At 59.6% G+C, this 115,343-nt stretch carries 91 protein-coding genes and 17 pseudogenes; 77 read left to right on the top strand and 31 right to left on the bottom strand.

The genetic code is table 11. The features are described from left to right. Nucleotides 1–542: 542 nt before the first annotated feature. The 17 genes from IVA92_RS13550 to IVA92_RS13470 all read left to right on the top strand — a co-directional run bounded on the left by IVA92_RS13550 (nucleotide 543) and on the right by IVA92_RS13470 (nucleotide 19,745). A complete protein-coding gene (locus IVA92_RS13550; protein ID WP_247278023.1) occupies nucleotides 543–1,265 on the top strand; it encodes an SDR family oxidoreductase in 723 nt (240 codons plus the stop codon). Then, nucleotides 1,262–2,263, top strand: coding sequence for a nitrilase-related carbon-nitrogen hydrolase (locus IVA92_RS13545; protein WP_247278022.1), 1,002 nt, complete (start codon nucleotides 1,262–1,264; stop codon nucleotides 2,261–2,263). Before IVA92_RS13550 ends, IVA92_RS13545 begins: the two co-directional genes overlap by 4 nt. Nucleotides 2,264–3,058: 795 nt before the next feature. Further along, a complete protein-coding gene (locus IVA92_RS13540) occupies nucleotides 3,059–3,208 on the top strand; it encodes a hypothetical protein (protein ID WP_247278021.1) in 150 nt (49 codons plus the stop codon). Nucleotides 3,209–5,289: 2,081 nt separating this feature from the next. Beyond that, nucleotides 5,290–6,537 (top strand): MFS transporter, encoded by a 1,248-nt coding sequence (locus IVA92_RS13535; protein ID WP_247278045.1) that lies wholly within the window; start codon nucleotides 5,290–5,292, stop codon nucleotides 6,535–6,537. A 217-nt stretch (nucleotides 6,538–6,754) separates the two neighbouring features. Further along, the gene (locus tag IVA92_RS13530) at nucleotides 6,755–7,969 is read left to right on the top strand and encodes a TlpA disulfide reductase family protein (RefSeq protein ID WP_247278020.1); all 1,215 of its coding nucleotides are present in this window, start codon (nucleotides 6,755–6,757) and stop codon (nucleotides 7,967–7,969) included. A gap of 540 nt (nucleotides 7,970–8,509) precedes the next feature. Beyond that, entirely contained in the window at nucleotides 8,510–9,805 is a 1,296-nt protein-coding gene (dctA, locus tag IVA92_RS13525; RefSeq protein ID WP_247278019.1) for a C4-dicarboxylate transporter DctA, read from the top strand. A gap of 490 nt (nucleotides 9,806–10,295) precedes the next feature. Then, the gene (trbB, locus tag IVA92_RS13520) at nucleotides 10,296–11,216 is read left to right on the top strand and encodes a P-type conjugative transfer ATPase TrbB (protein WP_247278018.1); all 921 of its coding nucleotides are present in this window, start codon (nucleotides 10,296–10,298) and stop codon (nucleotides 11,214–11,216) included. Between the two features lie 2 nt (nucleotides 11,217–11,218). Continuing rightward, nucleotides 11,219–11,539, top strand: coding sequence for a TrbC/VirB2 family protein (locus IVA92_RS13515; protein ID WP_247278044.1), 321 nt, complete (start codon nucleotides 11,219–11,221; stop codon nucleotides 11,537–11,539). Next, the gene (locus IVA92_RS13510; protein WP_247278017.1) at nucleotides 11,539–11,802 is read left to right on the top strand and encodes a VirB3 family type IV secretion system protein; all 264 of its coding nucleotides are present in this window, start codon (nucleotides 11,539–11,541) and stop codon (nucleotides 11,800–11,802) included. Before IVA92_RS13515 ends, IVA92_RS13510 begins: the two co-directional genes overlap by 1 nt. Before the next feature lie 8 nt (nucleotides 11,803–11,810). Beyond that, complete coding sequence (gene trbE, locus IVA92_RS13505) at nucleotides 11,811–14,243, top strand: conjugal transfer protein TrbE (RefSeq protein ID WP_247278016.1); 2,433 nt, start codon at nucleotides 11,811–11,813, stop codon at nucleotides 14,241–14,243. After that, the gene (trbJ, locus tag IVA92_RS13500; protein ID WP_247278015.1) at nucleotides 14,243–14,977 is read left to right on the top strand and encodes a P-type conjugative transfer protein TrbJ; all 735 of its coding nucleotides are present in this window, start codon (nucleotides 14,243–14,245) and stop codon (nucleotides 14,975–14,977) included. Before trbE ends, trbJ begins: the two co-directional genes overlap by 1 nt. A gap of 2 nt (nucleotides 14,978–14,979) precedes the next feature. Next, entirely contained in the window at nucleotides 14,980–15,351 is a 372-nt protein-coding gene (gene trbK-alt, locus IVA92_RS13495; protein ID WP_247278014.1) for a putative entry exclusion protein TrbK-alt, read from the top strand. 3 nt (nucleotides 15,352–15,354) lie between these two features. Then, on the top strand, nucleotides 15,355–16,587 hold the full coding sequence (gene trbL, locus IVA92_RS13490; protein ID WP_247278013.1) for a P-type conjugative transfer protein TrbL: 1,233 nt from the start codon (nucleotides 15,355–15,357) through the stop codon (nucleotides 16,585–16,587). Between the two features lie 51 nt (nucleotides 16,588–16,638). Continuing rightward, nucleotides 16,639–17,319 carry a conjugal transfer protein TrbF gene (trbF, locus tag IVA92_RS13485; protein ID WP_247278012.1) on the top strand — a complete coding sequence of 227 codons (681 nt, stop codon included), beginning with the start codon at nucleotides 16,639–16,641 and terminating at the stop codon, nucleotides 17,317–17,319. 1 nt (nucleotide 17,320) lies between these two features. Continuing rightward, complete coding sequence (gene trbG / locus IVA92_RS13480) at nucleotides 17,321–18,295, top strand: P-type conjugative transfer protein TrbG (protein WP_247278011.1); 975 nt, start codon at nucleotides 17,321–17,323, stop codon at nucleotides 18,293–18,295. Then, nucleotides 18,292–19,497, top strand: coding sequence for a TrbI/VirB10 family protein (locus IVA92_RS13475; protein ID WP_247278010.1), 1,206 nt, complete (start codon nucleotides 18,292–18,294; stop codon nucleotides 19,495–19,497). The genes trbG and IVA92_RS13475 overlap by 4 nt, the downstream gene beginning before the upstream one ends. Before the next feature lie 5 nt (nucleotides 19,498–19,502). After that, a complete protein-coding gene (locus IVA92_RS13470) occupies nucleotides 19,503–19,745 on the top strand; it encodes a DUF2274 domain-containing protein (protein ID WP_247278009.1) in 243 nt (80 codons plus the stop codon). Between the two features lie 130 nt (nucleotides 19,746–19,875). On the opposite strand, the gene IVA92_RS36020 is transcribed toward IVA92_RS13470, so the two are convergent. The 3 genes from IVA92_RS36020 to IVA92_RS13455 all read right to left on the bottom strand — a co-directional run bounded on the left by IVA92_RS36020 (nucleotide 19,876) and on the right by IVA92_RS13455 (nucleotide 21,071). Beyond that, the gene (locus tag IVA92_RS36020; protein ID WP_346015450.1) at nucleotides 19,876–20,256 is read right to left on the bottom strand and encodes an acyl-homoserine-lactone synthase; all 381 of its coding nucleotides are present in this window, start codon (nucleotides 20,254–20,256) and stop codon (nucleotides 19,876–19,878) included. Continuing rightward, complete coding sequence (locus tag IVA92_RS36015; RefSeq protein ID WP_346015449.1) at nucleotides 20,156–20,392, bottom strand: acyl-homoserine-lactone synthase; 237 nt, start codon at nucleotides 20,390–20,392, stop codon at nucleotides 20,156–20,158. Before IVA92_RS36015 ends, IVA92_RS36020 begins: the two co-directional genes overlap by 101 nt. Before the next feature lie 175 nt (nucleotides 20,393–20,567). Next, entirely contained in the window at nucleotides 20,568–21,071 is a 504-nt protein-coding gene (locus IVA92_RS13455) for a LuxR C-terminal-related transcriptional regulator (protein WP_247278042.1), read from the bottom strand. 515 nt (nucleotides 21,072–21,586) lie between these two features. On the opposite strand from IVA92_RS13455, the gene ald reads away from it, so the two are divergent. After that, on the top strand, nucleotides 21,587–22,699 hold the full coding sequence (gene ald / locus IVA92_RS13450; RefSeq protein WP_247278008.1) for an alanine dehydrogenase: 1,113 nt from the start codon (nucleotides 21,587–21,589) through the stop codon (nucleotides 22,697–22,699). 420 nt (nucleotides 22,700–23,119) lie between these two features. Here ald and IVA92_RS36010 read toward each other — a convergent pair whose 3' ends face one another. Further along, complete coding sequence (locus tag IVA92_RS36010; protein ID WP_247334029.1) at nucleotides 23,120–23,251, bottom strand: MFS transporter; 132 nt, start codon at nucleotides 23,249–23,251, stop codon at nucleotides 23,120–23,122. Here IVA92_RS36010 and IVA92_RS36005 point away from each other — a divergent pair. Next, nucleotides 23,189–23,563 (top strand): hypothetical protein, encoded by a 375-nt coding sequence (locus IVA92_RS36005; protein ID WP_247419272.1) that lies wholly within the window; start codon nucleotides 23,189–23,191, stop codon nucleotides 23,561–23,563. The two genes, IVA92_RS36010 and IVA92_RS36005, sit on opposite strands and share 63 nt — an antisense overlap. 122 nt (nucleotides 23,564–23,685) lie before the next feature. On the opposite strand, the pseudogene IVA92_RS36000 reads toward IVA92_RS36005, so the two are convergent. Beyond that, nucleotides 23,686–24,440 (bottom strand): annotated as a pseudogene (locus tag IVA92_RS36000) (aldehyde dehydrogenase family protein); the annotation flags it as partial. Nucleotides 24,441–25,482: 1,042 nt separating this feature from the next. Next, nucleotides 25,483–25,659: a hypothetical protein gene (locus IVA92_RS13440; RefSeq protein ID WP_247278007.1), complete on the bottom strand. Its 177-nt coding sequence runs from the start codon at nucleotides 25,657–25,659 to the stop codon at nucleotides 25,483–25,485. 206 nt (nucleotides 25,660–25,865) lie between these two features. On the opposite strand from IVA92_RS13440, the gene IVA92_RS13435 reads away from it, so the two are divergent. From IVA92_RS13435 to IVA92_RS13425, 3 genes and pseudogenes are all read left to right on the top strand, one after another. Next, entirely contained in the window at nucleotides 25,866–26,066 is a 201-nt protein-coding gene (locus IVA92_RS13435) for a hypothetical protein (RefSeq protein WP_247278006.1), read from the top strand. A 26-nt stretch (nucleotides 26,067–26,092) separates the two neighbouring features. After that, nucleotides 26,093–26,335: pseudogene (locus tag IVA92_RS13430) on the top strand (hypothetical protein); the annotation flags it as partial. Nucleotides 26,336–27,082: 747 nt separating this feature from the next. After that, nucleotides 27,083–27,663, top strand: a pseudogene (locus tag IVA92_RS13425) (transposase); the annotation flags it as partial. An 895-nt stretch (nucleotides 27,664–28,558) separates the two neighbouring features. Here IVA92_RS13425 and groEL read toward each other — a convergent pair. Then, nucleotides 28,559–28,954: pseudogene (groEL, locus tag IVA92_RS13420) on the bottom strand (chaperonin GroEL); the annotation flags it as partial. Between the two features lie 55 nt (nucleotides 28,955–29,009). Between groEL and IVA92_RS13415 the strand changes: the two are divergent. The 11 genes and pseudogenes from IVA92_RS13415 (at nucleotide 29,010) to IVA92_RS13365 (ending at nucleotide 37,747) form a co-directional block, all read left to right on the top strand. Next, nucleotides 29,010–30,200: pseudogene (locus tag IVA92_RS13415) on the top strand (aminotransferase class V-fold PLP-dependent enzyme). Beyond that, a pseudogene (nifT, locus tag IVA92_RS13410) lies at nucleotides 30,197–30,388 on the top strand (putative nitrogen fixation protein NifT); the annotation flags it as partial. The pseudogenes IVA92_RS13415 and nifT, both read left to right, overlap by 4 nt. A 508-nt stretch (nucleotides 30,389–30,896) precedes the next feature. After that, on the top strand, nucleotides 30,897–31,181 hold the full coding sequence (locus tag IVA92_RS13405) for an SIR2 family protein (RefSeq protein ID WP_247278005.1): 285 nt from the start codon (nucleotides 30,897–30,899) through the stop codon (nucleotides 31,179–31,181). A gap of 379 nt (nucleotides 31,182–31,560) precedes the next feature. After that, a pseudogene (locus tag IVA92_RS13400) lies at nucleotides 31,561–32,372 on the top strand (hypothetical protein); the annotation flags it as partial. Between the two features lie 198 nt (nucleotides 32,373–32,570). Further along, nucleotides 32,571–32,885 carry a nitrogen fixation protein NifZ gene (locus IVA92_RS13395; protein WP_247278004.1) on the top strand — a complete coding sequence of 105 codons (315 nt, stop codon included), beginning with the start codon at nucleotides 32,571–32,573 and terminating at the stop codon, nucleotides 32,883–32,885. Continuing rightward, entirely contained in the window at nucleotides 32,882–33,121 is a 240-nt protein-coding gene (locus IVA92_RS13390) for a nitrogen fixation protein NifZ (RefSeq protein ID WP_247278003.1), read from the top strand. The genes IVA92_RS13395 and IVA92_RS13390 overlap by 4 nt, the downstream gene beginning before the upstream one ends. A 15-nt stretch (nucleotides 33,122–33,136) precedes the next feature. Continuing rightward, nucleotides 33,137–33,490, top strand: coding sequence for a DUF3024 domain-containing protein (locus IVA92_RS13385; protein WP_247278002.1), 354 nt, complete (start codon nucleotides 33,137–33,139; stop codon nucleotides 33,488–33,490). A gap of 31 nt (nucleotides 33,491–33,521) precedes the next feature. Continuing rightward, the gene (locus tag IVA92_RS13380) at nucleotides 33,522–33,791 is read left to right on the top strand and encodes a DUF6129 family protein (RefSeq protein WP_247278001.1); all 270 of its coding nucleotides are present in this window, start codon (nucleotides 33,522–33,524) and stop codon (nucleotides 33,789–33,791) included. A gap of 560 nt (nucleotides 33,792–34,351) precedes the next feature. Beyond that, nucleotides 34,352–34,570, top strand: a complete 219-nt coding sequence (locus tag IVA92_RS13375) for a hypothetical protein (protein ID WP_247278000.1) — start codon at nucleotides 34,352–34,354, stop codon at nucleotides 34,568–34,570. Nucleotides 34,571–36,289: 1,719 nt separating this feature from the next. After that, nucleotides 36,290–36,790, top strand: a complete 501-nt coding sequence (locus IVA92_RS13370; protein WP_247277999.1) for a hypothetical protein — start codon at nucleotides 36,290–36,292, stop codon at nucleotides 36,788–36,790. 405 nt (nucleotides 36,791–37,195) lie between these two features. After that, entirely contained in the window at nucleotides 37,196–37,747 is a 552-nt protein-coding gene (locus IVA92_RS13365; RefSeq protein ID WP_247277998.1) for an Lrp/AsnC family transcriptional regulator, read from the top strand. A gap of 233 nt (nucleotides 37,748–37,980) precedes the next feature. Here the strand turns inward: IVA92_RS13365 and IVA92_RS35755 are convergent, their stop codons facing one another. The 8 genes and pseudogenes from IVA92_RS35755 to IVA92_RS13330 all read right to left on the bottom strand — a co-directional run. Continuing rightward, nucleotides 37,981–38,106: a hypothetical protein gene (locus IVA92_RS35755; protein WP_256464600.1), complete on the bottom strand. Its 126-nt coding sequence runs from the start codon at nucleotides 38,104–38,106 to the stop codon at nucleotides 37,981–37,983. A 1,000-nt stretch (nucleotides 38,107–39,106) separates the two neighbouring features. After that, nucleotides 39,107–40,639 (bottom strand): AMP-binding protein, encoded by a 1,533-nt coding sequence (locus tag IVA92_RS13360; RefSeq protein ID WP_247277997.1) that lies wholly within the window; start codon nucleotides 40,637–40,639, stop codon nucleotides 39,107–39,109. 1,240 nt (nucleotides 40,640–41,879) lie between these two features. After that, nucleotides 41,880–42,105: pseudogene (locus tag IVA92_RS13355) on the bottom strand (M20 family peptidase); the annotation flags it as partial. Nucleotides 42,106–42,269: 164 nt separating this feature from the next. Continuing rightward, nucleotides 42,270–43,283, bottom strand: a complete 1,014-nt coding sequence (trpD, locus tag IVA92_RS13350) for an anthranilate phosphoribosyltransferase (protein WP_247277996.1) — start codon at nucleotides 43,281–43,283, stop codon at nucleotides 42,270–42,272. Between the two features lie 868 nt (nucleotides 43,284–44,151). Continuing rightward, nucleotides 44,152–45,759 carry a carboxyl transferase domain-containing protein gene (locus IVA92_RS13345; protein ID WP_247277995.1) on the bottom strand — a complete coding sequence of 536 codons (1,608 nt, stop codon included), beginning with the start codon at nucleotides 45,757–45,759 and terminating at the stop codon, nucleotides 44,152–44,154. Between the two features lies 1 nt (nucleotide 45,760). Beyond that, nucleotides 45,761–46,267 (bottom strand): biotin/lipoyl-containing protein, encoded by a 507-nt coding sequence (locus tag IVA92_RS35995; protein ID WP_247277994.1) that lies wholly within the window; start codon nucleotides 46,265–46,267, stop codon nucleotides 45,761–45,763. 1 nt (nucleotide 46,268) lies between these two features. After that, nucleotides 46,269–47,729 carry a biotin carboxylase N-terminal domain-containing protein gene (locus tag IVA92_RS13335; RefSeq protein WP_247277993.1) on the bottom strand — a complete coding sequence of 487 codons (1,461 nt, stop codon included), beginning with the start codon at nucleotides 47,727–47,729 and terminating at the stop codon, nucleotides 46,269–46,271. Between the two features lie 1,081 nt (nucleotides 47,730–48,810). After that, nucleotides 48,811–48,987, bottom strand: a pseudogene (locus IVA92_RS13330) (ATP-binding protein); the annotation flags it as partial. On the opposite strand from IVA92_RS13330, the gene IVA92_RS13325 reads away from it, so the two are divergent. Both IVA92_RS13325 and IVA92_RS13320 read left to right on the top strand, forming a co-directional pair. Beyond that, entirely contained in the window at nucleotides 48,961–49,182 is a 222-nt protein-coding gene (locus tag IVA92_RS13325; protein ID WP_247278048.1) for a hypothetical protein, read from the top strand. The pseudogene IVA92_RS13330 and the gene IVA92_RS13325 overlap by 27 nt on opposite strands. Before the next feature lie 267 nt (nucleotides 49,183–49,449). After that, complete coding sequence (locus IVA92_RS13320) at nucleotides 49,450–51,120, top strand: recombinase family protein (RefSeq protein ID WP_247277992.1); 1,671 nt, start codon at nucleotides 49,450–49,452, stop codon at nucleotides 51,118–51,120. Between the two features lie 129 nt (nucleotides 51,121–51,249). Here the strand turns inward: IVA92_RS13320 and IVA92_RS13315 are convergent, their stop codons facing one another. Further along, entirely contained in the window at nucleotides 51,250–51,870 is a 621-nt protein-coding gene (locus IVA92_RS13315; protein ID WP_247277991.1) for a hypothetical protein, read from the bottom strand. A gap of 1,706 nt (nucleotides 51,871–53,576) precedes the next feature. Between IVA92_RS13315 and IVA92_RS13310 the strand changes: the two are divergent. Next, nucleotides 53,577–53,815 (top strand): annotated as a pseudogene (locus tag IVA92_RS13310) (IS256 family transposase); the annotation flags it as partial. A 51-nt stretch (nucleotides 53,816–53,866) separates the two neighbouring features. Here the strand turns inward: IVA92_RS13310 and IVA92_RS13305 are convergent. From IVA92_RS13305 to IVA92_RS13285, 5 genes and pseudogenes are all read right to left on the bottom strand, one after another. After that, nucleotides 53,867–53,986: pseudogene (locus tag IVA92_RS13305) on the bottom strand (ATP-binding protein); the annotation flags it as partial. A 182-nt stretch (nucleotides 53,987–54,168) separates the two neighbouring features. Further along, a pseudogene (locus tag IVA92_RS13300) lies at nucleotides 54,169–55,724 on the bottom strand (ISL3 family transposase). A gap of 314 nt (nucleotides 55,725–56,038) precedes the next feature. Next, the gene (locus tag IVA92_RS13295; RefSeq protein WP_247277990.1) at nucleotides 56,039–56,404 is read right to left on the bottom strand and encodes a helix-turn-helix domain-containing protein; all 366 of its coding nucleotides are present in this window, start codon (nucleotides 56,402–56,404) and stop codon (nucleotides 56,039–56,041) included. A 219-nt stretch (nucleotides 56,405–56,623) separates the two neighbouring features. Next, nucleotides 56,624–57,305 (bottom strand): annotated as a pseudogene (locus IVA92_RS35875) (carbonic anhydrase). 506 nt (nucleotides 57,306–57,811) lie between these two features. Continuing rightward, nucleotides 57,812–58,144: a VirK family protein gene (locus IVA92_RS13285; protein ID WP_247277989.1), complete on the bottom strand. Its 333-nt coding sequence runs from the start codon at nucleotides 58,142–58,144 to the stop codon at nucleotides 57,812–57,814. A 687-nt stretch (nucleotides 58,145–58,831) separates the two neighbouring features. Between IVA92_RS13285 and IVA92_RS13280 the strand changes: the two genes are divergently transcribed. Together IVA92_RS13280 and IVA92_RS13275 are read left to right on the top strand one after the other, a co-directional pair. Then, a complete protein-coding gene (locus IVA92_RS13280) occupies nucleotides 58,832–59,785 on the top strand; it encodes a hypothetical protein (RefSeq protein ID WP_247277988.1) in 954 nt (317 codons plus the stop codon). A gap of 492 nt (nucleotides 59,786–60,277) precedes the next feature. Beyond that, nucleotides 60,278–60,652, top strand: a complete 375-nt coding sequence (locus IVA92_RS13275) for a hypothetical protein (RefSeq protein WP_247277987.1) — start codon at nucleotides 60,278–60,280, stop codon at nucleotides 60,650–60,652. A 444-nt stretch (nucleotides 60,653–61,096) separates the two neighbouring features. On the opposite strand, the gene groL is transcribed toward IVA92_RS13275, so the two are convergent. From groL to IVA92_RS13260, 3 genes are all read right to left on the bottom strand, one after another. Next, nucleotides 61,097–62,737 carry a chaperonin GroEL gene (groL, locus tag IVA92_RS13270; RefSeq protein ID WP_247277986.1) on the bottom strand — a complete coding sequence of 547 codons (1,641 nt, stop codon included), beginning with the start codon at nucleotides 62,735–62,737 and terminating at the stop codon, nucleotides 61,097–61,099. An 85-nt stretch (nucleotides 62,738–62,822) separates the two neighbouring features. After that, on the bottom strand, nucleotides 62,823–63,137 hold the full coding sequence (gene groES / locus IVA92_RS13265) for a co-chaperone GroES (RefSeq protein ID WP_247277985.1): 315 nt from the start codon (nucleotides 63,135–63,137) through the stop codon (nucleotides 62,823–62,825). A gap of 2,416 nt (nucleotides 63,138–65,553) precedes the next feature. Continuing rightward, nucleotides 65,554–66,690 carry an alanine racemase gene (locus IVA92_RS13260; protein WP_247277984.1) on the bottom strand — a complete coding sequence of 379 codons (1,137 nt, stop codon included), beginning with the start codon at nucleotides 66,688–66,690 and terminating at the stop codon, nucleotides 65,554–65,556. A gap of 31 nt (nucleotides 66,691–66,721) precedes the next feature. Here IVA92_RS13260 and IVA92_RS13255 point away from each other — a divergent pair, with 31 nt between their 5' ends. Then, a complete protein-coding gene (locus tag IVA92_RS13255) occupies nucleotides 66,722–67,252 on the top strand; it encodes a flavin reductase family protein (RefSeq protein WP_247277983.1) in 531 nt (176 codons plus the stop codon). A gap of 367 nt (nucleotides 67,253–67,619) precedes the next feature. Next, a complete protein-coding gene (locus IVA92_RS13250; RefSeq protein ID WP_247277982.1) occupies nucleotides 67,620–68,243 on the top strand; it encodes a hypothetical protein in 624 nt (207 codons plus the stop codon). Nucleotides 68,244–68,324: 81 nt separating this feature from the next. On the opposite strand, the gene IVA92_RS13245 is transcribed toward IVA92_RS13250, so the two are convergent. Continuing rightward, nucleotides 68,325–69,383 carry a pyridoxal-phosphate dependent enzyme gene (locus IVA92_RS13245; RefSeq protein WP_247277981.1) on the bottom strand — a complete coding sequence of 353 codons (1,059 nt, stop codon included), beginning with the start codon at nucleotides 69,381–69,383 and terminating at the stop codon, nucleotides 68,325–68,327. Between the two features lie 2,081 nt (nucleotides 69,384–71,464). On the opposite strand from IVA92_RS13245, the pseudogene IVA92_RS13240 reads away from it, so the two are divergent. The 19 genes and pseudogenes from IVA92_RS13240 to IVA92_RS13150 all read left to right on the top strand — a co-directional run. Then, a pseudogene (locus IVA92_RS13240) lies at nucleotides 71,465–71,630 on the top strand (HupU protein); the annotation flags it as partial. After that, nucleotides 71,627–72,129: pseudogene (locus IVA92_RS13235) on the top strand (nickel-dependent hydrogenase large subunit); the annotation flags it as partial. The pseudogenes IVA92_RS13240 and IVA92_RS13235, both read left to right, overlap by 4 nt. Before the next feature lie 341 nt (nucleotides 72,130–72,470). Continuing rightward, on the top strand, nucleotides 72,471–73,562 hold the full coding sequence (locus IVA92_RS13230; RefSeq protein WP_247277980.1) for a hydrogenase small subunit: 1,092 nt from the start codon (nucleotides 72,471–72,473) through the stop codon (nucleotides 73,560–73,562). A gap of 30 nt (nucleotides 73,563–73,592) precedes the next feature. Continuing rightward, entirely contained in the window at nucleotides 73,593–75,383 is a 1,791-nt protein-coding gene (locus tag IVA92_RS13225) for a nickel-dependent hydrogenase large subunit (protein ID WP_247277979.1), read from the top strand. 16 nt (nucleotides 75,384–75,399) lie between these two features. Further along, nucleotides 75,400–76,143: a Ni/Fe-hydrogenase, b-type cytochrome subunit gene (gene cybH / locus IVA92_RS13220; protein ID WP_247277978.1), complete on the top strand. Its 744-nt coding sequence runs from the start codon at nucleotides 75,400–75,402 to the stop codon at nucleotides 76,141–76,143. An 18-nt stretch (nucleotides 76,144–76,161) separates the two neighbouring features. Continuing rightward, a complete protein-coding gene (locus IVA92_RS13215) occupies nucleotides 76,162–76,746 on the top strand; it encodes a HyaD/HybD family hydrogenase maturation endopeptidase (protein WP_247277977.1) in 585 nt (194 codons plus the stop codon). A 25-nt stretch (nucleotides 76,747–76,771) separates the two neighbouring features. After that, on the top strand, nucleotides 76,772–77,068 hold the full coding sequence (locus tag IVA92_RS13210; RefSeq protein ID WP_247277976.1) for a HypC/HybG/HupF family hydrogenase formation chaperone: 297 nt from the start codon (nucleotides 76,772–76,774) through the stop codon (nucleotides 77,066–77,068). A gap of 236 nt (nucleotides 77,069–77,304) precedes the next feature. Further along, nucleotides 77,305–77,747: pseudogene (locus IVA92_RS13205) on the top strand (hydrogenase accessory protein). Next, entirely contained in the window at nucleotides 77,744–78,601 is an 858-nt protein-coding gene (locus IVA92_RS13200) for a hydrogenase expression/formation protein (protein ID WP_247277975.1), read from the top strand. The pseudogene IVA92_RS13205 and the gene IVA92_RS13200 overlap by 4 nt, the downstream one beginning before the upstream one ends. Continuing rightward, nucleotides 78,598–78,798 (top strand): rubredoxin, encoded by a 201-nt coding sequence (locus IVA92_RS13195; RefSeq protein WP_247277974.1) that lies wholly within the window; start codon nucleotides 78,598–78,600, stop codon nucleotides 78,796–78,798. The genes IVA92_RS13200 and IVA92_RS13195 overlap by 4 nt, the downstream gene beginning before the upstream one ends. After that, a complete protein-coding gene (gene hybE / locus IVA92_RS13190) occupies nucleotides 78,795–79,310 on the top strand; it encodes a [NiFe]-hydrogenase assembly chaperone HybE (RefSeq protein ID WP_247277973.1) in 516 nt (171 codons plus the stop codon). Before IVA92_RS13195 ends, hybE begins: the two co-directional genes overlap by 4 nt. Then, the gene (locus IVA92_RS13185) at nucleotides 79,307–80,395 is read left to right on the top strand and encodes a nickel-dependent hydrogenase large subunit (protein ID WP_247277972.1); all 1,089 of its coding nucleotides are present in this window, start codon (nucleotides 79,307–79,309) and stop codon (nucleotides 80,393–80,395) included. The genes hybE and IVA92_RS13185 overlap by 4 nt, the downstream gene beginning before the upstream one ends. Next, complete coding sequence (gene hypA / locus IVA92_RS13180; protein ID WP_247277971.1) at nucleotides 80,388–80,729, top strand: hydrogenase maturation nickel metallochaperone HypA; 342 nt, start codon at nucleotides 80,388–80,390, stop codon at nucleotides 80,727–80,729. Before IVA92_RS13185 ends, hypA begins: the two co-directional genes overlap by 8 nt. Next, nucleotides 80,729–81,613: a hydrogenase nickel incorporation protein HypB gene (gene hypB, locus IVA92_RS13175; protein ID WP_247277970.1), complete on the top strand. Its 885-nt coding sequence runs from the start codon at nucleotides 80,729–80,731 to the stop codon at nucleotides 81,611–81,613. The genes hypA and hypB overlap by 1 nt, the downstream gene beginning before the upstream one ends. Continuing rightward, nucleotides 81,610–83,859 carry a carbamoyltransferase HypF gene (gene hypF, locus IVA92_RS13170; RefSeq protein ID WP_247277969.1) on the top strand — a complete coding sequence of 750 codons (2,250 nt, stop codon included), beginning with the start codon at nucleotides 81,610–81,612 and terminating at the stop codon, nucleotides 83,857–83,859. Before hypB ends, hypF begins: the two co-directional genes overlap by 4 nt. Then, complete coding sequence (locus tag IVA92_RS13165) at nucleotides 83,859–84,095, top strand: HypC/HybG/HupF family hydrogenase formation chaperone (protein ID WP_247277968.1); 237 nt, start codon at nucleotides 83,859–83,861, stop codon at nucleotides 84,093–84,095. Before hypF ends, IVA92_RS13165 begins: the two co-directional genes overlap by 1 nt. After that, nucleotides 84,092–85,234 carry a hydrogenase formation protein HypD gene (gene hypD, locus IVA92_RS13160; RefSeq protein WP_247277967.1) on the top strand — a complete coding sequence of 381 codons (1,143 nt, stop codon included), beginning with the start codon at nucleotides 84,092–84,094 and terminating at the stop codon, nucleotides 85,232–85,234. Before IVA92_RS13165 ends, hypD begins: the two co-directional genes overlap by 4 nt. Continuing rightward, nucleotides 85,231–86,271, top strand: a complete 1,041-nt coding sequence (gene hypE, locus IVA92_RS13155) for a hydrogenase expression/formation protein HypE (RefSeq protein ID WP_247277966.1) — start codon at nucleotides 85,231–85,233, stop codon at nucleotides 86,269–86,271. Before hypD ends, hypE begins: the two co-directional genes overlap by 4 nt. 8 nt (nucleotides 86,272–86,279) lie before the next feature. Further along, nucleotides 86,280–86,708: a formyltransferase family protein gene (locus IVA92_RS13150; RefSeq protein WP_247277965.1), complete on the top strand. Its 429-nt coding sequence runs from the start codon at nucleotides 86,280–86,282 to the stop codon at nucleotides 86,706–86,708. A gap of 1,587 nt (nucleotides 86,709–88,295) precedes the next feature. Here the strand turns inward: IVA92_RS13150 and IVA92_RS13145 are convergent. Next, entirely contained in the window at nucleotides 88,296–88,487 is a 192-nt protein-coding gene (locus IVA92_RS13145; RefSeq protein ID WP_247277964.1) for a hypothetical protein, read from the bottom strand. A 127-nt stretch (nucleotides 88,488–88,614) separates the two neighbouring features. On the opposite strand from IVA92_RS13145, the gene IVA92_RS13140 reads away from it, so the two are divergent. The 8 genes from IVA92_RS13140 (at nucleotide 88,615) to IVA92_RS13105 (ending at nucleotide 97,342) form a co-directional block, all read left to right on the top strand. Continuing rightward, a complete protein-coding gene (locus IVA92_RS13140; RefSeq protein ID WP_247277963.1) occupies nucleotides 88,615–90,000 on the top strand; it encodes a sugar ABC transporter substrate-binding protein in 1,386 nt (461 codons plus the stop codon). Between the two features lie 81 nt (nucleotides 90,001–90,081). Then, complete coding sequence (locus tag IVA92_RS13135) at nucleotides 90,082–91,023, top strand: sugar ABC transporter permease (RefSeq protein ID WP_247277962.1); 942 nt, start codon at nucleotides 90,082–90,084, stop codon at nucleotides 91,021–91,023. 11 nt (nucleotides 91,024–91,034) lie between these two features. Further along, the gene (locus IVA92_RS13130) at nucleotides 91,035–91,895 is read left to right on the top strand and encodes a carbohydrate ABC transporter permease (RefSeq protein WP_247277961.1); all 861 of its coding nucleotides are present in this window, start codon (nucleotides 91,035–91,037) and stop codon (nucleotides 91,893–91,895) included. Beyond that, a complete protein-coding gene (locus IVA92_RS13125) occupies nucleotides 91,892–92,833 on the top strand; it encodes a ribokinase (RefSeq protein WP_247277960.1) in 942 nt (313 codons plus the stop codon). The genes IVA92_RS13130 and IVA92_RS13125 overlap by 4 nt, the downstream gene beginning before the upstream one ends. Continuing rightward, the gene (locus IVA92_RS13120; protein ID WP_247277959.1) at nucleotides 92,830–93,600 is read left to right on the top strand and encodes an SDR family oxidoreductase; all 771 of its coding nucleotides are present in this window, start codon (nucleotides 92,830–92,832) and stop codon (nucleotides 93,598–93,600) included. Before IVA92_RS13125 ends, IVA92_RS13120 begins: the two co-directional genes overlap by 4 nt. Next, on the top strand, nucleotides 93,593–94,420 hold the full coding sequence (locus IVA92_RS13115; RefSeq protein ID WP_247277958.1) for an HAD-IIA family hydrolase: 828 nt from the start codon (nucleotides 93,593–93,595) through the stop codon (nucleotides 94,418–94,420). The genes IVA92_RS13120 and IVA92_RS13115 overlap by 8 nt, the downstream gene beginning before the upstream one ends. Beyond that, the gene (gene ugpC / locus IVA92_RS13110; RefSeq protein ID WP_247277957.1) at nucleotides 94,420–95,532 is read left to right on the top strand and encodes a sn-glycerol-3-phosphate ABC transporter ATP-binding protein UgpC; all 1,113 of its coding nucleotides are present in this window, start codon (nucleotides 94,420–94,422) and stop codon (nucleotides 95,530–95,532) included. The genes IVA92_RS13115 and ugpC overlap by 1 nt, the downstream gene beginning before the upstream one ends. 34 nt (nucleotides 95,533–95,566) lie before the next feature. Continuing rightward, nucleotides 95,567–97,342: a phosphoenolpyruvate hydrolase family protein gene (locus tag IVA92_RS13105; protein ID WP_256464577.1), complete on the top strand. Its 1,776-nt coding sequence runs from the start codon at nucleotides 95,567–95,569 to the stop codon at nucleotides 97,340–97,342. Between the two features lie 28 nt (nucleotides 97,343–97,370). Here the strand turns inward: IVA92_RS13105 and IVA92_RS13100 are convergent, their stop codons facing one another. Both IVA92_RS13100 and IVA92_RS13095 read right to left on the bottom strand, forming a co-directional pair. Beyond that, nucleotides 97,371–97,985 carry a hypothetical protein gene (locus IVA92_RS13100; protein WP_247277955.1) on the bottom strand — a complete coding sequence of 205 codons (615 nt, stop codon included), beginning with the start codon at nucleotides 97,983–97,985 and terminating at the stop codon, nucleotides 97,371–97,373. A gap of 1,059 nt (nucleotides 97,986–99,044) precedes the next feature. Further along, nucleotides 99,045–99,218 (bottom strand): hypothetical protein, encoded by a 174-nt coding sequence (locus tag IVA92_RS13095; RefSeq protein ID WP_247277954.1) that lies wholly within the window; start codon nucleotides 99,216–99,218, stop codon nucleotides 99,045–99,047. Between the two features lie 212 nt (nucleotides 99,219–99,430). Between IVA92_RS13095 and IVA92_RS13090 the strand changes: the two genes are divergently transcribed. Genes IVA92_RS13090 through IVA92_RS13080 form a run of 3 tightly spaced genes read left to right on the top strand, consistent with a single transcriptional unit; the run spans nucleotide 99,431 to nucleotide 103,308 of the window. Beyond that, nucleotides 99,431–100,681: a Tm-1-like ATP-binding domain-containing protein gene (locus IVA92_RS13090; RefSeq protein WP_247277953.1), complete on the top strand. Its 1,251-nt coding sequence runs from the start codon at nucleotides 99,431–99,433 to the stop codon at nucleotides 100,679–100,681. Continuing rightward, complete coding sequence (locus tag IVA92_RS13085) at nucleotides 100,674–101,498, top strand: phosphoenolpyruvate hydrolase family protein (protein ID WP_247277952.1); 825 nt, start codon at nucleotides 100,674–100,676, stop codon at nucleotides 101,496–101,498. The genes IVA92_RS13090 and IVA92_RS13085 overlap by 8 nt, the downstream gene beginning before the upstream one ends. A 31-nt stretch (nucleotides 101,499–101,529) precedes the next feature. Continuing rightward, on the top strand, nucleotides 101,530–103,308 hold the full coding sequence (locus tag IVA92_RS13080; RefSeq protein WP_247277951.1) for an FAD-dependent oxidoreductase: 1,779 nt from the start codon (nucleotides 101,530–101,532) through the stop codon (nucleotides 103,306–103,308). Nucleotides 103,309–104,038: 730 nt separating this feature from the next. On the opposite strand, the gene IVA92_RS13075 is transcribed toward IVA92_RS13080, so the two are convergent. Continuing rightward, nucleotides 104,039–104,218 carry a hypothetical protein gene (locus IVA92_RS13075; RefSeq protein WP_247277950.1) on the bottom strand — a complete coding sequence of 60 codons (180 nt, stop codon included), beginning with the start codon at nucleotides 104,216–104,218 and terminating at the stop codon, nucleotides 104,039–104,041. A gap of 646 nt (nucleotides 104,219–104,864) precedes the next feature. On the opposite strand from IVA92_RS13075, the gene IVA92_RS13070 reads away from it, so the two are divergent. From IVA92_RS13070 to IVA92_RS13045, 6 genes are all read left to right on the top strand, one after another. After that, nucleotides 104,865–105,722 (top strand): branched-chain amino acid ABC transporter permease, encoded by an 858-nt coding sequence (locus tag IVA92_RS13070; protein ID WP_247277949.1) that lies wholly within the window; start codon nucleotides 104,865–104,867, stop codon nucleotides 105,720–105,722. Between the two features lie 3 nt (nucleotides 105,723–105,725). Further along, on the top strand, nucleotides 105,726–106,946 hold the full coding sequence (locus IVA92_RS13065; RefSeq protein ID WP_247277948.1) for a substrate-binding protein: 1,221 nt from the start codon (nucleotides 105,726–105,728) through the stop codon (nucleotides 106,944–106,946). Continuing rightward, nucleotides 106,947–108,047, top strand: a complete 1,101-nt coding sequence (locus IVA92_RS13060) for a branched-chain amino acid ABC transporter permease (protein ID WP_247277947.1) — start codon at nucleotides 106,947–106,949, stop codon at nucleotides 108,045–108,047. It begins immediately after the preceding gene. Beyond that, nucleotides 108,034–108,768: an ABC transporter ATP-binding protein gene (locus IVA92_RS13055; RefSeq protein WP_247277946.1), complete on the top strand. Its 735-nt coding sequence runs from the start codon at nucleotides 108,034–108,036 to the stop codon at nucleotides 108,766–108,768. The genes IVA92_RS13060 and IVA92_RS13055 overlap by 14 nt, the downstream gene beginning before the upstream one ends. Further along, nucleotides 108,761–109,456 (top strand): ABC transporter ATP-binding protein, encoded by a 696-nt coding sequence (locus IVA92_RS13050; RefSeq protein WP_247277945.1) that lies wholly within the window; start codon nucleotides 108,761–108,763, stop codon nucleotides 109,454–109,456. Before IVA92_RS13055 ends, IVA92_RS13050 begins: the two co-directional genes overlap by 8 nt. 78 nt (nucleotides 109,457–109,534) lie before the next feature. Beyond that, nucleotides 109,535–110,791 (top strand): amidohydrolase family protein, encoded by a 1,257-nt coding sequence (locus IVA92_RS13045; RefSeq protein ID WP_247277944.1) that lies wholly within the window; start codon nucleotides 109,535–109,537, stop codon nucleotides 110,789–110,791. Nucleotides 110,792–111,859: 1,068 nt separating this feature from the next. On the opposite strand, the gene IVA92_RS13040 is transcribed toward IVA92_RS13045, so the two are convergent. Further along, complete coding sequence (locus IVA92_RS13040) at nucleotides 111,860–112,795, bottom strand: hypothetical protein (RefSeq protein ID WP_247277943.1); 936 nt, start codon at nucleotides 112,793–112,795, stop codon at nucleotides 111,860–111,862. 200 nt (nucleotides 112,796–112,995) lie between these two features. Between IVA92_RS13040 and IVA92_RS13035 the strand changes: the two are divergent. Further along, a pseudogene (locus tag IVA92_RS13035) lies at nucleotides 112,996–113,902 on the top strand (transposase); the annotation flags it as partial. A gap of 287 nt (nucleotides 113,903–114,189) precedes the next feature. Here the strand turns inward: IVA92_RS13035 and IVA92_RS13030 are convergent. Beyond that, nucleotides 114,190–115,233, bottom strand: coding sequence for an IS110 family transposase (locus IVA92_RS13030; RefSeq protein WP_247278041.1), 1,044 nt, complete (start codon nucleotides 115,231–115,233; stop codon nucleotides 114,190–114,192). Between the last annotated feature and the right edge of the window lie 110 nt (nucleotides 115,234–115,343).

Raw genomic sequence — 115,343 nt, 5'->3', positions numbered from 1 at the left:
CTGCCGCACACTTCAGCAAACTGGTGCGACGTTATCCGTTTACGTCAGATTGCGATCGGGCAACGCCTGAGATCGTCTGCAACATGTTTCCACAATTCCAAAGGAACGGAACTAAATCGTCCCCTTTCGATGGAAGGGACAGCTGCGCCACGAGAAGCCTATTGGCTTGGAGCAACCAAATCCAATCTGATCCGCTCTCTCGCCTCACGACAAGACGGCGTTACACAAGCAGAGTTGCGCAAGGCCACGGGATGGAAGCTTGTCCCGATGCCCCTGATCGCCAAGCGGTGCAAGATGAAGCTCTGTGAGGATGCTTGGCCATCGTCGCCATCCGGGGGAATTGGGCCTCATTCAAACGGGATTACCAAACGTGAGAAGGGCAACCTCACTCGCAAGAATGGTAAGATCGCCAGCAAGAGCGGCCACTTCGCCACGTACTACATGATGGCGCATGATTCGACTACGGCAGTAGCCGACGCGACTACCGACACAGTAGGTAGAAAGCCTTATCCCTCAACGCAAAGCGATGCGGAAAACGCGTCATGAGCCAAAGTCCTGCAGGGCATTGTGCAGCTATCTGGACAGGGAGGCTTGGCGATTGCCGCTTTTCGCGCTGGCTATCCCGCTTCGAAGGAATGCGCGAAACTATTATAGCCCGTTTCGATGCCAATGCCGAAATCGCGAAACCCGGCTCGCTCGCGGAAACAACGCAGCAGAGCTTTGACGTCTTAAGCGTCAATTTCCCTAGACCCTATTTCAACGTCCACAGCGCGTTGCCTCTCGTGCGCAACCTAAACGCGATCGGCTTCACGGCTTCTTTGTCCGATCAGGTCGGAATTGCGGGAACATCGGCCGTATCCGCATCCAAGGCCGCACTGTGCAACTTGACGCGAGCGCTTGGCGACCAACTGATCCGCCGAAGCGTTCAGGTAAACGCCGAGAGCTCGTGCGTCATCGAAAGCCCGCTGTTTAGGAAGATCGGCATTTCCGAGGCCAGCGTGCAAGACCGCGGATCGGTCCTGCTCGAGCAGATAGCCGCGAAACACTTCGGCAAGCCACGCAAGATCGCGGCGCGTGAGCTTCCTCGCTTTCTGCGACGCATCCTACATCACCGGCATCGACGCGCCTGTCGATGGCAGACGCACAGCCCTGAATCCGACAAGCCTTGCCGATGTGCTCGAAGAGCCTCCCGTGACAGTCATCTGTCGTCCTCTACACCAGTCCAGTGCAGCGCTCGAATACTCACAATGAGAAGAAGAGAATGAGAAACATCGTCAAGGCAGCCGCCGTACAGATCAGCCCCATGTTGTACAGCCGAGAGGGGACAGTCGAGAAGATCACCAAAAAGATTCGCGAATTGGGCAAGAAGGGGGTGCGTTTCGCCACGTTCCCCGAGACCATCATTCCCTACTACCCGTATTTCTCGTTCGTCCAGCCGCCCTTCACGCTTGCCAAGGAGCATCAGAGGCTGCTTGAGCAATCCCTTACGGTACCCTCTGCGGAGACGCATGCGATCGGCGATGCCGCCAAGGACGCCCAAATGGTCGTTTCCGTCGGCGCCAATGAGCGGGACGGAGGATCAATCTACAACACTCAACTCCTGTTCGATGCGGACGGCACGCTGATCCAGCGTCGCCGCAAGATCACCCCTACTTATCATGAGCGGATGGTCTGGGGCCAGGGCGACGGTGCCGGCCTTCGCGCCGTAGACAGCGCGGTTGGCCGGATCGGCCAGCTTGTGTGCTGGGAACATTATCTCCCGCTGGCCAGATACGCCTTGATTGCCGATGGCGAGCAGATCCACTCCGCGATGTACCCCGGTTCGATCTTCGGCCCCCTCTTCTCCCAGCAAACGGAAGTGAGCACCCGGCAGCATGCCCTTGAGTCGGCCTGCTTCGTCGTCAGCGCAACCGCATGGCTCAACGCCGACCAACAAGCCCAAATTGCCAACGACACGGGCGCTGCTATCGCTCCGATTTCGGGCGGTTGCTTCACCGCTATCGTTGCCCCCGATGGTCAATTGATAGGCGAGCCCCTGAACGAAGGTGAAGGAGATGTGATTGCAGATCTCGACTTCATCGAAATCGACGGGCGCAAGAGAGTGATGGATGCAAGCGGTCACTACAGTCGCCCTGAACTGATCAGCCTCCTGATCGACCGGACACCTTCTTCGCACGTCCATGAACGGATTATTCCCCCCAGGAGCGTGGCGACTACCGGCCTTCACCGCGAGGCCCGCGCTCTGACGCCGCTTGAGAGTTAATGGTCCTGCCCGCCAGGGCCGGAGGAGATTGGTGCATCCCGCTTCGACCCGAACGGCCGGAGATACAGGTAGAAGGAACTAGTTTGCAGCAGGGCCATGCGGGCCGCTCGCATGATCCAGACCGATTCTCTATTGGAGAAATGCCCAGCTGCGGAGCCTCGCCGAGGCCTTCAGCCTACAGCGCACCTCGTCACTGCAGCGGCAAGTACGCTTCAGGTGTTCGAACTGTTACGCTGACCGCCGCATCGCCCATCCTTGCAGCGCCCCGCCTCGAGATCTGGATGTTGCCTCAATGAGGATCCGCTCATATCGCAAAGGCCACATCGTCAGCTCGAGACGGCTCGTCACGGCAGGTCTTTCCGAGTGGCGTCCAACGGCGGGGGAGATCAGGTCCAGGCAATCCTCGCCGGGGAAGCTGGCGGCTGAAGGTGAACGCGGAGTCAAGCTACGGTGAGTTGTATGCAAGGGCATCCAGCATTCTGCGCAACACGAGCCCCATTCGGGGTAGGAATTCCATGGAGGACGATAAAACCAGATTACTTGCCGAGAAGGTGCCCACTCTTGCGCTCAACGATCCGGAGCCAGCCGCGCGGCTTGAGCGCTGGGCCAAAGAATACGCAAAATGGTGTCCTCGACCCAGCCTCCAGACGCGATGAAGATTCATAACTGCCGCCGCACGGTGCTCCAGGAGGCGCCGGCACGCTCTCAGTAAACAACCGCAGTTTCAGGGCGCAGTATCCAGCCCTATGCTGGCCGGATGGAGCAAAGAGTACTTTTCAGGTGCCCACGCCGGGCATGAACGTGCAGCACCTGCTGACGGCACTGGAGCAGATCGGTCCCGACACTCATCTGCCGGTCGTTTGTCTGGCATGCTCCTCGGTCCATTTCGTGAATGCCTACACCGGCAAGCTGCTCGGCGGCCGCAGTGCTTCCGAAGTGCGGTGAGGGCGGTCGACTGGTGAGATCCGGGTGCTCACTCCGGCTTGGGTGCGCATCCTTTCCCGATGTAGTTCGTGTACCGTCCCTGGAAAATCCAGCGCCCTGGAGCGGTGATGTTTGCTGCCGCTGCCGGCGGTCTTCGTCAAGCCTCGCCGGCATCGGAGATGGCGCTCACGGCTGGCACGGTGCGGGGCAGCGGTAGCGTGCGTTGAAGATTGCGCCTGGCCGACGAAGGCTTGCCGAGCTTGGCATCGTATTTCGCGGCCAGCACCAGAAGCCGCTTTCGCGTGAACGGGTCGGCCTTACCGGCCAGATCGCGGGCCCGCTATGCAAAGCTGTAGAACTCAACATCCATGGTGTGCCCCAACTCAACGCTACCAGGATGCACTTAAGTACATCGGCGGCTCCGACGTCAAGGCGGGCGAGCAGTGGCCTTGCGCGGAATGTGCTGCGAGGTGCCTGTAACAGCCGATCTGGCGCGAGTAAGCTCGCTGTCGGCAGGGACAATTCACATGGCAGTCCTCCATCAGATCCGGAAGCAATGCCCGGCGTGCGGAGGGAGCGATGGATCTCCTGGCTGGCGAGGACGGGCACAACGAGCGCTACGTCTGCCGCCATAGCGAGGGGGACCCGCTACGCGATTCAGCCGCCTGCCAGTGCGGCCGACCCTTCCCCTAAGGCCCCGAGAAGTGAGTGGTCGCACCGGGCCAGCAGATACGTTTCAACGGCCGTGAGCTGGGCTGGACGCGCGGCACGCGAACGGTTGTAAGTCCTATCGCACGCTGGTGATGCATGCCGGAAACCGGTGAGGCGCAGGTGTATTTTGGTCGCGCGCATGAGCTGGTGCGCTTCTTATGAGGCGCATCACCCCATAGGGAACAACGCCGGTGCGTCCGCGGGGGTCGTTCGCGACGTCGGGGGCGCGAGGGCGCTGTCTAGATTGCGCCTGCGCCTCTTTTTTTGGATCGGTGACTTTTTCGATTTCAAGTAAGGGTGCACGCACCGTCCGCGAAATCGCTCGTCTGTCGGCGACCTGACTGTCTAGAGGGACAAGAGGCTACGAGACGTCTGGCGCTGGTCTTTGAGAGTCCGCCGTTTCTTTCTTTCGGTACGCCAGACTGCGACCAGAATGTCCCCGCGGTTGAAGCGGCATGCGGTCTCGACGCTTTTGTCGTGCGTCATCGCAGCGCGATTCATCCGTTTCGACCGAACATACAAACCACGCGCGTGCAAGCGCGGGCGGTGTGCAGTCGCAGAGAGAAGGAAGCTGGAGTATGCAGATTAGCGGCGAGCGCCGGGGAGAACCGACCTCAAGTCGGAATGAAGCTGAGGTAGACGCGCAGCCGAGTCCAAGCGAAGCTCAGCAGACCAGAAAGATAACGATTCAACTTTCTGAGTGCATTTTTCAGCGCCTCCAAGCCGCGACTGACCGCCCTGGTATGGGCAAGAGCGTCGCCATCGAGGCGGCTCTTGAGCGCTTCCTGGATCCGCCGCCGCCTATAGAGGGCCTTGTTTTCGAGGCGATCGAGCGAACGAATGAGCAGGTGCTCAGTCTGCGGACGGACATCGCGATGATCGCGGAAATATTGGCTCTCCATGTGCGATACCACCTCACGCTGACGCCGCCGATGCCGCCATCCAAGCAGGACGAGGCGTGCGTACTCGGGCTCGAGCGCTTCAAGGCGTTTGCCGAGCAGGTCGATCGTCGCGTACGGTTTGGCCGCCCCTTGCTGCAGGAGGCAATTGATCGCTCGGGAAATTCCAGCCGATCCGGGTCTGAAATGGGAGGCGGAGCGTCACGCGCCGTTCGACGAGCGCCAGCTGAAGAAGAACCCCACTGTGTGGCCGTCGTAGGTGAAAACTCAGAAGCGTGTGCTGTCGCCGAGGAGGGCGGCAGCAATATCAACTTTCGACAGCTGCCAACGCCTTGTGTTAAAGCCAGTGGCCGCGTTCCGAGCAACACGCGCAGCGATGCCGCTGGGCTGATATCAGGCGAGAAGCCGGTCAATCGGGGTTGGAGCTGGCGGATCATCTCTTGCGTGTTCCTTCCCTTTGCCGCGGGATATTATCTTTCCTACCTGTTTCGGATGATCAACACGCTCATTTGTGGCCGCCTCGCCTCTGAATTGGAGCTTGGTACGGCCGACTTGGGGCTGTTGGGCTCGATCTACTTTCTGGTCGTTACCGGCAGCCAGATTCCGATGGGCATGCTCTTGGATCGCTTCGGTCCGCGCCGAGTCCAGGGTGCGCTCTTGCTGCTGGCTGCCGCAGGCGCTGCGCTTTTCGGATTATCGAGTGGATTTCTGTCGCTTCTGGTTGCTCGCGCGATGATAGCATTTGGCACCGCAGCTTCCCTCATGTCTGGCCTGAAAACAGTCGTGCTCTGGTTTCCGAGAGAGCGCGTGGCGCTCATCAACGGCTGTATGATCATGCTGGGTGCACTGGGCGCGGTAACGGCAACCGCACCAGCCGAGGCATTGCTTAACTGGATAGGCTGGCGCGGTCTATTTGAGCTGCTTGCCGCATCCAGTGCCTCCGCGGCCGCTTCGATCTATTTTTTGGTTCCAGAGCATGAGGCAACTGCGAAGAGCCCTCCAGGGACGATCAGCCTGAAGACCGTCTATACGGATGGGCGGTTCTGGAGAATTGCGCCGATTTCTTCAACATGTATCGGGTCCGCGTGGGCCCTGCAGTCCTTGTGGGCAGCGTCCTGGCTGAACGATGTGGAAGGGTTGGATCGAACAAGCCTTGTCACACAATTGCTCGTCATGGCGATAGCCCTAAGCATTGGCGCATTGCTGCTCGGCGTGGTCGCCGATTCGCTGCGTCGGCATGGCAAGAACATTGAAACGTTGCTCGCAATCATAGCTGCTGTGTTCATTGCAGCCGAACTCGCGCTGATATTGCATCCGCCATTTCCGTCGCTACCGTCGTGGATCATTGTGGCGGTGGTCGGATCAGCAATCGTGCTCAGCTACGCGATCATCGGAGATTACTTTCCGGCCCAACTGATCGCGCGCGCGAACGGCGTGCTCAACGTTCTGCATTTCGGGTGGGCTTTCCTCGTCCAGTACGGGACGGGGTTAATTCTCGCGCAATGGCCGGTAAAGGACGGACACTACCCCTCAATCGCGTATCAGACGGCCTTCAGTATCAATGTTGTGCTGCAGCTGGTCGCCCTGGTCTGGTTCATCGCCCCTCGGCTCAAAGAGTTGATTTGGAAATCTGAGATCGCCGTCAAGCGCAAGTCGACGGGCCAAAGCAGGTCAGTTCACGTCATTATCCCGATCGCCGAAATGGTTATCCTGAAAACCGATCAAGATGTGGAGTGGTGAAGTCGGCCCTCTGCCTGACCCGCCTCGTCGGTCTACAGGCGCGTCAAGAACGTCCGGCCGACTGATTGCCTGAGAAGCTCCAAACAGCTGGTCGGATATGCGACATGCGTCGCAAGGTCGACAGGAAAGATACGAAAAATGCGTAATATCAATGAGCGCTGGCTGGCATGCGACTTGCTGTTGTTTTCCGCAGAGCCAGGTAAAGCGAATTTGAGCAATGACCAGTGTGACTGAGAGCGCAAGTCAAGTCGGTGCGGAGAATGTGCTGAGAGTCGGTTCGCCGGCTCCCTCCATCAAAGTTGAGGACTGGCTACGTGGCCAGCCCGTTACAACGTTCGAACCTGGGAAAGTATACATCATCGAGTTTTGGGCGACGTGGTGCGGACCATGTATCGCCTCGATGCAGAATTTGGTGATCCTGCAAAGCAAATACAGGAGCAGCGGAGTTGAGGTGGTGGGCATCGCGGCTCACGAACAAGCGTCGACGGCAGATGAAGCGCGAGCCAGCTTGGACGCTTGGTTGACGAAGAGCTTGCCGAATCTGAACTTCGCGATCGCATTCGACTACGCCGGCGAAATGAACAAGCTTTGGATGGATCCCAGCTTTTCTGTCGGGATTCCTTCGTCATTCGTGATCGATCGTGACGGCCGCTTCGCCTTTATCGGCCATCCGACGCAATTCGATAACGCGTTGCCCAAAGTTCTGAACGGCTCCTGGGCAGTGAGCGACGAAGCCCAAGCCCTGGATGCGGAGAGGATAACCAAGGGTCGACGCAGAAAGCGCGAACTATCGCAGAAGCGAGCGCTGGTGGAGCCGATCTTTGCCAGGCTTGAAGCCGCCATGAACAGTAAGGATTGGGCGGCAGCCCTTTCAGGGATTGAGGAGGCACTCGCTGCGATGCCGGACGATCTCACCTTTCGTGGGCTTCATGCGGAATTGTTGCTTCACAAGATACGCGACATGCGGGCCGGCCTGGCGGTATTGCGCCAATTGGTTCGCGATGCGATCGACAAGAAATCCGTGGTTTGGATGAGCGTGGCCATCCGCCAACTCTTCGACCCCGCGAAAGACTACTCCGGTTTCCCACATGCCGAGCGCTTTGCCATGGGCAAGGATCTCTCCGAACACATCCTGGCGGCGAATCCGCCCCAAGGCAGCGAGGGCGCGAAGTTTCTCTCGTACGGGGCGGTCGCTCGGTACTATTACGAGACCGGTAACAGGGATCGCGCGATCGAATTGGTCGAGGTGGCGCTGAAATGGCTGGATGCAGTGCCTGCCTCGGATGTAGCGAAACGGGATCTCGTGCAGTGCTCACTCCAGGCCTTGGCGAGCTACAGGAGTGAGAAGCTCTGTTACGAGGAGTGTTGTTCGACACCGCAAAACACAGCTCCCGAAAAGCCGCAACCGGGATCGCCAAGGGAGGCAGCGTGAGCAATGCTGCTGGCCATGTCTTCTCGGCCCTTGTGGTTTTGCGATCGACGTCGATGCCTTTGGGGATGTCGGGGCATTCACCTGAGGTGAGGATAGGATGATTGAGGGGTGAACGCAGGCGAGCCGCACCACCACAACTTCTTTACGGTGAATGTTTCTTCAACGTACGTCGCGATCCGGTGCGATAGCGGCGAGAATGCCTGTCCAGGTGAAGAGTGGTCGCGGGCTGCTAAAGGTGGCGTCTTATAAGATGCTGGTGGCATCTTCGAACAACCAAAAAAGATTGAAATGGGTGGTGACGTTGATGCATTCCAACTCTCAAGGAAGCTTTCTCAAGTTTTTATCGCTGGTTTCAGAAGGGATTCAGCACTTCGTTTCGCGTTGGCCACAAGCCCATTCGGGAGAGGCGGCAAACCCTGGCAACGGACGGGGTCGTTTAAAGCGGTCAGTGCCCTGTGCGCGCCGCGCTAAGGTAACACTGAGCGAAGCCGTGCCTTCATTGTCACCCCTCTTTGGTACCACGGCGCCGGGTCGAGCGTGATGCACAATCACCGCCAGCGCCGCTCTGTCAAAGCCGCCGCCCTGTTCCAGCCATCTGGCCCCTGGTACAATGTTCTTTATGTCCAGGTACTCATCGCGATCCTGATTGGCGTTCTCGTTGGCTGGTTGTGGCCTGCTGTGGGGACGAACAGCTGGGTCAAAGCGCTTGGTGACGGATTCATCAAGCTGATCAAAATGGTGATCGCGCCGATCATCTTCTGCACTGTTGTGTCCGGAATTGCGCATGTTCAGGATGCACGAAAGGTCGGGCGAGTCGGCGTCAAGGCGCTGCTTTACTTCGAGATCGTTTCAACCTTCGCGCTGATCCTGGGTCTCGTGATGGGCAATCTCGTTCAGGCCGGCCATGGGCTGGCTCCCAGGGCTGATGCCGCGGCGGTAGCCAACTACGTCAAAAGAGCGGAAGGGCAGAAGGCGGTCGATTTCCTCCTTAATATTATTCCGGATAGCGTGGTTGGCGCTCTGGCCCGAGGCGACGTGCTACAGGTGCTGTTGTTTGCCATCCTATTCGGGTTCTCGCTGATGGCGCTTGGCGAGCGGGGTGAGCGGATGCGCAGTCTGGTCGACGATGCTGCACACGCGGTGTTTGGTGTCATTAGGATCGTAATGAAGGCAGCGCCAATCGGGGCGTTCGGCGCCATGGCCTACACTATCGGCGAATTCGGACCGTCCGCGCTCGGTAAACTCATCGGCTTGGTTGCGCTGTTCTACGTGACAGCCGGGCTCTTCGTGATCATTGTGCTTGGTCTGGTTGCGCACTTGGTCGGTTTTTCTATTCTAAAGTTCATCGTTTACATCAAGGATGAGCTGCTGATCGTCCTCGGAACGTCGTCGTCCGAAAGCGCGCTGCCGCAGTTGATGGAAAAACTCGAACGGCTGGGCTGTTCCAAGCCGGTCGTTGGCCTGGTGGTGCCGACAGGATACTCTTTCAATTTGGATGGGACGAACATTTACATGACGTTGGCGACCTTGTTCATCGCGCAGGCGCTCGGGGTCGATCTCGACTTCGGCCAGCAGCTCACGATACTGGTTGTGGCGATGCTCACCTCGAAGGGCGCAAGTGGTGTTACCGGTGCCGGGTTCGTCACACTGGCCGCAACATTGACCGTGGTCAGTCCTGACCTCGTCCCGGGCATTGCGATCGTATTCTCGATCGACAAGTTCATGAGCGAGGTGCGCGCGCTTACCAACATCATCGGAAACGGTATTGCCGCGGTGTTTGTGTCGTGGTGGGAAGGTGAACTCGACCATGTCTCGCTACACGCGCAGCTCAAGTAGATCTGCGATCTCAGCTCGGCCATTGCGGACTAGAAATCACTCTTTGAATGCCTACATTCTGGGAGGCAATCGTCGTGCAGTACAGGGCCAGCCTGATTCCAGGGGGAATGGTGCAGGGTCATTACGCTCACGGTGGTGCACCAGACCAGCGTCGCCATTGGTACCTGCGGCAGCCCGCCGGCTGATGTGGTTCATTATCCCGGGTTTGAGCGTCCTCCAAAAGCGGGAGCTCATTCGTGCCTACGCGCGGCAGCGACAGTGGTTCGATTTCTCGCCTCGCCGTCGAGGGGTCGGCGCGTCAAGCCGGCGCTCTTTTCAAATGTTCCTTTTTCCACGCTAGACTTCGAACGGCATATTCCCTTTGTTGCGGTAAGACACGACCTGTCTTTTATTTGCCTTCAGATGAGGGCGCCGAAGCGGCCTCAGCAGCTTGGGGCAAATCGTGGCGATCCATTCTTTTGATTCAGAAGCGAACTTGCGCGGAGCGCGTATGCTGCGTACCGCGTTGGGGCCCGCCATCGCATGGTTTTTGGAAGATCCGGCAATCGTCGAGGTGATGCTCAATCCCGACGGCCGACTGTGGATCGACCGACTGTCGAGCGGCCTTACGGATACTGGCAAGAATATATCCCCTTCTGACGGAGAGCGAATCATCCGCGTGGTAGCTCACTACGTGGGTGCCGAGGTTCATCCCGGGAGCCCACGGATTTCTGCCGAGCTGCCCGAGACGGGGGAGCGATTCGAGGGGCTGCTGCCGCCGGTCGTGGCCGCGCCAACATTTGCGATCCGAAAGCCGGCGGTCGCCGTGTTCAGCCTCGAGGATTACGTCGGAGTCGGCATTATGACGCCGGATCAGGCCGGTGCATTGAGGGATGCAGTTTGCGCGCGCAAGAACATTCTGGTCGCCGGCGGCACCTCGACCGGCAAGACGACACTGACCAATGCCCTTCTCGCCGAGGTGGCTAAAACGACTGACCGTGTCGTTCTCATCGAAGATACGCGCGAGCTTCAGTGCTTGGCGCCAAACCTCGTGGCGCTCCGCACGAAGGATGGCTTGATCTCGCTCTCCGACCTGGTCCGTTCGTCGCTTCGTCTGCGCCCCGATCGAATTCCCATTGGTGAGGTGCGCGGAGCCGAGGCGCTCGATTTGCTCAAGGCCTGGAGCACCGGACATCCGGGCGGAATCGGCACGATCCATGCCGGAACGGCGCTCGGGGCGCTACGCCGACTCGAGCAGCTAGTCCAGGAAGCTGTCGTCACAGTCCCCCGGCCGCTTATCGCCGAAACAATCAACGTAATCGCGGTGCTCAGCGGCCGCGGCGCCGAACGCCGCTTGAGCGAGCTCGCCCGCGTCACCGGCTTAGAAGCATCAGGTGATTACAGCCTTTCTGCAATTGGAGACCGATCATGACGATGCCTTCATCTCTCCGCCGCGCCAGCATTCCGGCCACGGCAATTGTGACCCTTTGGCTGAGCAGTATCCCGGCGTGCGCCGCTGGCTCAAATATGCCGTGGGAGCAACCGCTCAACCAGATTTTGCAATCGGTCGAGGGTCCCGTCGCCAAGATTATTGCGGTCATCATCATCATTGTGACCGGGCTCTCGCTCGCATTTGGCGACACGTCTGGTGGCTTTCGCCGCCTGGTTCAGATCGTGTTCGGTCTGTCCATCGCCTTTGCGGCATCAAGCTTCTTTCTGTCTTTCTTCTCCTTCGGCGGCGGCGTGGTGATCTAATGGAGGAGCCTGTCGCAGGTTTTATCGCGCCCGTGCATCGTGCGCTCACCGAGCCTATCCTGATGGGCGGTGCGCCGCGCGCCGTGGCGATCGCCAACGGCACGTTAGCGGCGGCACTCGGTCTTGGGCTGCGCCTGTGGGTTGCCGGCCTTCTCCTCTGGTTCGTCGGCCACATGGCCGCCATCTGGGCCGCAAAACGCGATCCCGATTTCGTGGAAGTCGTGCGCCGGCACGTCCGTATTCCAAGCCACCTCAGGTCCTAGAGTTGCCTATGATGAATCTTGCCGAATATCGCCGTTCAAACACGCGCCTTGCCGACTTCCTGCCTTGGGCGGCCCTGGTCGATGAGGGCGTCATTCTCAACAAGGATGGATCCTTTCAGCGAACGGCCCGGTTCAGAGGGCCGGATCTCGACAGCTCAGTGCCGGCCGAGCTTGTTGCTGTCGCAGGCCGCCTCAACAATGCGCTCCGTCGCCTCGGATCGGGGTGGGCCGTCTTCGTCGAGGCGCAACGGCATTCGGCAGGACGCTATCCGCCGGATACATTCCCGGACGTCGCCTCGGCGCTGGTGGATGCGGAGCGGAAAGCGCAATTCGAGGAGGCCGGCAGCCACTATGAGTCGAGCTACTATCTGACTTTCCTCTATCTGCCTCCGGCAGAGAGTGCGGCCGTGGCGGAGCGCCTGCTGTACGAGGGCAGCCATCGCGCTGCGGGAGCGGATGCGCGCGAGGTGCTTGCCGGCTTTGTCGACCGGACCGGCCGCGTCCTGCAGCTCGTCGAGGGTTTCATGCCGGAATGTGGCTGGCTCGATGACGAGCAAACGCTGACCTACCTGCATTCGACGGTCTCGACCAAACGGCATCGCGTGCGCGTGCCAGAAATTCCGATGTATCTCGATGCGTTGCTTGCCGATCAATCCCTGACAGGAGGTCTCGAGCCCATGCTGGGCGAGGCGCATCTGCGCGTTCTGACGCTCGTGGGCTTTCCGACCGCGACCACGCCCGGAATTCTCGACGACCTGAACCGGCTGGCATTCCCGTATCGCTGGTCCACGCGGGCGATCATGCTCGACAAGACAGATGCCACAAAGCTCCTCACCAGGATCAGGCGGCAATGGTTTGCCAAGCGCAAGTCGATCGCGGCGATCCTGAAGGAGGTGATGACGAACGAGGCCTCCGCGCTTCTGGATACCGATGCCCACAACAAGGCGATGGACGCCGACAGTGCGCTCCAGGAATTGGGCTCGGATCAGATCGCACAGGTCTTCGTTACGGCAACGGTCACGGTCTGGGACGGGGATCCTCGCGCAGCCGACGAAAAGCTCCGCCTCGCCGAAAAGGTCGTCCAAGGCCGCGACTTCACCTGCATGGCCGAGACGGTCAATGCCGTCGAAGCCTGGCTCGGCAGCCTGCCGGGACAAACTTACGCAAACGTCCGCCAGCCGCCGGTCTCGACCCTGAACCTCGCCCATATGATCCCGCTATCTGCCGTATGGGCCGGAGAGGTGAGGGATCACCACCTCAACGCGCCCCCATTGTTCTTCGGTAAGACTGAGGGTTCCACGCCATTCCGGTTTTCTCTGCATGTCGGAGATGTCGGCCACACCATGGTCATCGGGCCGACGGGCGCCGGTAAGTCGGTGCTGCTGGCGCTCATGGCGCTGCAGTTCCGCCGCTATCGCGAGGCGCAGATCTTTGCGTTCGACTTCGGAGGCTCGATCCGCGCATCGGCCATCGCCACGGGGGGCGACTGGCATGATCTCGGCGGCGCCCTGGAATCCTCAGAATTCGTCTCGCTCCAGCCGCTTGCAGGCATCGACGATGTCGGCGAGCGAGGCTGGGCATCCGACTGGATCGCATCGATCCTGACGCGCGAGCGGATCGAAGTCACCCCTGAGACCAAGGATCATGTCTGGTCGGCGTTGACCTCACTCGCCTCGGCACCAGTTAAGGAGCGGACTCTGACTGGGTTCTCCGTTCTTCTGCAGTCCAACGCTCTCAAGCGCGCGCTGCAGCCCTACTGCCTCGGTGGTCCATACGCCCTGTTGCTCGACGGCGAATATGAACGGCTGGGTGAAGCCTCCGTCCAGGTGTTCGAGACCGACGGATTGATCGGGACCTCTGTCGCGCCCGCAGTTCTGGCCTATCTGTTTCACCGGATCGAGGACCGCTTTGACGGCCGTCCGACACTGCTCATCATCGACGAAGGCTGGCTTGCGCTCGATGACGCCGATTTTGCCGGCAAGCTCCGCGAGTGGCTCAAAACCCTCCGCAAAAAGAACGCCTCGGTCGTGTTTGCGACCCAATCGCTTGCCGATATCGATGGCTCCAAAATCGCGCCTGCCATCATCGAGAGCTGCCCGACCCGCATCCTTTTGCCAAACGATCGCGCCATCGAGCCGCAGATCAAGGCGATTTACCGTCGCTTTGGGCTGAACGACCGGCAGATCGAGATCCTCGCCCGCGCCACTCCGAAGCGGGACTACTACTGCCAATCGCGCCGCGGCAACCGCCTGTTCGAGCTCGGACTTGGCGAAATCGCGCTCGCCTTCGCGGCCGCCTCGTCCAAAGCCGACCAGGCTTTGATTGATCGGGTGCTTGCCGAGCACGGAAGGGACGAGTTCGTCACCGGCTGGCTCAAGGCGCGCGACCTCGGCTGGGCCTGCAATCTCATTCCGCAGTTCGCCAAACAAGGAGCGCTCTGATGAGCTGTATCCGCCCGCTTCTGGCAGCAAGTATCATCGCCATGACCATGATCCAAGCGCCCCGCGAAGCGAAGGCGCAGTGGATCGTGTTCGATCCCAACAACTACGTTCAGAATGTGCTGACGGCCGCGCGTGAGCTGCAGCAGATCAACAATCAGATCACTTCGCTCCAGAACCAAGCGCAGATGCTGATCAATCAGGCGAAGAACCTGGCGAGCCTGCCTTATTCATCCTTGCAACAGCTCGAGAAGTCGATTCAACGCACCCAGCAGCTACTCTCGCACGCGCAGCGGATTGCCTACGACGTCCAGCAGATCGATCGCGCGTTTTCCACCACCTATGCGCCGGCATCGGCGAGCATGTCCGATGGGCTCCTGGTCGCAAATGCCCAAACACGCTGGCAGAACTCAGTTGCCGGGCTGCAGGACGCCATGAGGGTCCAAGCGAGCGTTGTCGGCAATCTCGACGCCAACCGCATCCAGATGTCCGCCCTCGTGACGGCGAGCCAGGGCGCAGCGGGTGCGCTCCAGGCAAGTCAGGCCGGCAACCAGCTCCTTGCGCTGCAAGCCCAGCAGCTTGCGGACCTTACGGCGACTGTTGCCGCGCAAGGTCGCGCACAGACGCTCGAATCCGCCCAACGGGCTGCAGCGCAGGAGCAGGGTAGGGAGCAGCTGCGGCGCTTTCTCAATCCGGGCCAAAACTATCAACCGACAACCGTGCAGATGTTCCACTGATCATGAAAATACGATTTGAACGACTACCTGTCGCGGCAGCAGCTGGTCTTGCTGTCCTGTTGGTTGCCGCCTGCGCCATTCGCCTGCGCACCGACGAGAGCGCGACCCAGTCTTCCGTCTCTCTAGCCTCAAAACCGGATTTGACCGCAGCAAAGCTCGAGCAATGCCGTACCGTCACCTACGAGCAGAAAGACGCTCTGCTTGAATGCCAGAAGATCTGGGCCGAGCAGCGCAATCAATTCTTAGGCGGAAGCAGGTCAATTGATGGTTCGCATAGCCGGACCGGCGCGGCGCCATTCCCCTCTCCAGTCCCGCGTAAAGACGAAGGTCGCCTCCCGTCCGGCTTTTCCTCCATTCCGAGCCAAAGCGAGTGAGCCATGGGCGGCACGGGCGTCATCGACCAGTTTCTGGAAGCTTTCACCCGCTACATCGATTCCGGATTCGGTCTCGTCGGGGGCGAAGTCGGATATGTCGCCACAACGCTGGCTGCAATCGACATCACCCTGGCTGGCCTGTTCTGGTCATTCGGAACGGACGAGGACATCATCGCCCGGCTGGTCAAGAAAACCTTGTTTGTCGGCGTCTTTGCTTACCTGATTGGCAATTGGAATAACCTCGCCCGGATCGTCTTCGAAAGTTTTGCGGGGTTAGGTCTGAAAGCCTCAGGGACAAGCCTTTCGTCAGCAGATTTCCTAAGGCCGGGCCGCATTGCGCAGGTAGGCCTTGATGCAGGCCGGCCAATCCTGGACTCCATCTCTGGGCTGATGGGCTATGTCAGCTTCTTTGAGAATTTCGTGCAAATCGTGGTCCTGCTGTTTGCTTGGATCGTGGTGCTGCTCGCGTTCTTTATCCTGGCGATCCAGCTGTTCGTGACCCTCATCGAATTCAAGCTGACGACACTTGCCGGGTTCGTCCTGATCCCCTTCGGCCTGTTCGGCAAGACCGCTTTTGCGGCTGAACGGGTGCTGGGCAATGTCATCTCATCGGGGGTCAAGGTTCTGGTCCTTGCCGTCATCGTGGGCATCGGGTCGACCTTGTTCTCGCAGTTCACGAGCGGCTTTGGCGGCAACCAGCCGACCATCGAGAATGCGATGGCACTTGTCCTGGGCGCGCTCGCCCTCTTGGGCCTTGGCATCTTCGGCCCCGGTATCGCCAATGGCATCGTCTCCGGAGGTCCGCAGCTTGGCGCAGGCACCGCCGTCGGCACGGGCCTCGCTGCCGGTGGGGTGATCGCGGCAGGAGCTGGCGCTGCCGCCGGCGCTGCAGGTCTTGCCGCCGGCGCGATTGCGGGCTCGCTGCGCGGTGGAAGCGCGATTGCAAGTGGCGCGACGAACATGTTGCGGGCGGGAAGCTCCGGCGTCGAGGCGAGCGCGCCAGGCGCGGCAAGTCCCTTGCGTTCGCTCGCAGCCGGCCTTGGGCGAGCGACTGGTCATGTCGGTCAGGAGGAGGGGGGCTCCTCGGCCGCCCCCGACAGTCCGCCAGCCTGGGTTCGGCGTATGAAGCGTGCGCAGACCATCCAACAGGGAGCATCAGCGGCCACGCACGCGGTTCGGTCAGGCGATCACGGCGGGAGCGGCGCATCGGTGGACCTCTCACAAGACAATCGCTGAGTTCGCTGTCTCTCCAAAATCCATTTCCAACCATGCTTTGAGGTCAGACAAATGTTCAAACGATCGGCCGTTCACTATGGCCGCACGCCGGAGCCGGTCACGCCCTATCAACGCGCAGCTCAAGTCTGGGATGACCGCATTGGTGCAGCACGAGTCCAGGCCAAGAACTGGCGGCTCATGGCATTCGGCTGCCTGTTCCTCTCCGCGGGCTTTGCTGGAGCTCTGGTCTGGCAATCAGCCCATGGCACGATCACGCCCTGGGTGGTTGAGGTCGATCAATTGGGTGAAGCGAAAGCACTTGCCCCTGCAAATGCTGCCTACCAGCCGACGGACCCTCAAATAGCGTTTCACCTGGCGCGCTTCATCGAGCACGTCCGCGGCTTGCCGATGGACGCGATTGTCCTCCGCGAGAACTGGCTGCGTGCCTACGACTTCACGACCGATCGCGGCGCCGCCGCGCTCAACGACTATGCACGCAACAACGACCCCTTCGCCAAGCTCGGAAAGTCTCAAATCGCGATCGAGGTCTCGAGCGTCATCCGAGCCTCGCCTGAGAGCTTTCGCCTCGCCTGGATCGAGCGCCGCTACGATAACGGCCAACTTGCCGCAACGGAACGGTGGACTGCCATCCTTACCATCGTCGTGGAAATGCCTCGCGATCTGGATCGCCTACGCAAAAATCCCCTTGGCATCTACGTCAACGCTATCAACTGGTCAAAGGAGCTCGGCTAACATGCCGTCAGGTCTTGTTTTTGTGTCACGAAAAGCGCGGCCGTGCTTGCCTCTGGCTCTTCTGGTCTGTGTCTCGACGCTCGGCGGCTGCACGACCTTCAGGCCGCCGCAAATCAGCTACGACAACGAGCTCCCGCCGGCACCGGACTTGCCGGCGCTTGCCGATGATCGCCCGCGACCGCTACATGTGCCACCGACCTGGAAGGCTGCACGAGGCGGCAAGAGCGCGGAGGCCGAGGAGCCTGTCGAGCGCATCGAAACCGCAAATGACGCTGCACGCGTGCAGCCTCGCAAAGCCGGCTACTACAATGCGGTGCAAGTGTTTTCCTATAGTCCGGGCGCGCTCTACCAGATCTATGCCGCGCCGGGGCAAATTACGGACATTGCACTCGAGCCCGGTGAGCAGCTGATCGGCTCAGGACCGCTCGCCGCAGGCGATACCGTCCGCTGGGTGGTGGGCGACACCGAGAGTGGCAGCGGCGTCGCCCGCCGCGTTCACATCATGGTCAAGCCCACCCGTCCCTCGATCGAGACCAACCTCGTCGTCAATACTGATCGCCGTACTTACCTGATCGAGCTTCGCGCCAACGAAAAGCCCTATATGCCCTCGGTCGCCTGGTTCTATCCGCCGGATCCTGGCGGGCGAGCTCGAGCTTTACCGCCGGCACCCTTTATTCCGGACCTGCCGGCGCGCCGCTACCGCTACGCCATCGAGGGCGACAGCCCGCCTTGGCGTCCCGTCAACGCTTATGATGACGGCCGAAAAACCTACATTGAATTCTCCCCCGGCGTCAGTCAGGGCGAGATGCCGCCGCTCTTCGTGATCGGGCCCGACGGCAAAACCGAGATCGTCAACTACCGCGCTTACGGAAATGTGCTGATTGTTGACCGGCTGTTCGCGGCCGCGGAACTGAGGCTGGGCGAGGAGCACCAGCAGAAGGTCAGGATCGTGCGAACCGACGGGAGGTCGCTTTGAACGATACGGACCAGGCGATCGATACACCAAAGGAAGCGCCTCGGGGCAAGCCGCCGGAAGAGATTGCCGAAATCCTGCGGATCCGGCCGGATCGGCCAAAAGTTGCGCGCCTCTCGCGGAAAGTCCTTATCGGCGGCAGCGCCCTTGTGCTCGCGCTGATCACTGGCGCGGTGCTCTGGGCGCTGCACGAGAAACGGTCAGGTACTTCAGCACCCGAGGAGCTTTACGCGACTGACCACCATAACGTCGCCGATCAGCTCGCGACCTTACCGAAGGATTACACCGAGATCCCGAAGGACGTGCCGCGCCTGGGGCCGCCTTTGCCCGGTGATCTCGGTCGGCCGATCGTCGCTGCACAGGGATCTTCGACATCCAGCTCGCTCGGTATTGATGCCGAACAGCAGCGTGTCAATCAGGAGAGCGAGGCGGCACGGACCAGCAAGGTATTTGCCAGCACCAATGTCCGGCCACAAGCCCCCGCCACTTCATCGAGCGAAGCCCGTTCGAGCGGCGTGCCATCATCGGACGAAGCATTTGCTCAGAATGGCCAAGACCGAAAGCTTGCGTTCGTCAGTGCAACGGTCGATCGTCGGACGACAAGCTCCGATCGCCTTGTGAGGCCGGCTTCGCCTTTTGTCGTTCAGGCCGGAACGGTCATTCCGGCCGCTCTCATCACAGGAATCCGCTCCGACCTGCCTGGCCAGATCACGGCGCAAGTCACAGAATCGGTGTACGATTCTCCTACCGGGCGAGCTCGCCTTATCCCCCAGGGAGCAAGGCTGATCGGGAGCTACGATAGCCAGGTCGCATTTGGGCAGTCGCGCGTGCTCCTGGTCTGGACGCGCCTAATCATGCCGAATGGGAGGTCGATTGTTCTGGAACGGCAGCCCGGTGCAGATGCGGCAGGCTTCTCTGGTCTTGAGGACGAGGTCGACAATCATTGGAAGGAACTGTTGGGGGCGGCCGCTCTTTCGACGCTGCTTTCCGTCGGCACGGAGGTGAATTCCGGGGCGGATAACGGCAATACCAACAACGATCTCATTGCCGCCCTCCGCCGTGGAGCTGGGGATTCGATCAATCAAACGGGCCAGCAGGTTGTCCGCCGCAATCTCAACATACAGCCGACTTTGACGATCCGTCCGGGATTTCCGGTGCGGGTGATCGTCAACCGTGACCTGATGCTCGAACCGTATAGAGGTTGAGGACGATGGCAAAGCTTAAGCTCGGAGCAATCGAAGACGACAAGCCGATCAAGATTACGCATGAACTGCCCGCGAGCGTGCACAGGGATCTCGTGGCATATGCCCAGATCCTTGTACAGGAGACCGCTCAGCCGATCGGAGATCCGGCCAAGCTTATCGCGCCCATGCTGGCCCGGTTCATGGCGGCCGACAGGAGCTTCCGGAAAGCGCGCCGCGCGCGTCAGCGACCGATCGAAGGCGAGGAATAGCGCTCGGAGAGGCGAATTTGGCGGACCTTGTCTACCGAGAGCTGCGCAATGGCGCGGGTGCGAGCCGATTCGAGTTTTCTGCCTATCGGCACGCCGGCAATGAGACCCGGCCCTGCAGGAATTCCTGATGTTACTCGTCAGTCACGGCATCATCAAAAGGCTGATCAGCATGAAGACAGGAATAAGCCTCGTGCTCGAGTCCGACATAGGTGTTGCCGCTGACCTCGACGGTCCAATCCAGGCGTTGCTTGAAAACGCGGTAGCGCAGCCGGTGCATCTCGGCGAGATCGTGGACGAATTCCCCGAGTTTTCCCACCCTGCCAAGGGGCCATCCGGCCCGGCGAAGAATGCGCTCCATGCGGGCGTCGGTCACAGCGACTATTTCGATCAATTCAATGGAAAGGCCGAATTCAATCATGCCCGCAAACAGCTCGTAACTGGCAGCAGCAAGTCCGCCGCTCGCCTTCGGCGCATCCGCGGGAACATCGAGCGCGAATCGGCTGCTCCCCAGATCCGATCGCTTCGTGGCGCCGGCTGGCGTCCAGCAGGATCGGGAAGATGTCCCCCAGCATGGTTGGACCGGTCGAAGGCAAAAGCCGGACGCAACCTTGAATACGTCCGGCTCCCGAGCGGTTCAGTAGATCCACCGCTCAAGGACGTCAAACTTGTCGACTTCCATGTACTCCGGCGTGATGAGCTGCATCATTTTTGCCTCCCTGCTTCGTTTCGGCAACTAAGCAGAAGGCCTAGGCAAGCGCATCCTGTGCAGTTCCACAGGTGTTTATGGAAGGCCGGTGTTTCATTTTCGAGATTTTGTGTCGGTCAACCGCACGATCGCTTGACGAAGCGAGCTGACACCAGCTTTGCACGGGCGTTGTCCAGGTGATATCCCGCGGTTGGCTCTGCGATGCCGAGAATGATCCCGATCTCCCCAGCCGATTTACCGCGCGCGGACCATTCGAGACACTGGTACTCGCGAGGAGACAGCACCACGCCGCCGATCATGCGATCAATCGTCCAGAAGCGTTTTGCATGCTCATGTAAAAACGTTGCGATTAATCGCAGGCTCTGGGCGTGCTCGACAAGCGCGCGCTCGAAACCAGTTCGACGCTCGTCACTTGCAAAGCTCAGCGCGGCGATTGCGCCCTTGTCATCGTGGATAGAATGTAAACCTGCAGCAAATCCCAAATGTTTCGGCTTCTTCGAACAAAGCGCGTTCGGACTCCGACCGATTTCGCGCTTCAAATCCAAGCCCCCATCGGAAGGGCTTAGGCTGGCGCATTGCCCGACGCACCCCGGATCGACGGATTCGTAGCCACGCTGCAGATAGATGGCGGTCCAGGAGGGGATATGTCGAGATCACGTTGGGAGCACTGCCCGGCTCACGGGAAGAGCTAGATATGCGAAGCACGACAGCTTGAGCGCAGCGGCGAGCTCAGCCATGCTCTGCTGAGCTGCGTCTTGATGCGTGCTTTCGGTCAATCGTTCAGCAAACCTTTGAAAAACCCGATCCATCTTTGATGAACCCGCGGGTCACCCTCGCAAGCGCTACTCGTCTTAGTGAATCGAGCATCGTTGCGAATGAGGCAAACAACGAAGAAGTCGATCCAGTCCGGCGTAGATCAATCCTGATCACGAGTGCCCGGTTTGGCGCCGGGGCCGCATCAGGTCTTGCCACCCTGTGGTAGCATCCCTGCCAACTCGGCGGTCTTCGGTCGTCTGTTCGAAATCCTGCAAGCAGGCGGGGCAGATCGCCGGATTACTGCGTTATTTGGCTTCTCGCCTCGCAGGTTTGTACCGCTCTTCCGATTACAACGAACTGCTCACCAAGGAGATTGCAAATGAAGGTCGGTATTCTCAAGGAAATTAAGACGCACGAATACCGCGTCGGCCTGACGCCTGGGGCCGTCCGCGAATACGTTGCAGCTGGCCACAGCGTATTGGTCGAGAGCAACGCCGGCGCCGGGATTGGCGCGACAGATGATAACTACCGCAAGGCTGGCGCGACGATTGCAACCTCTGCTCGCGAGGTATTCGCGTCGAGCGAAATGATCGTGAAAGTCAAAGAGCCACAGCCCTCCGAATGGACGCAGCTTCGAGAAAACCAGATCCTCTTCACTTATCTGCATTTGGCTCCGGATCCGGACCAGGCGAAGGGCCTCATGAAGTCTGGCTGCACCGCAATTGCCTATGAAACTGTGACCGATGCGCACGGTGGCCTTCCACTGCTTGCCCCTATGAGCGAGGTTGCGGGAAGACTTGCGATTGAAGCCGCGGGTGCGGCGCTGAAGCGGTACGCGGGCGGACGGGGACTGCTGATTGGCGGGGTACCGGGCGTGCCACCCGCTCGCATTGTGGTGATCGGCGGGGGCGTTGTCGGCACTCACGCTGCACGGATGGCGGCAGGCTTGGGTGCTGAGGTCACGATCCTCGACCGTTCGATTCCCAGGCTTCGCGAACTGGATGAGCTGTTCGAAGGGCGAGTACGTACCAGATTCTCGACGATTGACGCCGTTGAAGAAGAGGTATTTGCGGCGGATGTTGTCATTGGTGCCGTCCTCGTTCCTGGCGCGAGCGCGCCGAAACTGGTCAGCCGCGGTATGTTGAGTTCGATGCGCAAAGGCTCCGTGATCGTGGACGTAGCGATCGATCAGGGCGGATGTTTCGAGACATCGCGGGCCACGACACATGCCGATCCAACCTATGAGGTGGATGGCGTTATCCACTATTGTGTCGCAAACATGCCGGGAGCTGTGCCGCTCACCTCAAGCCAGGCACTCAACAACGCTACGCTGCCTTTTGGTTTGGCTCTCGCCAGTAAAGGATTTGCAGCTGTGCTCGAAAATCCGCATCTGCGCGCAGGCCTGAATGTCTATCGGGGCCGGCTAACCTATAAGGCTGTCGCCGAGAGCCTTGGTCTTCCCTTCTCGCCGATCGAACAGGCCGCGGCCTGATCCTAGAGGTCCCCTACGGGACGTTTCGTCGCAGACTTGGGCCGCTCATCAGAGTGGCCCTTTTTGTGTGCCGAGTATGAGCGACAGCTCGGAGATGGAAGTCCTCTACCCAACTTGATTGACGACGAAGGCTTAGCCAAGCGCAAGGGCGTCAACGTGCCCGAGGTCTTTGAATGCGGGTGCGATGGAACGGACGACAGCTAGTGCCTGCGCCGCGCGCTCAACCAGCAGCTAGAGCTCACTCGCGGCGCGGTCGAACACATTATTTTTCCAACGTACCGACCCAAGCGGACGCTCCAGCATACGACGGATACGCAGGGGCTCAGGCCCGATATGAAAAGCCATGGCATTCTCGCCTAATGCGCGCTCCGACTGGTCCAGCGGTTGCGTTGGCGCAAATATCGAGTCATGTCGGCCAGTCTAGCACTCGGTCCACAGCTCGGGGGCGGCGATATCACGCGCAATTGACCAACCATAGGCGCCGTTGCGTTGCCGGTAGAGCTGCACATCCTGCATGAGGTTGTGGAAGGCTCGCTCATTTTCCGAGGCCACGCGATAGTCGAGCTCAATTACCAGTGGGCCGTTCCGGTGGTCAGCGTGAGCCGCACCTTAGGATCGCAAGAATGTCGGCGTCATCCCGCGCTCGGTGATGGCCGGCATGCGCAGCCAGCGCCCAAGCAGCGGCAAGAGCAGCATCAGTCCGGCAGAGACGAGCAGCGTGATGTCGAAAGCGATGGCATCGGTGAGGCGCCCTCAGCCCAAACTGCCAACTGCGAGGCCCCCAGAGAACGCAACCTACCAAGCCGCAACGGATTGGCCCGCAACCCAGCGCGGGGCGTAGAGCTGCACGCCAATGTCGAATAGCGTCCACGTCCATACGGCGCCCGCCAAAACCAGAGCTGCGGCTGTCAAGAGCGAATTATGAAACTGAGCACAACCGTCGCGATCGCGCCGCTCATGGACAGTGTGCAGGCACGAACCGCAGCCTCGCGGATCTTTATCGCCGCGACCTTGAGAGCTTCTGCACGAATCCTTATAGATGCCTGCCTGTGCGTAGAGGCGGTTGGCGCAGACGCAGGTCTAGCCCATGTTGCGGTATTTGGAGACGATGGCGCCTTCGATGGCGGCATCGATATCGGGTCGTCGAACACCACGTAAGGCGCCTTACCGCCCAGCTCGAGACCGAGCTTCTTCAGGCCGACGGTAGAGGATCTTGCCGACTTCGCTCGAGCCGCCGAAGCCGACAAAGCGCACGCCCGCGTGCTCGCACAAAACTTCGCCGATCGGTCGCGGATCTCCGGTGATGACGTTGAAGACACCTTTGGGCACGCCGGCCTTCTCAGCGAGGGACGCGGGCGCAAGCGCCGAGAGCGGCGTCATGCTGGTTGGCTTCAGCACCACCGTGCAGCCTGCGGCGGGCGCCAACCATACTTTGCGGGTGATCATCGAATTGGCCAAGTTCCACGGCGTGATGGTGCCGCAGACGCCAATCGGTGGCTTGATCGCAAGCAGCCTTGCATCCGGGCGCGGCGAGGGAATCGTTTCGCCATAGATGCGGCGCGCCTCTTCGGTGTAGAACTCGACATAGGCGCCACCGATATCGACTTCGCCTGGGGCCTTGGAGAGCGGCTTGCCCTGCTCGGAGGTGCCGATCGCCAGATTGTTTTTACCAAAGGCAAGGTGAGCCGACTCAGGCGCGATCAATGTAGCAGGCCTCCGGCAGAAGTGACGGGTCCTTCAGACGCTAGCGCAGGATGGACGAGCCTTGCGGTGGGTTGTGCGGCGGCGGTCGGGGTCGTCGCGTTGCTCCTGGAGGTTTTCAAATCCGAGCAATCAGATCTTCGTCGAGCGTGAAAAAAGGCCGCGCGAGATACCGCGCGGCCGAGTCAGGGAGGAAACGCCCCGAAGGGCACTGAATAGGAGCTCGGCAAGTAAATGAACTCACTGGGAACTCCAATCTTGCGCGAAACGTCGTCAGATCGTGCAAGCGGAGATCGGATACTCATTTACCTGGGAGGATTGGAGGCGTTCGCAGCCATATCTTGCAGTTTTTGTGCGCAGATTTCGTCAAGTTCGCAGCAACTGCTATCGTGAAGCGTTTCTCGCGAGAATATTCGCTTGCGTGCTGTTCATTGAGGCCATCGAACACTCGCTCGGTGTACGCGTCCGTACCCTCGATAGCTCGGTTTCAGGATCAATCTAAATTAGTCAGCGCTCGTCAACGAGCGGCAGAGAAACGTTGAGCTCGGCGATTTAGCAGGATAGCTGCGCGACAGTGCGAACCAGCATCGGGCGCGTCCGGACAAGTCATTTGAGGGCAAAATGAGCAAAGTCGCGATCAGAAATCGTTGGACATCATCACCGCGTCGCGGATTCCACGTTGGGCTACTCGAACAGCTGGCACTGACGGGGATTTCAGGAGTCATTGTCACAGGCGCAATCTGCACTGTCGCACGCTCTACGGGAGCGTGGCGCAACGTGAGTCGAATGCCAGCAACGAATTCAAAGGTCATGTCGTATCGTTGTCATAAACCTTCTTGGAATCCGGGCAAATTGCAACCGAATTCGAGCGCAAGCCCAGTGAAGAATCGATCAAGAAACATGCCGACAATCATTAGCGCCAGCTCGCAGCAGGGATTCGTGACCGATTTGCGCGACGATGACCCCATGAAGGAGGCGACCTCCCTGCGGTCTGTCATCAATCTCTATGCACACGCTTCCAGAACGTGGTCTCGGCCCAACGAAACCTTGGCTTCAACGAGAATTAAGGAGTTCAAGGCAAGTTACGAATGGCCGTGCGCGCAGTTGAGCATCGGGTGTGCGAGCTCAATTAGCCTCAGCGCGCGATATTGATGCTGAAGATGCGCCGCCACGAGAAAGAGTTCATGTAACGCGGCGAGGACAAAGCCATCGCGATGAAAATCGTCAAAAAGAGCCTCTCCGGGGCTGGATTCCATCACGGAGGTGGTTCCTCGGCACTGGCGTGGCGGAGCAGGAGCATCACAACTATGCGCCATGAGGAGGACACGGCCGCGACGTTTCAGGTAATCAACAAACAACGGCAACTGTGGTGAAGTTCATAGTCTTGGAATCAGCTAGTAGTTCATTCGAAAGTTTCAGTGTACTTCCTCGTGCTACCATTCTTTGCGCCTTGCTGAGTCGCCAAGTGTTGGACGCAACGACCACTGCGCTTTTGCGTGCTGTTCTTGAGGAGGTGTGCGAGGGTCTGCCTCGCAACGAAACCGGCACTCGGGCCCATGTCGCTTCCAAGATCTTGGACGCCGCCAACAGAGGTGAGATCACGGCGGACCGCCTTAGGCAGGTCGGCATGGAAGCTCTTCGCTCTGCGCCAACAATGTGGCGGTAGGTGCGGACAACAGTGATAGTGCTAATGTGAACTTCCAAGTCACGGTGCTGAAGATCCTTGTGAGCTACCCGGACGGGTTCGCATCGATGCCGGACCTCAAGCGAGACATGGCCATTTTGGCCACGAGCGGTCCCGATTGGGCGGCGCGCACCAAGAGAATGGGCGCCCGCGTGCCCGAGCTCGACCTTTTTTCGCAGCGACTCGTCGAGCGTGTGAATGGAGGGTGGCGCATCACGGACAAGGGACGAGCGGTGCTCGAACTGATGGAGCCGGGCCCTAGCACCCCCTAAGTCCAGGCCAGAGGACAGGAGAGCTCCTGAGCTGCCATCGCCAGTGCCGGCACGATCCCATTCTGTCGAACTACGTCGGCGCCAGCCTGAACGACCGGGGCCGCGCCGGTCCTCGAAGAGCCGAACGTGCGCACCGCATTCTTAGACCGACTATCTAGGCGATTAAGGCCGCGCCCGACGATCAGGCTGCCGAAGGAGAATTTTCGATGCCGTTGTGGAGTTCGAGCTTTTTATTTGGAGAGCTGGAACGAGAAGTGCTGATATCTCAGCACATATCAGGGAAAGGTGCTGTTGCTTCGATCAGATCCAAGATCCCGGGATGGCAGTGCGCCATTCATGTATGGACCTCGAGTTTCGGCGCGTGAGCCGTTGGCTGGAGCCACGGCGCAGGCGCGGCCAAGTGGGACGGAGTGCCTGGGAGCCTCGCCGCCTCTCCGGCAACAGTATCTGAGCGCTGATGCCGCTCGGCATAAAGCGATCGATGGCCGACACGCTTGGTTCGCATTGACTCACGTCAATTCGCTCCCGCCTCGTTCTTGAAGCATCCCTCTTAGACCGTCGTCCGTGAACAACGCCTAAGGTGCTGATCAGGAATCGGTTTTCCGGACGTTGGCGCGTTTCGGATTGCAGGCTTTGATAGGTTTGAGCATCGGAAGCCTGCAACTTGCAGTTTGAGATTCCGTCGAATCGCGAAAGCCGGATTCGATGGCCGCATCGGAGGAGCCGATGCGACCGAAGAAGCCGAAAGCGACCGAAGAAGGCGATCTATTTCGTGCCAGGCTCGACCAGATCATCAACATGAAGCACGAGCTGGTGCAGCTCGCCGGCAAGGTCGACTGGGATTGGATCGATGCGCAGATTGCACCGCTGTACAGCGACAAGGGGCCGCCCTGGGATCGAGACCCGCTTCGTGGTTGGGCTGCTGCTGCTCAAGCACATTTATGACCTCTCCGACGAAGTCGCGTGCGATCGCTGGGTCCATGATCCGTATTCCAGCACTTCACCGGCGAGGCGTTTTTCCAGCATGAGTTTCCGCATGAGCGCTCGGATCTCAGCCATTGGCGCATGCGCTTTGGTGCAAGCTCGAGCTTCTGCTGGCCGAGAGCCAGAGGGTGGCGCACTACGCCGGAGCACTGCGCAGGCGCGATCTCAAGCGGGTCACGGTGGATACCACGGTGCAGCCCAAAGCCGTCACCTTCCTGACAGACGGCAAGCTGCTGTGCGAAACAGCATCACCCAGGGTCTTGCCAGTCCGGACAGGGCTCGGCCGAGGCGCGCCGAAGCAAAAGGTCTCTCTCCGATCAGCTCCATGAGCTTGGCTTGTGCTGCGCGAGTTAAGTGCCACTGCGCCAACTCGGCACGAAAGACTGGCTGAGCTGCCTCCGCGCAAGCGCAGAGTAACTGCTGGCTAACGAGGCCGCCGCAAGACCAACCTGGACTCTCACGATCTCCGCCGGCCGATGGCCCGTCGGATCTGATTGACCAGATAAGTCCCCCAAATGATCATCATGTCGCCGACACGTTCCGCGCGCTTGCTCTCAAGGAACGTTGACCGGCGGCATGGCCGCGGTCGGGCGCAACACGAAGCGTTCTTGCTGCTGCCCGCGCGCCGCCAAGATGATTGCAAAAACCACAAGGAAAATCAGAGACCCACGCATGACCAAAAACTACTGAACCCCTCACATCCGGGCCAAACGACACGCATCGCGGGCAGGATGTCGCGCCGCTCTTCAGGTGCCGTTTGCTGAGCCGAAAGCAATAGCGATCATTCGTGCAGTAACACGGCCGAGTAGCCTTGTGCGGTGCTCAAAAAATGCATTTTCGAGGCGCAACAGCCGGAATTATGTGCGCAATCAGGATAAGAACTGACCGCGCGGGCGCAGGAAAGGGGCCCGGTTGCAATTCAGGCCGCAACTAGGGGCGCTCATGCGCGAGCATGATTTTGTTTCCGGCCGCCTCCTGGGGGTGACCGCCGCGGGACTTATACTCCTATGTTCCAGCCTATTCGCCTTCGTCTTCTTATAGAGCTTAAGCAATTTAAGGCCTCGTATCGCCTCTGACGCCAAAGACCATAAGTTTTTTCGACTGCCGACTTGCCACCTTGGCCAGCTTGATGTGCCTCGCGAAGAGCTCTTCTGCTTTTTTTCTGCCGGAATGACTTGAAGGCGCCGCTGAGCGGTGTGATCCTGATGCTTTTGGAACAGTGCGCAGGCCCTTGGGCTGCTCGGAGGCACAGAGCAGGGCGACGCCGCTGCCCAGGACGATGCCCTGCTCGATAGCCGCGCGGGTCGCATGCATCGCGTCATCAACGCGATCCTTGCGCTCCTTCGACTTCGGTCGCGCCGCCAACGCGGATCACCGCGACGCCGCCGAGCTTGGCGAGACGCTCCTGAAGCTTCTCAAGGTCGTAGTCCGAGGTGGTCTCCTCGATCTGAGCCTTGATCTGGGCCACGCGCGCCTCGACGTCGGCCTTCTGCCGGCGCCGTTGACGATGGTGGTGTTCTCCTTGTCGATCATCAACTTCTTCGTGCGACCGAGCATGTTGAGCGTGACGTTCTCCAGCTTGACGCCGAGATCTTCTGAGATCGCCTCGCCGCCTTCGCTTGATCCGGGTGGCGGCGCAACCAAGGCGCTCGAATTGAGGGAGGATTAAGTGCTGATCTATCTCGACAACAACGCGACGACACGGACAATCCGTCCATCCTACAAGCCATGTTGCCGTTCTTCTCCGAACAGTTCGGCAATGCCTCCTCCGCCCATGCCTTTGGCCGAGAGGATGCGGAGCCGTGAAGCAGGCGCGTCGCAGCGTGCAAGGATTGTTAGGGAGCGCGCATGATCACGAAATAGTCTTCACATCCGGCGAGAGCGAGGCCAATAACACCAAATTCCTTTCTGCGCTCGCGACGCAGGAGCGCCGCGACGAAGTCGTCACCTCCGTCGAGCATTCCGCCATCCTTGCGCTGGTCGAGCAATTTGGCGACAACGACCGTTAAGACGCACGTGATCCCTCTACATTCATACGGCCGGCTCGACATCCGGGCGTTTCGATGCGCGCTCGGACCGCGTACTGCGATCGCGTCTGTTATGTAGGCCAACAACGAGACCCGGCACGATTTTTCCGGTGGAGTTTCTAGCCGGGTCACGCGAGAGGCGGGCACGCTGTTTCATACGGATGCGGTGTAAGCCGTAGGCAGCTGCCCATCAACCTGAAGGACAGTGCCATCGACATGCTGTCGCTGTCCGGGCTCAAATTGCACGGTCCTAAGGGGATCGGCGCGCTCGATTTGCGCAAGGCACAAAAATTCAGGCCGCTGATCTCGGGCGGCACACAGGAACGGCGGCGCCGCTGCGGAGCCGAGGATATCCCGGCATGGTCGTCGGGCATTGAAAAGCCGCAGAGCTTGCGGCGGCTCGGCTCGAGCCGGAGCGCTTTCGCATTGGTGCATTGCGCTACCGCCTCCAGCAGGGGATTTTAGCCACCTCCGACTGCATGGCGCTTGGCGATATCAGCAACCGGCAACCAAGTAGGACAAACATCGCTTTTGACCATCTCGAAAGCGACGCAATTCTCCACCATCTCAATCGTGCGGGCATTGCCGCTTCGCTCGGATCAGCCTGCGGATCCTGCTCAATCGAGCCGTCGCATGTCCTGCACGCCATGGGCTTGCCGGAGAAGAGCCTGCACGGCGCGGTGCGCTTGCCCCTGTCGCGTGAGACAACCCTCGAAGAGGTCGACCAGGTCGTCTCCGTACTGTCAAACATTGTGGCTCAGCTGCGCGCCAACTCGCGGGAGCATGCTAAACCACGCAAGTATACATCGCGGTCCAGAAAATTGACCTCATGAAACTCTTGAGTCGCCGCTCTCTTGATGCGGGCCGTTCGCAAGAAAGCTCTCGAAGAGCCGATCGTGGAATCCGAGTATGAAACGCTCTCGCGCGGTTGGATCAGAATGGCCAATGGCTGGATGACGATCTGCCCGAGATGGCGAGCGACACGCCGCTGCCGATCACAATAAATGCCAGGACGCGGGGGAGGACGGGCGGACTGATGAAGGCGCTCCCGCGAATTGAGTTTGTCAACGCAGCCGACGCGAAGGTGATTCTTACCGATCTTGCGGTGAGGATGAGAGCCTAGCATTGTTCCGTATCTCGGACTTGGCCTCGCCGAGTTGATCGGACCACATATGCCAATGACACAGGAGGCCTTCTGCCTTCTCCAGCAAAGTTGCGCTACCGCGCCAGGCCAAAGGCAATGTCTGGGCGCCGGCGCAGAATGTCGAGAGCGACATACATCGCTCCACCGTGACGGCTTTGATGGTCCAGGCGTTCGCCCGCCGGTGGAGTCGACACCACTGCATCATCATCTAGCATCCTTACTGCCGGTGATAGTCGACTCTTGGTACGACGGCCCGATGCGGACGGCACTCGGTCGACGGATGGGGTGAGGTGCAAAGTATCGCGCGCTCCGGCATCCACGTCGATTGCTGGTATCCAATTTACGATCCGGCGAGCCAAAAGGTTGATCATGCCTCGGCGACCCATTGGCCTACTGTGCTGCGCAAGCCGCACGGAGCGTGCTGCCGGTCAAGAGCTTTCTGATTACTGACGCTGATTATATTGAGGTTCTGACTGCAATCGGCATCCAGACACCAGTTCCCAACCTCATCAAGGAAAGGCGGAACGGACGGAGCTTCCTCTTCTTCGGCTGTCTCTTCAATGATCGGCTTTTTGCTATTTATGCGCGGCAGATCACCAAACGCTCGGCTGACGTCCATTACGCATGGTCGATCCGCAAGCACTCTCGCGCAACGAACTCTACTTTCTGATCGAGCAACATCTGACACCGATCGCGATATGACTCCCGCACGCGATAGAGATGTTGAGCGCCAAGTAGCGGCGCGAAGTGGGCTGCTCGCCGCGGTCCGCTAGTAGGAAGAGGTCGCATCGCAAACGACGGGTGCGGGTTGGGAGAATTCACGCGAGCTCAATGAGAACCCAGCGGCCATCTCCGTCACAATTGCGACGCCTGTCGCATTTGCGACGTGTGAACTGTCGCTGACGCGTGCACAACTGTGCGGATCACGGCTAGCTAACTCATTCACAGGGCGGGAATGGCATCGCCGTCCGAGATGGCACGCGAGTTGCTAACTCTCGTTCTGTGGCCACAGGCTGGTCGCCATGGCCACACTTGGTAGAGAATTGAATATGAACGCTGTTGCCGGACGCGGAAAACATGTCAAAGATGCTGAGGATAGCGGCGGGATGCGGGTCATCGCCGATTATAAGGGTTCCCGGAGCTCTTCGAAGAATGGCAAACGGAGCTATGGGTCACAGGCTGGCCCAGGCGATCTGCCGTCCGAAATCTGGAACAAAATTAGGACTCATCCCTGCTAGAGAAGAAGCTCATCATCATTACGCTCGCATCCATGTCGCAGTAGCGCCGGCTTGCAATATTCAATGCAACTACTGCAATCGTAAGTACGACTGCGCCAATGAATCGCGTCCGGGTGTTGGTAGTGAGAAGCTCACTCCTGAGCAGGCGGCGAGAAAGCTGCTCGCGGTCGCCACCAGAATTCCACAGCTGACTGTGCTCGGTATCGCCGGCCCCGGCGATGCCTTGGCCAATCCGAGAACGACTTCTCGTGCCACTGATCTCCGCGCCCGAGCACGGCACAGCATTCGGGCTCAAAGGCCAGCGAGGCCCGACCAGCGCAGGAATTGGCGGCCCTGCAGGATGCTTGTGAAGGTCAGATAAAGATGATGCGGCATTGCCGCCATCGCCGCGCTGACGCCGTCGGCCTGCTCGGAGATGATCGCAGCAGCGAGTTCACCATAGAGAAGGTCATGGCCATGGACGTTCAATATGACTTCGAGACGCGCAAGGCTTATCAGGCCAAGATTGAGGATGAACCTGCGGCGAGGATCACGACCAGGCAGGGAGAGTTAGCGGATCCGGCACGTCAAGCGCGGCGACGCCGGTCAAGCTTCTGGCCGCGGTCGCAACCAAAGGCTCGGGCCGAGCTCGCGCAGCGGCTTTCACCTCATTCGGTAACCTCTCTGAACCGCGAACCTGAACGGCATGCCCGCTACGAAGTGGCGATTCGCCTCGCGGATGACGAATCGGCATGTCTCATCGCAGACGAGGACAATATGCTGCAGAAGAGCACCTCTGCTCGCGTCTCCGTGCTCCCTGCAGGTTCGCGAGGGGGCGGTGCATGAACATGATCGTTCGCGACAGTGATGTGGTCCAGCTAAGCGGGCCGCCCGCGTTCAGCTTCGGCGAAAGGGTGCGGGCCAGCAGTACCATCCGCAATGACAGCACCCTTCGCGGCAAGGAGATCGGCGACATTCTGGTCAAGAAGGGCGACGTGGGTTATGTCGTTTCCATCGGCACGTTCCTGCAGAAATTCTATATCTACGGTATCGAATTTCTTGAAAGTGGCTACCGCGTCGGCATGGGGCGCAAAGAGCTCGATCCGGTCGACGAGGCCGTAGATGATCTGCCATTGCCGGAAGTGGCTGTGTCATGACAGAGCCGCGCGTTCCAAAATATCGATCGGGCCAGCGCGTGAAAACCGCAGTCAATCTCATCAATGACGAGTCAGTTGCTACCTCGCCGCCTGATGGGATCCTGGTCGGCGCCGGTGCTATCGGCGAGATCGTCCGGGTCGCAATGCATACCGAAGCGAGCGTGCCGATTTATCTTGTAGATTTTGGTGAGCGGCTGGTCGTTGGTTGTCTTGAAGAAGAGATCACAGTCCTTTGAGGGGATGTTCTCGCAATGAGAGTGTCGAGAGAGGTACCGGTCGGGCTGATCGCGCATCCGAACGAGCTAGATCGCAAGCGGATCGAACGTGCTTTGATCTCGCGCAAGCACTATCGCTATGTCTTGCCGAGTGTAACGCCGGTAAAGGCTGGCTATCTCATTGAGAGTCCCTGCTGCTCGCGCAATATCGACAACGATGGCGGTCAGATCGATGTCGCGCTATTTCATTACGATGCCGTGAGCGGGATCTGGAAACTGTTCTTCAAGAATCATGCGCGAGGAAGCTGGAAATTTTACAGCATTTTCCACCGGCTTGCGTCGGCTATCGACGAATTGAACACGGATCCCGAGCGGCTGTTCTGGCAGTGATGCTCATTGGCAACAGTCATAAGGAATCACAATGGCGCTCGCCACAGAACAATTGATCGAAATCGAACGCCTGCTTGCGACAGCTGACACAGACACTAGCGTCGTTGCTGACCTAAGGCGCCGCTTTCCGCAGCTCACCTTGGTTCGATGTGATGCGTCGGATCTGTCGCAGCAGCCATTCCGACGTCTTCCGCAGTTTGACCTGCATCTCATCGATGGATCTGACCACTGCATGCAGATCACGGCCGACCAGGCGCGAGCGACTGGATTAGTGCTGGCTAGAAGGCATGTTGGGCGGTGATCGGCACTGGACCCGCAGAGAATCGCCTCGATGACGCGGAGGCGGTGAATGCAATTCCGCTCTCGGATCCTGATATCATTGTTGTCGTCTCTCTGCCGTCGAAGCGCTATTGTGTTCGCAGCGAATTTCCAGTCGGTCGACGACTGAGACGCTCGGACCAGCTTTCGCGGTCTATGTTGGCTCCAAGTATGGCGTTGCGGTTCCAAGCGCACGATTGGGCTCCTGCTTGGCCTGAAGGCGCTCGGTATCGAGCGGAGCAACAGGTAATCGCCTCCTCGTATTCGTTCTCAAGCCGTCCATACCCATCAATCTCGCGGACGCACGGGCGGAGTTTGCCCACATCGACTGTTGGTCTGAAACGAGCTCAGGGCAATGCCGAAGAACGTATGAGGCCTAACACACGGGCGATTATCGCCGCCAACCCGGACCGCCCACCTGGCACCAATGCGGGTGCGAAGTTCAAGTCGCGACGCGGGACCCACCCAAACGGGACGAAACTGAACACGTCACAATCGAGCAGCCCACCGGTCTCTAAACCTTGGTCAAAAAAAGGGAACGATATGAATCCGCAGATCATCATTCACGTCCGCTTCGCCCCGAATGGCAGGGTGATCCAGATCAGCGAGTGCCCGACGAGGCTCACGCCCGACCAATGGTTTGATGTTCTCAAGGCCCGAGCCGACTCTGCCTATCGCTCACGGCCCCGTGGTCGTGGCGTTTTTCGGCTGACCCGGGCGGCAGTTGATACCTTCAAGCAACAAGCTGTGACGCTGGCATGAGCGAAGAGATTCATCGATATCGTGGCTAGCCACGAAATCGAGGTGTTTGCAGGCTGTCCAGCCGATGCGATCGAGCGGGTGGCGCCAGGGAGTCTGTCGCAGATCGAAGACATGGCGACGGCCTGCCGGTTACAATTCTTCTGACTTTCGGCAATGACACGATTATGTCAATCGTTGCTGGCACGACGGGGTCTGGCTTAAGATCGGTTACTGCGCGTTGTTCTCCCAGGATCGGTCATGATTCAGAAACAACGGCACGGTGCGACCTTGGAGGTCGACAGTGGGTTTTGCATCGGGCCCCGTAATGGACACGCGCTTAGATCGGTTGCACTCCACGCTGTAGTCGACAGTTGGGTCCGAGTGTCCGGGGGTCCGTATAGTCGCGATCCGTCGGCCTTGCAAAACACCCACGTGCCGGCGGTCTCGTTCCTCCGATAACCGATCGACAGGCCTCGTCCGATTGATACCAAGACGGGCGTTTTGCGCACCGGCTTGTCCAGCCGCGCACTGCGGCTTTCGAGCGTCTTGTCGCTGATGCGCCTGACCATCGCCGAAGCCTCAGCTTCATTCCGAAAGTGTCCAGCCGGAGTCCAGTGGACAAGGATGTATACGGGACTGATACTGGCGGACGCCAGCGCACTCGAATCCTAGAGACGGCCGGCAATTTGACGATCTCTATAATAGGGCGTCGTTTCCTTTTCTCAGCTGAACAAGAACAAGCTTCGCTCAGAAGCATGCCTTGGCCGCGGGAGGAGCCCATGGGAGGGAGACAAAAGCTCGCTAGCATTTCTTTCCTGCGGAGCCTTTAGCGCCGTCTGCTTTTCGAAAGCTGTACAAGCGGAAGACACCGCTCAGCATATGTTAGGATGAATCATCCCGTCTACGTTGCGATACGCGAGAAACCGACAAGTCTGAGTTGGCAGCTGACTTAGACGGTTGCGTCCTACAAGGGATACTTTCCCAAAATTACCCAGATGCTGAGTTCGGGCGCCGCGACCAATGCGACCTCATCTGGAATAATCACGATCGGGGCAGGGCCGCGCCTCATAAGGTCGAAGCAGGACAGTTCCAGTCATCTCCAAAATGCTGAGCGAAAAACACCGCGTATCCACGGACGACGCTGGGATAAAGGTCTATCGCTCCGATCTCATCGGCAAAGGCTGCCGCAGAGCCGGAATGACCTCGTGGGATTGCTCATGCCCTGCATCGGAAGAGAAATGTGAAGCGGGTTATGGCATGAGCTACACCAACGCAGCCTTTAGTTTCTGGTGGACCCGCTGGAACAACAACTACGAAGTCTTCGCAGCAGATGGCTGGACGCCCGATGATTGGTGCGGCCTTTCTTGCAGGCGGCGAACACTGCGAGGACCATTCTCGGATCCTATTATCTGTTCGAGGCGCATTGAATGTTCTTGATGACCTGAGCGAGCCCAAAGACATCTGACCGTCAAGAAAATCCGCTTGTTGGACGCCTGCTCATGCCAAATGCAAGGAAATACGCCTATGGCCGCCTCTTCCCAGTCGCACCGGCTTTCACAACCGGAGTTCTTGCCCTTGAGGGGCAGCGCCGCGTGCTCGAATGCATGATCGACGAGCGCGCCGATGGATCTGCATTCTGGCTCATTGTCCCGAGCAGTTTCTGTTTTCGGAGCAGGAGTGCGATATATCGGTTGATTTGTCCCTGGCTCATGTGGGTAGTCGCAAGGCGGTCATGATCACATGCAAACATTTCAGCACGCAATTTGCAATCGAGCGCGTCCGCTATGCGGCCGCGCGTGGCGCAAGCCTTCTGATGCTGATGCCGCCCTACCACGGCGTGAGCCTCAACGCAGACGCGCCCTCGATGCTCGATCGTTCGGCCGTATCGCAGATACAGCCAAGATTTCGATCCTGGTCCTGAATGCGCTGCTCAGTGGCGTGACGTTAACAATGTCCTTTCTGGTGCGCCTTGCCCGGGAGATGCCGCGCTTTAGTTATTTCAATATCGAGGTGCCGTTTGCCGCGGCGAAGCCGCTGACGTTGACTGATGCCGGAGGAGAGGCAATCCTAAGCCCATTCGACGTAGAGGAAGACATTTCAATGATGCCAGTTCTCGATGCTGATGCGAGCGGGACGATACCGGGCGCGCTGCTTCTTGATCTATTGCGTCCAGTGATCGATCATCACACGACGGGACGCAGGCGGGAAGCCGCCCTGCCTATGGAAGAGTGCTGTCGTTAGTCGGTTTTGAGAGCCGCCAGTGTGGCCTGCGCGCCGCCACGGGCGACGACGTGACATAGCTGAAGGAAATTCACCCCGCACTAGCTGGAGGTCAATCCTATGTCCTCCATTGGTGACGCTAAGCCGCCCACATGTCCGCTCCCGAAAGGACTACGTTCAATCAGCTGCCAGGGATCAAGAGAGATGCCGTACAGACAAAGTCACCTCCACCAACAGCGCCGTGAGGAAAAGAGCTGTAGCGGCTTATTGGAATTAGGGGAGGCGACGCAAGCCGACCGGGCGCGCACAAGGCCGGAATCGGTGGTTGGCTGTCGCCGATAAGGTTTTGAGCCTTTCAACTCGTCAGTGCGCGCATTGTCGGCTGAAGACGTGCATTCGTAGAGGTGCTAGGGAGAAGGTTTAGAGATGACCGGGACGCTCAATGGCACTACCTCGCATGCCTGGAGGAGGCGGTCGCGCTCGAGAGTCCGCAATGCAGCCACGGAAATCGACAAAATCGATGCTCGTCTTCTTGATCTCGTTCAACGCAACAATCGCCTGAGCAGTGAAGAACTCGGCGCGAAAGTTGCCCTATCTGCATCCGGAGTTCAGCGCCGACTTAAGCGCCTACGAAAAGAGGGCGTGATAGAATCAGACGTCTCAATCATTTCGCCAAGGGCGATCGGCCGAAACGTGACTATGCTGGTCCTCATTTTCTTTGAGCGCGATCGAGCCGACATCATTGATCGCTTTAAGCGGGGGATCCGCACTATGACGGAGGTGATGAGCGGATTTTACGTCACGGGCCAAGCTGATTTCATCCTGTTGGTGACTGCAAATAATATGGAAGAGTACGAGCATTTCACCCGACGCTTGATAAATGAAAATCCAGATATAAAGCGCCTCGAGACTGTAGTTGTTCTGGACCGAGTCAAAGCCGGTTTCATTTTACCAATGGAGTCGTTGGCATGCTGGTGACCAATCTCGCCGTGACCCTTAACGGCCTCATCTTGGATCAAGCATAATCTCTTTCCGCGCTGTGAGAGCGGTAACGACCATCTCGCACTCTCGGCCTGGGTCGATGCGGTCCGATTAAAATGAGGCGGCTTTCCAGCACTTCCATCTGGCTCGGCGCATGCTCCTCAACAGCAATGTCCGAGGCTAACACTATGAGGCCGCGCTTGTTGTGCGGTTTCGGACTGCCGAACAAGTCAGGTCAGGTTCAAGACGCCTTGCGCGATCGACAGGTCGCTGATTTTTCTGGCATAATCAGAAGCTTTATTCAGCAAGGCGCTGGTACGGGATTGCTGCAAGCGCTCGTCAAGGACGAGCGTCAACGCAGGCTCGCAAGAGCGATCTCTCCTTTTGAACCCGGACTGGTTCGAATGGCGCGCTACTTATCGGTTGATAGGAAGATTGATACAATCGCGCTCCCAAAGACGGCATGGGCAGTTCGATCACGTCCCAGAATACGCCGGCAGCAACACGGGCAAAGCTCTAACTGACGCGGGCGTCGGCGGCGTCGAGAGGCCAAAAAATTGAGGTGGGAGACGATCGGAATATCGGCTGAGTGAGGACGGGTACCCCAACTGGCGACGTCGCTCCGGCTCAGCACCTCTATTAACTTCCTGGAAGAGTGCGGCACCTGTGAAGACATGGACGACATCTTGTGCGAACCGTCGACATACGTCGACTACAACGGCATTTGCGATCTGATTCGCAAGTTCAAAGCGCAGGAGATGTAAATCGCGATATTTGGTGAGAGGATGGCAATGTATGCCGGCAGCAGCATTTCAAGAGGCATTCCGAACCATGCCAGCTCTGGTGTCGTGCAGCTCGGCGGTCTGCTCTGCAGACCGAGAAGGAGGCGCATGGGCCGAGAAACGCTTGTGAGTGCCGCTCTGTTGAGCTCTCTTTCCTTCTCGTCCACGGAGCGTTCTCTCCCGTTTCTGAGGTTCAAATGACGCGTTCTAATGCTTCTCCTTTCAAACTGCGCGAGCATCCAGAGATAACAGTCGGCGAATCCTTGACTTACCAATACCGGAATTGGGCCCCCTATCTCCCTCCTGTGCAAACCACACGGAGACCAAGCCGACTTGGAGGGCAAGCGACAGTTGGGTTGTCGCAGATTAGAGCCCGACATTTGCGCCGTACCGGCATTCATAATGAGGATCCGCGGCATCAGCGACCTCGGGGCAACGTTATTCGACCGAAAGGCGCCGAAATGATCAACTCGCAGCTGCCGTGTTCGCATCGACGCGGTGACGCGTGGGGTTTTCGCGGCCCTCAGCGGCCACGCCTACGGGGCAAAGGAAATGCCAAACCCGATCGAAATCTTCAGTCGCCGTCGTTGTGCTGGCTTGATCGTGTAAGCCCCTTCAGCGCGAAATGCTGGATCTTGCCCAACGCCGTTCGTGGCAATTCTTCCGTGAAGAAAATTTCGCGCGGCACCTTAAAGCGGGCGAGCTGCGAGCCTGCATGCGCCATTAGTGCTTCCGCGTCAACTCGAACCCCCGGCCGCCTGATCACATAAGCGATCGGCACCTCATCCCAGCGCGGATCGGGTCGACCGACAACGGCGCAGTCTGCGACATAGGGATGCTCCATAAGCGCGCGCTCTACTTCCGCCGGGTAGATATTTTCTCCACCGGAAATTATGAGGTTCCTTGTGCGATCATGAACCCAAAAGTATCCATCGGCATTGCGGCAGCCGATGTCACCGGTGAGATACCAGCCATTGTGCAAAGGCTCGCGCGTTGTTTGTTGAGCGCCCCAATACCCGCTGAAGACATTGGGGCCTCGTACGGCGATCTCGCCCGGGCTGCCTGCCTGCAACTTGTTGCCGGTATCATCGAGAATAGCCGCTTCGCAGCATAGGCCGGGCAAGCCGCTCGAGCCCTTACGCGTAAGATCGCCGCCGAGCCTCGTATAAACAGCAATAGGGCAGGTCTCGGTCGAACCGTAAACCTGCAGCACTGGCACCCCACGTGCGACAAAGCGTTCGATAAGGTGCTGCGGGACCATCGTTGAACCGGTGCAAATTGCCTTCAGTGAGGAGAGGTCCGTCGTCCGCCACTGAGGATGGTCGGTTAGGAATTGCATCGTGGTAGGCACCAACGCAGCCAGCGTAGGTCTGTCGCGTTCGATCGCAGCAAGCGTCGCCTCGGGCGTAAATCGCGTGTGAATGGTGACGGTCGCGCCGTGATGCAGCGCCGGCGTGGTCTGGATATTCAGGCCGCCAACGTGAAACAGCGGCAAGACTGTCAGGACATGATCGGTCGAGCCGAGGTTATGCATGTGCTGACTCATAATTCCATTCCACAGCAACGCGTCTTGACGCAGCACAGCGCCTTTCGGCCGCCCTGTGGTACCCGAAGTATAGACAATCAGAAGCGGGCAAGACAGGTCCGTGTGCTGATTGCGATCGTCGCCTCGGCCCTGGTCTACCAGGCAGTCCCACTTACTCCCGCCGAGAGGCGAAAAGTCCAAACCCGCAACAAAGGTTTCGGGCAATTGCCCCGCCAGAGCTGGTAGCAGCGCATCAAAGGCCTGTTCTAGAACTAGCACTTTGGGACCGGCGTCGGAGAGGATGAACAACTGTTCCGCGACCGTAAGCCGCCAATTTAATGGAACGAGCATTGCGCCGAGTCGCGCGCAGGCATAGAGCAGGGCCAGGTAGTCGGGCCGGTTGAGGCCAAGGATCGCGACGCGGTCGCCTCTCTCGATGCCGAGCTGATGTTTTAGAGCACGAGCGATTTGCTCGATCCTTTGAGTGAAGGCGGAGTAGCTTAGGGTGCCCCCGTCGAAGTGGATCGCGGGTTTGTCGGGAGTAAACGACGCGTTACGCTCAATCAGTGTGCAAAGATCCACCTTTGTCCCCCTTCGCTCAGGTTCGCTACGTACTTGCAAAACTGCTTAAACCCCTGACTTCCTGAGTCGTTCGGAAGCTCTCGATCGCGATCAGATCGCATCGGATGGCCTTCCCGCGAGCAGTCAAGCGATCTCAGTCGTAAGCATACGGTCTTGACGACGTCATCAGCCCGGGATCGATGCAAATCTCTTTAAGCGTAAAGACGGAGGCGCTTCGTCACGGGCTCCGTTTTGTCCGACAGCGCTGAGGTGCATCTGCGCGTAGTGATAAGCGCACCATGACGTTATCTTCTTGAGGTTTCCGGCTTACAGGCTCACCGCACATATAGGAGATCTGGAATCTTCATCTTTCAAGCCGACTATGGCTCGGCATTGACCTTCAGTGTGGTCGACCAACAGAACGTTCTTGGTACCGTCGGGTTTTTTCATCGTGCTGCCCCGAAATGCGAAGCAATCTTTCGCGATTGTCGCGCCGGTCTAGCCGCCTAAGCCGATTGGAACCATCGGAGGTCGGATCGACCATCCTGCATTTCCGAGATGACGGCGCCGTGCGAGCTCCAATCGGGCTGAGCGAACACAACCGAAAACTCCTTTTCAACTGATCTCCACTGGTGTCCCGACCCGGGGAGGAACTCGGTTTCCAATCTGCAATAGGGGGAGCCGCACAGCGTGGTAGGGGTGACGTTGACGTCCTCTGAATTGACCAGCTCTCCAGCGATGTGGATCAGTGAAGGCATATGGTGCTGGCCGTAGATTGTTGAGCCCATCAGGACCACGCGCGAGCCGCACTGTCGCGATGATCGAGTTATGACGGTGCGGTGCGATTCTGACATGCTCGAACATTCGCAATCCTTATCTCGACCAGCCCGAGACTGATGTACCTTGAGATCGTACAATTTAACCTTACGTGCGATTCAAGCCCCTTGGTGTTGTCGCTGGATCAAACTTTTCCGAGGCTCACCGGGCAACGCCGATAGGAAAAGTGGAAGAGCTCGCGGTGCCAAGCTTAAATTACTCGCCGCAACCGAGAAGTACACAGTACCACCTCTTCTGCACTCGACTCTCACGCCATAGCGCGCCTTTGTCCCGCCAACGCAATTCATGCGATGCACCCCAGCTGCGGCGCCTGCCCTGAAAAAACGAGCTGCGTGAATGCGCGAGCGCGCCGCCGTACGGCGGCAAATGGCCTGGCAGCTATCGCGTCACGCAGCAATCATCGCAGCGTCTGATAGAGCCGATGCTATAGCCGCCCACGCGGTTCAACTAACGAAATGTAGAGCTGCTCATAGTGGGTATGCGCGCCCTTGCCGTCACGGCGAGGCCGTCGAGTCTTGCGGTACGCGACGCGGTAAAATCGCCGCCGGAAACGCCGCCGGTGAAGACGTCGACCAAATCGAAGCCGAGCCCGGCGGCAAGGGTTTGGCATGATCGAAGAGCGCAGCTCCGGCGCTTCACTTCTCATAGGGGGCGCTCCTGCTCCCGTCGCTTCGAAAGCGGGGCTGCTGCGTCTGTGACGCAACCGCGGTAAGCGCCTCGACGTGTGGCAGAGGCAACTCGCGCTTTGCGCTTGCAATCTCTTCGCGCTCGTTGGCTTCGATGTTGGTGTTAAAAATGTCGTACATCGGCCGTGTCAAGCATTGGAGATCGCGATCAGGTGTTTCAATCGCGCGGCTGCCGCACCGCTATTAAGGGATTCGTGCCCAAGGGCGACGCCGTCCTTCAAGCTGCTTGCGCGGCCGGCCACGATCATTGCCGCGGCGGCGTTGAGAAGAGCAACATCGCGGTACGGACTTGGCATGCCGTCGAGCACGCTTTGCAGCGCGATTGCATTGGAATCGGCGTTGCCGCCCCTCAGCGCCTCGTTATGGCAGCGGGCGAGGCCCGCTTCTTCGGGGGTGACTTCGAAGGTGCGGATCGCATCTCTCTCTAGCGCGGCAACAAACGTCGGCCCGGTGAGGGTGATCTCATCGAGTCCATCTGAGCCATGCACCACCCAGACGGACTCAGCACCAAGGTTCTTTAACACCTGCGCCAAAGGCTGCACCCATTGCCGCGAAAACACTCCGACGATCTGCCGCTTGACTCCGGCCGGATTTGCGAGCGGGCCGACTAGATTGAAGATCGTGCGGGTCCCAATTGCCGCTCGGATTCGGGCGACGTGGTGCATAGCCGGATGACGGATGGGCGCAAGCATGAAGCCGATGCCAGCTTCGTGCACACAACGAGCAACGCCTACAGGCGGGAGGTCGACCTTCACGCCGAGGCGGGCCAAGACGTCAGCAGCACCTGATAGTGAGGACACGGCGCGGTTGCCATGCTTGGCCACAGGAACGCCGGCCCCGGCGACGATGAATGAGGCGCATGTCGACACGTTGACTGAGCCCGAAGCGTCACCGCCCGTACCAACGATGTCGACGGGATCGGGGGGCGCACTGACCCGGAGCATTTTGCTCCTCATGGCCGAGGCTGCGCCGGTGACTTCTTCTACGGTTTCGCCACGTACCCGCATCCCCATCAATAATCCTCCGATCTGGGAGGATGTCGCCTGGCCCGACATGATGATTTCAAAGGCTGTTGCGGTCTCCTCGCGGGTCAGCGTGGCACCTGTAGCAACTTTGCTAATGATCGATTTGAGGGCGTTCATTGCTCTACATGTGCTTAGTCGTTCCAAGTGGCCTCATTCGAAACGGGCGTTAGTGGGGTCATGCAGCTCGGCAACCGGTCCGGCTCGGACCGCGTATGCGTTGTCGAGGCATGCGTGGTGTCAGCTTGAACGTCAGTCGGCTCTGCAATCCTACAACCTGACGCTACGTAAGAATCAAGCTATCCATGGCGTTCACTTGCAAAGGAGCAAGTGTTCTTTGCTCGAGATCAGATCAGACGATTGGACGGCAAGACGGTGGATGGTCCATAGTCGAGCATGGCGGGATAACTTCTTCTGCACCCAGCCCGTCGTGGAATAGTTGACTGAGATCGGCATGATGGCTTGCATGTCTCCTCCCAGGACTGTTATCGTCGATGATGAATGGACCCAACAATTCATCAGTAGGGCGCACCTTAGATCTTAATGTGACTGACGCGTCCGTTGGTGGATCAGAGTCAGCAGGGCGGCCCGCGCTTGCATCAATCGCGAACTCCAGATCTCGATGGCTTCGACCCGCAGGAGCCTCGCAATACACTACGCAATGCTAGAAGTGTAACGAGCAGATCATCTCGAGTGTTACGCAATTTGCGTAGTCCCCACGCGAGGTTCGATGCGCGGCCAATCAGGGCTATGCGACCCCAGCTCGGTCTACTTCGGCGCAACCCGTTATCCTGATCGACAACGTGGTCACCGAATTCAACGCACCACTTAGAAACGGGCTGGTCTAATTTGACCAAGGTCGCGAATTCGAGTTCTGCCCGGAATGTGGACGACACCAATCTGGCTCATGCCGGGGACAGGACGATGCGTCGATTTGGACCCAGCTAGGGAGTAGAATCTACAGAGACGGACGTTCGACTCCTGCCGGCTACATTCGGAATACGCCATAATGGGGCGCTTCGATGGGAGCATTCAGCGAAGCGCTCAGGGCGATCGCGAGTGCACTTCGGGTATCGACTGGATCAAGAATTCCGTCGTCCCAGATTTCGGAGGTTGCATAGTAGGCGCTGGATCGTTCCCGATACTCGTCGAGAAGGGGACCTCGAATAGCTGCCAGCTCCTGCTCTGCGAGCCGCCCACCGTCACGGGCCAGTTGTCTGGTCTTAACGTGGGTCAGCACACCTGCCGCTTGCTCGGCGCCCATCGCAGAGATCTGAGACTGCGGCCAGGTGAAGACGAACCGAGGATCGAAAGCACGTCCCGCCATAGCGTAGGTACCTGCTCCGTGCGAGCTGTTGCAAACGACCGTAAATTTTGGGACCGACGCTCCCGAGACGGCCATGATCAGCTTGGCACCATCCTTGGTTATGCCACGGCGCTCGTATTCGCGGCCGACCATGAAACCCGTCGTATTCTGCAGGAAGAGCAGGGGCGTCCGGTTCTTGTCGCATAGTTGGATGAAGTGAGCGCCCTTCAGCGCACTTTCGCTGAGCAGCACGCCATTATTTGCAAGAATCCCTATTTGATATCCATGAAGCCGCGCGAAACCGCACAGCAGGGACGTGCCGAAACGCGGCTGGTATTCGTGGAATCGGCTACCATCGATCATGCGGGCGATGATCTCCCGCATGTCGAACTGCACTCGAGGGTCCTTTGGAATAATGCCGTATAGTTCCGATGCGTCGTAAGCAGGGGGCTCCGGGGCGGCTTGATCAATCGGAGTCTTCGCGGGACGATGGAATCGGGCAACGATATCACGTGCGATCGCAATGGCGTGCATCTCGGAGCTTGCGGAATAATCGCTCGTGCCCGACACGCTCGTATGCATGTGGGCGCCCCCAAGCTCCTGTGCCGATACGTCTTCACCGGTAGCAGCTTTCACGACTGGAGGGCCACCGAGAAATATAGCTCCCGTATCCTCGACCATAATGTTGAATTCGCTAAGCGCCGGGACGTAGGCCGCTCCCGCTGTGCAATGACCCATTGCGATCGCGACCTGCGGTACTCCCATCTTGGAGAGAATGGATTGGTTACGGAGGATCCGACCCGCGAAGTAGCGATCGGCGAAGAACTCTGCCTGAAAAGGTAGGAATCCTCCGGCGCCGTCGCACAAATGAATCACTGACAGACGATTCTCGATTGCGACGTCCAAGGCTCGCACTATCTTCTTGACAGACAACGGATACCATGCGCCGCCCTTTACGCTTGCGTCGTCTGCATGAACCATCACCTCGCGACCCGCGACGATCCCGATGCCGACGACCTGTGCCGCGCCGGGCACTTCGCCGTTATAGGCCTTGTTAGCGGCCAGCGTTGAAAGCTCGAGGAACGGAGTTTTTGGATCGAGCAAGGCGTCGATCCGATCTCGTACAAACAGCTTATTTTGACGTCGAAGGCGCTCGAGCTCCCGGTCGGGCCGCTGGAAGCGGACAGCACGTTGCCGCTCCTTCAACTCGTCAGCAAGCCGCCTGTTGTGGAGCTCGTTTTGACGAAAGTCTTGCGAATTGACATTCGCCCCAGAAGCGATTCGTAGCATTTCAGCGCCCTTCTTTCGATAGCGTAATCAGCACAGCATCCCGCTCGAAGCTCTCCCCTTCTTTGAAATGGATTCGATCGACTACGCCATCCTGTGAAGAGCGAATAATAGTTTCCAGCTTCATGCTCTCAATCATCATCAGCGCCGCGCCTGCGGATACCGGTTGACCAGGCGAAACCGCGATCGTAACGACTACTCCCGGCATCGGGGCGCGGGTCATGAGCGAAGTTGCTTCTTGGTTCACGCAAGCGAGCGTTCGCAACGGGTCGCTGTAGCGCAAAACGCGCATCATGCCACGGATGTGGACGTGGATCAGGTCGCCTTCGATGACGAAGCGGACTCGTTCGGTCTCGCCGGCAATGGTCAGGACACCTGAATTCTCGCCGTATTGGGCAAACGCGACCGGGGAAATGACTTGGTCGCGCAAGTGAAGATGATAGGAGCCGGATTGGCAGGGTGAAAGCCATAACTGATGGTCGACGCCATCAACCTCGACGGAGTGATACACGTCAATTTCTCCAATGGCCGAGCGAAGCGTGAAGCGCGGGCACGGCATCGGCCGATTCGCGCACTTGTCGGGTAAGGAGAGCAGCTGATGCCAAGAATGCCGGTAGGCCGGTAGCAGAGTCACCAGCGGCAATGTGCGGGTTTTCCTCCAGATATCCCGTATGAAACTGTCCGCGGACAAACGACTCGTCGGAAAGGATGCGGGCGAGGAAGCTAGCGTTTGTCTCGCAGCCGAGAAGAATGACCCCCTGAATCGCGTGATTGGCCGTGGCGGTGGCCAATGTGCGCGTCGGCGAATGCGCGATGATCTTTGCGAGCATGGGATCAAACGCAGTGGTGATTGGCTGACCCTGCGTGATGCCGCTGTCAATCCGTACCCCGCTCGGATACTCGAGAAGAAGTACTTTGCCGGACGTCGGAACATAGCCTCGTTCGGGGGCTTCAGCGTACAGCCTTACTTCGATAGCGTGGCCGTTCGAAACGATATCTGACTGAGCAAAACCAAGTTCTCGGCCCGCGGTGGCATAGACCTGTTCGGCGACAAGATCGATGCCGGTGATCATCTCAGTCACGGGATGTTCGACCTGTAGGCGCGTATTCATCTCGAGAAAGTAGAATTCTCCTGCATCGAAAATGAATTCAACGGTTCCTGCGTTCTGATAATTCGCGGCGCGTGCGATACCGACCGCGGTCTCGCAGACGCGTTTCCGTAGTTCTGGCGACAGCGCTGGCGAGGGCGCTTCCTCGATGATCTTCTGGAAGCGGCGTTGCACCGAGCACTCCCGCTCAAACAGGTGTACAATGTTCCCAAAAGAGTCGCCGAGTACCTGCACTTCGATATGCCGCGGGTTCTCAATGTATCTTTCGACGTAAAGCCGGTGATCCCCAAAATACCGTTGCCCCTCAGAGCGAGCCTGCTCAATCGCGCCTTCCAGAGCATCGACGTCGCGTACAATCCGCATGCCCTTGCCGCCCGCGCCCCCTGACGGCTTTACCAGCAAAGGGGTTCCAATTGCACGCGCCCTGGAGACGAACGTCGCTGGATCGTCCTCCTCAATTGCAGATGGGGCCACTGGAAAGCCGTTCGACTGGACGAAGTTGCGGGCCCGAATTTTATCGCCCATCAGTTCAATAGTTTCGGGTGCGGGGCCGATGAACGCAATGCCGGCCTTTATCACGGCCGTGGCGAATTGAGCCTGTTCGGAAAGAAATCCATAACCTGGATGAACAGCGCCGGCGCCCGCCTTGTGAGCGGCGGCGATAATTTGTGCGATGTCCAGATAGGCCGCGATCGGCGTGTGACCGCTGATAAGAATCGCTGTGTCGGCCATGGAGACTGCCGGGCTTTGCGCATCGACCTCGTGGTAGACAACTGCAGAACGAAGGCCCAGCTTTCGCAACGTCTTGATGATGCGGGCGGCGATCTCGCCTCTGTTGGCGATAAGGACGGTATCGAAAGGCATTGTGTGCATTCATATCCAAACAAACAACTCAAACGAGACTTCCGTCACTTGGGAGCGGTTGGTCCGCTTTCGATGGCTCCGCTCGCTTATCTGTTGACAGTGAGTCGGCATCCACCGCGCAATTTATTACCTTGCGGCTCGGTTTGGGGAGCGCCGCGCGGGGACGATCGAGGGTGCAGGATGGTTCGTAGTACGTCAATTCGAGTCTCGTTTTTCTTGCGGTATCGCCAATGGAAATCACCGTTCGGCGGCTGATCTCGCGCACCCGCCGACTCGAGCACAGAGATGCCGTTGCACAATAAGAACTACTGCACAGCAGTTGGCTTTGGGACGCAAAAACCAATGCGTTCGTTGTGTGCGCGTCACGATATCTCTTTAGGTCGGTACGTTGCGGTATTGGTGTTCCTGCGCAAGGCACAGTATGGCCTGTCTATAGGAAAACAGACCGGAACCGTTCAAGTCGTTGGTGGCTCGGAAGCGTTGCTTTGTATGCTAGAACCGAAGGCTGCGATTTGTTGACGATTTACAATCAGCATGCCGATGTGGTCGTAACGCGTGTTGTCTTGCCGGACTCGACCTCGCAAGTTTGCCTGGTTGCGGACGAGCTGATCGAGCAGTTGCACGTCGACAAGGCACTAACGTCTTCCCGACGGCAAAAAAGGCCCGGCCTCATTTTGGAAGCCGGGCGAAGTCAGTCTGGGAGGAGCGACGCTGCTACACATCGCCCCGACCGTCGGCAAGGGAGAGTCGCCGCCGGCTCATTTACGGCGAGCGTTCGCCGCAAATTCGAAATACGACAAGGTCGTTATGCCATCGTCCCACACCCTAGGAGTAGCTTACGTTCGTTTGTCAGAGGTCGCGATCTCATTTCAAGATCGTACAATGTGACGTTACGTGCGATTCAAGGCCTTTCAACGAAATGATCGCACAGTTTTGTCCAAGCTCCTGGCTTCCCGGAAGTAGCCAGGTCCGTACGTAACGCACTATCCATTCTGTCTACGGGTGGGGGCTTGCCCCGTGTGTCAAACGCCATCCGGAACCGCCCACTTTGCTTCATGAAGAACTGCCCCCACCATCCGGATTATGATCTCGGTTGAAGGTTGTTTCCGCCGGTGACGGGCCGGAGGGAGGCGGAGCCGACCGGAGGGCCGTCACCGGCGGTCGGCGTCTTGGCGAGGCCGCTTTTGCGCTTGGCGCGGAGCCGGTAGCTGTCACCGCGGATCGTCAGCACATGGCTGTGGTGCAGGAGCCGGTCTACGCGCATCATTTCCTGTTTGGGCACCGGCTTGAGGTGCTGAAGGAGCGGTCGGGGCGCGGTCCCGCCCACGTCGTTGTCGCGCTGCCGGACGGACGGCCGCGGGCGGTTCGGATGGCGTCGACGGATCTTGCCGAGAGCCGATCACTTCCCGCCCGAACGCCGTCGATCTGCCGCGCATCAGTGCACGTACGCTGATCCCATTGATGCAACATTTGAGCGCGAGTCTCAGCCTTCTCGACGAGAAGGTGATTCGCGATGACCCACCAGGTCGCGTTGCGTATCGACCACTGCCGACGTCGGCAAATCCACCCGGCCGCCCGACGGCCGACATTCCGCGCCTGTGGCCGAATCTGTCGACCGCGACGCAAACCCAGATCGCTCAAATCCTCGCCACGCTGCTGCGGCGAATGCAAGCGGTTGCCGGCACGCCCGGAAGGGGACTGAGCCGTGCACCGAGCCAAGTTGGCCTATGTCTACGTGCGGCAGTCATCCGTGAACCAGGTGCGCCAGCACCAGGAGAGCACCGAGCTGCAGTACCGCCTCGTCGATCGTGCCATCGGTCTGGGCTCGCCGCCGGAACGTGTCCAGGTCATTGACGAGGATCTGGGCAAATCCGGTGCTGGCGCTGTGGATCGTCATGGTTTCCAGAAGCTCATTGCCGAGATCGGCCTTGGCAACGCCGGTCTTGTGGTGAGCCTCGACGCTTCTCGCTTGGCCCGCAATAACCGGGATTGGCATCAGCTGCTCGAACTGTGCTCGGTGTTCGGCGTGCTCATTGCGGATGGCGAGCGGCTTTACGATCCGCCCGCCTACCACGACCGCCTGCTGTTGGGCTTGTCCGGCATCATGAGCGAGGCGGAGCTGCATCAGCTTCGGATGCGCCTTCACCAAGGGGAACGCCAGAAGGCGGCGCGGGGCGAACTGCGGCTGCCCCTGCCAGCCGGGCTCGCCTATGATCGAGCGGGCACAATTATTCTCAATCCTGACGAGGAGGTGCAGGCCCGTCTTCATCTCGTGTTTGCTAAATTCCGGGAACTGCAAAGCGCTCGCGGTGTGATGAGGTACTTGGACAGGAATGGATTGTCCTTGCCGGCTCGACCGCTGCTTGGACCATCTCCACACGAGATCGTCTGGCGTGCGCCAGATAGTGCACGCGTCCTTAGTATCCTTCAAAATCCAGCCTATGCTGGGGCGTATGTTTATGGCCGCCGGCAAAAGGATCCGAGCCGATGCCGGCCGGGATCGCTGACGGGAACGGTCAAGGTGGCGATCGCGGATTGGGCGGTTTGCCTCCACGCCGCCCACCCAGGCTATATCAGCTGGGAGGAGTTCATGGCCAACCAGGGGCGACTGGCAGATAACATCTTCCGCTATGAGGCAGGACACTCTGGCGTACCGCGCAAGGGGGCAGCCCTGTTACAAGGAATTGCGATTTGCGGCCGTTGCGGACGGCGCATGAGCATGCGCTACACGGGCCCGAATGCCGACTATCCGGTCTATTGCTGCCGCTCGGATCGGGACCAGCAAGGCAGTGCACTATGTCAGGAAGTCCGGACCTTGGCGGTTGACGCGCTGGTCGAACGGATGCTCCTCGATGCCCTGGTGCCGGATCAGATTGAGATCGCACTCGCGGCGGCGGGCCAACTGGAGCAAGAGAGCCGTCAGCTCGAGCGTCAGTGGGCGCTTCGCGTGGAGCGCGCCCGCTACGAGGCCGAGCGCGCCCGGCGTCAGTATGACGCCGTCGAGCCCGAGAACCGTCTTGTGGCGCGCTCACTTGAGCGGGCTTGGGAAGAGAAGCTGCGTGTCGTCGAGACGGTCGAGCAGCAGCATGCGCGTTGGCGCGCGCAAGAGCCGCTTCTGATTGGCCCGGCGGAACGCGCAGGGCTACAAGCGCCGGCGAGAACCTGCCGCGGATTTGGAATGCGGCCACCACGTCGGCAGCCGATCGCAAGCGCATTCTGCGATTTGTCATCCGCGAAGTCGTTCTTGATCAGAAGCGGACCCGAGGTCAAGTGTGGCTCAAGATCGTCTGGCAGACCGGCGCAACCAGCGAGCATCACGTACAACGGCGCGTTCACACCTACCGCGATTACATCGACATTGATCGGTTGCGGCGACGGATCGTCGAGTTGAATGCTGAACACAAAATGGATGCCGAGATCGCGGCGATACTCCAAGGCTTTGTCGCGGCCCGAGGCTGCGCCTTCAAAGGCGAGAACGTCTGGGTGTTGCGTACCCGCTGGGGCATTCCCACCGTCAAAATCAACGGCATAGACAAGAACCCAACGCGCTGGCCCGACGGGAGCTTCTCGATTCAGGGCGCAGCGGCTGAGCTTGGAGTAACCCCGCAGACGGTGTTCGATTATCTTGCGCGCGGAATGCTGGCAGATCGTCAGTTAACCAAAGGCCAGCCATGGCAGATCGAGCTCTCAGACGAACAAATCGGTCGGCTGCGCAATCGGATACGACGTACCAAGCGTTCAAAGACGGAGGCATCATGAAGTCATCGGCTCGGCAATGACATCGTGCCATTGCGACACGGGCACCTGAGTCGTGATCAACAGCGATCCCTTGTCGTAGCGATCGGTTGAAGCTGGCTTCGGCATAGGTGTAGTTCGAGGCGCCGAGCACAGCGACGAAGATCTGCATGCTGCGCGCCTCGCCGCTGAGCCCGTCAACCACCTCCATGGTATGGCCGGAATAGTCGACGAACAGCTTCTCGCCGGCGACATGGACCTGGCGCAGGATCGGCTTGAGGCGGCCGGTCCACTCCTTGTCGCGTTCGCAGAACCACGCATAGCTGAAGCTGTCGGAGTTTGCGTCGCAATACTCCTCCCACAACAGCATCAGCGTGACGTTCGGGCGCCGCAGCTCGCGATGCACGAGCGCCCAATCCGGATGCGGACGCTCGTCGCTGGGCCGATCAGAAGGCGGCGGAAACAGGCGGTTCTCGAGCTGGACGTCGTCATCCAGCTCCGGCGGCAGCGGCCAGGTTAGACCGGCGCGGCGGGCTCGGTTGAGGTACTTGCTGACCGTGCCCGGGCCAAGCCCAGGCTGCGGGCAAGGGCGCGTTGCGACATGCCGACGCTGTAGTGCAGGCGTAGAACTTCACGGATGTGGCGCATGGACAGTCTCTCGGTCGGCATCTCGATCCTCTGCGGTTAGGCAAAAGACCAAGCTACCCGGGTTGCAGACTGTCAGCGGCGCGCGCTTCCTAATTGCCCCGATCGCATCGCTGGAAATAGCGATCACCATCCGCTGGAAACGGTGATCACGATGCTCTGGAATGGGTGATCACGATGCCCTGGAATCCGTGATCACGATCGGCTGGAACACGCAGCAATACGCCCAACGACTTGAGTTGTCGGGCGTGTTCGTGAGACGTCACCGTCTAGATCACGTCTCAACAATCTCCGTTAGCTCGGCCACCCCTCGATGATTCGAGCCTCCACGCTCCGGCCGCTCTCAATCGAGTATCGAGGATGAGCATCGCGAGTGCTCTGGGCGCCTGATCTGTCCCACCTGATGGCCGCCGCTAACGTGGTAGCCCTGCGCCAAATCCCGTCCGGCTGGTCCGGGTGCGACCATAGCCGTAAAGCGGATGAACGCCGTAGGGGTAACGACAGTCGCGCCAACGATCGCGAAAGAAGCCCCAGTGCTGTCGCGTCGAGCCTGGTTCCCTCAACGCAACTTGTCGATTCGCCAGAGTTTTGGCGTGGAGTGGATCAAGCCGGCCAGCCTCCCGCCGATAGCTGGAACACAGCGAACTTCTGGCAGGATTTGTCGTTACCCGCCCATTCGCCAGTGCAAAGCGTCAATCCGCCAAGCCCACCATCATGGGAGCCAAGCTTCGGGACATCGATAGCGGATCGACCGGGACCCTCAACGCAACTTGTCGATTCGCCAGAGTTTTGGCGTGGAGTGGATCAAGCCGGCCAGCCTCCCGCCGATAGCTGGAACACAGCGAACTTCTGGCAGGATTTGTCGTTACCCGCCCATTCGCCAGTGCAAAGCGTCAATCCGCCAAGCCCACCATCATGGGAGCCAAGCTTCGGGACATCGATAGCGGATCGACCGGGACCCTCAACGCAACTTGTCGATTCGCCAGAGTTTTGGCGTGGAGTGGATCAAGCCGGCCAGCCTCCCGCCGATAGCTGGAACACAGCGAACTTCTGGCAGGATTTGTCGTTACCCGCCCATTCGCCAGTGCAAAGCGTCAATCCGCCACCATCATGGGGGCAAAGCTTCGGGACATCGATCTTCGCGCCACAGTACATGCCGCCAGCGCAAGACTTAGGAGGATTCGTCCCTCCGAGTTGGCAACACGGCAATCAACCGGCGCCGGAGAACCTCCGGCGCGGAATGCACTGGCATAACGTGCTGCCGAGCCCGGACCGACCACAGACCCACATCAGGATTCATGATGTGCCCTACACGGCCACTCTGGGGCGATCAGGCAAGCAGAACGACATTCACGTTTTCCTGGAATAGGGAGGAAAAGATCGAGCAATAGATGATAACGTCCGTGAAGAACCCAAAGAGCTATCGCCCAAAGTTGGTGACGGCGGGAATCGGAAAGGCGGCATATCGTGGGGGTGCTTGACGCCTCCACTTCTCCACCGAAGGAGCGATATGCCTTGTCCAACGATAACGTCATCCATCTGATTCAGCCTGGAATCTTCGACGATCAACTCACAGAGTCTTGCGCAATGGGGCGCGTGTCCTGCTTGCCCAGGCGGTCTAGGCCGAGGTTGCAGACTTTCTCGGCCAGCATTCCGATTTGAAGACCCGGGACGGCCACCAGCGCGTCGTCCGCTACGGTCACCTGTGCGCATTTCGCCGATGGTGAGCAGCGGCTTTGACCGACATGGTGATTGGTTCAGGGGTTTGGGTTGACGCCAAGAGTTTGGTTGCGGGCGTTCTGCTTTCGCATGCTTTCTCCGGAGAGTTGGAGGCGGTGAGCGTTGTGAACGAGGCGATCCAGGATGGCGTCGCCGAGGAGCAACGCTGCGGTTCGACGTGATCAGCATGTCGCCGGTTTCGTAGCGCCGGCTCACCAGTTGGAAGAACAGATGCGCCGCGTCAGGTTTAAGTGGTGTGTTTCGGCATGGAATAAGGACCCCGTTTTCGGGGTGATCGGCATCCAATCGGGGCTCTGACGCAAGTTTGGTGCAGCGCCGACTATTCGGCACCGATCAGTCTAGCTTGAAGCAGGTCGATTTTGCCGCGGCCGTACATTTGACGACGAACGAGCTTGAGGCGCGTGATCTGACCTTCAGTCTGTCCGTTGGACCATGGTGAAGTGATTGCCGCCCGTACCGCCGCCTCATCCTTCGCGACGCCGCTGGCGAACGAGGCGACGAGACTGGCGCGGGCGCGCTCGACCCATGGGGTGATGCCTGCCTCGGTCTTGCGCCGGATCATCAGGTGGAATTCGGCGATGATCTCGCGTGCCTCAACCAGGGTTGGTACGCCAGCTTCGATCGCCGCGACCGTGACGGTCTCCGCTTTCGTGAGTAAGTCTCGGCCGATGGTCATCAAGCGCGCGATGGTCCTGGCCGACGGAATCCTCTGAAGGCTTCGCGCGTCGGCCTTTTCAGCCCGTCGTCTGCGGGTTGCCCACTCGCTGATGACGCGGAGCGAGCCTCGGAAGCCATGCGCCGTTAAACCACGCCAAAGTTCAGCTCCGTTGCGACAGCCAGATGCCCACTGATCGTCGAGCCACGGCAAATGCAGATCCAACGAACTTTGCCTGGTCCGGAAGACATCGTTGCGTTCGCCGCGGATCACCTGCCGTACGAGCTTCCTGCTATGGCCAGTCTGGCGCATGATCTGCTTGATGGGTACACCGTTCTTCGACAGAGCCAGGATGGCCGCATTGGTCTCCTCGCGCCGCAAATAACCCTCATATTGGAGGCGCTCGGCGGCTGTTAGTAGCTTGGATCGATCGTGGTTGCGCCGATGACGGTGCGTATCTGGCGCATCGATTTGCGGACGGCATCAAGGAAGGCTCGGCTGGCGTTCTCCATTAGATGCCAACGGTCCGCGACCTGTACCGCGTGCGGCAGGGCCTTTGCTGCGGCTTCGCCATATCCCCCGCCGCGATCGCGAGCGACGACCGAGATCGAGGGATGAGCAGCCAGCCAGGCTTGGGCGGTCGCGGGCTCACGATCCGGCAGCAAGGTGACCACCCGGCGCTTCTCCAGGTTGCAGATGATGCTGGCGTATCGGTGATTGCGCCGCCAGGCCCAATCATCGATGCCGATGACGTTGAGAGGATCGGCCGGCGAACAGCTGCGGCGTCGGACGACACGCAGGAGCGTGTCCTTGCTTACTGGCAGCATCAGCCGTTTTGCGAAGCCCGCCGCCGGTCGGCCGCCGAGCGCCAGACCCAGGTGATGGACGATAGAATCCAGCCTCGCCGTTCGTCGCGCCGATGGAGCCAATATCCCATCAGCGAAACGCTCAGTGAAGATTTGGCGTCCGCACAGGACGGCGTCGCAGCGGAAGCGGCGGGCGATCACCAGGAGCTCTACGACCCGCCCGGATAGCGGCAGATCGGTCACGCGCCGCCGATACCGGCTATGGATACGCCGCGAAACTGTCCCGCATGATGGACACCGGCCGACACTTCCGGACGTCCGGACCGTGATGACGGCCTTATCACCCTCGTAGCACGCACTCTCTACAACAAACCCACGCGGCACCAGACTGGAGCGGTGGAGTGCTTGCTGCACGGCGCTGATTCTCCCCAATCAATGCGCCAGAGATCCCTCGAACTGCATCAAAAGTGAGTCAGAGCCCCTTTTGGATGCCGATAGGGGGTCCCAGTCGAACGCCGATTGACACTCTCGAGCCCGGCGAACCAATGCTCCTGCTCTCGGCCCGGAACGCACGCACATTGGAGCCGTCGCGAGTGTCCAAGCGTTGCCACGAACACGAATGCCTTGACTTTCGCCCTTCCGATCTCGACCAGGCGCTCCCCGAAGTCCATCTCCAGCTGCCGGCCCGGCGGCGTCTCAAACCCGCGTCGTCGCCAGCGCCTCCGCCTTCAGCGCCGATAGGGCTGCACGGCGCGTTGCAGTGTCCGCCGGCTGCCGGCCACGCCTTTCTCGGCCAACAGGTCCTGGCGCACCACGTCGGCATTGCCGCGATGCCGAATGAGCCTCTCCCGCAGCCAACCCTCAAGGCCGTCAAGACGCTTCGGCCGCTCAGGCGACTTGAACGGCTTCACCCCGCCCGCCGCCACGTAGCCCTTCACCGTGTGATGGCTGCAGCCCAGCTGTCGCGCAATCCGCTTCAGATCCCACCCGCACGCCCTCAGGCGCAACATCTCCGCCACGTCATCCGGCGTCTTCATCACCTGCCCCCGTGGATCAATCCACGACGAGCCTTCAGTGATTCGTTCCTGCTTCATTCACTCTCTCCTCAGCTGTCCGAGGAAGGGGCAATTCCTCGTGACCCTGAGGGGGCAATTTTCCATGGCGCGCGACACGCCGTGAACGCGCTGCGCCGGCGCGCGGCGTAAGATCTGTCCCTCCGAGCCAGGATCTGGTCGACTCGGCGGCAGAGACAACAACCTTTCAACCTTGTCGCTTCAAACGGCACTGCTCAGAAGTTAACGCCCTGATGACGGTCAGCTTACCAATTCGACGCGGCCGGTGTCGAGCCGATAAAGACCCCAGACGACCTTCAGCCTATTCTGCTCGATTGCTAAATTTAAAATCGGAGCCGCCGATTTGAGTTTATTGACGTTGTCGACTACATTTTGCCGGATCGCATTTGCGAGTGCATCCCCGCTTTCCTGGGAAGACGCTTTTACCGCGGCCGCAAGTGCGGCGGCGAGAGATGGAATGTGCCCAGGCAAAGACTTGGACTCGATCGTAGCACCGACGGCGCCGCAGAGATCGTGGCCAAGTACCAGGACCACCGGCGTATTTAGCACGGTCACCGCATATTCAATGCTGGCGAGCATTTCATCGTTGGCGAAATTACCAGCGACACGGCAGACGAACAGATCGCCAAGTCCGCTATTGAAAACATGTTCGGGTGCGATACGTGAATCGGCGCAAGTTAGGACCGCCGCATATGGATGCGTCGTGATAGGTCCTGGACGTAGCGCGCATTGCTTTCCATTAGGCGCTTCAGCGAAGCGTCCGGCGTGAGAAGGTTGTCCGGTTTTGGCGGCGCCGCTGCCTCCATGGCGCCCGCAATCCTACCGCCCAGCAGCATGCCCGCCGCCGAAGCCGTGAACAGCATAGCGAACGGCGAGACGGCGTCATCGGATAAGGCAAGCTCGGGAGGCAGTCGTCACACATGTTTTCCCTCTTCGTGTGCTGCTCTACGCTGTCTCGTCGCTTCGGGCTCCGCCTCGCTGCGGAACCAGCGCTAACCCAGCGCCTTACCTATGGAGTTGCACCAACTCAGTTGCACAGATGTGTTCGCCCTAGCGCCTCTCGTTGCGCTTGATGACACCGCGATGAGCGTTATCCAAAATGGCTCCGAGAAGGAGTTCTAAAGGGTCGTTAGGCAACCTGATCAGGATTTCGAGACAACGTCACCGCCTCCCAAACAGCCGTTCTTCAGGCGGCATGCGATCCACTAGATTAGGATGAGTGGAGCGAACGCGGAGCCGCGCGAACGGCCTTAGCGCCGGAATCCATCGATGTGCGCAGGCAGCGGTGAGCACGAACGAAGTGGGCATCCTGGTCACTAGCGCTCCTCGGGTAATGTAGCACGATCGAAGTTGTCATCCGTGCGTGCCGAATGGGATACCTATCACATTCCGACGCGGCTAAGAACGGCTCAAGCCTCATTCCAATTTCTAGACGAACTTCGCGCCGTCCCGCAGTTCGCAGACCAATTCCCCCAGGTTCATGATCTTGGCCGGCCCGGCCACCAGCTTTGAGGCCCGCACCGTGAGTTTGCCTTCGCGGCTGAGGCTGTGGCGGATGTATTCCGTCACTGGGTACCCGGAACTGTCCACGGTTTGATGAGCGTTGGAGAAGTTGATGCCGTTCTGGGCAGTCACCCTGAAGGCATTGATAATTGGCCCGCCCTGTGTGGCCGAGCCGGGTTTTGTTGCCCGCCGGTAAGACCAACCTCTCCCTGGCACGCCCCATCGATCTCGGAGTTTCGGTGAGTAGCGGATCACCATTGGTGGCCGCTCTTAATGAACAACCAAGAGACGCTGCCCTGACGATTTGACGAAAGTCGAGAGCCTGTGCTTGATTCGGTGGAGCCAGTTCTTGTTGTTACCCGACGGAACCTGCGCAGGTGATTGGGTATGTGGGCCTAAGGGTGCGTAGCGCTTGCAAATGATTATGATCGATCCCGCGGAGTGCGAGTCACTTCGTGCAATGCCTGCGAATTGCGAGAACGACTGGCGTCTCGGCGGGCTTGTCACTGGATCCTCCGCATTATGACGCGCCGTGCTGACATGTGCTCGCGCTCGCTGCACCAAGCAGCGGCAAATTCTCCGCGCGAGGGCCTTTCTTGAGCACGTGCCGTTGCAAGTTAGGCGCGCCATAAATGTTTCTAGCGCGATTACGGACCGGTCTGTGAAATGCCAGAGCAGGGCACCTCTGCTCCATCGGTGAGTAGTGTAAAGCTCATCACAATACTTTCGAAGCTAACACTGCATTGTCAGGTTTGAGCCAAGGGGCGCGACCGAGCGACTGGAGAACCGCCAATTTTCAGGCGGCACGCTGCTTGCTTCGTTCGGACCGGCGGGCACAGTCCCGCCCATGACCGCTGTCGAAACCGAATGTACGTCTTCTGTCCGCTTTCGGCCAGCTCGCAAGTCGCGCGAGCCGGGCGGCCCACCCAGCCCAGGACCACTCCCATGAAACACTCGCTCCTCGCCGCCGTGTTGCTCTCGCTGACGTGTTTGTCCTTCACGGCGGTGCCCCAGGAGTGGGCCGCTGCGGCCCGGGTGGACGATTCCTTCCTTTGCCTCGAGGAAATCGAAGAGCCACGCGCACTGGATTTGGCCCGCGCCGAGAATGACAAGACGCTCGGCGCGCTCCAATCAGATCCCCGCAATCGCCGCTTCTATGAGGAGGCCATCAGCATCCTTCAGGCCAAAGACCGGATTTCCTATGTTTCGTTGGAACGCCGGGGTCTCAGCAATTTCTCGCAGGACGAGAACCACGTGCGCGGCATCTGGCGGCGTACTACGCTTGACAGCTATCGCGGCCAGGACCCGCACTGGGAGACCATCCTCGATATTGACGCGCTGGCGGTCGCGGGTAAGAAAAGCTGGGTCTTTAAAGGCGCTACCTGCCTGCCGCCCCAAGTGCGCCTGTGCCTCGTCCAATTTTCTGATGGCGGTAAGGACGCTGTGCTCGTCCGAGAGTTCGACCCGGACACCAACGCCTTCGTCACGACCGGTTTCGCTCTTCTGGAGGGAAAGCAGGCCGTCAGCTGGGTCGACCGCCACACGGTCCTCACTGCACGGGATTGGGGAGAACGGACCCTGACGCAGGTTGGCTGCCCTTTCCTCTTGAAGGAGCTCAAGCGCGCTCAGCCGCTCGTTCGAGCGCGCGAGGTCTTCCGTGGGGAGCCGACCCATGCCGTGGCGGCGCCCTTCGTGCTGCGGGATAATGAAGCCAAAGTACATGCGGCCGGCGCCATGCGCGCCATAAGCTTCTTCGAGCAGGAGTATCCTATGAGAATATCGACGGCGGACATAGCGCGACCGCCAATCTTACGGATACGCGCGACGGCTGGCACTCGAATACACCTATGCATCCAGGCGGCTTGTGGATTGAGTGCGGTTGACGGGCGAGTTCGTTAAGGTCGCCAGTGCAAATGGCGGCTTGTCAGCATCAGCGCGTTTGGTCGGAGAGATCAGTGACCAGGCCGCATCCGTGTTTGTCATGACCCGCCACTGCGGGACGTCGTTGTGCTCTATGGCTTCACTCCAGCCATCCCGCGTCCGGCGGGATGGCTTCGCAAACCTGAATATCTAGAACTCTCACAGCCACAAGAGCTCTCCTTCGTTGCGCTCGAGCATTCGCAATGGTGCGTTAATTCCATCTCGGAGCAGTGGGCGACATGGAGCGGAGAATGCACAAGCCTTCGATCGTCAAGAGGCAGCGTGCGGCATGAGGTTTTGGACCTGTAAAGCGCTCACGGTCAACGCGATCTGTTCCCGGCTACATCAACGTAGCGAGTCGGTTCACGCTGATCACTTGAGCCATGATTGGCATCGTCAGCCGCAGGAAATGTGCGTGCGGGCTTGCGCTCCGACGGACAGGTGAATCACGAAATACAATGGAATCCATTCATGAGCGACATGACAACTCAGATTCATTCGCACGCGGTCGTGTGGATCGACCACCTCATTGCTAAGATATTCTCCATAGGTTTAACGGGCGTCAGCGCGACGGCCGTACGCGCGCATTTGGCGCCCCAGCGTCTTGATTGCAAAGCGCATACTGGCTCTGCCGTGAATGACGATCCGACGTTTGTCGTCAGGGTAGGTCGGGCGCTGAGTAGCTGCACTGATCTGCTGATCATCGGACCGGGAACCGAGAAGACCGAGCTGATGAACTTCCTGAGAGTGAACAGGCCGGATCTCACCCTGCACGTCGAGACAAGTAATCCTCCGACCGACCGGGAAATTGTAGCGGTTGGGCGAAAGGTCTTCCGTCTCGATTGAGTTGGCGATGTTCTTCTTCTGATTGTGGACGGTGCAACAGATCGGACCAAATTACGAGAGATGAGGATCGCTCTTCCCGGGGACCACCACCTAGCTCGCGCATCCGTTTACAGCGATGGATAGGCGCGGGGACCAATGCTATTTAAGTCAGTAGCGCCAATGGGTGGCTACCGCGACCGGGCGTTCTCAGGTGTTCGCCTTGACCAGCCGCCGACGTCGAGGCCGCAGGGAAAGACTGTGCAGAATGGCGATCACCCGCTCGTCCTCCCGGTGACATGCCTACCAGCGGACTCGCAAAACCCCAAGCGGAACGTCTAGCAACTGCTGATCGTCATTTCCGCAGAGCGCATAGCGAGAGATCAGAACAACGAACTGAAAAAGTCGCGAGCAAAAAATGACCCCCGGCATTTTTCTGCCGGGGATCGCATTTTACAGAGAGTTGGATCAGAAGTCCATGCCGCCCATGCCGCCGCCCGGGGGCATCGCGGGCGCGCCGGTGTTCTTCTTCGGCAGCTCGGCGACCATGGCTTCCGTGGTGATCAGCAGCGCCGCCACCGAGGCAGCGTTCTGGATCGCGGCGCGGACCACCTTGGTCGGGTCGATGATGCCCTTGCTGACGAGGTTGCCATACTCGCCCGTCTGCGAGTCGAAGCCGTAGGCGTATTGCTCCTTCTCCAGGATCTTGCCGACGATCACCGAGCCGTCTTCACCGGCGTTGATCGCGATCTGGCGAGCGGGCGCGGAGAGCGCCTTGCGCACGATCTCGACGCCGGTCTTCTGGTCGTCGTTCTTCGTGCGCAGACCCTTGAGCTGCTCGGAGGCACGGAGCAGGGCGACGCCGCCGCCCGGGACGATCCCTTCCTCGACCGCGGCGCGGGTCGCATGCATCGCGTCATCAACGCGATCCTTGCGCTCCTTCACCTCGACCTCGGTCGCGCCGCCGACGCGGATCACCGCGACGCCGCCGGCGAGCTTGGCCAGACGCTCCTGGAGCTTCTCACGGTCGTAATCCGAGGTGGTTTCCTCGATCTGCGCCTTGATCTGAGCCACGCGCGCCTCGATGTCGGCCTTCTTGCCGGCGCCGCTCACGATCGTGGTGTTCTCCTTGTCGATCATCACCTTCTTGGCGCGACCGAGCATGTTGAGCGTGACGTTCTCGAGCTTGATGCCGAGGTCTTCCGAGATCGCCTGGCCGCCGGTCAGGATCGCGATGTCCTGGAGCATGGCCTTGCGGCGATCGCCGAAGCCCGGAGCCTTGACGGCCGCGACCTTCAGGCCGCCGCGCAGGCGGTTCACGACCAGGGTCGCGAGGGCTTCACCCTCGACGTCCTCGGCGACGATGACCAGCGGCTTGCCGGTCTGCACCACGGCCTCGAGCAGCGGCAGCAGCTCGTTCAGCGAGGAGAGCTTCTTCTCGTTGATGAGGATATAGGCGTCGTCCATCTCAACGCGCATCTTGTCGGCGTTGGTGACGAAGTAGGGCGAGATGTAGCCGCGGTCGAACTGCATGCCCTCGACGACGTCGAGCTCGGTTTCCAGCGACTTGGCTTCCTCGACGGTGATCACCCCCTCGTTGCCGACCTTCTTCATGGCGTCGGAGAGGAACTTGCCGATCTCGGCGTCGCCGTTGGCCGAGATGGTGCCGACCTGGGCGATCTCGTCGTTCGAGGTGACCTTCTTGGAGTTCTTGACGAGGTCGGCGACCACGGCTTCCACGGCCAGGTCGATACCACGCTTCAGGTCCATCGGGTTCATGCCGGCGGCAACCGACTTGGCGCCTTCACGAACGATCGCAGCGGCAAGCACCGTTGCGGTGGTGGTGCCGTCGCCGGCCGCATCGGCGGACTTGGAGGCGACTTCGCGCACCATCTGCGCACCCATGTTCTCGAACTTGTCGTCGAGCTCGATCTCCTTGGCGACGGTGACGCCGTCCTTGGTGATGCGGGGAGCGCCGAACGACTTGTCGAGCACGACGTTGCGTCCCTTGGGGCCGAGCGTGACCTTTACCGCGTTGTTGAGAATTTCGACGCCGCGCAACATGCGGTCGCGGGCGTCTACGCCGAACTTGACTTCTTTGGCTGACATGTGGGTTTTCCTGAATGTTTTACTTGGTCTCACCCTTGGCGACGCCCAGCAGGCGCTCCTCAGGATGAGCGGTGCGAGCGATGGTTTAGGCGGCCTTCTTCTTGGCGGACGCGTCCGTGAGAACGCCCAGGATGTCGCTCTCCTTCATGATCAACAGCTCCTGGCCGTCGATCTTGACCTCGGTGCCTGACCACTTGCCGAACAGGACGCGGTCGCCGACCAGGACGTCGATCGGGATCAGCTTGCCACTCTCGTCGCGGCCTCCGGGGCCGACGGCGATGACTTCACCTTGCGAAGGCTTTTCCTTGGCAGTGTCCGGAATGATGATGCCGCCAGCGGTCTTTTCTTCGGCGTCGATACGCTTGACCACGACCCGGTCGTGAAGCGGACGGAATTCCATGCAGATCTCCTAAACATTTACACCCGTTGAAGATTTCACGATTGCTAGCAATCGCTGCCTGCGAGTGCCAATGCAGGCGCAGCTGAAATAGGACCGATTTTTTGGGGAACAAGTGTTTGTAGCAGGAAAATCGGCTGGGCCCGCGGGATCTCTGTGGGGCTGCCCCAAATCACCTCTTCGAGTTTGCCGCCGAGCGTCGTTCTTCTTCTGAGTGAGTCGTATGGCTCTGTCTCTCGACCTAATGTCATCTACAGTTCAATTCCTCTGCCCTAAATTCGAGATGGTAAAGGCCCGCCGATCTGGTGCCGGTTCAAATGAGAATCGTCGGCTGATTTCGTTCTAAGATTGCGATGCGTTTAGAACCTAACGCGGAGGTCGGGAATTGGAGGTATCGCTCCGCTTGATCGATGATCCGATACTCAGCAACTCGAGGCCAGGCAACGCTGGCTGCGAGAGCTAGCGCAGATCGTTCGGCACCTCGTCCAGTATCAGATCACCTTTGCGCGCCGAAGTCGCTGCTGGGCGGATCGCCCGTGCTCCAGACAGCGTGCGCGCCGATGCCCCGGTTTGCGCGAAAGGGCATGCCGGCATCGCGATAGGTCTATATGCGCAAACAGCTCGCCAAACTGTCCGGCGGCCATGACCTGGCCAAGGCGTTCAACTAAATCCTGAAGCGATGGGCGAGCTGTGAAGACGCCGGTGGCGGCGTGCTGATCAATACCGGAGTCAGCGTAGTTGTGATCTCGACAGGAACAAGAGCTGCACGGAATCTCCGCCCGGTCGCCCCTGGTGCACTTGTCGAAGCCTGGTGAACAGCAGGCTGTGAGCCACCCCGTACCGGCGCGCGACGCCGCAGACCGTCTCGCCAGCCTGCAAGGTCCATCCGACATGACGAACCTTCTCGTCGTAACTCCATCGCCGCCGACCTTCGGCGCCGAACACATCGACTTGCATTCGCCACGTGACCTTAAAGCTAGACTTAAGATGCTGCCTTGTGCTTTGGGCGCGTCTTTAGCTTTGGAGCTTGATAGGATTCATGTTGGACATCGTACACATACTGTGCGCCTCGGATTTACCTGCGACACAACCGAGTCGTCCGAAAAGTCTCACACGACAAGCTATCTAAGGCGCTTGAATCGCACCTTACGTCAAAATGTGACGTATCGAAATAGGCGGCGACAGGCTTCGGTACCCGAAGCCCGTCCGAACGAGTGACATAGAGTGCAAATGTCCCAAATCCTAGGCTCATGCAAGATGAGCCCGGTCATCAGCGACTGTCGTGAAGCTCGCTGTGGCTGGTTCATAGAAACGCGCGTCCGACAGATGCGCTTGGCTCACCGCCGGATGGTAAGACGCCGCTCACATTGGGCACAGGCGCGGATATGACGCGGGTTGTCCCCCGGAAGAGCGGGGCTGCGGGAAAGCCGGCTGCCCGGATCTGTCAGCGGAAAGTCAAATGGTCGCGCTACTCGAGCACGATCATAAGACTAGGGCACGTTGACTGGCGGCATGGACGCGGTCAGCCGCGGCACAAAGCCATCTTGGTGTCGGCCGCGTGCCGCCAACACTATTGTAAGCGCCACAAAAACGATCAGAAGTCCACGCATTCCAAAGAATCACCCACCAATTCCATCGCAATTATGAAACGGCTGACAGCTGATGCGCTTGCTCTAAGCTCGCCGCGAAAATGCCGCCGCGTTCAATGCAGGCTGTTAGGCTTGCAAAGTCGAAAAGATAGGCCCACTCAGTCGCCAAAATCAATATTCCTTGTATTTCCGAGTAAGTCTGCGAACCGGGTGGTCACGCTTGAAAAATGCACCGCGTGCGTATGATGTCCTTGTGGCGGTAAGACGTGGTCCGCTACGATGCCGATCTCGCGATGCCAGCCCATGCACCGGTAAATTCCGGCATAGGGAGCCGTGGCTCCTCGCTCATGATTCTGGTCAAATGGCTCGCTGTTAGACTCGCGCAGATAACGCCCGTTCTTATAGACCGCGATTCGTCATCTCTCGATCGGCTAGCTTAACTTTGCCTAGATCGTTGCCTTCGTCCACCGATAGAGCGGATAACTTTGACGCCGTTTTCCTCTGCCGCGGCGACATACTCCGCAAAGGCGTCGAACTGACATTTCGGTGCCGCACCATGCGCCGTGAGTATATCGAATAGAGGCCTCAGTGCCGGATCGCGAAAATTTCGACGTATTGATTCCGCTACCGCAGTATCGCGGACATCAAACCTAACTTGATATTGCCACTGCGAGGTCACGAGGCCCTACCGCTTCGCCATGCACTGGCTCATTCTATGCCAGTTCGCTCTGGTTACAAAACGAGACATCGCCAACTTCTGCCACCACAAAGCCCACCAGACTTTATGTGGCGAACTTTAGAATTCACCTGATTAGTATGTTCATGAGCAACTACGCGGCGGGCAACACGGTAAGTTCATCCTGCCCTACAGCCACGATCTTATCGACCGAGAACCCGTTGAATCTCGCCATTTGCGTATAGGCGCCCACATTCTGGAATTCAATCCAATCGCCTTCGTGCAAATCGCGTGGCAGTGAATACGAGAATCCAAGCCTGTCCGTGCCGTCGCAAGTTGGGCCGAAGATGATGAAGTCCTGCCACTCCTCAGTCTGGATCGGCCGTCCCCCACGCCAAGCACGGGCGGGCAGCAGAAAATATTGCCGGGCAGGTGAGAGCCCGCTGAAGATGCCCGCGCCGCAGTAGAGCGCCCCGTCTTTTCTTAAGATCACCCGGCAAAACAAAGAGATGCTATCATGAACCAGTGCTCGTCCGGGCTCACACAAGAGTTCAACACGCTTCAGTGCATCCGTTTCGCGCACAAGTTTCGTGATGTCGGAGAGCATGCTCAAGGGAGAGTTATAGGGGACGTTCAGATAATGGCCGGGAAAGCCGCCACCAATATCGAGCGCTGTGGGAGCCGGAGAAACAGCTTCTATAATGTCGACGGCCGCCCGAATGCCATGCAGATACGGATCGACAACGATCGTTTGGGAACCTGGGTGAAAGGCCAAGCCCGTGGTCCAGCGCGATTGCGCGTTGACGAGACCCAGCAGACGGCTCGCTTCGGCGGGCGAGACACCAAACTTGCCGTTTAAGTCTAAGATGGCGCACGTCCCGCTACACTTGAACCGGACGTAGATTCGTATTTCCGGATCATGCGACGGCAGCACCTCAAGGAGCTTCCGCAGCTCGGCTTCGCAATCGATCACATAGTCGCGAACCCCCAGATCTCGGAACGTCCGTTCGATATCGCGACGAGATTTCACGGGATTCATGAACCATGAACAGGCCCGGGGAACAGTCGAATGGACAAGGCGAGCTTCGGCCAGCGACGCCACGTCGAATCCGGCCACTCCGGCGCGAGAGACCGCGTGAAGAATTTTGGGCAACGGATTCGCCTTCACCGCATACAGCACGCGTCCTGAGAAATGCTCGGTGAATTCGCGCGTGACGGATGCAAGACGCCCCTCATCGAACGTATAGAAGGCATCAACTTCCGCACTTTCCAATGATCTTACCAAGCTCATATTGCACCATTCCTCGCGCGCCAGAAGGGGAGTGGCCAGCGCCGTTGTTGCCGGCTGCGAGAGCAACGACCATGCCAGCGCTCCCCACGCGTTGAACCGCCTGATTACGCTTCGAAACAGCTCGCCATGCGCCACGGTGATGTCTTCTTTCGTACACGGCTGTGAAAAGCCAGACAAAGATCGAGGGGCCGCGCTGGGTCCCCGCAAACTTCAACGGGTTACCTCGCTCAGCGTCGATCCTCCGCAGCTTCTCGTCAACATCAACAGGCAAGCCTCCTCGTTTTCTCTAATTGCGCGCCACAGGACCTTTGGAGCGGATATCCTTGGCGCGGATCAACGCGACATTGCCGCACGCTTCAGTAATGGCCGATTCAAAGGCAAAGAGCGTTTCGACGGTTTCTCCTGGACGAGAGGTGCCAGTGGCGTGCCCTTGCTTGGCGAGGCATTGGCTGCACTCGAATGCGAAGTCGACGAGATCATCGAACGGTATTCGCACGGGATCGTCGTCGGACGCCTCGTCGACGTCGGACTGTCCCAGCGGCTGTCTGGCCTCGCATATTAAAACTCCGAGTATGTCGAGATCGGCTCTCGCCCGATTTCAACCTGATCGCTGCCGCAGGCTCTCCTGTTTGCTCCATGGCGGACCAGCAGGATTTAGATGGTGAAGCGCGCTAAAGCCATCCATTCAGGCGCAGAGTTGATCTGAGAAGCTGAGCCCGCCTTCTGCGAGCGTGCTTGTTTATCTTTCGATAGAGCGCCCGCAGATTGCGGCCTGTGCGGAGGAGCCCGCGCCACCGCGAGTGTACTTAGAGCTATGGCCGCGATCGTATCGTGCGTTTTTTTTCATTGCCTGTGCAGCGTTAATGCGCCGAGTGCCTGTTGGCGCGGTTAAACATCGATTTGTTGAACGAGATGGACGCTGAAGCGGCATGATCTTTCCCGATATCTTTGTGCGCATGCCAATTACTTTCACATGGACGCTCTTGACCGTCATCTATTATCTCGGCAACGAGAGCTATTATAGATCGAGAGAAAGAATGATGAATGTGATTGATCAAGCGAACGGTTCGGAGTTGCCGCCCGTCTTGCAGAAGTCATCAAGACGCCTTCCGTGGGTTTTTGGATTTATCGCCGTCTTCATCGGGCTATGCGTTGGGGGTGCATTTTACTGGCCCCATATCGACCGAATGATCGAGGCGTTAACGGCACGTGAAGTCGTCCCAATGCCGGCGTTGTCACCTGAAGACAAGGCAGCGCTTTCGGAGATCCGGTCGGGGCAACAGGAGGTGAGCGAGGAGATTTCAGCGCTTAACCGCAACATCGATGCGCAGCAAGCCGATTTGAAACGGATGTTAGATCAAATCGCAGCCCTGACCTCAAGAATTGAGTCTCTGCAGAACATTGCTGCGCCTCTTCCTGCAGATATTCGTCCGCCGGCAGCCCAGGCCGCATCAAAGCCGACTACAAGAGCCACTCGCCCGCCTAAACCAGAAGGGCCGGTTTCCGTCGGGGGCGCGCCGCTGGTTCCGGAGCCGGAGACGGACCGCCGATGATCTAATCATGAAGCCTCGAGCCTGCCAGACATGGCCTCACTGAGAGGATGCAAGTCGAACTAGGAGCGAAGATCGCGGTGCTCACGTTCGGTCCTCCCAGGCGCATTCGGTGAGGAGGACGAGAATGCGGCTCGACCGGTCGAGTCCGAGATCGCTTGTATGGCTCGGGTCTGCGAGCGCAGCCATAGCACCCGCCAGGCCCGCTGCACCGGACGGCGTGGTGGCGAGGCCATCATGGGCGGAGAGTACGCGAACAGCATCCACCAATTCCGCCTCGGGCACGGTGATGGCCCGAGCGCCGTGACGCCTGAGCACCGCAACGGCGGGCGCACTCGCCTGGCCGCAGGAGAGCATCTCCGCGGATGTTCGGAGATCGCCCATCACCCGAATCGGGTGACCGGCCGCGAGCGCGGGCGCAAGACACGCGGCGGTTTCCGGCTCGACCGTCACGATGCATCCCGGAGGTGCCAGCCAGCCCGAGAGGCCCTCGGCGATGGCAGCGGCGAGTCCGCCGACACCAGCTTGTATAAAGACGTGTGTCGGACGCCCATGGCCGGCGAAGTCTACTTGATCGCGGATTTCCGCCGCCGTAACGCCGTATCCCGCCATGACGTCGCAAACGATGGGATCGTTCGGATCGTCGGTCGTGTCGGCGACAAGAATGCCGGCGCCCTGGCAGGCCGCGGCTGCGGCCGCATCAACTGCATTGTCGTAGGTGCCCGGCACCCAGACGATCTCGGCACCCTGATTCTCGATGCGGCGCGCGCGCGCGTTCGGCACGCCCTCGTGCAGGAACACGCGGGCGGGCGCCCCGGCAAAGCGCGCGGCGGCAGCTACCGCGAGCCCGTGATTACCGTCACTGGCGCAGACCAGGGTCGGCTGCCCCTTAGGTCGGGCCGCGAGAAGGTCGGCCAACTGCATGCGCGAGGCCCGGGCGAGCGCGCGCAACCCGGCATAGGTGCCACCAAGCGACTTGAAGCTGCCGAGCATGCGGCGGCCCTCGTCTTTCGCTAGCACCTGCGCCACTCCGAGCCGCTCCGCAAGCGTCGGAAGGTTCAGGAGTGGCGTCGGCGCGTATGCGGGATCGAGGCGGCCAAGCTCGGCTGCGATCGCATTGACTGGTGAAGAGGTGCTGTTCATGCGTTGATCTTGCCCGCTACAGGTGACGGCTGCTGCTGGAGCGTTGCACAGCAACTCTTTCCGCCGATCATAACCAGCTGTACCTGCGAGCACCATCCTCGAGGACTTCGATCGCGCGCTTCTCCCAGGGGCCCTTTTCGCGCTCGCGTCCGCCTACGCAAGTTTAAATTGCGGTTGGAGCGATCCCAGCGAAGCTCGACTGAAGGATTGCGGCGATGGCCCTCGCGGGTCCAACTCTGCGACGGAGCCCATCTACACCGACGCGAGCGCCATTGTGCGGGATGCTGCGGATCTTCGCGGATATCACGTCGCAGAACCAGCCGACGTTTCGAGCGAACAGTACTTAGGCTCTTGGGTAGTATTCGCCTGCGTGATCAAGGCGACCGTTTCCGTCATCAAAGTCTGGTCCTCCCTGCATGTGCACTCCGGTATTCGGCAAATGTGTGTTGTGTTCGATTCCGACGCGGTCGTGTTTCAATGCAGGCTCGTGTGTCGCGAAAACGACATTCCCGAAGCGAGGCAGCGGCGCTTTACAGATCGAAGGAAGTTCTGTCATATTTTATATGCGTTAAGTTTGGCCTCGGCGTGGGTGGCCGCTACTGGGTCACGCGGACGCTATGACATAGTGAACGAGTCTCCCATCACGTCAGCGAAAAGCGTATCGCCAACCGCGCTACTGTGACGCCAGAAAGCCCGACCTTCCAGTTCAAATTAATCAATTCGCGCCTCGCGGGCTCCCCCGTGCGACTGCCACCTTTCACATCCGTAACAGCCATGGCAGGATTTCTGCACTGTCAGCACGGCGAGACGAGTTAGGACCGTTGGATTGCTCTCGCCCCGCGCGGCCAGAGTTAGAACCTTCTCGGCGAGGCAAGCCTTCAATGAAGACGTCCGCTTTGCTTCAGGCACCATCCGGACAGCATCCTCCAGAGCACCTTTCAGCACAGCATGCAGCTTGGTTTGAGGGGGTGGATATGACATGGCGCAAAATCCTGAAAACTTAGAATCAAACGATGAGGGCCCAGCATGTCCCAGCCTCCTGATGGTCCATCAAGACGGTAACGATGTTTAGTTTTGAGGTGGCGGTCAGTGGCTCAGCTGTGCCCAAAACGAATACAATGACTAGGACCCGTTGAATGTGACAGTGGAGCTTCACCGACAGCTAAATTTTTGTTCTGGTCATTGCTGCGATCTCGACACTAACGCGACCGGAAAGTCGTGCGGCTTCGGCATTGCCGAAGGCATTCTGCCGTGGTGACGTCCAGATCAAGCTGAAGTGACGCTTGTGCTACGCGGCTTCGTCTTCGAGCCGGACGTGCAGTTGGTGTGTCCCGCGATTGAAGAGGAGTTCGGATCAGCCGAGGCCCGAACGGTCTCTACAGGCAAGCATTGATGGGGCAAGCCACGTCTCTGCATACTATACTCTGGGCGCTAAGCCGCGGCGATATGTGCCGGCGAGGGGCGCGTTGAGGGTGCGCTAGACACTGCCCCGCGGCGGCATAGTGCGTCGGTTCGCGAGGACCTTGCCGATAAAGCGGCTGCCGCAGATCACAAGATCTAGGCATTGACCCCGCTGAGGCCCAGGGCCGCGTTCCAACTTCTTAAGAGCATAAGGTGTCGCCCCTTTGGCCTAGTTATTCGTTAGCGCCCGCTCGAAAGCCGATCACCGCCTCTCGTATGTTGAGTATAGCCGCTGCGCTCTGTTTGCTCACTGAGGCGTCAGGACAGGGCTTGCGGACGGCAGCACGGGCGTGGAGTGCGAACCGGAGTCGCGCCGGCCCTCGCCCTGCTTGAAATTCATCCAAGTGGGCGATGAGCCATTCCAACGTTTGTCCACGTGTCTGTTCGGAGGCGCCTTCGCTTTGCGCTGTTGGAATTCAGGCGTACTCGCCAGCGAAGCGAAAACTGCACATATCGGGCCGATAAGCCAGCTCGGGCACGTGGTTCCGTTGAAGAAGATCTGTCGCGTCAAAAAGCAAGTCGAAGATTGATTGTCTTTCCAACATCGCGCGTACGCACCAGATGTACCGAGGGAGGTCCGCCGGAGCAAGTCGCTTCGCGTTTCACTGTGGAGAGAGACATCCGCAAAGCTTGCCGGCATTCCGGTCGGACTTCCGACCGACCTGCCCAAGACCTCGTTCGTGGCGCTCGCGGCCCTGTCGAAAGTCGGCGACGCCGCGGCGGGTGCGGCTGAATGCGACCGCTGTCGTGCTGCCCGGCCGCCCGACGGCCAAGCGCACGCCATGACGCGCTTCACGATGGTCCCCTCAACGCGTCGAGGGCGATCTCGAAGTTGGCCTCGATGTCGAGAGTGGGCGGGCCATGCGCGCGTAGGTGACGGCGCCGCCGTGGCGGCTTCGAGCAGATCCTGGAGGCGCGTCCGCCCATCGAAGCGCGGGCGCTGGCGCCGCGGATCTGCGGCATCTGCTCGGTCTCGCAGTCGGTCGCCGCGGCTGTCGCTCTTCGCGATGCGATGGCGGCCGAGGTCGCGCCGAACGGGATTCTCGCCACCAATCTCGCGCATGAGGCGGAGAAGGCCGGCGATCATCTCACGCACTTCTACATCTTCTTCATGCCGGACTTCGCTCGCGAGGCCTGTGCCGCGCACTCCTGGCATGAGGAGACACGGGACCGTTTCGCAGCGACGCGCGGCCTGCGGCACGCGATGTGTTGCCGGCGGGCGCGGCTGCTCGAACCTATGGGTATCTTCGCCGGGAAATGGCCGCATAGTCTGGCCTTCCAGCCGGCCGATGTCGGCGGCCCGCTGGAGCAGGCGCTGATCGGCACTGATGTCGGCGGCGCCGGCGCACGCTCGGTCGCCATCCAGCACGTCGTGCGCTCGTTCGATCCCTGGATGGTGTGCACCGCGCATTGAGTGGTCTCTCGCGCGGGGACGTAAACTTCGTTGTCGCCTGAAATCGAATTGTTTCCGTTTTCTCGGTCGGGGCATGAGCGCGCACCGCAATTCGAGCAATTCAAATCTGCAACAATTTGGTATCACTCTACTTTCTTTACGCTCCCGGTGCTTGGCCTGCTTCTTGCTGTCCTTGGCGTCATAGACAAGTCAAAGCCGAGGCGGGACGATTCATGGGCGCGGCGACGGAAACGTTTTACAGCGTGATCAGGCGACAAGGTATCACGCGTCGGAGCTTTCACAAATTTTGCAGCCTGACTGCGACGAGTCTCGGCCTCGGGCCCCTGGGGGCGAGCCGCATCGCGAACGCGCTCGAGACCAAGCCGCGCGTGCCGGTGATCTGGATGCACGGCCTCGAATGCACCTGCTGTTCCGAGAGCTTCATTCGTTCCGCGCACCCGCTGGTGAAGGATGCCGTGCTCTCGATGATCTCGCTCGACTATGACGGCACCATCATGGCGGCCGCAGGCCACCAGGCGGAGGCGATCCTCGAAGAGACCCGCGCCAAGCACAAAGGGCAATACATTCTCGCGGTGGAAGGCAATCCGCCGCTGAACGAAGGCGGCATGTTCTGCATCCACGGCGGCAAGCCGTTCGTCGAGAAGCTGAAGATGGTGGCGGAGGATGCGATGGCGATCATCGCCTGGGGCGCTTGCGCCTCGTGGGGCTGCGTGCAGGCGGCCAAGCCCAATCCGACGCAGGCGACGCCCATCGACAAGGTCATCGCCAACAAGCCGATCATCAAGGTGCCGGGATGCCCCCCGATCGCTGAAGTGATGACCGGCGTCATCACCTTCATCACCACTTTCGGCAAATTGCCCGAGCTCGATCGTCAGGGCCGGCCGAAGATGTTTTACTCGCAGCGTATCCACGACAAGTGCTACCGGCGGTCGCATTTCGACGCCGGCCAGTTCGTCGAGGAGTGGGACGACGAGGCGGCGCGCAAGGGCTATTGTCTCTACAAGATGGGCTGCAAGGGCCCGACCACCTACAACGCCTGCTCGACCGTGCGCTGGAATGGCGGCGTCTCCTTCCCGATCCAGTCGGGCCATGGCTGCATCGGCTGCTCGGAAGACGGATTCTGGGACAAGGGTTCGTTCTACGACCGTCTCACCAACATCAAGCAGTTCGGCATCGAGAAGAACGCCGACCAGATCGGCATGGTGGCGGCCGGAGCCGTCGGTGCGGCAGTCGGCGCGCATGCAGCGGTGACCGCGGTGAAGCGGCTCGCCGGCAAGCGCGAAGACGCGCACCACACCAGCTAAGCGCCAAAGAGATCCAACAGTAACAAAATCATGGGTATCCAGACTCCCAACGGCTTCAATCGCGACAATTCCGGCAAGCGCATCGTCGTCGATCCGGTGACCCGTATCGAAGGTCACATGCGCGTCGAGGTCAATGTCGACGCCGATAACGTCATCCGAAACGCAGTCTCCAGCGGCACGATGTGGCGTGGGATCGAGGTGATCCTGAAGGATCGCGATCCCCGCGACGCCTGGGCGTTCACGGAACGGATATGCGGCGTCTGCACCGGCACGCACGCGCTGACGTCGGTGCGCGCGGTCGAGAACGCGCTCGGGATCACCATTCCGGAGAACGCCAATTCGATCCGCAATCTGATGCAGCTTGCCTTGCAGGTGCACGACCACGTCGTTCACTTCTATCACCTGCACGCGCTGGATTGGGTCGATTTGGTCTCCGCGCTTTCGGCCGACCCGCGGGCAACCTCGACGCTCGCGCAGTCGATCTCGAGCTGGCCGTTGTCGTCGCCAGGTTACTTCAAGGACCTGCAAACCCGTCTCAAGAAGTTCTTCGAGTCGGGGCAGTTGGGGCCCTTCAAGAACGGCTATTGGGGCAGCAAGGCCTACAAGCTGCCGCCTGAGGCCAATCTGATGGCGGTCGCGCACTATCTGGAGGCGCTCGATTTCCAGAAGGAGATCGTCAAGATCCAAACCATCTTCGGCGGCAAGAATCCGCATCCGAACTGGCTCGTGGGCGGCGTGCCCTCTCCGATCAACGTCGACGGCACGGGCGCGGTCGGTGCCATCAACATCGAGCGCCTGAACCTGATCTCGTCGATCATCGATCGCCTGATCGAGTTCAACGAGCAGGTCTACCTGCCCGACGTGGCGGCGATCGGTTCGTTCTACAAGGACTGGCTCTACGGCGGCGGTCTTTCCGGCAAGAGCGTACTCTCTTATGGCGACGTGCCGGAACACGCCAACGACTATTCCTCCAAGAGCCTGAAGCTGCCGCGGGGCGCCATCATAAACGGCAATCTCTCGGAGGTGCTTCCCGTCGATCATGCCAACCCCGATGAGATCCAGGAGTTCGTGGTTCACTCCTGGTACAAATATCCCGACGAAACCAAGGGACTGCATCCCTGGGACGGCGTAACCGAGCCGAACTACGTGCTGGGGCCCAATGCGAAAGGCACCAAGACCGCGATCGAGCAGCTCGATGAGGGCGGAAAATATTCATGGATCAAGGCGCCGCGCTGGCGGGGTCACGCCATGGAGGTCGGCCCGCTGGCGCGTTGGGTGGTGGGCTATGCGCAGAACAAGGCCGAGTTCAAGGATCCTGTCGACAAGTTCCTGAAGGATATGGACCTTCCGCTATCGGCGCTGTTCTCGACGCTCGGTCGGACGGCGGCGCGCGCGCTGGAGTCGGTCTGGGCCGGACGACAAATGCGTTACTTCCAGGACAAGCTCGTCGCCAACATCAAGGCCGGCGACAGCTCGACCGCGAACGTCGACAAGTGGAAGCCGGAGAGCTGGCCGAAGGAGGCCAAGGGTTTTGGCTTCACCGAGGCGCCGCGCGGCGCACTCGCGCACTGGATCAAGATCAAGGAAACCAAGATCGACAATTACCAGTGCGTGGTGCCGACCACCTGGAACGGCTCACCGCGCGATCCGCAAGGGAACATCGGTGCATTCGAGGCCTCGCTGATGAACACCCCGATGGTCAATCCCGAGCAGCCTTTGGAGATTCTGCGCACGATCCATTCCTTCGATCCGTGCCTGGCCTGCTCCACGCATGTCATGAGTCCGGACGGCCAGGAAATGGCCAGCGTCAAGGTCAGGTGAAGCAGGGGGAAACGCCATGATGGATGTAGCTGCACGTCCGGCGGAAGCCGAGCCGGACCTCTCCGCGATAGCGGCCGATGCGGCCGGCGAACATGGGGTCTGCCGTCCCGCCGTCTATGTCTACGAAGCGCCGGTTCGGATCTGCCATTGGGTGAACGCGTTCTCGATCATCGTGCTGATGGTGACCGGTTATCTGATCGGAACGCCATTGCCGTCGGTCGAGGGGGAGGCCTCGGCGAACTTCGTGATGGGCTATATCCGCTTTGCCCATTTCGCGGCGGGGCAGGTGCTGGCGGTGTTCTTCCTTGCCCGCATTCTGTGGGCCTTCGTCGGAAATCACTATTCCCGGCAGATTTTCTATCTGCCGGTGCATCGCAAGCACTTCTGGAAGGAAGTGCTGCATGAAATCCGCTGGTATGCGTTCCTGGAGCGCGAGCCGAAGATGTATGTCGGCCACAACCCGCTGGCGCGGACCGCGATGTTCACGGGCTTCACGCTGTTCGTGGCGTTCATGATCGTTACCGGCTTTGCGCTCTATTCGGAAGGTGCGGGTATCGACAGTTGGCAGCACAAGCTGTTCGGCTGGGTGTTCGCGATTTGGCCGAACAGCCAGGACGTTCACACCTGGCATCATCTCGGCATGTGGGCGCTGGTCGTGTTCGTGATGGTGCACATCTACGCCGCGGTCCGTGAGGACATCATGTCGCGCCAGAGCATCGTCTCCTCGATGATCTCCGGCGAGCGGCAATTCCGCGACTGAGAAACTGGAATGATACCGATGCCGACATCTTCGCAAGCAAACCGCATCCTGGTGCTCGGCATCGGCAACATCCTGTGGGCCGACGAAGGCTTTGGCGTGCGCGCGGTGGAGAAATTCCACTGCCGCTACGCCGTGCCCGACAACGTCACCATTCTCGACGGCGGCACGCAGGGGCTCTACCTCGTGAACTACCTGGAGGATGCGGATCGTTTGATCGTGTTCGACGCGATCGACTATGGGCTCGCGCCCGGGCAGTTGAAGCTCGTTCGCGACGACGAGGTGCCGCGTTTCACCGGCGCCAAGAAGATGAGCTTGCACCAGACCGGCTTCCAGGAGGTCATCAGCGCGGCCGACCTGCTTGGCCGTTGTCCGCGACATCTCGTATTGATCGGCTGCCAGCCGCTCGACCTCGAGGATTGGGGTGGCCCGCTGACACAGCCGGTGCGCGATCAGATCTCGCCGGCGCTCGAGCTTGGTTGCGAGATCCTGGCCGAATGGGGCGTCGAGGTGATGCCGCGCACCGCGCCGTTGGCAGAATCGGAGCGGCTGCTCGCCAACGACATCGATCATCAGCATTACGAGATGAGGGGGCGGCCGGCCTGACCGGCTGCACCATCGGAGATCCGCCATGTGCCTCGGCTTGCCGATGACGATCGTTGAGACTGACGGGATATCGGCGCTGTGCGAGTTCCGAGGCGAGCAGCGGCGCGTTTCGATGCTGCTGCTCTCGGACCCGCCGGCCGGTGCCAGGGTGCTGGTCCTTATCGACACCGCGGTTCGGCTTCTGCATGAGGCCGAGGCGCGCCTGATCGGCGCCGCGATCGACGGTCTGTGCGCGGCGATCAATGGCGAGGATTGCGATCGCTTCTTCGCCGACCTCATTGACCGCGAGCCGCAACTGCCCGAGCATCTCCGGCTTGATTAGGGCGGCAGCCCGCTCCGCGAGAGCCCGCGTCCTCGCTGGAAGATAAATTTCTATCTGCTAGGTTCATTCATCCGATATGGAAATTAGCTTTCCGTCCTGGGATCGATGCATCTTCTGTCGTGGAAATATATGATTCAAATCAACTAGATAAATTAGGAAAGGTGATAACCGTCCTTGGCACGTACCTTGCTGATCCCTATTCCCAGCAGAATCATAAGCTTGTCAGGGGAGGTCTGATGAAATTGCAGCAGGGAAGGCAGGAACTGGCGCGGCGTGGCTTGCCGGAGGTGGATGCTGCGACGGTCGATCGTTTTCTGAATACGACCGACGAGGCCCGCGCCATCGCCGTGTTGCTGTCGGCAGGAGACCCCGCGCGTTTTCCGGAGGCGACCGACGTCGCGGTCGTGCTGCCGGAGCTGATCGAGGCATTCAAGGGGCGGTTGCGTGCCGCGGTGATCGCCTGCGGTGCCGAGAGCGAACTCGGCCAGCGTTTTGGCGTACGCGTGCAGCCGACGCTGATCTTCGTCGCCAAGGGCGAGACACTCGGGCTGATCGCGAAGATCCAGGACTGGTCGATCTATGTCGACCGCATCACCAAGCTGATCGACCGTCCGCGCGGCACGAGCGCGTTGTCATGACAACCGTCGTTCCCCAACACCGCCAAGGTGTCGAACTATGAAAGCGGGCTTCTGGACTGCGCCCGAGGGGGCGGAGCAGCCGATCAACGTGTTTCCGATCGGCGATGAGAACCTGAACGCGACGAGCGGCAGCCTGACCGCCCCCGGAGCCTTGGCCAAGCTTGCCACGCTCGACAGCGCGGAACTCGCCAGGATCTGCCCGAACGCCGTCGAGCTGTTGTCGAAGGTGGCCGCAGCGATCGCGAGCCAGAAGGCCGACATGCCGACGCAACTGTTCCGGCTTGCCAATCTCAACGATCTCGAGCGCAAGCTGATTGTCGACGTGATGGGCGAGGGCGAAGTGGCCGCCGTCGTTGCGCTGCCCGATGGATTTTTGGCGCAGATCCAGGAATCTGTGCTGGCCGGGATCTGGCGCGTGCGGCTCGACGCCAATCACGAATATCTCGAGGTCGGGCCGATCCCGGAGATCGTGAAGCGCGCGGCTGCCGATCTCACGGCTGCGGATTTCGAGATCGGGCAGGCCCCCGAAGGTGCCATGAACGTGCTGCCGGTGCTTGCGGAAATCCGCGAGCGGGCGCTCGCATGGCGGCCTGGCATCCGCTCGCAGATCATCAATTTCACGCTGCTGCCGATGAGCCCGGTCGACATGAGTTTTCTCCAGGACACGATCAAGAACGGGCCGATCCAACTGGTTTCTCGCGGCTATGGTAGCTGCCGGGTGCTCTCCACGGGCATCCGCAATGTCTGGTCGGTGCAGTTCTTCAACGCCATGGACGCCATCATCCTCGATACGCTGGAGGTCGGCGGCGTGCCGACGGTGGCGATTGCGGCTGACGAGGACTTCGAGGACTCGGCTGAGCGGCTTCAGGAGATCATCGAGACCTATTTCAAATGAGCGGGTTCGAGAAGCGCCAGGACGTCGCCGATGTCACGCGGCTGGAATGCGGCATCTGCTGGACGATCTATGACCCCACTGATGGCGACGGGGTGGCACAGATCGAACCCCGCACTCCGTTCGCGGCGTTGCCGGAAGACTGGCGCTGCCCGAACTGCGACTCTCCAAAATCCAAGTTCATGGCGATCGAGTCATGACGGCTGATGCGCAAATTCCTGCCAGCGCCGCCGACGCCGACGCGTGGGGCGAGCTCTTGGCAGGAAGCTATCGGGAGATCGGCGAGCGCGCGATGCGCGATCTGCCGATCTACAACGACGCGCTCGGCGTCGAAGCGGTCGGTTTCCGCTGGTTCAACGGCACGACCACCGGCATCATGGTCACGCCCTGGTTCATGAACGTGGTGATGCCGGCGAGCGCGATCGCGCGGGATACGTCGGGCCCGAGCCTGCGAATCCGCTTCCCTGCGGGCGATATCGAATTCACTCTCAGCGAGGTCGGACAAATGGGCCTGATCGCGAGCTGCTCGCTGTTCTCGCCGATGTTCCAGTTCGCGGACATGGTCGCCGCGCGGGCGACGGCCGAAGCGACCCTCGCCGAGCTGATGCTGCCGGCCGACAGCGAGGAGGCGGTCCGTCGTCGCGAGCCCGCAACAAGCCCGATCGATCGGCGTAACTTCCTGCGCGGTGTTCTGACGGAGCGGTGCGGATGAGTCTGGCCTTCCGCAACGAGATCGACATCACGGTGTGGCTCGCCGGCGGCACGATTGCCGACGTCGCGATCCGGCCGCGCAGCCGGCCGCCGTTGACGCGCTTGTTCGCGGGAAAGCCGGCCTCGTCACTGCCGTCGGTGCTGTCGCGTCTGTTCTCCCTGTGCTCAATGGCGCATCAGGTAGCTTTCCTGTCCGCGGTCGAGGCGGCGCGGGGCGAGCATGCCAGTCTCGAGATCGAGCACGGTCGCGTCGTCGCTGTCGTCGCCGAACGCCTGACCGAATTGTTGCGCGGCCTGTTCGTTGGCCGTCTCACGCTTGACGGCGCCGCAGCCGTTCGTGCCATGATGGAGGCCACGGCCGTTCTGGGTGGCAGCATCGCCGAGCGCGGGGAGGCGGTCTCGCGCCGTGAGGCGGTGGCGAAGATCAGGGCATCGCTCGCCGCGCTCGGGATCGCGAGCGAGGAGCAAACCCCCGGGGCCGGCAGCGCGCTGGCGGTACATCTTGCGAATTTCGATGGGCATGCCTTGCTGCCGCCGGTGGTCGAAGAGTCATTCCTGTCGGCAGCCGACGATCTCGAAATCGTTATGCGGCTGCTTGCCGATGGCGCGATATTCTCCGATGCGCCTGATCTCCATGGCCGGATTCCGGAGACCGGCGTCTGGGCACGGCGGGTTGGGCGTGAGCCGATCCTGCCGCCGGGCGCGGGGCCCGCCGAGCGTCTGAAGGCGCGGATCGCGGAAGTGGCGCGGCTCTGCGCCTTCCTAGAGGCGGACGATGGGACAGTCGAGGATGCCGTCCTCCAGAGCTACCGGCTGGGGACCGGCAGAGGCGCGGGTGCCGTCGAATGCGCGCGGGGCCGGCTGTATCATGCCGTCGAGCTCGACGATGAAGACCGCATCGTCCGCTTCGAATTCTTGGCCCCGACGGAGTGGAATTTCCATGCCCGCGGGCCGTTGGTTCGCAGCCTCCAGGGATCCGTTCTCGCCGGGGGCCGGCAGGGGCTGCATGCGGTCCGCACGCTCGTCAGCTCGTTCGATCCGTGCGTCGGCTTCAGCCTCAGCTTCCGCGAGATCGGCCATGCATGAGATAGCGCTGTGCGAAGGAATCATCGAGATTATCCAGGAGGAGTCGCGCAAGCGCGCCTTCGCTAGGGTGAACGTCGTGTGCCTGGAGATCGGTGCGCTCAGCCATGTTGCGCCTGAGGCGATGAAGTTCTGCTTCGAGGCCGTCGCCGCGCCCACCATTGCGCAAGGGGCAAGGCTCGAGATCGTCGAGACGCCGGGGGCGGCCTGGTGCATGGCCTGCTCCAAAGGCGTCGAGATCAAGCAGCGCTATGAGCCATGTCCGTCCTGCGGCAGCTATCAATTGCAGGCGACCGGCGGCGAAGAGATGCGCGTGAGGGAGCTGGAGGTCGATTGATGTGCACGGTATGCGGTTGCAGTGATGCCAAAGCGTCCATCGAACACACCCATGATCATTCCCATGAGCACGATCATTCGCATCATCATGGGCACAGCCACGACCATCACCATCATCATGATCACGCGCCCGGTGATAGCGGGCTGGTCGATTGCAGCGCCAATCCGGCAGGCCAGCAGATCGCCGGCATGAGCAGCGACCGCATCATCCAGGTCGATCGCGACATTCTCTGCAAGAACAATCGGCTTGCCGCCGACAACCGCGCGCGCTTCCGAACCGACGACGTGCTCGTCTTCAACCTGGTCTCGAGCCCCGGCGCCGGAAAAACCTCGCTTCTGGTTCGTGCCGTGTCCGAGCTGAAGGACAGCTTTCCGATTGGCGTGATCGAAGGCGATCAACAGACCTCCAACGATGCCGAACGGATCCGCTCGACCGGCGTGCCGGCGATCCAAATCAATACCGGCAAGGGCTGCCATCTCGATGCCGCCATGGTCGGCGAAGCCTATAACCGCTTGCCCTGGCTTAACGGCGGCATCCTCTTCATCGAGAACGTCGGTAATCTCGTCTGTCCCGCGGCGTTCGATCTCGGCGAGGCCTGCAAGATCGTGGTGTTCTCGACCACGGAAGGCGAGGACAAGCCGCTGAAATATCCGGACATGTTCGCAGCCTCCTCTCTGATGCTGATCAACAAGATCGATCTTGCGCCCGTACTCGACTTCGATCTTGCAAGGACGATCGAATATGCGCGCCGGGTCAGTCCGAAGATTGAGGTTTCGACGGTGTCGGCGCGCTCCGGTGAGGGTTTTGCGGCATTCTATGCCTGGATTCGCAAGCGGATTGCACAGATGAAGCCGACCGAGATGGCCGTGTCGGGATCAGCATGAGCGGCGAGGCCATGGCGCGAGACCGAACACGGCTGCGCCTGCAGGTGCGCGGCGCCGTGCAGGGCGTGGGCTTTCGTCCCTACGTCTACGGCCTCGCCGCGCGCTATCGGCTCGGCGGCTTCGTTGCCAATGATCCCGGTGGCGTGGTGATCGAGGTCGAGGGCGACCGCGCCGCCGATTTTGTCGATGCGCTGCCGCTGGAAAAACCGCCACTGGCTCGGATAGACAAGATTTCCGTGCAACCGGTCGGCATCACCGAAAGCGACGAGTTCCACATCCGCGTCAGTGAGCAGGGCAAGGTCTCGACCCGGATCGCCGCCGATGCCGCGACCTGTCCGCAGTGTCTGAGCGAGCTGTTTGATCCGGCGAGCCGCTTCCATCTCTATCCTTTCGTCAATTGCACCCATTGCGGCCCGCGCTACACCATCGCCGAGCGGCTGCCCTATGACCGCCGTACCACCGCGATGAGACGCTTCGCGATGTGCACGGCCTGCGCAGCAGACTATGCCGATCCGGCGAGCCGTCGCTTCCACGCCGAAGCAATTGCCTGCCCGCGCTGTGGGCCAAGGATCAGTCATGATACCAAGCAGATCGCCACTGCGATCGCTGATGGAAGGATCGTCGCGATCAAGGGGCTCGGCGGATATCAATTGCTGTGCAATGCCCGTGAAGATGCGGCTGTGTGGCGTCTGCGGCGCCGGAAGCATCGCAATCAGAAGCCGTTCGCCGTGATGGTCGGTTCGACGGATGTGGTCGGCGAGATCGCTGAAATCGATCGGGTCGGGCTCGCGCTGCTGGAATCCTCGCCGCGGCCCATCGTGCTGATGAGATCCCGCGATATGCTCCCGCCCGCGATTGCGCCGGAGCTGTCGCGGATCGGCGTCATGCTGCCCGTCGCGCCGCTGCATCATCTTGTGCTGAAGGCGCTCAATTCGGCGCATCCGCGAGCGGACGGCGCAAGTTGGGCGATCGTGGCAACCAGCGCCAATCCTGGCGGCGAGCCGCTGGTGGTCGTCAATGACGAGGCCAAACGGCGGCTTGCCGGCATCGCCGACCTGATCGTCACGCATGACCGCGACATCGTCACCCGCGCGGACGACTCTGTCGTGTCGGTGGTCGCGGGCCGAGCGCAGTTCATCCGCCGCGCCCGCGGCTATATTCCCGAGCCGATTAGGCTCGCGAAGTCCGTCCCGTCGGTGCTTGCGGTCGGCGGCGCGCTGAAGTCGACGGTCACCGTCATCCGCGGCAACGAAGCCTTCGTCTCCCAGCACATCGGCGATCTCGACACCGCGGAAGGCATTCGCTTTTTCGAGGAGACGGTGGATCACCTGCTCTCGACGCTGGACATCGAGCCGGTCGTCATCGCCCACGACCTGCATCCGAACATGGCCTCGACGCGTTTCGCCGAAGCCAGCGGGAGGCGGCTGATCGCGGTCCAGCATCACCATGCCCATGCGGCATCCGTGATGGCGGAACATGGCGTCGCAGGGCCAGCGTTGGCGCTGGTGCTCGACGGCTTCGGCTATGGCAGCGACGGTGGCAATTGGGGCGGCGAGTTGCTCTCGTGCGATGGTGCACGCTTCCGGCGGCTCGGACATCTGGCGCCGATGAAGATGCCCGGTGGCGATCGCGCGACGCGCGAGCCGTGGCGCATGGCCGCGAGCGTGCTGCACGCCTTGCGGCGCGGCGACGCGATTGCGAAGCGCTTTGCGATGCAGCCGCAGGCTGCGCGTCTCTGCGCTATGCTCGACCAGCCCGGCGTGGCGACGACGACCAGCGCCGGCCGGCTGTTTGACGCGGCGGCGGCGCTGCTTGGTCTCTGTCCGGTGCAGAGTTACGAGGGCGAAGCCGCAATGAAGCTGGAAGCGCGTGTCCGCACACCGCGCCTCGCGGAGGACGGCTGGACGATCGAGAATGGCGTGCTGTCTCTTTTCCCCTTGCTCGAGCGCCTTGCGGTCGATCCGGTCGATGGGGCCGACCTCTTCCATGGCACCTTCGCCGCCGCCTGCATCGACTGGATCGCGCGCGCGGCACTGGAGACCAGCGTAACGACCGTCATCCTGAGCGGTGGCTGCTTCCTCAACGCGATCCTCGCAAGCGAGATCGGGCGCGGCTGCGTCGCCGCCGGGCTCTCGCCGTTGCTGCCTCGCCAGGTGCCGTCCAATGACGGCGGCCTTAGCCTCGGGCAGGCCTGGGTCGCCGCGCTCCAACTCCTCGAACAGCAAGGCCCGGAAGGAAACGCCTGATGTGTCTCGCGATACCTGCTGAGGTCACAAAGCTCCTGCCCGACGACATGGCCGTCGTCTCGATCGATGGCGTCAGCAAGGAGATCTCGGTGGCGCTGATCGAAAACCTCGCCGTCGGCGACTACGTGATCATCCATGTGGGCTACGCCCTGACCAAGATCGATCCGGAGGAGGCGCAGCGGACGCTGGGGCTGTTGCGTGAAATCGGCGCCGAAAGCCGGGAGGCCACGCAGTGAAATATGCCGACGAGTTTCGCGACAAGGAGATCGCGCTGGGATTGGCGAAGGCGATTCGCTCGGAGGCCGATCCGGAAAAATCCTATCGTTTCATGGAATTTTGCGGCGGCCACACGCATGCAATCTCCCGCTACGGGCTGGAGGACATGCTGCCGAAGAACGTGCGGATGATCCACGGCCCCGGCTGCCCTGTCTGCGTCTTGCCAGCGGGACGCATCGACATGGCGATCCGGCTCGCCGAGCGGCCGGACGTGATCCTTTGCGTCTACGGCGACCTGATGCGGGTGCCGGGCTCGCAGGGTGCCTCGCTGCTGAAGGCGAAGGCGCGCGGCGGCGACGTCCGTATGGTTTATTCCACGATTGATGCAATCCGTGTTGCGGAGGAAATTCCCGGCCGTGCGGTCGTGTTCTTCGCCATCGGCTTCGAGACCACGACGCCGCCGACCGCCGTGATGATCCGGCTCGCTGAGAAGAAGCAGCTCAAGAACTTCAGCGTGTTCTGCAATCATGTGCTGACGCCGCCGGCGATGCAGAAGATCCTGGAAAGCCCCGATATCCGCAATATCGGCCGCGTCGAGATCGACGGCTTCGTCGGGCCGGGCCATGTCTCGACCATCATCGGCACCGAGCCTTACGAGTTCTTTGCCGAAGAATTCGGCAAGCCGGTGGTGATCGCGGGCTTCGAGCCGCTCGACATGATGCAGGCGATCCTGATGCTGGTGCGGCAGGTCAACGAGCACCGGCATGAGGTGGAGAACCAGTATAGCCGCGCAGTGACCCGTGACGGCAATCTGCGCGCCAAGGAGGAGGTCTCCGACATCTTCGAGCTGCGCGATCAGTTCGAGTGGCGCGGTCTCGGCCTAGTGCCTTATAGCGGGCTCAAGCTGAAGCGGGCGTACGCCAAATACGACGCCGAGGTCCGCTTCGACATGAACGAGCTTCGCGTTGCCGACAATCCGGCCTGTGAATGCGGCGCCATCCTGCGCGGCGTGAAGAAGCCGGTTGACTGCCAGCTGTTCGGCACGGTGTGCACGCCGGAGACGCCGATGGGGTCCTGCATGGTCTCGTCCGAGGGTGCATGTGCGGCACACTGGACTTACGGCCGCTTCCGCGATCATCAGCAACGGCGGGCGTCATGAAAGCCGATCAGCGCAAGCTCGACATAAGGAACGGCTGCGTAGACCTGTCCCACGGATCCGGTGGCCGCGCGATGTCGCAACTGATCTCGGGCCTGTTCCACGAGGCCTTCGGCAATGAATGGCTGGCGTGCGGCAACGACCAGTCTGCGTTCGATGTCGGCGCCGGGCGCATGGTGATGACGACCGACGGCTATGTGGTCTCGCCGCTGTTCTTTCCGGGCGGCAATATCGGCTCGCTCGCCGTGCATGGCACGGTCAACGACATCGCCATGGCCGGCGCGCGGCCCCTCTATCTCTCAGCGAGCTTTATCATCGAGGAAGGTTTTCGTTTCTCCGACCTGAAGATGATTGCGGATTCCATGGGCGAGGCTGCGCGAGCCGCGGGCGTCTACATCATCACCGGTGACACGAAGGTCGTCGAGCGCGGCAAGGCCGACGGCCTGTTCATCTCGACAGCCGGGGTCGGTGCCGTGCCTGCCGGGCTCGACCTCTCTGCTGGGAATGCCCGCGTGGGCGATCGAGTCCTGATCTCTGGAACGCTCGGGGACCATGGCGTCGCCATCATGTCCAAACGCCAGAACCTCGCTTTTGAGACCGAGATCGTCTCGGATTCCGCGTCGTTGCATGATTTCGTGGCGAGCATGCTGGCGGCCGGCGGCAAGGGCATCCGTTTGATGCGCGATCCCACCCGCGGTGGGCTCGCCGCGACGCTGAACGAGATCGCCCAGCAGTCCGGCCTCGGCTTCCGACTTCAGGAGGCGGCGATCCCGGTGAAGCCAGGTGTTGCTGCGGCCTGCGAACTGCTCGGGCTCGATCCGCTCTACGTCGCCAACGAAGGCAAGCTCGCAGCGATCGTGGCGCCCGAGGTTGCAGCAGCCGTGCTTGCGGCGATGCGGGTGCATCCGTTCGGCCGTGATGCCGCCGAGATCGGCGAGGCCGTGGCAGACGACCACCATTTCGTGCAGATGGCGACGAGCTTTGGCGGCGGAAGGATCGTCGACTGGCTGTCGGGCGAACAATTACCTCGGATCTGTTGAGGCTCAGGATGCGCATTCTGCTTTTGTCGCATTCCTTGAACAACCTGACGCAGCGGCTGCATGTCGAACTCTGCGAGCGTAGCCATGAGATCTCGGTCGAGCTCGATATCCATCCCGACGTGACCCGCGAAGTGTTGCGCTGTATCCGCCGACCTCGTTATCGCGCCGTTCTTGAAAAGGCCGATCCCGGACGATGTCTGGCTGGCGTGCGTTGCCTCATCGTGCACCCCGGCCCGCCAGGTGACCGCGGTCCTGCGGCTCTCGACCGGGCCATTCTCGAGGGCGTCGCGGAGTGGGGTGTCACGGTGCTGCAGGCGGATGGCGAGTTCGACGCCGGTCCGATCTGGGTCTCGTCGGCTCGAGCGATTGCGCTGGCTTTCTTCCCTAACCACGGACACGCTGCAGACCGCGTTCAAAGCGTCATTCCGCTGCGATGATTTCAAACAATAATCGACGTTGGCAATCTCGCCCATCTTGCCTCTGTCTCATCGAATGCAGGCGGGGGCTCCCAAGGCGGGATTCGATCTGCTCCGCATGCTTTTCTGACGAAGGCAGGCGCTTCGGCTTCGCCAAAGCAGCCTTCAAGTTTACATCTCACCGACCTCATAGCCAGGGGATATCGGATCTCGCCAGTTAAAAAGACTGGCGCACCCTGCGCCAGGCGATGCAGCTATACGCGCCCTACTGGCTCGATCTGTTGATTTGCGCCGAGAATGCGGGTCAGAGCGCAGGATTTCACAGTTAAGACCCTGTTTGTTGCATCAATTAAGATTCAGGTATCGTTAGGTTCAGCAGTCACGGCGAAGCACTCAAATTGAATGTTCCGGTCGCCAAGGAGGGCGCACTCAGACTCTTGCGCCAATCGTGCGCCGAGAGGCTTGGCATTGTCGTCCCGTAGGTCAGTGCTGCGGTGAAGAAGATGCAGGAGGCACCCACGTAACGCCGACAGGAGGCGAGAATGCACGATAGCTCTTATCGTTCCCAGCACGGTTCAGTAAAGTTCTGCGCAATGTGCGGTCGAAGGTTTGGGCTCGTACGCTACTACAGCTGGCGAACGGCACTTTGCTCCAAGAAATGCGTCGACCGGTTCAGGGAGCGGCGGGAAGCCGACCATAAATGGCTTCGTCGGTTGCGGACGGCTTGAGACTGGCGAGATCAGTCCACAAATCGATGATATGCAGTCGGCCGTAGGTTCCCTCGCAATCCAGAAGATCGGCGGGATCATAAGCCGGGTCTCGGAAATCTCATGGCGATCCCGTCTGCAGTTGAGAGCAGGGGGTAGCCAGCCACGCAAAGGCATTTCCCGAAACGTGCAGCAGGAGCGTAAGGCGGCAATGGGATGCATTGCCGACGTCAAACGCGGCGCAACGGACGCCTGTTCGGCTTTAATCCAGCTGCTTGTCTTGGCACAGAGGCGGTCCAACGACAGCGGCGACTGAAGACCCGAGTCGAGAAGTTCCTGATGATGGTTCGCGTACCCTAAAGCTGCCTAGTAGGCGCTTCCACCGTCATGAAGGAAGATCAACGGGCAGCACAATCCGAAATGAAGGAATCAAATGGATACAGCTGAGACTTCGTCAGAAGTTGCGGGCGCAAACATCATCACTGTTCCGTTCGAGGAGAGAAACCAGATCTCAGAGACCAGGAGACATTGTCAAACATTGCGACGGAGCATCGAGAGTTTGCGCGAATGTCTCAGGACCATTGAGAGCATGACTGGGAGCGTTGATGACCGGCGCGTGCGCGAGAACCTTCAATGCCAAATAAACTCGTTGAATGAACTGCTGCTGCTGAGGCTTAGTCAATTATCGACGATTGATCACGCGTTGCAGCAAACGCTTCGCTCTATCGGGTTGCGGAGCCCGTAGATCGAAACGGGTCCTCGCGTTCAATGCGAGGGCCTGTTTAGGGCCAGGACCTCCGCGAAGGCTGCTTGAGCGCAACTCGAGGAATTGATTTGCACGATCAACCCAACCCCTGACGAGCCTTGCGCTCAGTGCTCTTGAGCAGTTCAGTGGAAGTCATCATAGACGCTCGAGCCGAACCGGCATACGCTGCGCGGCAAGCTGATCATTAGCCTGCCGTTTTGCATGCGCTGAATAAATGTGCAGCATCACTGCTTCCATGCCTCTAACTTCAATACCCGTCTGGCCCGGCGGAGCTTTCTCCCAATCCGCGATTCTGTGCTGAATCATCCACTTTTTGACCTTACCCAATTTTACCCAACCTGAGTTCGAAAAGCCGGTTACGACGGAAGAATGACCGCTAGCGTTCCCGCCACTGCGGCCTTTCGGATGAGGAGGGCGCGTGGTTTACGGGCCAAAGAGCCCATCGGAGGGGATCATGCCAAGGAAGCTCGCCGCTGGTTGCGGCCATTCTGCCGATTTTGTCAGAAAAGCTCTTATATGCTGCACGCTTTTGGCCGGGTCGGCCATGACGTCTACTCACGCCAAGGCGGACGACATCAACTGGCGGCAGTTCGAAGGTGCATCGATCGTCTGGGCCTACGACATTCATCCGTACGCCGACGCGGTCGCAGCCCAGCTGCCTGAGTTCGAGAAGCTCACCGGCATCAAGGTGACGCCGGAGCTTTATCCGGACGACGCATATTGGAATAAGCTGACGATCCAACTGAGCACGAAGTCACCAAGCTGGGACGTCGTGGGCACGGGGATTCAGCCCGCTTGGGATCTCGCGCCGGGCCAGTTGCTTGAGCCGCTCGATCGATATCTGAACGATCCAAAACTCACCGCTGCAGGCTATGATTACAAGGACTTCTTCCCTGCGCTGCGGGATGCCCTGACCTGGAAAGTCAAGGAGGGCCAGATCGAGCCCGGAAGCGGGCAGGTTTGGGCGATCCCGCATGGTTTTGAGAACATCCAGCTGTTCTACCGTAAGGACATCCTCGACAAGTACGGCCTCAAGGTTCCGACGACCCCGCCAGAGATGTCCGCGGCGTGCGAAAAGCTGAAGGCTGCGGACGGCGCGATTACGCCGTTGGGCGTGCGCGGCGTCCGCTTTTGGAGCAGCATCCACACCGCCGCCATCTCGATTGCCAAATCCTACGGCGTACATGATTTCCTCATCAAGGATGGCAAGCTCGAGACAGGTCTGGAGTCGCCAGAGTCGATCGCGTTCCACAAGGACTATGTCGACATGATCAGGAAATGTGCGGCTCCGTCCTTTGCCAACGACAACTGGTACCAAGTGGTCGATGGTATCAACTCAGGACGAACCGCGATGGCGATCGATTCCAACATGTTCGGGTTCTGGAACGACGTGGCCGGCAAGCCAGCCTCGGGGAAGATCGCCTTCGCACCCTCCTTGCGTGCTCCGAACAGCAAGAACTTCGAATCCAACATCTGGATCTGGTCGCTTGCGATGAACGCTTCTTCCCAGAAGAAGGGTGCGGCCTGGCTGTTCATCCAATGGGCAACGTCAAAGCAGGTCGAGCTGAATGGTGCCGTTGCCGGCAAGCTCGTCAACCCTCCGCGCGCCTCCACCTGGGCCGACAAGGCTTGGCTCGAATATGCTGCCAAGCCTGAATTCAACAACTTCGTCGACACGTTCAAGAGCGTGCAGGAGAGGGCTGCATTGGCCTTTACGCCCCGAGTAGGCTTTGCCGAAGCAATGAATGCTTGGGCGGTTGCCATGCAGAAGATGGTCAATGGAGCCGATGTAAAGACAACCTTGGCTGACCTCGCATCAGAGATCCGTTCCTCTATGTGAAGCATAAGCAAGGGGCGGCAGTCGTAATTGCCGCCTCTTCACATGTTAAGGGTCAATGAGATGGACCTTCGAGGATCCGACGTGATCGCGACACTGCAGTCTTCGACCAGCCAACTTGCCCCATCAAAACATGAGGCGGCAAGGGGTCTTGAGGAGGCGCGTCTCGACTGGTGGAGCATTGCTGCGATCGCTCCTGCTATCATCATATTGCTCGGATTTCTTTTCCTGTTCTTCTATGGCGTGTTTCAATCGTTGACTGACCTCAAGTTTGGGCGGCCGCTGGTCCGCTTCATCGGCCTCGACAATTACGCAGCCCTGATCAAGACAGCCGATTTCTGGAACAGCGTCCGCGCGACCGTTGTTTACGCCGGATCGGCGGTATTTGTGCAAGCCGCGCTCGGTCTCGCACTTGCCAAGCTGTTCGCCACGGAAGTCTTCCTTGCGCGCCTGATGAGGCCCGTCATTCTCCTGCCTCTCGTCCTACCCCCAATGAGCGTCGCGCTCATGTGGACGACGATGATGGACCCGCAAAGCGGGATCATGAACTATCTGCTGTCCCTTGCCGGCATCAGCCGTTTTGCTTGGATTTCAGACCCTGCGACCGCAATGTTCTCGCTCGTCCTGATCGACGTTTGGACCTATACGCCGTTCTTCGCGTTGATCATTTTTGCCGGCCTGCAGGGTATAAATGATGAGATCAGGGAGGCGGCGCGCGTCAATGGCGCGAAGGGATGGGCAATCTTCCTGCACATCGAGCTGCCGCTTATCGCTCCCTACATTCTGATCGCCGCGGTGTTTCGGTTGATCGAATCCCTCAATCAATTCGACATCATCTTCGGCACAACGCAAGGAGGGCCCGGCAACAGTACCGCCGTGCTTTCAGTGCGCGCCTACATTACAGCGTTCCAGAATCTCGCCTTCGGGCGTGGGGCCGCAGTTATGGTGGTCAATTGGATGATCGTGCTGGTCGGGACGTTCGCCATGGTTAAGCTGTGGCGCTTCGTTCGGCAGCGCGTCAGCTGAAAAGGCAACACATGCGCTTCAGACGTTCGACTGCCACCAATCTGGTCCTGAACCTGCTCGTCTCACTGTGCGCATTGATCCTGGCCTTTCCACTTGTCTGGATCGTGATGATGTCGTTGAAGCAGCAGGCCGAGATCATGGCCTGGCCGCCGAGTTTCGTGTTCTCGCCGACATTGGACAACTTTCGTGTCTTGTTCGATGTGGCGAAGGCGGGGGCGACCAGCTACGGAACCATCAAAGTCGATTTCCTGACACCGATCACGAACAGTGTCGTGATAGCGCTCGGCTCCGTTCTCGTCTCCTTAGCTGTGGGAGTTCCTGCGGCGTACGTTCTGGCGAGGCGGGATATACCCTTCAAGGAAGATATCGCCTTCTTCATTCTTGGATTTCGCTTTGCCCCGGTGTTTCTGGTCGTCATCCCGCTCTTCAGCGTTTTCCAGACGGTCGGACTGTATGACACCTATCTCGGCATGATCTGGGTCTATCAGGTCGTCACACTGCCGATGATGGTTTGGCTGAGCCGCTCTTACATTGAAGACATCCCAAAGGATATCGAGGAGGCAGCCGCGATGGATGGCGCGAGACCTTTCCGGGTCATGTTGCATATCGTGCTGCCGCTCTTGAAGCCCGGCCTGATCGGTGCCTCGTTGCTCATCTTTCTGCTTGCCTGGCACAACTTCGCGCTCGGTCTCATCCTCAGCTCGACCAAGGCGCCGGTGACGGTGGCTCTTCTCAAGCTGCTCAACCCCGGCGTGCAGTTCTACCCTGTCATGGCCGCAGGGTTGGTCCTGACAATGATCATTCCCGTCATTTTGATCGTTATCGGCCAGCGTCACCTCGAACGTGGCCTCACCTTCGGTGCCGTAAAATGAGTGTCAGGCCATTGATGTTCTTTGGAACGACAAATATCGATCTCTGCTTCAGTGTCGAGCGACTGCCAACGCCGGGTGAAAGCCTGATGGGCACATTGACCCGCAACCCTGGAGGGAAGGCCGCCAATCAGGCCGTTGCCGCTGCCCGGCTCGGGCTCAAGCCACACTTCTACACGCGTCTTGGCGATGACGAAGCCGGGCACTCCCTGTTGCAGTCGCTGCGCGAGGCCGGTGTTCGCGCGGATGCCATCAAGATCTGTGCGGGCGAGATCTCTGGTTCGGCCATGGTTATGGTCGGTGACGACGGCTCGAATATGATTGTCATCGACCCTGGCGCCAATCTGAACGTGACGCCAGATATGATCGAGGGCGCGGCGCAATTCATAGAGCCCGATGCGATCGTGGTCGCCGAAATGGGCATGCCGATCGGAGCGCTCAATCGGCTCTTCGAAATGAAATGCGAGAAGGGATTTAAGCTCATCTTCAACCCGGCGCCGGTGCGGCCGGGGCTTTCATCGGCGGCCTGGCGAAGTGTTGATTTCGTGACGCCGAACCAGGCCGAAGCTTTTGAGCTGACGGGGATCGAGGTGTACGACTTCAACAGCGCCGCGCACGCAGCCATGAGGCTTGTTGATCTCGGGCCGAGTGCCGCGCTGATCACCCTGGGTGCACAAGGCGTATACTATGCCGATGCGGAAACGTCTTTTGCGCTTCGGGCCTTTCCCGTCAAGGTGATTGATACCACGGCCGCGGGAGATGCTTTCAACGGAGCGTTCGCCGCATCACTCGCCCAGCGGCTGCCGTTAAGGGAAGCAGTGAGGAAGGCGCTGGCCGTGGCCTCGCTTTGTGTGACACGGCGCGGCGCTCAAAGCTCCATGCCGAGCGCGGAGGCGGTTGACGAGTTTCTGAAGTCACAAACGATCTTGGAGTTGGAATGACTGAACAGTTCTCAGTTTTTGGTAGAACGGTGCTCGTGACCGGAGCCGGCGGCGGCATCGGGTCTGCCATTGTGAATGCATTTAGGGCAGGAGGGGCGAACGTCCTTGCCACTGACACGAACCTTGCAAACCTCAGAGACACTTTGGCAAGCTTGCGCTATGGCAACGGCGTCCTGCCCATGGCAATGGATGTCACTCGCGAGGAGGACGTCGCCCGGGTCCTCGATGAGATTGCCAAGAACTTTGGCCGGCTCGATGTGCTGGTCAACAATGCCGGCATCAAGTCTGCCCAGCCGCTCCTAAAAGGCAGTGCCGCGACGATCGAGCGCACCATCCAGATCAACTCGGTTGCTGTTCTGCGATGCTCGAAATTAGCGATCGAGCGCTTCATGCAAGCCAGGGGAGGCCGCATCGTCAACGTCGGTTCCTCACTGTCCTCACAGGGGGCAGTCTTCAACTACCAGGCCGGTGGCGCCGACTATTGCTTGTCGAAGGCAATCGTTCACGACGTTACCAAACTGCTTGCCTATGAATGCGCGCCCCTCAACATCAATGTGAACGCAATCGCGCCCGGGATTATCGATACGCCGATGCATGGACGTCCGCGTGAGGAGACCGAAGCTCGCCACAGCGGCCGGATTCCCTTGGGGCGGGTCGGGGTGCCGGAGGATATCGCAGGTCTTGCCGTCTTTCTGGCAAGTCCTGCAGCTTCCTATATGACCGGGCAGATCGTTCACGTGAATGGCGGGATGCTGATGAATGGCTAACACGGGCTTTCGCATCAACTGGCCGCCAATAGAAGGCATCATTTCGGATCTGGATGGCGTGGTCTATCGCGGGAGTGCTGCGATTGCCGATGCTATCCAGGTATTTGGACGATGGCAGGCGGCGGGACTGCCGTTCTGCTTCGTGACAAACAATTCAACGCACACGCCAGAGGACGTCGTCCGCAAACTGGAGGCGTTTGGCCTTGCCATCGCGCCGACAAACGTTGTTACGAGTGCTGTCACCGCCGCCGAACTCCTCCGCGCGAAATACCAGGACCTTGCGCGTGTATTTGTCATCGGCGCGCCATCCCTCGTGAAGGCTATCGCCGACATCGGGCTCGAGGTCACCGATCGGAAACCTGATGCCGTCGTCATGGGGCTGGACCGTCAGATCACGCATGAAAAGATGCGGATTGCGGTGGAAGCGATTTTGGACGGAGCGGTGTTCATCGGTACCAACCCCGATCTCCTCTTGCCGACCGCAGGAGGTTTCGAGCCCGGAGCTGGCGCGACGATCATGGCCGTGGCTGCTGCCACGAAAGTTGAGCCCCTGATCGTTGGTAAGCCCGAGCCGCACATGATTGAGACGGCACTTGCGCGCCTGGGCACCGCTCGCAGTGCCACATTGCTGATTGGCGACCAGATTCCGACGGATATTCAGGCCGGGAGCCGTGCAGGGTTGCTGACCGTGCTGGTGACCACCGGCGTTCCGCCCCGAGAGGATTCATCACTGATGCCGCCCGATTTCGTCGTATCCAGTCTGGCGGAGATCGAGGTGGCGCCGGCGCTGGTTGGAAGCTCGCGACAGAGGAGAGCGTGATGGCCGATGTTCGTTTGGAAGGCGTGAGTAAAGCGTTCGGGACCATCCAGATCCTGCGGAACATCGACCTGACCATCGATCATGGCGAATTCGCCGTCTTCGTTGGACCATCGGGCTCGGGCAAGTCGACGCTGCTACGAATGATCGGAGGGTTGGAGCGCATCAGCGGTGGTCGGCTCTTGATCGACAATGAGGTCGTCAACAATGTTGACGCGGCCGACCGTAACCTCGGCATGGTATTTCAGAGCTACGCTCTCTATCCGCACATGACGGTGCGAGAGAACCTCGCCTTTCCCCTAAGGATGGCCAAGGCTGCGAGGGCCGAGATTGATACCAAAGTCGTTGAGACGGCATCGCTGTTGCAGATCAATCATCTGTTAGATCGTAAACCTCGACAACTTTCAGGGGGACAGCGCCAGCGGGTGGCCATTGGGCGCGCGATTGTACGCGAACCCAAGGTGTTCCTGTTCGATGAGCCGCTGTCGAACCTTGACACGGAATTGCGGGTGCAGATGCGGGTCCAGATTGCCAAGCTGCACAGGCAGCTTGGAAACACCATGATCTATGTGACGCACGACCAGGTCGAGGCCATGACGATGGCCGACAAGATTGTCGTGCTCAAGGACGGCAATATTGAGCAAGTCGGAAGCCCGCATGATCTTTATCACAATCCTGCGTCCCGATTTGTGGCGGGATTCATTGGCTCGCCCAAGATGAATTTTCTCAACGGCCACATCGAGGCTGCACACGAGGCGGGCCTGGACGTCAAACTGGACGCGGGGACGACGGTCTCCGTGCCCGTCCAGCCGGATCAATTGCTCGTCGGCAAGCCGATCACGCTCGGAATTCGGCCTGATGATTTCTCTCCGTCTTCGGCGGTGAGGAAGGAGATCGCAATCGAACTCGACGTCGATTTTGTCGAGCATCTTGGCAGCGTCACATACATCTACGGCAACGCTGGAAATGAAACAGTGGTTGCAAAGGCGTCAAAGGCCGAGCCCCCCAGGGGGCTTGGCAAGGTTCGTCTTGCAGCCTCGCCTGTGGACTGCCATCTCTTCATGGCGAACGGAAAGGCGCTGCGACGGTTGCACGCGCCCGCAAATTGGGGCTAGTTATTGGACCTGCCGTGCAAAAAGCGGGGCCGGTATGCACACGCGGGCGGACCAGGTAAGGGGCGGCGGGATCAGGCAGTTCTTCCGGAACTCCCGTTCGTTTGTGCTGGGAGCGGGAATCGGATCGGGCATGACCGCAAGAGCGGCCGAACGCGCGGGCGCAGATTTCGTGCTCGCGCTTAATGCTGGTCGTTTTCGGGCGATGGGCGGATCGTCACCAGCCTCGATTCTTCCAATACGCAATTGCAATGAATTCGTGGCCGGCTTCGGCCGGACCGAGATCCTGCCTAGCACGAAATTGCCGGTGTTTTTTGGAGCCTGTACCTTCGATCCGCAGCTCGATATCGACCGGTGGCTTGAGCGCATCATCAGATGGGGCTTTTCGGGGGTCACCAACTTCCCATCTGTCATCCATATCGATGACTACAGGAGGTCACTGCTTGAGAAATGCGGCCTTGGCTACGAGCGGGAAATCGAGCTCTTGGTGAAGGCGGCAAAACGCGGCCTGATGACGATCGCCTATACGCGCACCCAATCCGAGGCAAGGCGCATGGTTGAAGCGGGCACTGAGGCCATCTGCATCAACTTCAATCTCAACCGGAGCATCGAAACCGGATCTGCCCCATCGATCAGCCTCGCGGAGCTTGCCGCGCGTGCCAGCGCCGTTGCGCGTGTGGCTCAATCGATTGACAGAAACGCTATCTGCCTGCTTGGCGGCGGGCCAATAACCAAGCCTGACGAACTCTTGGAGATCTGTCGCGAAACGGGTGTCCAGGGCTTTATCGGCGGCTCTTCGCTCGACCGTGTCCCACTGGAAATGTCAGTCCTCGAGGTGACGTCGGGGTTCAAGACCATTCACTTGTTGCGGGAGAAGGTCGATCTCCTGGAGCGCCAGCTTCAGTTAAGTGGGTTCAGACATGGGGTGATCGCACAGTCCTCAGTCATGAAGCGCACCCTGGAGACCGCAAGACGCCTTGGTGCTAGTCCCAACCCTGTGCTCGTTTGGGGCGAGGCGGGATCAGGGAAGCGGAGAATAGCAAGCCTCGTTCATTCCTTTAGCGACCGGAAGCACGTGAACGCGGCGCTGTTTCATTGTCGTCGGGGCCTCGCAATCGATATGATCGGTGCGCTGTTCGGCGCCGAGGCCGATGAGAACAGGAGACGCCAACTGTCGCTCCTGGAAGGCGCAAGCGATTCTGCGCTCTTGCTGACGCATGTCGATCAGCTGTCGCGAGATGGGCAAGAGCGTCTTGCCGACTATCTCGAGACAGGTACCTTCACGCCGCTGAACGGCGCATCCCTTGTAAGGTCAAACGCCCGGATCATCGCAACCGTAACGGTGGCTCGCGGAGCAAGCTTGGAAAGTGTTCTATGTCCCCGCCTTCTTGCCTTCTTTGCTGGGCTCGACATAGAACTACCCGCTTTGCCAAACCGGCTGGAGGACCTTCCGCAGCTCATTCAACATTTCACGGTGGAGGCGAAGGGAGTTTCGAACGCGCAAACGCTCGGGATAGAAAATTCTGCATTCCTGGCGCTCGCCGGCCATTATTGGCCGGGTAACTTGAGAGAATTACGCCAGATCGTCAACCAGCTGGTAATGCTGCCAGGTACCCACATTACAGCTGATGTCCTAAAGCCCCTTTTGAACGCGTCGTCACCCGCTAAGCCCATAAGTGCACTTTCCGAACGCGAGTGGATCATCGACGGTTTGAAACGCAACAGGCTTCACCGCGGAAAGACCGCCCGCTCGCTGGGGCTTTCAAGAAAAACCCTCTACAACAAGATCAAGAAGCTGCGGATATTGGAATAGGCTACTGCTCCTCACGTCCTTCCGGTCCTCACGTCTTTCGTCCCTGAGGCTTCGAACCGGTGCCCTCCAGGAGCGTGTACTTCGGCAACGACGATGCCTGGTCCTTAAAGCTTACCAGCTCCATCTCATCGCCAATTGCGTGGTTGAGAGCTTCTTCCGGCAAATGGATGATACCGAAAAGATGCGAGCCAAGTCGCCGCTCTGCCGCTGTGATCTGGGAATCATCACCGGCGGTGAACAATGTCTTGAATCCGAGGCTCGCAAACCATTCCATCCGTCGAAGTTCGAGCTCCTGTCCGGTATCAACCGGCCTGCCTGCCGTCGACCGGTCAATGAGGGATGCAGGTGGGAAGTTTATGACCCCCGTGATCCCGGCAGCTTTCAACAAATCGGCAAGATCCTCCCAGCACGAGAAGGGATCGATCATGACGAGCCCCGCATAGACATCAGCGGATGCTTCTTTGTGGAGACTGCGCAGGTCTCGCGAAAGGCAGTCGTTCCAGTCAATGACAGGCAAGGTTGCCATGACGAGTTTGGAGCCTTCTGGAAGGCTGCGCAAAGAGGGCGCATAGATTTCCATGCAGGCGCCCTTGGCTGTACCCGAAAGGTGCGAAACAAGCTTGCCGATCGCTGTCGCCTTCACCGTTTCTACTCAATCTTACCCGTTTGAACGTTTCACTGATCTTATACGTGATTTCAGCCCGTCTACACTACTGTTGTTGGCAATTCGGGAAGGGTGAAGTCCTTTTCGACGAACACGTGTCAATGCCGAAATATTTGGCAGGCTAATTCCGAAGAGAACCGAAGCCCGACGGGACAACGTGGCGCCGAACGTTAGCCGACTTCTTACCGAATGCGACGGGATCCGCTGGCAGACCGGTCGTCTGCTTTCTCCCTAGAACTTGAGCCGCTGTTGGAGAGATCCAGCAGCGGCATTTTTTAGCCGTTCGGCAGTGTCATCGGATCGGCGCGGTCACAATGTACCAGGATCTTTTCGCCTTCAAGGCCGCCAAGGACGTCGAAGCCATCGCAAGCCGCGCGGCAAATCATCCCGCCGGATCGCGACGTGATGCGGCAACTGATCGAACTTGCGGACGAGTGGTTTCGTGTGATCCTCATGTTTGCGGCGTCATCCGCGTGTAGGCAGGTGAGCGTTACGTCGCGGTTCCCTTGCGTTGGCGGCATATCATGTCGAGCGCCGGGAAGTCCTCGCGCCGAAACTCGCGTTGCTACGTTCTGCATAAAGAAGACATCCCCAAGTCCCCGCCGGGGCTCGCGGACCGTCCCGCGACGATGCGTGCTGCGGGGCCTTGCGAGGCTGGCGGCAGAGCGCGCGCTTTCCTCAGGAGGTCATGCCACGGTCGACAACGCGCGCGTTCGCGCCATGATCGACATCGCGAGTGGCGACGCGGTCGAGCCCGGCGTGAAGGAGCCGATCTGCCGGTGCTCCTAGATTTTCCCGCACCCAAGCTGCGCTCCTACCTGAGAGACTGTTATAGCGAAAAAAGCCCTCAACGCGCTAGGCCTCGCCAACAGCTGCTTGAAATACGTCTATGTCGTCTGGATCTTGATCCGCTTACATAAATTCGAGGAGGACTGCTGGCGCGCCAATCAAGGCGACTTTCGAACGGCGCAAGTCCGAGTGCCTCGATGCGCCCCGATGTGCCGGACCCCGGCTTCCACCGAGGACGCCGGCAAAGGATCAATGGGCAGCATTCACCACGGTCGCGGTCGATCCCGGACCGCTGGGGGATGTGGCCAATACCTTCGCCGAATTCTTGACGCCGCAGACAAAAGCCCATGCGCTGAAGGATGGGGCAGCGGTGTAGTCGGATCGATCATGGTTCTTCTCGATCATCACCATCGGCGGCAGCACATCGTCATCAACATGTCGGTTATGGTCATCACCGACGGGACTGGCTGTGGATGCCCCGCGCGATCTTGAGCAGAAGCGCAGGCTGACAAGTGGCTGGCAAGCGCTTTCACCGCCTCTACCCAATCTTACCCAATTGCCCTTTTACTCATCTTATTAGCGGTTTCAGCCCGGTCTAGACCACCTGTTGTTAAGAATGGTCCGGGAGGAAGATCGTGTCTCACCATTGCACGGACGACCAGGGGTCGATCCGGGACGGTAACCCGTCCGAGCTGGCGGGCGCGGTCGCGATCGTGGCGACCCTGGATACTAAGGGCGCCGAAGCGTCTTACCTTGCAGGTACCATCAAAGAGTGCGGCCGCAAGATCCTCCTGATCGACATCGGTACATCCAACTTGATTGCCGGGGACAAACAGGATGCTGACAGTGCTCGCGTCTCTTCGCCTGCCGAACTCTTGAAAGAGATAGCCGCAAGCACGCGCAAGAAGGTTGCTGGCCTCCTGCAATCAGGCGCGATCAGTGCGATCGTTGGCGTTGCAGGTGGAAAAGGTAGCGCGGCTTTCGGGGAGATCGTATCCGATTTGCCTTATGGCTTTCCCAAGTTGCTGGTCAGCAGCGCAAGGCCAGCCCTGCTCGCAGAATTGGCGATCCACAACGACATCATCCTCTATCCGACGCTCGTCGATCTTTTCGGAATCAATGCCTTTACCGATCGGGTGCTGCAGAATGCAGGGCGAGCCATTGCAGCGATGCACTATGCGCCCGCTCAAGGTGCGCACAAAAGAAAGATTGTCGCGATCACAGCCTTCGGCGTAACGACGCCCGCGGCAAATCAGTGCATGGCGCGCCTTGCCGAGGCCGGGGTAGAGGCGATTGTCTTTCCTGCCAACGGGGCCGGCGGGCGCAAAATGGAGCAGCTGATCGCGGCCGGTGAATTCGACGCAGTCATTGATCTGACCACAACAGAGCTCGCCGACGAACTCTTTGGGGGGGCCGCCAGCGCTGGACCCGATCGGCTCAAAGCAGCGTCGCAGCAATTGATCCCGCAAGTGATCGCACCTGGCGCGGTCGATATGGTCAATTTTGGTCCGCGCTCGAGCATTCCTGATCAATTTCGCGGCCGCCAGTTCTACTCCCATACGGCCTACACAACGCTCATGCGCACAACGCCTTCCGAGAACGCGAGCATCGGCCGGCTCACGGCCGAGCGGCTGTCGCGAGCGGAGGGGCCTACCATCGTCCTTTGGCCCGCGAATGGCGTTTCCGATTACGACCGCGAAGGCGGCATTTTTTGCAATCCCGAGGCCGACAGGGCTTGGCTCGACGCGCTGAAGGACAATCTTGCGCCGAAGATCGCGGTCCGCGAACTGAACTGCCACATCAACGATCCCGAATTTGCCGAGGCCGCCGCGAGCTGGATCCTCAAACAATTGGGCACGGAGGCTGATTGTAATGCGAATGTTTGAGCGCAATGAAATCCTGTCCAGGATCGCAAGCCAGATCGAAGAACGAAAAGCGGTCCTTGCGGCCGGAAGCAGCTGCGGCCTGGTCGCGAAATGTGCCGTCCTCGGAGGGGCCGACATGCTGGTGGTCTACAGCACCGGGCTGTCGCGCCTTATGGGGCTTCCCACGAGCCGAATCGGCGATTCCAACGCGCGCACGCTCGAGCTTGCGGCCGAAATCCGCAATGTCGTCTCTTCCGTGCCTGTCGTGGGCGGTGTCGAGGCGTGGGACCCTCTCCGGCTCGACCTTGACGCGCTTCTCGACAAGTTCTGGGGGGCCGGATTCTCCGGCGTCATCAACTATCCGACCATCTCCACCATGGGTGAAAAATGGCGTGAGCGCCGAGGCCGCGTTGGGCTCGGCTTCGAGCGAGAGGTCGAGATGATTGCGACTGCCCGCAAGAAGAACATCTTCTCGCTGGCCTATGTCGCACGCGCCGAAGACGCCAAAGCCATGACGAGTGCAGGTGCCGACTGCATCGTCCCCCATGTCGGGGCAACCCGTGGCGGGCTCATGGGCCATGAGGATGGGCAGTCAATTCAAGAGGCGATCAGGCGCATTAACGACATCAACACGGCGGCACGAACCGTTCGCTCCGATGTCATCCTGCTTTGTCATGGCGGGGCGATCGCCGAGCCGCAGGACACGATCGAGGTCTACCGGTCTACTCAGTGTATCGGCTTCGTTGGCGCCTCCTCCATCGAAAGAATTCCCATCGAACGGGCGGTGAAGGCCGCGGCAGGGGAATTCAAAGCTGTCCCGCTCCCGCGACATCACTGACGTTCATCGGAAATCTTGCAGCGAGGCTGGAATGGATAAGCCGATCGGCCGATCAGGCAACGATAAGACAATCACATTCCCCCGAGGGAACAGGCTGGATCATGATTGGGAGACCGATGTACTCGTGGTCGGTAGCGGTGCGGCCGGACTATCAGCGGCGCTCTATGCGGCAAAGGCCGGATTGCGAGTTACGGTATGTGAAAAATCTCCGCGAATCGGCGGCACCACGGCGCTGTCGAACGGCATGATCTGGGTTCCTTGTTCGCCCCACGCGCGGTCTGCTAAAATCGATGACTCGCTTGTGAAAGCAAGGACCTACCTGCAGCATGAACTTGGTATCCATTATCGGGCAGGCTTTGTTGAGGCCTATCTTGAGGACGGTCCAACTGCGCTCACAGCACTTGAGAACGGGACAGAGGTCAAGTTCACGCTGGCGTCTGCGCCCGATTATCACTCGAGCCAGGTCGGCGGGGTTGACAAGGGCCGGGCGCTCAGCCCTGCACCCTATGATGGACGGCTTCTAGGCAGCGATTTTGATCTGATAGGCGACCCTATTCGTGTTGTGCTCGGCGGGATGATGATCTCGTCCGGCGAGGTGAGAAGCTTTCTGAACCCGTTCCAATCGTTTGCTTCGCTCAAGCATGTCTTGCGTCGCCTCAGCCGCTACGTAAGGGACCGCCTAAGTTACAGGCGTGGCACCGAGCTCAGCGGAGGCAATGCCTTGATCGCGCGGTTGCTCGCGAGCCTGCGCAAATACGACGTAGAGATTTGGCCGGCGTCGCCTGTTATAGACCTCATCTTGGAAGAGGGGCGCGTCACGGGGGCAGTCGTCAAGCTGATCGATTCTGAGGTTCGCGTGTGCGCCTCGCATGCGGTGATCCTGGCAACGGGCGGTTTTGCTCATAACGCGCAGTTGAGAGCCGAGCTAAGCGGCCCTCACCAGCATGACGACACGCTGGCCCATCCCGATGCCACGGGAGATGGCATTAGGCTTGCGACCAGGCGCGGAGCTGCAATTGACAATGATGTGGCCTCTGCCGGCTTCTGGACGCCCGTGTCGATCCTGAAGAGCGGCAGCTGCACGCAAATTGTCCCGTACGGCTGGCTCGACCGTGGCCGCCCCGGGGTCATTGCTGTGGGGCCAAATGGCAAGCGCTTCGTCAATGAATCCAATTCGTACCACGACATCTGCCTGGCAATTTTCAAAGGTGGATATCCGGCAGACAAGCGATTCTACTTCATCTGCGATCGCGACTTCGTCCGCTTAAGAGGCATGGGACATTTGCTCCCCTGGCCCTGGACCTTGAGCATCGACAAATATGCACGCCTCGGATACATCAAGGTGGGGAAAACGATTGAAGAGCTTGCGAACCGGTTGGGGCTAGACCCTGCTGAGCTTCAAAAGACGATCGAGGAACATAACGCCCACGCCGCCGAGGGGCGCGATCCGCTTTTCAAACGTGGCGAATCGGTTTTCAACCGCACGCAGGGCGATCCTGCCGTGGGAATGAAAAATCCAAATCTTGGAGCAATCAGAAACGCCCCATTTGTCGCGCTGCCGATCGTGCCGGCAACGCTCGGAACAGCGACTGGATTGGCAACTGATACTGACGGCAAGGTCCTGGACGAAAATGGCAGGCCGATCATGGGTCTCTATGCTTGCGGCAATGACATGACCTCGCCAATGCGTGGGATCTATCCGGGAGCAGGCATCACGATCGGTCCGGCCATCGTCTTCGCATACCGCGCCGTGAACAGCATCCTGCTGTCGGCTCATCAGGGGCAAAAGGCTGCGGCTTCTAGAGCTTGACGGTGAAGTTCAGGTGCTTGGCGGCATGTATTCGCTGGGGTCGCGAAAGACATGATCCAGACATCAGTGGCAAGCAGAGATCGCTCTGAACGACGCCTTCAGACGCCCCGTCATACAGAACTCATCTCTGAGCGAGGTGGCACTCTCGGCGTTAGAACAGACGCAACTCTTTGGGGTATCCAAAGCTCGTCTGGGCTGCATATCATCTCGCGCTTTGTTATTCCGCAGTGAGCCACGATCTCTAACAACACCAAACAAAAACGCTTCAGCCGCCGCAGCGGTTGAGCAAGAGCGTGGACGCGGCTACGAAAGCGGTGACGGTTGCCCAGGCGTCTGGTTCTTGGCGACGTTCACATCCTGGCCAGGGAGTCCGATCAGGATGTCGCTGTCTTCCGAAAGAGGGGCGATGATCTTGTGACCCTTGGAAAGCGAGTCCCGCCTTTGAGCTGAAATGTGAAGCCAAGTTCGTCAAGCCATAAAGGCAGCGCATGATCCAGTAGTCCTTTTCAACCAGGGCCGGAGCAATGCCCTCCGTCCGCCACAATCCGAATCAGATCCGCCAACTGCGGATGTTTGTGGAGGAAATCAAGCCGCATGTAGTTCGTTGCCCCTCAGCGCACCTTCAAAGAACTTCTTGGCGCGTTCACTTCCGTATGCGCTCACCGCACGACGCAAACGCTTCTGGTCGGACTCGGCGGCTCGCTCCGCCCCGGCGCTTGAGCACTTCATCCTAGGCCTCGGCAAGCTGATCGATGTTGTTGACGAGATCTACGAGCAGGAACTCCTTCGTCAGTGACTTCGGGAAGCGTTGCCTCATGCGAAAAGCAAACTCGCGGTTGCTGAGCTCAAACTCCCTGTGGCGCTTATGATTGTAGCTCTCGGTTTTGTCGTAGAGCTGCGTCGTGCCCACACCGAGACTGTTGTAGGCGGTTCGGCGAGGCCAGCACAAACGTGTTGTCTTCAGAAACGTCCTTGCAACGTTCTTGTCGTAGGCTGAGCCTGGGAGGCCATTTTCCGCTGTCTTTCAATCATTTTGGGGCAAGGACGGGCGCGCCTGCAACCCGAAGGTCACATGCTTGCGCTTGAGCTCGCGGGCACCAAACAATGAAGCAGTTCAGGCTCGGCGACCTTGCGGCGACCAGGCGTCGCGCCAGGCACCCCGCGCAATAATTGCTCCAGCATCGGCACGTTGTCGACCACCTCAATGACTGAGCCATCTTGCAGCACGCACACTAGGTGATATGGCGACAGTTGCTTGCTCGTCGAGAGCTCCGCTACTGCAAGCACAATGCCGCTTACCAATGCCGCATTACCCCATATTACTCAGATTGCGTTGCGCTCCTGCTAGGCGAACTCGCCCTGCATATCGTGAATAAAACGTCGATCGGCGAGCCATCTTAAGAAACGCACCATCGACCGCACCTCCAGGTGCCGGGATGAAACCTTTCAGGAGCGCCTCGTGTCACCACCCCTTTGCATGCCAACCGCAGCTCACGCCGTCGATCAATCTGGACCGGAGGATGCGCTCGCAAGTCCGAGGAATGTGACGTAGCGACATGAATACGCTGTTTATCGCCGCGTTCGAAGTCTTGAGCTTCGGCGCCATCGTGGTGCTGGTCGTGCTCGGTCTCGGAATCATTGCCAGCATGATGGGCATCTTCAACTTCGCACAGGGCGAGTTCGTCCTGCTCGGTGCCTACATCACCTATCTCGTGCACAGCATCGGTTTGCCGGTCGCGCTAGGCATGCTCGCCGCGCCTATTGCGGTCGGCGCGCTCGGGCTCGCATTGGAAAGACTCGTGGTGCGACGGTTCTACGCGGCGCCGATCGTCGCCATGCTCGGCACCTACGCGCTCGGGTTAATTATTCGCGAGATCGTGCGCGGCCTGACTGGCGGCCTATATCTCTCGGTGCCGGAGCCGGTCGGTGGGTCCATCACCATCGGCACGCTGCATTTCGCCATTTGGCGCTGCGTGATCGTTGTCATGACCGTGCTCGTGATGGCCGCCAGCTATGCGCTGATCGCCTACACCTCCTTAGGCCTGCGGGTCCGCGCCTCGCTGGAGAACCCGTCGCTGGCGCGGGCCTCAGGCATCTCCACCGGCTTGATTTACAGCGTGACCTTTGCGTTTGGTGCGGCACTCGCGGGTCTGGCCGGCGCGCTGATCGTACCGGTCTTTTCGCTGTTCGCCGATCTAGGCATCCGCTTCCTTATTCAAGGGTTCGTTGCCGTGATGGTGGGCGGGGTCGGGTCCTTTGCCGGCCCTGTCGCCGGCGCCAGCGCAATCGGCACGTTCAGTGCCGCGCTGCCCTGGCTGATGTCGCCGGTGATCGCCGACGTTCTGGTTTTCGTGCTCGCCATCATTTTCATTAAGGTCCGGCCGCAAGGCCTGGTCTCGGGAAGAGGGGTTTAACTGATGATCAACGCCAGCCAACAACTCAGCCGCCGCCGTTTTCTTCGCGATTTCGCCTTCGCCTCTGCCGCTATTGCAATCGGCCCGGGCAGCTGGGTGATCCGCCCGGCCTGGGCCAACGCCGCGGAAGGCCCGATCAGAGTCGGTATCGCCACTGATCTTACGGGTTCACTCGGCTTTGCCGGCAATACCGACGCTAATGTCGCTCGCATGATCGTCAAGGAGATCAATGACAAAGGCGGTCTACTGGGGCGTCCGATCGAGCTCCTTATCGAGGACACGGCCTCCAACGAGTCGGTCGCAGTCGGCAACGTCCGCAAGTTGATCCAGCGAGACAAGGTCGACCTGGTGCTCGGAGGCATTTCAAGCTCGATGCGCAATGCCATCAAGGACGTCATCATCTCTCGTGGCAAGACGCTCTACATCTATCCGGAGGGCTACGAGGGCAAAGAGTGCATGCCCAATCTGTTCTGCACCGGGCCGGTACCGGCTCAGAATTGCGACCAGTTCATTCCCTGGTTGATCAAGAATGGCGGCAAACGTTTCGCGATGCCGAGCTCCAACTATATCTGGCCGCAAACGATCAATGCCTATGCGCGCAAGGTGATCGAGAGCAATGGCGGCGAGGTGATCTTCGAGGAGTACTATCCGCTCGACCAGATCGATTTTTCCTCCACGGTGAGCCGCATCATCTCCAACAAGGTGGACGTGGTGTTCAACACCATCGTCCCTCCCGGCGTCAGCCCTTTCTTCAAGCAGCTCTATGGAGCGGGCTTCTCCAAGAACGGCGGGCGGCTCGGCTGCGTCTACTATGACGAGAACACACTTGTAATGAACCAGGCCAATGAGATTGAAGGTCTCGCAAGCAGCCTCGACTACTACAAGGCTTTGACATCCGAGGATCCGGTGAGCGCCAAGATTCAGGCGGCGTACGACAAACAGTTTCCTGCCAAGTTCCGGTTCTCGGCAGGCAGCGCCGCCACTGGCACTTATCGAGGACTGAAGCTGTGGGAAGCTGCGGTAAAGGAGGCTGGCACGATTGACCGGGTCGCGGTAGCTGCTGCCCTGGATCACGCCAAGATCGAGGAAGGTCCGGGCGGGCCGGCGGAGATGGTGCCCGGCAAGCGCCACTGTAAGATGAACATGTACATCGGTGTGGCGAAGGGCGGCCAATACGAGATCGTAGCCCGTAGCGCCGGCCTAGTCGACCCGAAGGAGTGCTGAATGTCTCAGGTATCGTCGACCAGCACCGGAACCCGTGCAGCGTCCTGCGTGATCGAAGCGTCGCAGACCCTCACTATCAGTGCGTCTGCAAACGCCGGCCGCCAAGAGGTGCTTCCAGTTATTGAAGTGGCGGTGCTGATCATCGCAGCGGTCGCGCCGTTGCTGCTGCAGGACTACATCACGGTGTATGCGACGCGGGTGCTTATTCTGTGCCTCTTCGCATTGTCGTTCGACTTGGTGTGGGGCTATGCCGGGATCTTGAGCTTAGGGCAATCGTTGTTCTTCGGCATGGCTGGCTATGGCGTGGCACTGCTTTCACGGGATTTCAACGTGGCGTCGATCTTTGCCGTAATTCCGCTCGGTACTCTGATCGGCTTCGTTGCTGCGTTGCTGCTGGCCGGTTTCCTGCTGCTCGGCCGCCACGCCTCCAGCATCGTCTTCGTCTCGCTCGGCACCATGACCGGAGCTTACGCGGCCGACCGGCTGGCGCGCGGTTCTTATTACCTTGGTGGTCAGAACGGAATCCCTTCGATCCAATCGATGAGCATCGGATCGTATGCACTGAGCGAGGGACCGGCTTTCTATTACTTGGCGCTGGTCATTCTGATACTGGTTTACCTATCGTCGCGCTTTCTGTTGCGCTCGCAGTTCGGGCTTGCGCTGGCGGGATTGCGGGAGAACGAACAGCGCATCGCATTCTTCGGCTACAAAGTTCAACACCTGAAGGCAATCATTTTCGCAATAGGTGGCGCGATCGCAGGCATTGCCGGAAGCCTTTATGCGTTCCATGAGGGCTTCGTCTGGACCACCATGCTGGGGGTCGTGATGTCGACCCAGGTCGTGCTCTACGTCCTGTTCGGCGGCTCTGGGACATTGATTGGTGCCGTGATCGGCACCGCAATCGTCGAGGGCCTCAGTTTCTGGCTCTCCGACAACTATCGCGACATCTGGCCGATCATTCTCGGCGTCTTGCTACTGCTCGTCATCCTGTTCCGGCCGCTCGGCCTGATCAGCCTGGTGCTCGGTGAGCGGGAGCGTGTCGGTAGCTTCGGCCCGAGCCCGAAAGAGATACGTAAAGAGATACGTAATGCCGCTTCTTGAAGCCGCCGGAATATCCAAGGTCTTCGGCAAGCTCATCGCGCTGGACGGTGCCGCGCTCACAGTTGACGAAAACGAGTTTCATGGCCTCATCGGACCGAACGGCTCCGGCAAAAGCACCTTGATGAAGTGCCTGGCCGGGGCGGAAGTACCGACACAAGGAAAGGTCAGTTTCGCCAACACCGACATCACCGCGTTCACACCGACAGAGCGTGCAAGGGCGGGTATGAGTCTGAAATTTCAGATCACCTCCGTACTACCGGCGCTGACGCTGTACGACAACATCCTGCTCGCGCTGCAGGCCCAATCCTCGCTGCTCGATCTGGTGTTCTCGCGTACTCGAGGACGACTGCACGATAAGGTCATGATGATGCTTGGCCAATTCCGCCTTGCCGATCGAGCCTTTGATGCTGCGGCTGCGTTATCGCACGGCCAGCAGCAATGGCTGGAGATCGCGATGGCGCTCGCAGGCCATCCGCGCCTTCTGCTCTTGGACGAGCCGACCGGCGGCATGAGTCTCGAGGAGCGTCGCGTCACCGGCGAATTGCTGCAGCCGATTAAACAGCATTGCTCGCTTATCATCGTCGAACACGACCTGGATTTCATCCGCGACATTTGCGACCGCCTGACGGTGCTTGATCAGGGCAAGGTCCTGGCGTCAGGTACGGTTGCGCAAATCCAGGCCAACAAAAACGTCCAGGAGATTTATCTGCGCCGTGCCTGAATTCCTCGATATCAAGTATCTCGACGCTGGCTATAGACGCAGCCAGGTCCTGTTTGGCGTCAATATCGCCATTCCCTTGCGCGGTGGTGTGGCTATCCTCGGTCGCAACGGCGCCGGAAAAAGCACGCTCATGAAGGCCATCGTCGGCGAGCTGCCGATCTGGAAGGGCGAGGTGCAATTCGATGGCCGCGACATCAAGCGTTGCCGGACCGACGAGCGGGTGCGCGCCGGCATTGGCTACGTGCCGCAGGAGCATTCGGTGTTTGCGCGCCTCTCGGTGCGCGACAATCTCGCGGTCGGATCGGTCTTCCACCGCGATACATCGGCCGTAGATCGGGTAATGGGAATGTTTCCAAAACTCGGCCAGCGGCTGGATCAGCCGGCCGGAACGCTGTCCGGCGGCGAGCGCAAGATGCTGGCGATCGCGCGCGCGATGCTGGGAAACCCAAAGCTGCTGTTGCTGGATGAGCCGACCGAGGGTGTCTGGATCGGCGTTATCGAGGAGATCACCGAGCGCTTGAGCGAGCTTGCCAGGGACATCGCCGTCATCATCGTCGAGCAACACCTCGATCTCGCAATGCGCGTAGCGGGTCATGCGTATGTGCTCGATCGCGGCCGCGTCGCGCTGTCGGGGCCATCGCAGCAGTTGCGCGGCGACCCCCGTCTTTTGGCGTATCTGGCGCCATAGGAGCATCGCCCCGGCTCTCATCGCGTGGGCGGAGAAGCGGCTTCATCAACTCCATACAACGATTGTGCGGGACGGACAATGTCTGATGGAATTAACCAATTTGTTAATGCGTGCGAAGTCGTCGACGTGCATGAACATCACATGCCCGAGGTCGCCCTCAGCCGCGACGTAAACCTGCTGAAACTGTTTCAACAGAGCTATGCGGCTTGGACAAACTATGTCCTGCCATCCGAACCTAAGGCGACTAGCAGTATGATATCTGCTGCAACTGAGCCGACCACTTGGGAGGCCCTTGCGCCATTCTTGGAGAAGAGCGGCTCAAACGCATTCGTCCGTAACCTCGTGAGTGGAATTGCTGACCTTTATGGCGTTGGTGACAACGGAATTACGCGTGAAAACTGGGAGGCGGTAGACGCTTCAGTACGCTTACGCCACAAGGATCCGAAATGGCCAAGCGAAGTCATTGGGCGCGCCGCCATCAAGAGGATCGTAACGGACCCTTTTCTCGACCCATTGCTCGACCCGCGCCCGGTCCTTGGCGACAGATACGACGCCGTCCTGCGCATTAACGCATTTGCCTTAGGCTGGCATGCTGAATCTCGCGATCACAATGGAAATTCGGGACATACGTTGCTTGGACGTCTCGGCATGGAGGTGAAAACCTTCGACGATTATTGCGCCGCGATCCGCGAAGTCGTAGCCGGATGCGCCGGGCGCAATCAGATTGCGCTCAAGAACGCGCTCGCCTATGACCGGGATCTGAGCTTTGACGAACCGAACGAAGAGCTGGCTCGGCAGGCGTGGGGGCAAATGTCGCCGTCCCCTGGAGCGCGCAAGGCTTTCAGCGACTTTGTTGTCGACTTGTTCTGTCAACTCGCAGCCGAGGCGGATCTACCCGTTCAAACTCACCTCGGGACCGCGATCATAAGCGGTTCACATCCCTTGCGGATTGCCCCCCTGATTGAGCGTCATCCTCGGACCCGTTTTCTGTTGATGCATTTGGCCTATCCCTGGAGCCGGGATTTATTGGGAATGGCGTTTGTGTACCGAAATGTTTGGTTAGATTTGTGTTGGTCTTTTCTGTTGAGCCCATCCCATTTCAAGCTCGCGCTGCACGAGGCCATTGAAGTCTTGCCGGATGAATCGCGATTGATGCTCGGAGGAGATTGCCTCCACGTTGAGGAGACGTTCGCGGCGATTCAAAGCGCGCGCCAATTGGTTGGCGAAGTTCTGGACGAGAAAATTGCGAGCGGTTACTTTCGATCCCGCAACGCCGAACGATTGGCGGTCAGGATCCTTTGCGAGAACGCGACCGAGTTTTTTGGAATGTCTTGATTATGGGGACGAGTAACAGGTTTTGACGCTGTTTGTCTTGGTTCGAATCTAGGTTCCCCAGCCAGACTTGCGGCGCCCCCTAAGCGTTTGATTTTAATTAATTGTTTCTGGCGGGGTAACTTGCGTATCCCAACGCTGCCCCTAACGCGTGCCCCTAACGCCTCGTCCCGATCGCCGCGCGGCTAGACGAGCCTCCGCTAAACCTGATTCGGATTTTTGCAATGCGACCAATCACGTTACTTGCTCCCTTACTCTCACTTCTGGCCGTCCAAGGGGCTTCAGGGAAGGATTGGGAGGTGTTCGGGCTCAAGCCAAACATGTCGATGAAGGATGCTGCTCCTGTCATGGCTACGGCTTGTGCTAGCAAAATTGACAAACTTCAGCCTCCGACACCCGTCGAGAATTTGGACGTTCGAATTTGCAGGCGGGCCGATGGGGCCTCGCTCGAAGTTTGGTTTAGATGCGGAAAGCTCTTCTCGACGTTCGTCCGTAAGAGGGTCGAGAGTGGCAATGAAGCAATGCGAGCGTTGGCCGGCGAATGCCTCCCACCGAAATCAATTGAGAGTGTCGGTGAACGGCGGATCAGCTTCGGTTGTGCCGAGAGTGGCTCCGCGACAATTGAGTTTCCTGAGGTCGGAGAACGACTCACTCTAAGTCGAAGCTACGTTACGGGAAGCGCGACTTGTCCCTGAAGACTTTCGGCCACTCCAAAGGACAGCGTGGGCTCGGCTACGGCAGGCGGTTCTCAGTAGCACGCCGCATGATATCCTTGCGCGTACGGGGATGGAAGATGAGACAGGCATCATTGACGTGGTGGCGGTGGCCGTGGGAGGGACCGCAAGGGGCTAGGCCTGTCCCAAGCTATGGCGACGTCTCGGCCCGAGTTAACTCTCGACTCAAAGCGGACTTCGCGGTCGCTCGCACTATGGTCAGCATGACCCAACCCAGACAATTCTCGATTCTGGGAGTAGAGAGCCAAGGTTGGGCTACTTTTGGCAGCGAACGAGGGGGACGGGGAAATGATTGGCAAACCGTCCGAACGCCGCTCCTAAAATCGTTGGACAATGCCTATTCTGGTAGCTTGTTTCCTAGTTCCTCTTGAGCCCACTTCTTCAGACCCTTCCGGTCCTTTACTTTGAACACGCCTTTCTCGGACGCCTGCGTTCCTAAGAACCGCAGTATGCGAATAAGGACATACCTTCGAGCTTCAATTTGCCGATGCAATTTGTTCTTGGGTTCAAATGTGAGACCGACCGAGAACTCAGATTTCTTGCTGCCAAAAGGAAGCCGACTCAAGAACACGACAAGGCTAAGGCACTGCATAGCGTAGACCAGCGTGCGCACCGATGCGTCTGTCACGCGGCCAAGAAAGCCGGGCCAAGCCACCTTCTCATCGTCCACCGCAAGCACGGTCATGGCGGCACTGACGTAGCTAGGATGAACAGATGTTGACAGAAATTTCCCTTCCTCCCTTCGAAATGCCTCATACTGCGTCGACCAATCTAGGGCGCGCCCTTCGAGAGGCAACGCAGCTAGGACTGACCTTCTAGCCTTACCTCGCTGGACGTGCTTCTGCCAAAATTGTTCTGGCGCTTCTTCATTCTGAAACTCGGTTCGCAAATCCGGTCGCACGATTAGCAACGCCATAACGTCTGAATATTCTGCCAGAGAGCGCGCCAGGATTTTCGCGGACACGTCATGACCGATACACACTGCATGACGAAGAGAGAGTGCGAGCGAGCATATAGCGGATGCTAAGTGGGCGTAGGCATAATCCTCTCGCTGCAATGATGCATCGCTATACAGCAGCACAGTGGCAACATCTGCGAGCCAAGATACGAACTCGTCATAGAGCTCCAAGTGATTTTGGAACGCGACTGAGGTAAGTTTGTTATTGAGAATTATAGCGTGACCCGCATAAATGGCGGCTACTCCACGCTTTGGTTTTCGAACTCGGGTTTTTTTCCACGATTTTGCTATTAGGGATTTTGCCGTCTCTGCCACTGGTCCTCGCTCAACTGTTGTCATTCGCCGGCACGCGCCGCTACCGTTCTCTCATCAAGATCATACTTGTCAGTCTCTCAATTGGTCAAAGCTGATCGCCGCAAGCGTGTCTGCTTGTGGCCGATTTTGTTGAAAAAGGCGGCAGTTGCGACTCAAGGATAGCAGTGATTCAGTCTGTCTAATTGGCAGGACTGAAGATTATGATGGGGCATCGGCAAGTCGAACAGGCTGCTTTGTTTTATGAGTTCTCGCTCGAGAAGCATATTCCCGCCGACCATCTCTTGAGATCGGTCGACAGGTTTGTCGATCTGCAAGAGATCAGGCAGGACCTGGCACCCTTCTACAGTAGCATCGGCCGACCTTCGATCGATCCTGAACTGATGATCCGGATGCTCCTGATCGGTTACTGCTTCGGCATCCGATCGGAACGGCGCCTGTGCGATGAGGTTCACCTCAATTTGGCCTACCGGTGGTTTTGTCGGCTCGGTCTGGATGGGGTGGTGCCCGATCATTCGACATTCTCCAAGAACAGGCATGGCCGCTTCCGGCAGAGCGACCTCTTCCGTCGCGTGTTCGAAAGCGTGCTGCGCCGCTGCATCGAGGAACGACTGGTCGGCGGTGAGGGATTTGCAGTCGATGCGAGCCTAATCAAGGCCGATGCCAATCGGCAGAAGGGGATCGAAGGCGATAAGGGACTTCCGCCGGAGGCTGCCAGCCGAGCAATCGATGAGTATTTGGCTGTCCTTGATGATGCCGCTTTCGGAGCCGCGACCGAGGTTACCCCGAAGTTCGTATCTTCTCGCGCGACGACTTCACCTATGACCATGCCGGGGACATCTATCGTTGCCCTGGTGGCAAAGTTCTTACCACGACCGGAACGTTGGTGAATGATGGTGCCACCATGCTTTACCTCGCCAGCAAGCGCGATTGTGATCGATGCGCATTGAAGGCTCGGTGTTGCCCCAAGCAGGCTTCACGGAGGGTGCCCCGCTCAATCTACGAGGGCGCTCGCGACATGCGCGCCAGATCGCGAGATCGTGGGAGGGAGGCACCTCGCGCCGGCTCCGCAAGAAAATCGAGATGTTGTTCGCGCACCTCAAGCGCATTGACGTTGCCCCCATATGTGGAACGGCCCGCGTGGCAAGAGCTTTTTCAATCGATTCACACATTGGGACGGTGCGGTCATATGTCCGGCCTTTGCGCGCGGCACATGGCCGCTGGCCTCGATGAGATCCGCGAAACGAGGAGCCCAATCAAGTTTACGCGCTTGAGCGCATTGGGGGCAGTGGCTTCACTCGTCTCGGGATTTCGTCCCATGGGTTCATCGCCTGTTGTTGCACCTTGCCCTTTGCCGGCCTGCGCCGGTCAGATCGTTTTGGCGGTCACTGCATCCATCAGACGGCGACCGCGGTACTCACCAGTGGGTCGGGACGCCGATAAGTCCCGCCGCTATTCAGAAGCGCCCAGATGATCCGCGCTGTCTTGTTGGCCTGCGCCACCGCTGCGACCTTGAAAGGCCGTCTGGCGAGAAGCGCCTTCAGCCACGGCCGCGTCCGAGCGTCGTTTCGGGCAACCCGCAAGACGGCTGTTGCCCCGACGACAAGGAGAGCGCGAAGTTCCGGATTTCCCATCTTCGATATTCGTCCCAGCCGCTCTTTGCCTCCGCTTGAATGAGAACGCGGCGTCAATCCTAGCCAGGCAGCAAAGTGGCGAGCTGACTTGAACCCGCCGGGATCCGGCACAAGCGCCTTGATGGTTGCCGCCGTAATGGCGCCGACACCAGGGATCGTGGTCAACCGACGCATGTCCTCGTCGCGCTTGCCCTCCATGACGATTGCGCGCTCGAGCCTGTCGATCTGGTCGCCTGAAGCTTCGATCTCATCGGCAATAGCCATCAGGGCGAAGCGCGCTGCTGCGGGCAGGCGAGCATCTGTCTCGTCCCGCACGATCGCGACCAGCGCCTCAATCCTTGCCAGGCCGGCGGTGGCGATGATGCCCAATTCGGCCAGATGCGCGCGTAAGGCGTTGACCGCCTGCGTTCGCTGCCGCACCAGAAGGGCTCGGGTCTTCAGCACCATCGCGGCAGCCTGCTGCTCGACCGTCTTGATCGGGACGAAGCGCATGGTCTTTCGGGTCACCGCTTCGCTGATGGCCTCCGCGTCCGCCGCATCCGTTTTGCCTCGCTTGACGAAGGGTTTGACATAAGCCGGCGGAATGAGCCGCACCTCATGACCGAGAGCTGCGATCTCGCGCGCCCAATAGTGGGAGCTACCGCATGCTTCCATCCCCACTAGGCATGGTGGCAGCTTCTCGAAGAAACGCAGAACTTCGCTGCGCCGCAGCTTCCGGCTGAACACGGGCGAGCCCTCGGCATCCGCGCCGTGAACCTGGAAAACATGCTTAGCCAGATCCAACCCGATGGTGATAACCTGTTTCATGGAACGGTCCCTCCTTTGTGGCGTTCGAACAACGACCACGTTCTAGCACTTTGATGCTGTTGGAGCGGGCCGTTCCACCACATCAAGTTTTATCCAGTCCTGAGTTCGCC

Source organism: Bradyrhizobium sp. 154 (assembly GCF_023073875.1).
Taxonomy (GTDB): Bacteria; Pseudomonadota; Alphaproteobacteria; order Rhizobiales; family Xanthobacteraceae; genus Bradyrhizobium.
This window is presented reverse-complemented; position numbering and strand designations above follow the sequence as displayed.

Coding starts and splice junctions, on each gene's coding strand:
- IVA92_RS13550 (WP_247278023.1), top strand. CDS start 543: ATGAGCCAAAGTCCTGCAGGGCATTGTGCAGCTATCTGGACAGGGAGG.
- IVA92_RS13545 (WP_247278022.1), top strand. CDS start 1,262: ATGAGAAACATCGTCAAGGCAGCCGCCGTACAGATCAGCCCCATGTTG.
- IVA92_RS13540 (WP_247278021.1), top strand. CDS start 3,059: ATGAACGTGCAGCACCTGCTGACGGCACTGGAGCAGATCGGTCCCGAC.
- IVA92_RS13535 (WP_247278045.1), top strand. CDS start 5,290: ATGATCAACACGCTCATTTGTGGCCGCCTCGCCTCTGAATTGGAGCTT.
- IVA92_RS13530 (WP_247278020.1), top strand. CDS start 6,755: ATGACCAGTGTGACTGAGAGCGCAAGTCAAGTCGGTGCGGAGAATGTG.
- dctA (WP_247278019.1), top strand. CDS start 8,510: ATGCACAATCACCGCCAGCGCCGCTCTGTCAAAGCCGCCGCCCTGTTC.
- trbB (WP_247278018.1), top strand. CDS start 10,296: ATGCTGCGTACCGCGTTGGGGCCCGCCATCGCATGGTTTTTGGAAGAT.
- IVA92_RS13515 (WP_247278044.1), top strand. CDS start 11,219: ATGCCTTCATCTCTCCGCCGCGCCAGCATTCCGGCCACGGCAATTGTG.
- IVA92_RS13510 (WP_247278017.1), top strand. CDS start 11,539: ATGGAGGAGCCTGTCGCAGGTTTTATCGCGCCCGTGCATCGTGCGCTC.
- trbE (WP_247278016.1), top strand. CDS start 11,811: ATGATGAATCTTGCCGAATATCGCCGTTCAAACACGCGCCTTGCCGAC.
- trbJ (WP_247278015.1), top strand. CDS start 14,243: ATGAGCTGTATCCGCCCGCTTCTGGCAGCAAGTATCATCGCCATGACC.
- trbK-alt (WP_247278014.1), top strand. CDS start 14,980: ATGAAAATACGATTTGAACGACTACCTGTCGCGGCAGCAGCTGGTCTT.
- trbL (WP_247278013.1), top strand. CDS start 15,355: ATGGGCGGCACGGGCGTCATCGACCAGTTTCTGGAAGCTTTCACCCGC.
- trbF (WP_247278012.1), top strand. CDS start 16,639: ATGTTCAAACGATCGGCCGTTCACTATGGCCGCACGCCGGAGCCGGTC.
- trbG (WP_247278011.1), top strand. CDS start 17,321: ATGCCGTCAGGTCTTGTTTTTGTGTCACGAAAAGCGCGGCCGTGCTTG.
- IVA92_RS13470 (WP_247278009.1), top strand. CDS start 19,503: ATGGCAAAGCTTAAGCTCGGAGCAATCGAAGACGACAAGCCGATCAAG.
- ald (WP_247278008.1), top strand. CDS start 21,587: ATGAAGGTCGGTATTCTCAAGGAAATTAAGACGCACGAATACCGCGTC.
- IVA92_RS13395 (WP_247278004.1), top strand. CDS start 32,571: ATGAACATGATCGTTCGCGACAGTGATGTGGTCCAGCTAAGCGGGCCG.
- IVA92_RS13390 (WP_247278003.1), top strand. CDS start 32,882: ATGACAGAGCCGCGCGTTCCAAAATATCGATCGGGCCAGCGCGTGAAA.
- IVA92_RS13385 (WP_247278002.1), top strand. CDS start 33,137: ATGAGAGTGTCGAGAGAGGTACCGGTCGGGCTGATCGCGCATCCGAAC.
- IVA92_RS13380 (WP_247278001.1), top strand. CDS start 33,522: ATGGCGCTCGCCACAGAACAATTGATCGAAATCGAACGCCTGCTTGCG.
- IVA92_RS13375 (WP_247278000.1), top strand. CDS start 34,352: ATGAATCCGCAGATCATCATTCACGTCCGCTTCGCCCCGAATGGCAGG.
- IVA92_RS13370 (WP_247277999.1), top strand. CDS start 36,290: ATGCAAACATTTCAGCACGCAATTTGCAATCGAGCGCGTCCGCTATGC.
- IVA92_RS13365 (WP_247277998.1), top strand. CDS start 37,196: ATGACCGGGACGCTCAATGGCACTACCTCGCATGCCTGGAGGAGGCGG.
- trpD (WP_247277996.1), bottom strand. CDS start 43,283: ATGAACGCCCTCAAATCGATCATTAGCAAAGTTGCTACAGGTGCCACG.
- IVA92_RS13345 (WP_247277995.1), bottom strand. CDS start 45,759: ATGCTACGAATCGCTTCTGGGGCGAATGTCAATTCGCAAGACTTTCGT.
- IVA92_RS13335 (WP_247277993.1), bottom strand. CDS start 47,729: ATGCCTTTCGATACCGTCCTTATCGCCAACAGAGGCGAGATCGCCGCC.
- IVA92_RS13325 (WP_247278048.1), top strand. CDS start 48,961: ATGGCTGTGGTGCAGGAGCCGGTCTACGCGCATCATTTCCTGTTTGGG.
- IVA92_RS13295 (WP_247277990.1), bottom strand. CDS start 56,404: ATGAAGCAGGAACGAATCACTGAAGGCTCGTCGTGGATTGATCCACGG.
- IVA92_RS13285 (WP_247277989.1), bottom strand. CDS start 58,144: ATGGTGATCCGCTACTCACCGAAACTCCGAGATCGATGGGGCGTGCCA.
- IVA92_RS13280 (WP_247277988.1), top strand. CDS start 58,832: ATGAAACACTCGCTCCTCGCCGCCGTGTTGCTCTCGCTGACGTGTTTG.
- IVA92_RS13275 (WP_247277987.1), top strand. CDS start 60,278: ATGAGCGACATGACAACTCAGATTCATTCGCACGCGGTCGTGTGGATC.
- groL (WP_247277986.1), bottom strand. CDS start 62,737: ATGTCAGCCAAAGAAGTCAAGTTCGGCGTAGACGCCCGCGACCGCATG.
- groES (WP_247277985.1), bottom strand. CDS start 63,137: ATGGAATTCCGTCCGCTTCACGACCGGGTCGTGGTCAAGCGTATCGAC.
- IVA92_RS13260 (WP_247277984.1), bottom strand. CDS start 66,690: ATGAGCTTGGTAAGATCATTGGAAAGTGCGGAAGTTGATGCCTTCTAT.
- IVA92_RS13250 (WP_247277982.1), top strand. CDS start 67,620: ATGATCTTTCCCGATATCTTTGTGCGCATGCCAATTACTTTCACATGG.
- IVA92_RS13245 (WP_247277981.1), bottom strand. CDS start 69,383: ATGAACAGCACCTCTTCACCAGTCAATGCGATCGCAGCCGAGCTTGGC.
- IVA92_RS13230 (WP_247277980.1), top strand. CDS start 72,471: ATGGGCGCGGCGACGGAAACGTTTTACAGCGTGATCAGGCGACAAGGT.
- IVA92_RS13225 (WP_247277979.1), top strand. CDS start 73,593: ATGGGTATCCAGACTCCCAACGGCTTCAATCGCGACAATTCCGGCAAG.
- cybH (WP_247277978.1), top strand. CDS start 75,400: ATGATGGATGTAGCTGCACGTCCGGCGGAAGCCGAGCCGGACCTCTCC.
- IVA92_RS13215 (WP_247277977.1), top strand. CDS start 76,162: ATGCCGACATCTTCGCAAGCAAACCGCATCCTGGTGCTCGGCATCGGC.
- IVA92_RS13210 (WP_247277976.1), top strand. CDS start 76,772: ATGTGCCTCGGCTTGCCGATGACGATCGTTGAGACTGACGGGATATCG.
- IVA92_RS13200 (WP_247277975.1), top strand. CDS start 77,744: ATGAAAGCGGGCTTCTGGACTGCGCCCGAGGGGGCGGAGCAGCCGATC.
- IVA92_RS13195 (WP_247277974.1), top strand. CDS start 78,598: ATGAGCGGGTTCGAGAAGCGCCAGGACGTCGCCGATGTCACGCGGCTG.
- hybE (WP_247277973.1), top strand. CDS start 78,795: ATGACGGCTGATGCGCAAATTCCTGCCAGCGCCGCCGACGCCGACGCG.
- IVA92_RS13185 (WP_247277972.1), top strand. CDS start 79,307: ATGAGTCTGGCCTTCCGCAACGAGATCGACATCACGGTGTGGCTCGCC.
- hypA (WP_247277971.1), top strand. CDS start 80,388: ATGCATGAGATAGCGCTGTGCGAAGGAATCATCGAGATTATCCAGGAG.
- hypB (WP_247277970.1), top strand. CDS start 80,729: ATGTGCACGGTATGCGGTTGCAGTGATGCCAAAGCGTCCATCGAACAC.
- hypF (WP_247277969.1), top strand. CDS start 81,610: ATGAGCGGCGAGGCCATGGCGCGAGACCGAACACGGCTGCGCCTGCAG.
- IVA92_RS13165 (WP_247277968.1), top strand. CDS start 83,859: ATGTGTCTCGCGATACCTGCTGAGGTCACAAAGCTCCTGCCCGACGAC.
- hypE (WP_247277966.1), top strand. CDS start 85,231: ATGAAAGCCGATCAGCGCAAGCTCGACATAAGGAACGGCTGCGTAGAC.
- IVA92_RS13150 (WP_247277965.1), top strand. CDS start 86,280: ATGCGCATTCTGCTTTTGTCGCATTCCTTGAACAACCTGACGCAGCGG.
- IVA92_RS13140 (WP_247277963.1), top strand. CDS start 88,615: ATGCCAAGGAAGCTCGCCGCTGGTTGCGGCCATTCTGCCGATTTTGTC.
- IVA92_RS13130 (WP_247277961.1), top strand. CDS start 91,035: ATGCGCTTCAGACGTTCGACTGCCACCAATCTGGTCCTGAACCTGCTC.
- IVA92_RS13125 (WP_247277960.1), top strand. CDS start 91,892: ATGAGTGTCAGGCCATTGATGTTCTTTGGAACGACAAATATCGATCTC.
- IVA92_RS13120 (WP_247277959.1), top strand. CDS start 92,830: ATGACTGAACAGTTCTCAGTTTTTGGTAGAACGGTGCTCGTGACCGGA.
- IVA92_RS13115 (WP_247277958.1), top strand. CDS start 93,593: ATGGCTAACACGGGCTTTCGCATCAACTGGCCGCCAATAGAAGGCATC.
- ugpC (WP_247277957.1), top strand. CDS start 94,420: ATGGCCGATGTTCGTTTGGAAGGCGTGAGTAAAGCGTTCGGGACCATC.
- IVA92_RS13105 (WP_256464577.1), top strand. CDS start 95,567: ATGCACACGCGGGCGGACCAGGTAAGGGGCGGCGGGATCAGGCAGTTC.
- IVA92_RS13085 (WP_247277952.1), top strand. CDS start 100,674: ATGTTTGAGCGCAATGAAATCCTGTCCAGGATCGCAAGCCAGATCGAA.
- IVA92_RS13080 (WP_247277951.1), top strand. CDS start 101,530: ATGGATAAGCCGATCGGCCGATCAGGCAACGATAAGACAATCACATTC.
- IVA92_RS13070 (WP_247277949.1), top strand. CDS start 104,865: ATGAATACGCTGTTTATCGCCGCGTTCGAAGTCTTGAGCTTCGGCGCC.
- IVA92_RS13065 (WP_247277948.1), top strand. CDS start 105,726: ATGATCAACGCCAGCCAACAACTCAGCCGCCGCCGTTTTCTTCGCGAT.
- IVA92_RS13060 (WP_247277947.1), top strand. CDS start 106,947: ATGTCTCAGGTATCGTCGACCAGCACCGGAACCCGTGCAGCGTCCTGC.
- IVA92_RS13055 (WP_247277946.1), top strand. CDS start 108,034: ATGCCGCTTCTTGAAGCCGCCGGAATATCCAAGGTCTTCGGCAAGCTC.
- IVA92_RS13045 (WP_247277944.1), top strand. CDS start 109,535: ATGTCTGATGGAATTAACCAATTTGTTAATGCGTGCGAAGTCGTCGAC.
- IVA92_RS13030 (WP_247278041.1), bottom strand. CDS start 115,233: ATGAAACAGGTTATCACCATCGGGTTGGATCTGGCTAAGCATGTTTTC.